The sequence below is a fragment of the Bacillus sp. E214 genome (assembly GCF_008087365.1).
Lineage (GTDB): Bacteria > Bacillota > Bacilli > Bacillales > Pradoshiaceae > Pradoshia.
The window spans coordinates 288,358-403,700 of the sequence record NZ_VENN01000001.1; the positions used below are offsets into that span (position 1 = coordinate 288,358).

116 protein-coding genes (2 of these 116 only partly in view) are annotated in these 115,343 nt (G+C 39.1%); 114 read left to right on the forward strand and 2 right to left on the reverse strand.

All coding sequences use genetic code 11. The annotated features are described in order from the left end of the window. From FHY47_RS01370 to FHY47_RS01430, 13 genes are all read left to right on the forward strand, one after another. Window positions 1-465: the 3' portion of an RluA family pseudouridine synthase gene (locus FHY47_RS01370; protein WP_066100655.1), read on the forward strand. The gene continues 450 nt to the left of window position 1, outside the view; the window shows 465 of its 915 coding nt (coding positions 451-915); its start codon lies beyond the left edge, outside the window; it ends in the stop codon at window positions 463-465. 183 nt (window positions 466-648) lie between these two features. After that, complete coding sequence (pyrR, locus tag FHY47_RS01375; protein ID WP_066100653.1) at window positions 649-1,188, forward strand: bifunctional pyr operon transcriptional regulator/uracil phosphoribosyltransferase PyrR; 540 nt, start codon at window positions 649-651, stop codon at window positions 1,186-1,188. Window positions 1,189-1,302: 114 nt separating this feature from the next. Beyond that, complete coding sequence (uraA, locus tag FHY47_RS01380) at window positions 1,303-2,607, forward strand: uracil permease (protein WP_139891287.1); 1,305 nt, start codon at window positions 1,303-1,305, stop codon at window positions 2,605-2,607. Window positions 2,608-2,756: 149 nt separating this feature from the next. Beyond that, window positions 2,757-3,695, forward strand: coding sequence for an aspartate carbamoyltransferase catalytic subunit (locus tag FHY47_RS01385; protein WP_148629547.1), 939 nt, complete (start codon window positions 2,757-2,759; stop codon window positions 3,693-3,695). Continuing rightward, window positions 3,658-4,944: a dihydroorotase gene (locus FHY47_RS01390; RefSeq protein WP_139891285.1), complete on the forward strand. Its 1,287-nt coding sequence runs from the start codon at window positions 3,658-3,660 to the stop codon at window positions 4,942-4,944. The genes FHY47_RS01385 and FHY47_RS01390 overlap by 38 nt, the downstream gene beginning before the upstream one ends. Beyond that, window positions 4,941-6,029: a carbamoyl phosphate synthase small subunit gene (locus tag FHY47_RS01395; protein WP_148629548.1), complete on the forward strand. Its 1,089-nt coding sequence runs from the start codon at window positions 4,941-4,943 to the stop codon at window positions 6,027-6,029. Before FHY47_RS01390 ends, FHY47_RS01395 begins: the two co-directional genes overlap by 4 nt. Continuing rightward, a complete protein-coding gene (gene carB, locus FHY47_RS01400) occupies window positions 6,026-9,238 on the forward strand; it encodes a carbamoyl-phosphate synthase large subunit (RefSeq protein WP_148629549.1) in 3,213 nt (1,070 codons plus the stop codon). The genes FHY47_RS01395 and carB overlap by 4 nt, the downstream gene beginning before the upstream one ends. Beyond that, window positions 9,235-9,996: a dihydroorotate dehydrogenase electron transfer subunit gene (locus tag FHY47_RS01405; protein WP_148629550.1), complete on the forward strand. Its 762-nt coding sequence runs from the start codon at window positions 9,235-9,237 to the stop codon at window positions 9,994-9,996. Before carB ends, FHY47_RS01405 begins: the two co-directional genes overlap by 4 nt. Further along, the gene (locus tag FHY47_RS01410) at window positions 9,993-10,937 is read left to right on the forward strand and encodes a dihydroorotate dehydrogenase (RefSeq protein ID WP_148629551.1); all 945 of its coding nucleotides are present in this window, start codon (window positions 9,993-9,995) and stop codon (window positions 10,935-10,937) included. The genes FHY47_RS01405 and FHY47_RS01410 overlap by 4 nt, the downstream gene beginning before the upstream one ends. After that, window positions 10,909-11,622 (forward strand): orotidine-5'-phosphate decarboxylase, encoded by a 714-nt coding sequence (gene pyrF / locus FHY47_RS01415; protein ID WP_148629552.1) that lies wholly within the window; start codon window positions 10,909-10,911, stop codon window positions 11,620-11,622. The genes FHY47_RS01410 and pyrF overlap by 29 nt, the downstream gene beginning before the upstream one ends. Then, window positions 11,619-12,248, forward strand: coding sequence for an orotate phosphoribosyltransferase (gene pyrE, locus FHY47_RS01420; protein ID WP_148629553.1), 630 nt, complete (start codon window positions 11,619-11,621; stop codon window positions 12,246-12,248). Before pyrF ends, pyrE begins: the two co-directional genes overlap by 4 nt. 258 nt (window positions 12,249-12,506) lie before the next feature. Further along, window positions 12,507-13,343, forward strand: coding sequence for a DNA-formamidopyrimidine glycosylase family protein (locus FHY47_RS01425; protein ID WP_148629554.1), 837 nt, complete (start codon window positions 12,507-12,509; stop codon window positions 13,341-13,343). 137 nt (window positions 13,344-13,480) lie between these two features. Continuing rightward, window positions 13,481-14,227: an SDR family NAD(P)-dependent oxidoreductase gene (locus FHY47_RS01430; protein WP_066100623.1), complete on the forward strand. Its 747-nt coding sequence runs from the start codon at window positions 13,481-13,483 to the stop codon at window positions 14,225-14,227. 346 nt (window positions 14,228-14,573) lie between these two features. On the opposite strand, the gene FHY47_RS01435 is transcribed toward FHY47_RS01430, so the two are convergent. Continuing rightward, on the reverse strand, window positions 14,574-16,277 hold the full coding sequence (locus FHY47_RS01435; RefSeq protein ID WP_066100614.1) for an Rqc2 family fibronectin-binding protein: 1,704 nt from the start codon (window positions 16,275-16,277) through the stop codon (window positions 14,574-14,576). A 136-nt stretch (window positions 16,278-16,413) separates the two neighbouring features. On the opposite strand from FHY47_RS01435, the gene FHY47_RS01440 reads away from it, so the two are divergent. The 17 genes from FHY47_RS01440 (at window position 16,414) to spoVM (ending at window position 34,312) form a co-directional block, all read left to right on the forward strand. Beyond that, window positions 16,414-19,083: a calcium-translocating P-type ATPase, SERCA-type gene (locus FHY47_RS01440; RefSeq protein WP_148629555.1), complete on the forward strand. Its 2,670-nt coding sequence runs from the start codon at window positions 16,414-16,416 to the stop codon at window positions 19,081-19,083. A gap of 61 nt (window positions 19,084-19,144) precedes the next feature. Further along, complete coding sequence (locus tag FHY47_RS01445) at window positions 19,145-20,053, forward strand: YicC/YloC family endoribonuclease (RefSeq protein WP_262365953.1); 909 nt, start codon at window positions 19,145-19,147, stop codon at window positions 20,051-20,053. Between the two features lie 59 nt (window positions 20,054-20,112). Further along, on the forward strand, window positions 20,113-20,376 hold the full coding sequence (remA, locus tag FHY47_RS01450; RefSeq protein WP_066100607.1) for an extracellular matrix/biofilm regulator RemA: 264 nt from the start codon (window positions 20,113-20,115) through the stop codon (window positions 20,374-20,376). 9 nt (window positions 20,377-20,385) lie between these two features. Then, window positions 20,386-21,003 carry a guanylate kinase gene (gene gmk / locus FHY47_RS01455; RefSeq protein WP_066102291.1) on the forward strand — a complete coding sequence of 206 codons (618 nt, stop codon included), beginning with the start codon at window positions 20,386-20,388 and terminating at the stop codon, window positions 21,001-21,003. Window position 21,004: 1 nt separating this feature from the next. Beyond that, window positions 21,005-21,223: a DNA-directed RNA polymerase subunit omega gene (rpoZ, locus tag FHY47_RS01460; RefSeq protein WP_066100606.1), complete on the forward strand. Its 219-nt coding sequence runs from the start codon at window positions 21,005-21,007 to the stop codon at window positions 21,221-21,223. 178 nt (window positions 21,224-21,401) lie between these two features. Then, the gene (gene coaBC / locus FHY47_RS01465; RefSeq protein ID WP_139891273.1) at window positions 21,402-22,616 is read left to right on the forward strand and encodes a bifunctional phosphopantothenoylcysteine decarboxylase/phosphopantothenate--cysteine ligase CoaBC; all 1,215 of its coding nucleotides are present in this window, start codon (window positions 21,402-21,404) and stop codon (window positions 22,614-22,616) included. Next, the gene (priA, locus tag FHY47_RS01470) at window positions 22,613-25,027 is read left to right on the forward strand and encodes a primosomal protein N' (RefSeq protein WP_139891272.1); all 2,415 of its coding nucleotides are present in this window, start codon (window positions 22,613-22,615) and stop codon (window positions 25,025-25,027) included. The genes coaBC and priA overlap by 4 nt, the downstream gene beginning before the upstream one ends. A 22-nt stretch (window positions 25,028-25,049) precedes the next feature. After that, window positions 25,050-25,535: a peptide deformylase gene (def, locus tag FHY47_RS01475; RefSeq protein WP_066100599.1), complete on the forward strand. Its 486-nt coding sequence runs from the start codon at window positions 25,050-25,052 to the stop codon at window positions 25,533-25,535. Continuing rightward, a complete protein-coding gene (gene fmt, locus FHY47_RS01480; RefSeq protein WP_066100596.1) occupies window positions 25,532-26,473 on the forward strand; it encodes a methionyl-tRNA formyltransferase in 942 nt (313 codons plus the stop codon). The genes def and fmt overlap by 4 nt, the downstream gene beginning before the upstream one ends. A gap of 3 nt (window positions 26,474-26,476) precedes the next feature. Next, a complete protein-coding gene (gene rsmB, locus FHY47_RS01485) occupies window positions 26,477-27,823 on the forward strand; it encodes a 16S rRNA (cytosine(967)-C(5))-methyltransferase RsmB (RefSeq protein ID WP_148629556.1) in 1,347 nt (448 codons plus the stop codon). Between the two features lie 3 nt (window positions 27,824-27,826). Continuing rightward, on the forward strand, window positions 27,827-28,912 hold the full coding sequence (gene rlmN / locus FHY47_RS01490) for a dual-specificity RNA methyltransferase RlmN (RefSeq protein ID WP_066100590.1): 1,086 nt from the start codon (window positions 27,827-27,829) through the stop codon (window positions 28,910-28,912). Window positions 28,913-28,916: 4 nt separating this feature from the next. Beyond that, on the forward strand, window positions 28,917-29,669 hold the full coding sequence (locus tag FHY47_RS01495) for a Stp1/IreP family PP2C-type Ser/Thr phosphatase (RefSeq protein ID WP_066100586.1): 753 nt from the start codon (window positions 28,917-28,919) through the stop codon (window positions 29,667-29,669). A gap of 5 nt (window positions 29,670-29,674) precedes the next feature. Further along, complete coding sequence (gene pknB / locus FHY47_RS01500; protein ID WP_066100585.1) at window positions 29,675-31,711, forward strand: Stk1 family PASTA domain-containing Ser/Thr kinase; 2,037 nt, start codon at window positions 29,675-29,677, stop codon at window positions 31,709-31,711. Window positions 31,712-31,729: 18 nt separating this feature from the next. Then, window positions 31,730-32,611 carry a ribosome small subunit-dependent GTPase A gene (rsgA, locus tag FHY47_RS01505; protein WP_139891270.1) on the forward strand — a complete coding sequence of 294 codons (882 nt, stop codon included), beginning with the start codon at window positions 31,730-31,732 and terminating at the stop codon, window positions 32,609-32,611. Between the two features lie 2 nt (window positions 32,612-32,613). Next, the gene (gene rpe / locus FHY47_RS01510) at window positions 32,614-33,261 is read left to right on the forward strand and encodes a ribulose-phosphate 3-epimerase (protein WP_139891269.1); all 648 of its coding nucleotides are present in this window, start codon (window positions 32,614-32,616) and stop codon (window positions 33,259-33,261) included. Window positions 33,262-33,513: 252 nt separating this feature from the next. After that, entirely contained in the window at window positions 33,514-34,158 is a 645-nt protein-coding gene (locus FHY47_RS01515) for a thiamine diphosphokinase (protein WP_148629557.1), read from the forward strand. Window positions 34,159-34,231: 73 nt separating this feature from the next. Beyond that, window positions 34,232-34,312, forward strand: a complete 81-nt coding sequence (gene spoVM, locus FHY47_RS01520) for a stage V sporulation protein SpoVM (protein ID WP_049671465.1) — start codon at window positions 34,232-34,234, stop codon at window positions 34,310-34,312. 211 nt (window positions 34,313-34,523) lie between these two features. Here spoVM and rpmB read toward each other — a convergent pair whose 3' ends face one another. Next, the gene (gene rpmB, locus FHY47_RS01525; RefSeq protein ID WP_066100570.1) at window positions 34,524-34,712 is read right to left on the reverse strand and encodes a 50S ribosomal protein L28; all 189 of its coding nucleotides are present in this window, start codon (window positions 34,710-34,712) and stop codon (window positions 34,524-34,526) included. A gap of 244 nt (window positions 34,713-34,956) precedes the next feature. Between rpmB and FHY47_RS01530 the strand changes: the two genes are divergently transcribed. The 84 genes from FHY47_RS01530 to nusA all read left to right on the forward strand — a co-directional run. Beyond that, complete coding sequence (locus FHY47_RS01530) at window positions 34,957-35,319, forward strand: Asp23/Gls24 family envelope stress response protein (RefSeq protein WP_066100567.1); 363 nt, start codon at window positions 34,957-34,959, stop codon at window positions 35,317-35,319. 18 nt (window positions 35,320-35,337) lie between these two features. Further along, entirely contained in the window at window positions 35,338-37,014 is a 1,677-nt protein-coding gene (locus FHY47_RS01535; protein WP_066100564.1) for a DAK2 domain-containing protein, read from the forward strand. A gap of 97 nt (window positions 37,015-37,111) precedes the next feature. Beyond that, on the forward strand, window positions 37,112-37,774 hold the full coding sequence (gene sdaAB, locus FHY47_RS01540; protein WP_066100561.1) for an L-serine ammonia-lyase, iron-sulfur-dependent subunit beta: 663 nt from the start codon (window positions 37,112-37,114) through the stop codon (window positions 37,772-37,774). 32 nt (window positions 37,775-37,806) lie between these two features. Next, entirely contained in the window at window positions 37,807-38,151 is a 345-nt protein-coding gene (locus FHY47_RS01545) for a hypothetical protein (protein WP_066100558.1), read from the forward strand. 1 nt (window position 38,152) lies between these two features. Beyond that, window positions 38,153-40,201, forward strand: coding sequence for an ATP-dependent DNA helicase RecG (gene recG / locus FHY47_RS01550; protein WP_139891266.1), 2,049 nt, complete (start codon window positions 38,153-38,155; stop codon window positions 40,199-40,201). Window positions 40,202-40,303: 102 nt separating this feature from the next. Further along, window positions 40,304-40,888: a transcription factor FapR gene (fapR, locus tag FHY47_RS01555; RefSeq protein ID WP_066100552.1), complete on the forward strand. Its 585-nt coding sequence runs from the start codon at window positions 40,304-40,306 to the stop codon at window positions 40,886-40,888. Next, window positions 40,885-41,862, forward strand: a complete 978-nt coding sequence (gene plsX, locus FHY47_RS01560; RefSeq protein WP_139891265.1) for a phosphate acyltransferase PlsX — start codon at window positions 40,885-40,887, stop codon at window positions 41,860-41,862. Before fapR ends, plsX begins: the two co-directional genes overlap by 4 nt. Before the next feature lie 49 nt (window positions 41,863-41,911). Continuing rightward, complete coding sequence (fabD, locus tag FHY47_RS01565) at window positions 41,912-42,871, forward strand: ACP S-malonyltransferase (RefSeq protein ID WP_148629558.1); 960 nt, start codon at window positions 41,912-41,914, stop codon at window positions 42,869-42,871. Continuing rightward, window positions 42,864-43,610: a 3-oxoacyl-[acyl-carrier-protein] reductase gene (gene fabG / locus FHY47_RS01570; RefSeq protein WP_066100536.1), complete on the forward strand. Its 747-nt coding sequence runs from the start codon at window positions 42,864-42,866 to the stop codon at window positions 43,608-43,610. The genes fabD and fabG overlap by 8 nt, the downstream gene beginning before the upstream one ends. A 73-nt stretch (window positions 43,611-43,683) precedes the next feature. Beyond that, window positions 43,684-43,917 (forward strand): acyl carrier protein, encoded by a 234-nt coding sequence (locus tag FHY47_RS01575; RefSeq protein WP_066100531.1) that lies wholly within the window; start codon window positions 43,684-43,686, stop codon window positions 43,915-43,917. A 169-nt stretch (window positions 43,918-44,086) separates the two neighbouring features. Then, complete coding sequence (gene rnc, locus FHY47_RS01580; protein WP_066100529.1) at window positions 44,087-44,812, forward strand: ribonuclease III; 726 nt, start codon at window positions 44,087-44,089, stop codon at window positions 44,810-44,812. Between the two features lie 42 nt (window positions 44,813-44,854). Beyond that, window positions 44,855-48,424, forward strand: coding sequence for a chromosome segregation protein SMC (smc, locus tag FHY47_RS01585; RefSeq protein ID WP_148630228.1), 3,570 nt, complete (start codon window positions 44,855-44,857; stop codon window positions 48,422-48,424). A 13-nt stretch (window positions 48,425-48,437) separates the two neighbouring features. Next, the gene (gene ftsY, locus FHY47_RS01590; protein WP_066100527.1) at window positions 48,438-49,427 is read left to right on the forward strand and encodes a signal recognition particle-docking protein FtsY; all 990 of its coding nucleotides are present in this window, start codon (window positions 48,438-48,440) and stop codon (window positions 49,425-49,427) included. 353 nt (window positions 49,428-49,780) lie between these two features. Then, window positions 49,781-50,119 (forward strand): putative DNA-binding protein, encoded by a 339-nt coding sequence (locus tag FHY47_RS01595; protein WP_066100523.1) that lies wholly within the window; start codon window positions 49,781-49,783, stop codon window positions 50,117-50,119. A gap of 11 nt (window positions 50,120-50,130) precedes the next feature. After that, window positions 50,131-51,477 (forward strand): signal recognition particle protein, encoded by a 1,347-nt coding sequence (gene ffh, locus FHY47_RS01600; protein WP_066100520.1) that lies wholly within the window; start codon window positions 50,131-50,133, stop codon window positions 51,475-51,477. A 95-nt stretch (window positions 51,478-51,572) separates the two neighbouring features. Continuing rightward, complete coding sequence (gene rpsP / locus FHY47_RS01605) at window positions 51,573-51,845, forward strand: 30S ribosomal protein S16 (protein ID WP_066100518.1); 273 nt, start codon at window positions 51,573-51,575, stop codon at window positions 51,843-51,845. A 14-nt stretch (window positions 51,846-51,859) separates the two neighbouring features. Next, complete coding sequence (locus FHY47_RS01610; RefSeq protein ID WP_066100515.1) at window positions 51,860-52,090, forward strand: KH domain-containing protein; 231 nt, start codon at window positions 51,860-51,862, stop codon at window positions 52,088-52,090. A gap of 786 nt (window positions 52,091-52,876) precedes the next feature. Continuing rightward, the gene (locus FHY47_RS01615) at window positions 52,877-53,263 is read left to right on the forward strand and encodes a YlqD family protein (protein ID WP_066102285.1); all 387 of its coding nucleotides are present in this window, start codon (window positions 52,877-52,879) and stop codon (window positions 53,261-53,263) included. A 16-nt stretch (window positions 53,264-53,279) separates the two neighbouring features. Further along, window positions 53,280-53,798 carry a ribosome maturation factor RimM gene (gene rimM / locus FHY47_RS01620; RefSeq protein ID WP_139891559.1) on the forward strand — a complete coding sequence of 173 codons (519 nt, stop codon included), beginning with the start codon at window positions 53,280-53,282 and terminating at the stop codon, window positions 53,796-53,798. Beyond that, window positions 53,798-54,538 carry a tRNA (guanosine(37)-N1)-methyltransferase TrmD gene (gene trmD / locus FHY47_RS01625; protein WP_066100512.1) on the forward strand — a complete coding sequence of 247 codons (741 nt, stop codon included), beginning with the start codon at window positions 53,798-53,800 and terminating at the stop codon, window positions 54,536-54,538. Before rimM ends, trmD begins: the two co-directional genes overlap by 1 nt. Window positions 54,539-54,673: 135 nt before the next feature. Then, complete coding sequence (gene rplS / locus FHY47_RS01630; RefSeq protein ID WP_066100509.1) at window positions 54,674-55,018, forward strand: 50S ribosomal protein L19; 345 nt, start codon at window positions 54,674-54,676, stop codon at window positions 55,016-55,018. 140 nt (window positions 55,019-55,158) lie between these two features. Next, on the forward strand, window positions 55,159-55,716 hold the full coding sequence (gene lepB, locus FHY47_RS01635; protein WP_066100505.1) for a signal peptidase I: 558 nt from the start codon (window positions 55,159-55,161) through the stop codon (window positions 55,714-55,716). 19 nt (window positions 55,717-55,735) lie between these two features. Then, entirely contained in the window at window positions 55,736-56,599 is an 864-nt protein-coding gene (gene ylqF / locus FHY47_RS01640) for a ribosome biogenesis GTPase YlqF (RefSeq protein WP_066100502.1), read from the forward strand. A gap of 81 nt (window positions 56,600-56,680) precedes the next feature. Beyond that, the gene (locus FHY47_RS01645) at window positions 56,681-57,451 is read left to right on the forward strand and encodes a ribonuclease HII (RefSeq protein ID WP_066100499.1); all 771 of its coding nucleotides are present in this window, start codon (window positions 56,681-56,683) and stop codon (window positions 57,449-57,451) included. Between the two features lie 18 nt (window positions 57,452-57,469). Then, window positions 57,470-58,948 (forward strand): hypothetical protein, encoded by a 1,479-nt coding sequence (locus FHY47_RS01650; protein WP_148629559.1) that lies wholly within the window; start codon window positions 57,470-57,472, stop codon window positions 58,946-58,948. Beyond that, window positions 58,945-59,214: an EscU/YscU/HrcU family type III secretion system export apparatus switch protein gene (locus tag FHY47_RS01655; protein WP_139891260.1), complete on the forward strand. Its 270-nt coding sequence runs from the start codon at window positions 58,945-58,947 to the stop codon at window positions 59,212-59,214. Before FHY47_RS01650 ends, FHY47_RS01655 begins: the two co-directional genes overlap by 4 nt. A gap of 130 nt (window positions 59,215-59,344) precedes the next feature. Then, a complete protein-coding gene (locus tag FHY47_RS01660) occupies window positions 59,345-59,611 on the forward strand; it encodes a 3-isopropylmalate dehydrogenase (RefSeq protein ID WP_148629560.1) in 267 nt (88 codons plus the stop codon). 70 nt (window positions 59,612-59,681) lie between these two features. Next, window positions 59,682-59,948 (forward strand): hypothetical protein, encoded by a 267-nt coding sequence (locus FHY47_RS18785; RefSeq protein ID WP_187393409.1) that lies wholly within the window; start codon window positions 59,682-59,684, stop codon window positions 59,946-59,948. A 3-nt stretch (window positions 59,949-59,951) separates the two neighbouring features. After that, window positions 59,952-61,112: an ADP-forming succinate--CoA ligase subunit beta gene (gene sucC / locus FHY47_RS01665; protein WP_148629561.1), complete on the forward strand. Its 1,161-nt coding sequence runs from the start codon at window positions 59,952-59,954 to the stop codon at window positions 61,110-61,112. Between the two features lie 18 nt (window positions 61,113-61,130). Further along, window positions 61,131-62,033, forward strand: a complete 903-nt coding sequence (sucD, locus tag FHY47_RS01670) for a succinate--CoA ligase subunit alpha (protein ID WP_066100471.1) — start codon at window positions 61,131-61,133, stop codon at window positions 62,031-62,033. A gap of 76 nt (window positions 62,034-62,109) precedes the next feature. Further along, complete coding sequence (gene dprA, locus FHY47_RS01675) at window positions 62,110-62,979, forward strand: DNA-processing protein DprA (protein ID WP_148629562.1); 870 nt, start codon at window positions 62,110-62,112, stop codon at window positions 62,977-62,979. 269 nt (window positions 62,980-63,248) lie between these two features. Continuing rightward, entirely contained in the window at window positions 63,249-65,324 is a 2,076-nt protein-coding gene (gene topA / locus FHY47_RS01680; RefSeq protein WP_148629563.1) for a type I DNA topoisomerase, read from the forward strand. Between the two features lie 165 nt (window positions 65,325-65,489). After that, entirely contained in the window at window positions 65,490-66,794 is a 1,305-nt protein-coding gene (gene trmFO / locus FHY47_RS01685; protein ID WP_139891257.1) for an FADH(2)-oxidizing methylenetetrahydrofolate--tRNA-(uracil(54)-C(5))-methyltransferase TrmFO, read from the forward strand. Window positions 66,795-66,857: 63 nt separating this feature from the next. Then, window positions 66,858-67,757 carry a tyrosine recombinase XerC gene (xerC, locus tag FHY47_RS01690; protein WP_140461264.1) on the forward strand — a complete coding sequence of 300 codons (900 nt, stop codon included), beginning with the start codon at window positions 66,858-66,860 and terminating at the stop codon, window positions 67,755-67,757. A gap of 38 nt (window positions 67,758-67,795) precedes the next feature. After that, the gene (gene hslV, locus FHY47_RS01695) at window positions 67,796-68,338 is read left to right on the forward strand and encodes an ATP-dependent protease subunit HslV (RefSeq protein WP_140461265.1); all 543 of its coding nucleotides are present in this window, start codon (window positions 67,796-67,798) and stop codon (window positions 68,336-68,338) included. Window positions 68,339-68,354: 16 nt separating this feature from the next. Next, on the forward strand, window positions 68,355-69,770 hold the full coding sequence (gene hslU, locus FHY47_RS01700) for an ATP-dependent protease ATPase subunit HslU (RefSeq protein WP_140461266.1): 1,416 nt from the start codon (window positions 68,355-68,357) through the stop codon (window positions 69,768-69,770). 132 nt (window positions 69,771-69,902) lie between these two features. Next, window positions 69,903-70,679 (forward strand): GTP-sensing pleiotropic transcriptional regulator CodY, encoded by a 777-nt coding sequence (gene codY, locus FHY47_RS01705; RefSeq protein WP_066100446.1) that lies wholly within the window; start codon window positions 69,903-69,905, stop codon window positions 70,677-70,679. A 552-nt stretch (window positions 70,680-71,231) separates the two neighbouring features. Beyond that, window positions 71,232-71,624 carry a flagellar basal body rod protein FlgB gene (flgB, locus tag FHY47_RS01710; protein ID WP_066100443.1) on the forward strand — a complete coding sequence of 131 codons (393 nt, stop codon included), beginning with the start codon at window positions 71,232-71,234 and terminating at the stop codon, window positions 71,622-71,624. A gap of 2 nt (window positions 71,625-71,626) precedes the next feature. Beyond that, window positions 71,627-72,145: a flagellar basal body rod protein FlgC gene (locus FHY47_RS01715; RefSeq protein WP_148629564.1), complete on the forward strand. Its 519-nt coding sequence runs from the start codon at window positions 71,627-71,629 to the stop codon at window positions 72,143-72,145. A gap of 19 nt (window positions 72,146-72,164) precedes the next feature. After that, window positions 72,165-72,473, forward strand: a complete 309-nt coding sequence (fliE, locus tag FHY47_RS01720) for a flagellar hook-basal body complex protein FliE (protein WP_066100437.1) — start codon at window positions 72,165-72,167, stop codon at window positions 72,471-72,473. A gap of 107 nt (window positions 72,474-72,580) precedes the next feature. Beyond that, window positions 72,581-74,173, forward strand: coding sequence for a flagellar basal-body MS-ring/collar protein FliF (fliF, locus tag FHY47_RS01725; protein WP_148629565.1), 1,593 nt, complete (start codon window positions 72,581-72,583; stop codon window positions 74,171-74,173). A 13-nt stretch (window positions 74,174-74,186) separates the two neighbouring features. Further along, complete coding sequence (fliG, locus tag FHY47_RS01730; protein WP_066100433.1) at window positions 74,187-75,206, forward strand: flagellar motor switch protein FliG; 1,020 nt, start codon at window positions 74,187-74,189, stop codon at window positions 75,204-75,206. Next, on the forward strand, window positions 75,199-75,960 hold the full coding sequence (gene fliH / locus FHY47_RS01735; protein WP_187393410.1) for a flagellar assembly protein FliH: 762 nt from the start codon (window positions 75,199-75,201) through the stop codon (window positions 75,958-75,960). Before fliG ends, fliH begins: the two co-directional genes overlap by 8 nt. Beyond that, window positions 75,960-77,270 (forward strand): flagellar protein export ATPase FliI, encoded by a 1,311-nt coding sequence (gene fliI, locus FHY47_RS01740; protein ID WP_148629567.1) that lies wholly within the window; start codon window positions 75,960-75,962, stop codon window positions 77,268-77,270. The genes fliH and fliI overlap by 1 nt, the downstream gene beginning before the upstream one ends. Window positions 77,271-77,274: 4 nt before the next feature. Beyond that, window positions 77,275-77,715, forward strand: a complete 441-nt coding sequence (fliJ, locus tag FHY47_RS01745; protein ID WP_139891250.1) for a flagellar export protein FliJ — start codon at window positions 77,275-77,277, stop codon at window positions 77,713-77,715. A gap of 14 nt (window positions 77,716-77,729) precedes the next feature. Next, window positions 77,730-78,347 (forward strand): MotE family protein, encoded by a 618-nt coding sequence (locus tag FHY47_RS01750; protein ID WP_148629568.1) that lies wholly within the window; start codon window positions 77,730-77,732, stop codon window positions 78,345-78,347. Window positions 78,348-78,381: 34 nt separating this feature from the next. Next, complete coding sequence (locus FHY47_RS01755; RefSeq protein WP_148629569.1) at window positions 78,382-79,707, forward strand: flagellar hook-length control protein FliK; 1,326 nt, start codon at window positions 78,382-78,384, stop codon at window positions 79,705-79,707. A gap of 11 nt (window positions 79,708-79,718) precedes the next feature. Continuing rightward, a complete protein-coding gene (gene flgD / locus FHY47_RS01760; protein WP_225983672.1) occupies window positions 79,719-80,354 on the forward strand; it encodes a flagellar hook assembly protein FlgD in 636 nt (211 codons plus the stop codon). 18 nt (window positions 80,355-80,372) lie between these two features. Next, window positions 80,373-80,762: a TIGR02530 family flagellar biosynthesis protein gene (locus FHY47_RS01765; protein WP_139891246.1), complete on the forward strand. Its 390-nt coding sequence runs from the start codon at window positions 80,373-80,375 to the stop codon at window positions 80,760-80,762. 83 nt (window positions 80,763-80,845) lie between these two features. Then, a complete protein-coding gene (flgG, locus tag FHY47_RS01770) occupies window positions 80,846-81,637 on the forward strand; it encodes a flagellar basal body rod protein FlgG (protein ID WP_148629570.1) in 792 nt (263 codons plus the stop codon). A gap of 46 nt (window positions 81,638-81,683) precedes the next feature. Further along, window positions 81,684-81,905, forward strand: a complete 222-nt coding sequence (locus tag FHY47_RS01775; RefSeq protein WP_139891244.1) for a flagellar FlbD family protein — start codon at window positions 81,684-81,686, stop codon at window positions 81,903-81,905. Further along, the gene (fliL, locus tag FHY47_RS01780; protein WP_139891243.1) at window positions 81,895-82,311 is read left to right on the forward strand and encodes a flagellar basal body-associated protein FliL; all 417 of its coding nucleotides are present in this window, start codon (window positions 81,895-81,897) and stop codon (window positions 82,309-82,311) included. The genes FHY47_RS01775 and fliL overlap by 11 nt, the downstream gene beginning before the upstream one ends. A gap of 45 nt (window positions 82,312-82,356) precedes the next feature. Then, window positions 82,357-83,349 carry a flagellar motor switch protein FliM gene (fliM, locus tag FHY47_RS01785; RefSeq protein WP_139891242.1) on the forward strand — a complete coding sequence of 331 codons (993 nt, stop codon included), beginning with the start codon at window positions 82,357-82,359 and terminating at the stop codon, window positions 83,347-83,349. Further along, on the forward strand, window positions 83,346-84,572 hold the full coding sequence (fliY, locus tag FHY47_RS01790; RefSeq protein ID WP_139891241.1) for a flagellar motor switch phosphatase FliY: 1,227 nt from the start codon (window positions 83,346-83,348) through the stop codon (window positions 84,570-84,572). Before fliM ends, fliY begins: the two co-directional genes overlap by 4 nt. Before the next feature lie 16 nt (window positions 84,573-84,588). Further along, window positions 84,589-84,951 carry a response regulator gene (locus FHY47_RS01795; protein WP_139891240.1) on the forward strand — a complete coding sequence of 121 codons (363 nt, stop codon included), beginning with the start codon at window positions 84,589-84,591 and terminating at the stop codon, window positions 84,949-84,951. Between the two features lie 24 nt (window positions 84,952-84,975). Next, a complete protein-coding gene (locus FHY47_RS01800; RefSeq protein WP_254654688.1) occupies window positions 84,976-85,662 on the forward strand; it encodes a flagellar biosynthetic protein FliO in 687 nt (228 codons plus the stop codon). Then, window positions 85,655-86,320 carry a flagellar type III secretion system pore protein FliP gene (gene fliP / locus FHY47_RS01805; RefSeq protein ID WP_066100426.1) on the forward strand — a complete coding sequence of 222 codons (666 nt, stop codon included), beginning with the start codon at window positions 85,655-85,657 and terminating at the stop codon, window positions 86,318-86,320. Before FHY47_RS01800 ends, fliP begins: the two co-directional genes overlap by 8 nt. A 15-nt stretch (window positions 86,321-86,335) precedes the next feature. Further along, on the forward strand, window positions 86,336-86,605 hold the full coding sequence (gene fliQ / locus FHY47_RS01810; RefSeq protein ID WP_066100423.1) for a flagellar biosynthesis protein FliQ: 270 nt from the start codon (window positions 86,336-86,338) through the stop codon (window positions 86,603-86,605). 3 nt (window positions 86,606-86,608) lie between these two features. After that, entirely contained in the window at window positions 86,609-87,385 is a 777-nt protein-coding gene (fliR, locus tag FHY47_RS01815) for a flagellar biosynthetic protein FliR (protein WP_066100420.1), read from the forward strand. A 1-nt stretch (window position 87,386) separates the two neighbouring features. Next, window positions 87,387-88,469, forward strand: a complete 1,083-nt coding sequence (gene flhB, locus FHY47_RS01820) for a flagellar biosynthesis protein FlhB (RefSeq protein ID WP_148629571.1) — start codon at window positions 87,387-87,389, stop codon at window positions 88,467-88,469. A gap of 111 nt (window positions 88,470-88,580) precedes the next feature. Then, window positions 88,581-90,617, forward strand: a complete 2,037-nt coding sequence (gene flhA / locus FHY47_RS01825; RefSeq protein ID WP_066100412.1) for a flagellar biosynthesis protein FlhA — start codon at window positions 88,581-88,583, stop codon at window positions 90,615-90,617. Continuing rightward, window positions 90,614-91,786 carry a flagellar biosynthesis GTPase FlhF gene (gene flhF, locus FHY47_RS01830; protein WP_148629572.1) on the forward strand — a complete coding sequence of 391 codons (1,173 nt, stop codon included), beginning with the start codon at window positions 90,614-90,616 and terminating at the stop codon, window positions 91,784-91,786. Before flhA ends, flhF begins: the two co-directional genes overlap by 4 nt. Continuing rightward, window positions 91,779-92,642, forward strand: coding sequence for a MinD/ParA family protein (locus FHY47_RS01835; RefSeq protein ID WP_187393411.1), 864 nt, complete (start codon window positions 91,779-91,781; stop codon window positions 92,640-92,642). The genes flhF and FHY47_RS01835 overlap by 8 nt, the downstream gene beginning before the upstream one ends. Before the next feature lie 3 nt (window positions 92,643-92,645). Next, the gene (locus tag FHY47_RS01840) at window positions 92,646-93,740 is read left to right on the forward strand and encodes a protein-glutamate methylesterase/protein-glutamine glutaminase (protein ID WP_148629574.1); all 1,095 of its coding nucleotides are present in this window, start codon (window positions 92,646-92,648) and stop codon (window positions 93,738-93,740) included. Between the two features lie 12 nt (window positions 93,741-93,752). Then, the gene (locus FHY47_RS01845; protein ID WP_148630230.1) at window positions 93,753-95,792 is read left to right on the forward strand and encodes a chemotaxis protein CheA; all 2,040 of its coding nucleotides are present in this window, start codon (window positions 93,753-93,755) and stop codon (window positions 95,790-95,792) included. Window positions 95,793-95,821: 29 nt separating this feature from the next. Beyond that, window positions 95,822-96,283, forward strand: coding sequence for a chemotaxis protein CheW (locus FHY47_RS01850; RefSeq protein ID WP_139891235.1), 462 nt, complete (start codon window positions 95,822-95,824; stop codon window positions 96,281-96,283). Between the two features lie 18 nt (window positions 96,284-96,301). Then, window positions 96,302-96,940, forward strand: a complete 639-nt coding sequence (locus tag FHY47_RS01855; protein ID WP_148629575.1) for a chemotaxis protein CheC — start codon at window positions 96,302-96,304, stop codon at window positions 96,938-96,940. Then, window positions 96,937-97,440, forward strand: a complete 504-nt coding sequence (locus FHY47_RS01860; RefSeq protein ID WP_148629576.1) for a chemotaxis protein CheD — start codon at window positions 96,937-96,939, stop codon at window positions 97,438-97,440. Before FHY47_RS01855 ends, FHY47_RS01860 begins: the two co-directional genes overlap by 4 nt. Window positions 97,441-97,548: 108 nt before the next feature. Next, the gene (locus FHY47_RS01865) at window positions 97,549-98,322 is read left to right on the forward strand and encodes a FliA/WhiG family RNA polymerase sigma factor (protein WP_139891233.1); all 774 of its coding nucleotides are present in this window, start codon (window positions 97,549-97,551) and stop codon (window positions 98,320-98,322) included. Between the two features lie 24 nt (window positions 98,323-98,346). Beyond that, a complete protein-coding gene (locus FHY47_RS01870) occupies window positions 98,347-99,681 on the forward strand; it encodes a flagellar assembly protein A (protein WP_148629577.1) in 1,335 nt (444 codons plus the stop codon). A 16-nt stretch (window positions 99,682-99,697) separates the two neighbouring features. Further along, window positions 99,698-100,012 carry a hypothetical protein gene (locus FHY47_RS01875; RefSeq protein ID WP_066100375.1) on the forward strand — a complete coding sequence of 105 codons (315 nt, stop codon included), beginning with the start codon at window positions 99,698-99,700 and terminating at the stop codon, window positions 100,010-100,012. A gap of 11 nt (window positions 100,013-100,023) precedes the next feature. Beyond that, the gene (locus tag FHY47_RS01880; RefSeq protein ID WP_148629578.1) at window positions 100,024-100,554 is read left to right on the forward strand and encodes a hypothetical protein; all 531 of its coding nucleotides are present in this window, start codon (window positions 100,024-100,026) and stop codon (window positions 100,552-100,554) included. A gap of 155 nt (window positions 100,555-100,709) precedes the next feature. After that, on the forward strand, window positions 100,710-101,474 hold the full coding sequence (gene rpsB, locus FHY47_RS01885) for a 30S ribosomal protein S2 (protein WP_066100370.1): 765 nt from the start codon (window positions 100,710-100,712) through the stop codon (window positions 101,472-101,474). A gap of 131 nt (window positions 101,475-101,605) precedes the next feature. Further along, window positions 101,606-102,490, forward strand: coding sequence for a translation elongation factor Ts (gene tsf, locus FHY47_RS01890; protein WP_066100367.1), 885 nt, complete (start codon window positions 101,606-101,608; stop codon window positions 102,488-102,490). Window positions 102,491-102,642: 152 nt separating this feature from the next. Further along, window positions 102,643-103,368, forward strand: coding sequence for a UMP kinase (gene pyrH, locus FHY47_RS01895; RefSeq protein ID WP_139891231.1), 726 nt, complete (start codon window positions 102,643-102,645; stop codon window positions 103,366-103,368). Next, a complete protein-coding gene (frr, locus tag FHY47_RS01900; RefSeq protein WP_148629579.1) occupies window positions 103,368-103,925 on the forward strand; it encodes a ribosome recycling factor in 558 nt (185 codons plus the stop codon). The genes pyrH and frr overlap by 1 nt, the downstream gene beginning before the upstream one ends. Window positions 103,926-104,194: 269 nt before the next feature. Next, on the forward strand, window positions 104,195-104,968 hold the full coding sequence (locus FHY47_RS01905) for an undecaprenyl pyrophosphate synthase (RefSeq protein ID WP_139891229.1): 774 nt from the start codon (window positions 104,195-104,197) through the stop codon (window positions 104,966-104,968). Between the two features lie 22 nt (window positions 104,969-104,990). Next, window positions 104,991-105,782 (forward strand): phosphatidate cytidylyltransferase, encoded by a 792-nt coding sequence (locus tag FHY47_RS01910; RefSeq protein ID WP_139891228.1) that lies wholly within the window; start codon window positions 104,991-104,993, stop codon window positions 105,780-105,782. A gap of 36 nt (window positions 105,783-105,818) precedes the next feature. Continuing rightward, on the forward strand, window positions 105,819-106,961 hold the full coding sequence (gene dxr / locus FHY47_RS01915) for a 1-deoxy-D-xylulose-5-phosphate reductoisomerase (RefSeq protein ID WP_148629580.1): 1,143 nt from the start codon (window positions 105,819-105,821) through the stop codon (window positions 106,959-106,961). Between the two features lie 17 nt (window positions 106,962-106,978). Then, window positions 106,979-108,238: an RIP metalloprotease RseP gene (gene rseP / locus FHY47_RS01920; protein WP_140461282.1), complete on the forward strand. Its 1,260-nt coding sequence runs from the start codon at window positions 106,979-106,981 to the stop codon at window positions 108,236-108,238. A gap of 83 nt (window positions 108,239-108,321) precedes the next feature. Next, window positions 108,322-110,022 (forward strand): proline--tRNA ligase, encoded by a 1,701-nt coding sequence (locus FHY47_RS01925; protein WP_148629581.1) that lies wholly within the window; start codon window positions 108,322-108,324, stop codon window positions 110,020-110,022. 250 nt (window positions 110,023-110,272) lie between these two features. Beyond that, a complete protein-coding gene (locus FHY47_RS01930) occupies window positions 110,273-114,592 on the forward strand; it encodes a PolC-type DNA polymerase III (RefSeq protein WP_066102272.1) in 4,320 nt (1,439 codons plus the stop codon). A gap of 154 nt (window positions 114,593-114,746) precedes the next feature. Then, a complete protein-coding gene (gene rimP / locus FHY47_RS01935) occupies window positions 114,747-115,220 on the forward strand; it encodes a ribosome maturation factor RimP (RefSeq protein ID WP_066100348.1) in 474 nt (157 codons plus the stop codon). A gap of 32 nt (window positions 115,221-115,252) precedes the next feature. Then, window positions 115,253-115,343, forward strand: the start of a protein-coding gene (nusA, locus tag FHY47_RS01940; protein ID WP_066100344.1) for a transcription termination factor NusA. It continues 1,046 nt past the right edge of the window; only the first 91 of its 1,137 coding nucleotides appear in the window; its start codon is at window positions 115,253-115,255; its stop codon lies off the right edge, out of view.

The window sequence follows — 115,343 nt, forward strand, 5'->3', positions numbered from 1 at the left end:
GATTATGCGCATGAGAGACTTGTAAAGCAATTAACTGAAAAAACAGTTACCCGGAAGTATAAGGCACTTGTCCACGGTATCATTCCACATGATGCAGGAACGGTAGATGCGCCGATAGGCCGTGATAAACGAGATCGTCAAAGCATGACAGTAACAGACGATAATTCTAGGCATGCAGTTACACATTTTCATGTACTGGAAAGATTTAAAGACTTTACTTTTATTGAATGTCAGCTTGAAACAGGACGCACTCATCAAATTCGTGTCCATATGAAATATATTGGTTATCCTCTTGCTGGTGACCCTAAGTATGGACCAAGAAAAACTCCTGATTTAAATGGACAGGCTTTACATGCAGCAGTTCTGGGATTTGTCCATCCTAGAACAGAGGAATATTTGGAATTTGAAGCTCCATTACCAGCATATTTTGTCGATTATTTGGAAACTTTAAGAATTGACTGTTGACAAGGATAACAATCCTAAAGTAATATAGATACAACTGAATAGGGTCCTTTAAATACAGTCCCGTGAGGCTGAAAAGGTACGTGAAAACTAATGGAAGATGTGTGTCTTTTTCTATGGTTTATTATATCCTTTTGCCTACACGGCAAAAGGATTTTTTACGTTTTTTAGGAAAGGGACGATGATATGTTAGAGAAAGCAATCTTGCTTGATGAAAAGGCAATCTCAAGAGCGTTAACAAGGATTTCTCATGAAATTATCGAGAAAAATAAGGGTGTGAGTGATTGTGTGTTGATCGGTATTCGTACCCGTGGTATTTTTCTTGCTAAACGTCTGGGAGAAAGAATTCACGAAATTGAAGGAGCGGAAATTCCTGTTGGTGAACTGGATATTACCTTGTACCGGGATGATTTAAGCACAAAGACAAAAAGTGGGGATCCACAGGTAAATGGATCAGATGTATCATTTAGCTTAAAAGATAAGAAAGTCATTCTGGTTGATGATGTTTTATATACTGGCAGAACGGCGAGAGCAGCTCTTGATGCTCTTATAGATATTGGCAGACCGGCTCAAATCCAATTAGCTGTCCTGATCGACAGAGGGCACAGAGAGCTTCCAATCCGAGCTGATTATGTAGGCAAGAATATACCTACTGCAAAAAATGAAAAGATTGTCGTCAAATTAAAAGAAATGGATGATGGTGAACAAGTCTCCATTTTTGAATAAAAAAACCTTTTTAATTCAGTCCTGTGAGGCTGAAAAGGGGAGCATGCGATATTTGCTTATGCAAATAATCATCTCCCTTCGAAACCTATTAATTTCATCAGGGAGGCAATAATTATGACTTCTATAGAAATAGCAAACAATCCTCAAATAAGGTACGATGTCAATGAAAAACCTACTCCGAAGCAATGGTTTATATTAAGCCTGCAGCATTTATTTGCGATGTTTGGTTCAACCATTCTTGTACCGATTCTAACAGGGCTGGATCCTGGAATTGCCCTATTGACAAGCGGTATAGGTACACTGGTTTACATTCTGATCACCAAAGGGCAAATACCTGCTTATCTTGGTTCATCCTTTGCCTTTATCTATCCGATTACTTTACTAAATGAAAGCAGCGGTGTTGGTTCTGCTTTAGTAGGCGGCTTTTTGATTGGACTTGTTTATGCACTCGTTGCTTTATTAGTTAAAAAACTAGGCACTAAAACCATCCTAAACTTTTTACCGCCTGTAGTCGTAGGTCCTATCATTATGGTAATTGGTCTTGGTCTTGCCTCAACAGCAGTCAATATGGCCATGTATGAAAATCCGAATGCAGAAGTGCTTGTTTACAGCACAAAACATATTACGGTTGCCTTAATTACACTTGCCATCACAATCACATGCAGTGTTGTCTTTAAAAACTTTTTTTCACTGATTCCAGTATTAATCGGTATTATTGGTGGTTATATTACCGCCTGCTTCTTTGGAATTGTAGATTTCACTCCGGTAAAAGAAGCAGCCTGGTTCCAGCTTCCAAATTTCACGGTGCCATTCGTAGATTATACACCGGCTTTAACATGGGAAATTATTCTGATCATGATTCCAATTGCCATCGTTCCAATATCAGAACATATTGGCGATCAATTAGTTCTTGGTAAACTTGCTGGACGCAATTTTGTTGAGAAACCGGGTCTACATCGTTCGTTATTTGGCGATGGAGTTTCCATTATGATTGCATCTTGCCTGGGTGGTCCTCCGAATACAACCTATGGAGAAAATATTGGTGTTATGGGTCTTACAAGAGTATTCAGTGTTTATGTAATAGGCGGAGCAGCGGTATTCGCAATCTTGTTCGGATTTATTGGAAAAATTTCAGCCCTTATTCAATCCATTCCATCAGCTGTGATGGGTGGGGTGTCCATTCTTCTGTTCGGCATCATAGCTTCAAGCGGTTTACGGATGTTGATCGACAGCAAAATCGATTTATCTAAAAATAGAAACTTAGTCATATCCTCTGTTATTTTAATCATTGGTGTTGGTGGTGCAATGCTCAAAATTACCGATCATGCCTCCATTTCTGGAATGGCATTGGCCGCCATTGTAGGTGTCATCTTAAATCTTGTACTTCCCGGTAAGGAAACCAGTGAAAGTCAGGGTTGAAAGTAGATCCAACAAGTAAAATACAGGGGTTAGATTAAGTGCGATAATTCCAGTATGCGATATTGGGATGAATCGACTAAATAAACTAAAACCCTGATTCGTAAAAAACGAATTAGGGTTTTTTTTAGAATATGGGAGGCTGATTGATCGTGAAACATTTGCTTACGATGACAGATTTATCGATTGAGGAAATTACAGGCTTGCTATCAGTTGCTGAGGCATTTGCCAACGGGGAAACCTGGATGCCTGCAAAAAGACACTTTGTAGCAAATTTATTTTTTGAAGCGAGCACGCGTACTAAAATCAGCTTTGAAATGGCACAGCGAAAGCTTGGGTTGGATGTAATCCCTTTTGAAGTGCAAGCATCAAGTGTATTAAAAGGTGAAACCCTATCCGATACAGTGAAGACATTAGAAGCGATTGGAGTGGAAACCGTAGTAATTCGTCATACAGAAGATAATTATTTTGCAAATTTAATACAAAGTGGTGTATATTTATCCATAATGAATGCTGGTGATGGATGCGGGCATCATCCTACGCAATGTTTATTGGACTTGATGACCATTAAACAGGAATTTCAAACGTTTCGAGGTTTAAAAGTGGCAATCATAGGAGATATCAGGCATAGCCGCGTAGCGCGATCAAATGCGGAAACACTGACCAGATTAGGTGCAAAGGTTGTATTCTCTGGCCCACAAGCTTGGGCGAATCTCTCGGGAAGCAATGTGGCCTATGAACCAATTGATGACGCCATCGAAAACGCAGATGTAGTTATGTTGCTTCGAATCCAGCATGAACGTCATTCAGTGGAAATGCCAATGAGAAAAATGGAATATTTGAACAGTTATGGATTGACGATTGAAAGGGAGAGACGTCTTAGGAGTAATTGTATAATTATGCATCCTGCGCCAGTAAATAGAGGTGTGGAAATTGATGATTCATTAGTTGAATGCGCTCGTTCGCGAATATTTAAACAAATGGCCAACGGAGTATATGTGAGAATGGCTGCTTTAAAAAATAGTATCGAGCAAAGGGGAGGAGCGGCAAATCATGAATACAATTATAAAAAGTGCGCAATTTTTAACTGATGATGGAACACTGGCCACCAAAGATATCTTAATTCAGAGCGGAGTAATCTCCGATATCCAAGATGAATTGCCCAATCAGCAGGCAAACATCATTCATGCTAAAGGATTTTTGCTGGCGCCTGGTTTTATAGATTTGCATGTTCACTTAAGAGAGCCCGGCGGCGAGCATAAAGAAACGATTGAAACAGGGACACAGGCTGCTGCAAAAGGTGGATTTACTACTGTAGCTGCTATGCCGAATACACGACCTGTTCCGGATACTGCCGAACAATTACGTTCGTTAAATAATAGAATTAGAGAAAAGGCGAGCACAAGGGTATTGCCCTATGCCTCAATTACTATCAGGGAGCTTGGAAAGGAATTAACTGATTTTGAATCTCTGAAAAAATCCGGAGCATTTGCCTTTACAGATGACGGCGTCGGCATCCAGTCAGCTGGTATGATGCTTGAAGCTATGAAAAAAGCTGCAAAACTGAATATGGCCATTGTCGCTCACTGTGAGGATAATACATTAATTCAAAGTGGATGTGTGCATGAAGGAATCTATTCGAGAAAACATGAATTACCTGGTATCCCTTCAGTATGTGAAGCGGTCCATATTGCTAGGGATGTATTACTGGCTGAGACAGCAGGTTGCCATTATCATGTTTGTCATATCAGCACGAAGGAGTCTGTAAGAACGGTTCGTGATGCCAAGAAAGCAGGCATTCATGTAACAGCAGAGGTAACCCCCCATCATTTGTTACTGTCCGAAATGGACATTAAGGAGCTGGATACTAATTTTAAAATGAATCCGCCTTTAAGAGGTGAGGATGACAAAAAAGCATTGCTAGAAGGCCTGTTAGACGGGACGATTGATTTTATCGCTACAGATCATGCTCCCCATTCAGTAGAGGAAAAATCACAAAATATCAGACTTGCGCCGTTTGGCATAGTTGGATTAGAAACAGCCTTTCCGCTGTTGTATACATATTTGGTAAAAAAGGGAGCGATGACCCTGAAACAATTAATTGATTTCTTGACGATTAAACCAGCGCAAGCATTTGAACTTAACTACGGAAAAATAGAAATAGGGATGCCTGCGGATCTCGTCCTGCTTGATTTAGAAGAAGAACAAGTGATTAATCCTGATACCTTCCTTTCCAAAGGAAAAAACACGCCATTTGCTGGCCTGAGCTGTCAAGGATGGCCGGTCATGACGATTGTGGAAGGAAAAGTAGTTTGGCAGAAAGGAAGTCTAACTGAATGAAGAGACAATTGATTTTAGAAGATGGAACAATTTTTATTGGCGAAGCATTTGGAGGAGAAAGCGATAAAATTGGTGAGGTTGTATTTAATACGGGGATGACCGGTTATCAGGAGATTTTATCTGACCCTTCTTATTGCGGTCAAATTATTACGATGACTTATCCTTTAATCGGTAACTATGGAATCAATAGGGATGATTTTGAGTCAATCGCTCCGAGCCTAAGTGGCCTAATTGTAAAAGAAGTGGCTGATTTTCCTTCGAATTGGAGAAGTGATTTTTCTCTTGATGAATATATGAAAATAAAGAATATCCCTGGCATTGCAGGGATTGATACTCGGAAGTTGACAAGAATGATTCGTGAAAGAGGTACAGTAAAAGGTGTGATTTGTTCAATAACTAAAGATGCTGAAACGATGCTCCATCAAGTGAAAGCAACTGTGCTGCCTCGTAATCAGGTTCAAAAGGTATCTACAAAAAAAGCATATCCGAGTCCAGGACGCGGTTATCGGGTAGTTGTAGTAGATTTTGGAATGAAGCATGGAATATTAAGAGAATTAAACAATCGAGGCTGTGATGTAATCGTTGTGCCTTATAATACTACCTTTGAAGAAATTATGACACTTCGTCCAGATGGTATCATGCTGACAAATGGACCGGGAGACCCTGAAAATGTACCGGAAGCGATTGAAATGATAAGAAAAATTATCGGAAAAGTGCCAATGTTCGGCATTTGTCTTGGGCACCAGTTGTTTGCTCTAGCATGTAATGCAGAAACTGAAAAAATGAAATTTGGGCATCGCGGTTCCAATCACCCAGTTAAAGATTTAAAAACAGGTAAAATTGCACTGACCTCGCAAAACCATGGATACACAGTAAAATATGACTCTATTGAACAAACAGACTTGGAAGTTACGCATATTGCATTAAATGATGGAACGATTGAGGGATTAAGACATAAATACTACGATGCTTTCACCGTCCAATATCACCCGGAATCATCGCCTGGCCCGGAGGACGCAAATTATTTATTTAATCAATTCATTAGCATGATTGAGAGATCCAAACTGAAGGAGGCAGTAAAATGAGTAAACGTACAGATATTAAATCCATCCTGGTTATTGGATCCGGACCGATTGTAATCGGCCAGGCAGCAGAATTTGATTATGCGGGTACACAAGCTTGTCTGGCATTAAAAGAAGAAGGGTATCGTGTAGTCCTGGTAAATTCCAACCCGGCTACAATTATGACAGACACGGAAATTGCAGATGCGGTTTATATTGAGCCATTAACGTTAGAGTTTGTCAGTAAAATCATCCGTAAAGAACGCCCTGATGCTTTATTGCCCACACTTGGAGGCCAAACTGGACTAAATCTGGCTGTAGAACTGTCCAATTCTGGAGTGCTCGAGGAATGCAGTGTTGAAATTCTGGGAACAAAGCTATCGGCAATTGAGCAGGCTGAGGACCGTGATCTATTCCGAACCTTAATGAACGAATTGAATGAACCGGTTCCTGACAGCGCAATTATTCATAATCTGGAAGAAGCCGAGGCTTTTGTTCAGACTGTAGGATACCCTGTAATTGTACGACCGGCTTATACACTTGGAGGGACAGGCGGCGGAATCTGTTCAAACGAAGAGGAATTACGCGAGATTGTAGCCGGTGGTCTCAAGAGCAGTCCTGTCACCCAATGCTTGCTGGAAAAAAGTATTGCAGGGTTCAAGGAAATTGAATATGAAGTCATGAGAGATTCGAATGATAATGCAATCGTGGTTTGTAACATGGAAAATATCGATCCTGTCGGAATACATACGGGAGATTCGATTGTAGTGGCACCGAGCCAAACATTGAGTGATCGAGAATATCAATTATTGCGCAATGCGTCGTTGAAAATTATTCGTTCTTTAAAAATTGAAGGAGGCTGTAATGTTCAGCTTGCTCTTGATCCAGATAGCTTCAATTACTACATTATCGAGGTTAACCCAAGGGTGAGCCGTTCGTCTGCACTTGCTTCTAAAGCAACCGGTTATCCCATTGCAAAGCTTGCAGCTAAAATTGCAGTTGGTTTGACACTTGATGAGATGATCAATCCCGTAACTGGAAAAACATATGCGAGCTTTGAACCGGCACTTGATTATGTCGTAACCAAAATACCACGCTGGCCTTTTGATAAATTTGAGGAAGGGAACAGAACCCTCGGAACGCAAATGAAAGCAACTGGTGAGGTTATGGCAATTGGCAGAACGTTCGAGGAATCTCTATTAAAAGCAATTCGCTCCCTAGAGGTTGGAATCTTACACTTTGAATTGCCCAAGGCTGAGATGATTATGGATGAAGAGATTGAAAAACAAATTAAAAAAGCAACAGATGAACGTCTATTTTATATTGCTGAAGGGCTGAAGCGCGGATTAACGATTCAGTTGATCCATGAATGGTCTCGGATTGATTTATTCTTTCTGCATAAATTTGCAAAGATTGTTGAGATGGAAGCTAAACTATTAGAAGCCCCCTTCCATCCGGGATATACATTAATAGCCAAAAAACTTGGTTTCTCTGATTATATCTTAGCAAAGCTTTGGAATAGCTCTGAATTGGAAGTGTATCAATGGCGCATGGACAATCAAATTAAACCGGTATTTAAAATGGTCGATACCTGTGCTGCGGAGTTTGAATCTGAAACACCATATTTTTACTCCACTTATGAGGATGAGAATGAATCAATCGTAACACCAAAGAGGAGTGTCGTCGTACTTGGTTCAGGACCCATTCGAATCGGGCAGGGAGTTGAATTTGATTACGCAACTGTTCATTCTGTCTGGGCGATTAAAGAGGCCGGCTATGAAGCGATTATTATAAACAGCAATCCGGAAACGGTCTCAACTGATTTTAGCATATCAGACAAATTATATTTTGAGCCCTTAACGATTGAAGATGTGATGAATGTCATAGATTTAGAAAAACCAGAAGGGGTTATTGTACAATTTGGCGGCCAGACTGCCATTAATCTTGCCTCAGCCCTTGTAGAAAGAGGAGTTAAGATACTGGGAACGTCTTTAGAGGATGTGGATCGATCTGAAAATCGCGATAAGTTTGAGCAAGCCTTAACGGAACTGAATATCCCGCAGCCTAAAGGGAAAACAGCCTTGTCAGTGGAGGAAGCAGTCGAAGTGGCTGATGAGATTGGATACCCTATTTTGGTAAGGCCGTCCTATGTTCTCGGTGGAAGGGCAATGGAGATCGTGGATGATCAGGAGGATTTACTGCATTATATGGAAAATGCCGTAAAGATAAATCCGAAGCATCCTGTATTAATCGATCGTTATTTAACAGGGAAAGAAATTGAAGTGGATGCGATTTCTGATGGTGAAACAGTTGTTATTCCGGGAATCATGGAGCATATTGAACGGGCTGGCGTCCATTCCGGCGATTCTATAGCAGTCTACCCTCCACAGAATCTATCAGAGAGTATGAAAGAAAAAATCATAGATTATACGATTAAACTGGCAAAGGGTTTAAATATCATTGGCTTGTTTAATATCCAATATGTAGTCTCCAATAATGAAGTGTATGTAATTGAAGTTAATCCCCGTTCAAGCAGGACTGTGCCGTTCTTAAGCAAGATCACTAATGTTCCAATGGCAAACTTGGCTACTAAGGTCATTTTGGGACAAAAGCTTAAAGATTATGGTTTCGAAAATGGTCTTGTATCTGAAAAGACGGGTGTTTACGTAAAAGTACCGGTATTTTCATTCGCGAAGCTACGCCAGGTTGAAATTACGCTCGGACCAGAAATGAAGTCAACAGGTGAAGTGCTGGGAAAAGACGATACATTACAAAAGGCTTTGTATAAAGGGTTAATTGCATCAGGAATTCAGATAAAGCAATATGGAACTGTCCTCTTGACTGTTGCGGATAAAGACAAAGAAGAGGCCGTTTTACTTGCGGAACGTTTCAATGAAATCGGCTATCAAATCATTGCTACAGAGGGAACGGCTCAAGCGTTAGATCAAGCGAATATTCCATGTCGAATTGTTGGAAAAATTGGCAGTGAAGAGCCGAACTTATTGGATATGATTCATAATGGCAAAGCACAGCTGGTGATTAATACGTTAACCAAGGGAAAACAGCCTGAACGTGATGGCTTTAGAATTCGTCGTGAGTCGGTTGAAAATGGGATTCCTTGCATGACTTCCTTGGATACGGCCAATGCCATTTTAACAGTACTGGAATCGCTAACGTTTTCGACAACTAAAATGAACCATATGCAAACAGCCAAGGAGGCAATCAGCTTATGATTCAAAAAGAGATGATGACAGTCGTCAGCCATCGAATGATTGCGCCGAATATATTTGAAATGACTATGGAGGGGACACTTGTCTCCTCCATGGCAATGCCTGGGCAATTTGTACATATCAAAGTATCGAACGGAATAGATCCTTTGCTGCGCAGGCCAATCAGTATATGTAAAATTGACCCTGAGCAATCTCGTTTTACAATCGTTTACAGAGCGGAAGGGAAAGGAACCAGGATTCTTTCTGAAAAAAAAACAGGGGAAAAAGTCGATGTGCTTGGGCCGCTTGGCAACGGGTTTACGGTTGAGGATGTGAACCCGGGAGGAAAAGCGCTTTTGATAGGCGGAGGAATTGGAATACCACCTTTATTGCAGCTATCAAGAGATTTAACGGCTAAAGGTGTATCTGTGATTCATATTTTGGGCCTCCGTACCGCAGTAGATATTTTTTATGAAAACGAATTTGCTGAGCTTGGGGAGACCATTATCACAACTGAAGACGGGACTTACGGAATAAAAGGCTATGTAACAAATGCTTCAGTTCCAATGGACATTGATGTGGTCTATACATGTGGGCCAACACCAATGCTAAAGGCCGTTAAGGATAAATATAAAGGGAAAAAGGTGTTTATTTCGCTTGAAGAGAGAATGGGCTGCGGAATAGGTGCCTGCTTTGCCTGTGTGTGCCGTACCCCGGGAAATGGATACCGGAAGATATGTATCGATGGCCCGGTATTTCGTTCAGAGGAGGTCGTCATATGAATAATCCATTAAGCATCAATCTGCCTGGATTAGCCTTAAAAAATCCGATTATGCCGGCATCTGGTTGTTTCGGCTTTGGGAGGGAATACAGCCAGTTCTATGATCTCGATAAGCTGGGTGCCGTCATCATTAAATCAACGACACTTGAACCGCGTATTGGAAATCCGACTCCAAGGGTTGCGGAAACAAATGCAGGGATGCTAAATGCCATTGGACTTCAAAACCCTGGCTTGGAGCATGTGATGAATGAGGAGCTTCCATGGCTTGATACGTATGATGTACCGATTATTGCTAATGTGGCAGGAACCATGATGGAGGATTACGTGGAGACGGCGAAACGGATCAGTACAGCTCCAAATGTGCATGCTCTTGAACTGAATATTTCCTGTCCGAATGTAAAATGCGGAGGTATTCAATTTGGTACCGATCCGTCTGTGGCTAAAGAATTAACTAAAGCGGTAAAAGAAGTATCTTCAGTGCCAGTCTATGTTAAATTGTCTCCGAATGTCAGCGATATAGTATCCATTGCGAAGGCAGTTGAAGATGGTGGTGCTGATGGACTGACGATGATTAATACACTAATAGGAATGCGTATTGATCTCAAAACATCCCAGCCGATTTTGGCTAATCGGACAGGCGGTTTATCAGGGCCAGCCATTAAACCGGTTGCGATTCGAATGATTCATGATGTTAGCTCGCAGGTTTCGATTCCTATCATTGGCATGGGCGGCATTGAAACAGCAGAGGATGTTATTGAATTCCTTTATGCAGGTGCGAGTGCGGTTGCGGTTGGAACAGCCAATTTTATTAATCCGTTTGTAATGCCTGAGATTATTGACGCTCTCCCAGACCTAATTTTATCACTCGGGTTTGATCATATATCAGAATGTATTGGAAGGAGCTGGAATAGGAATGCGGAATACACCGGTCATCGCGCTTGATTTTCCTAATAGAGAGCTAACCTTGCGATTTTTACATAAATTTAATGAGGAAAAATTGGCTGTTAAAGTAGGTATGGAGCTTTATTACGGAGAAGGTCCTTCTATCATCACTGCAATTAAAGGATTGGGACATGACATTTTTTTGGACTTGAAATTGTACGATATTCCTAATACGGTTGGAAAAGCAATGGAGACAGTGGCAAGACTGGGAGTCGATATGGTTAATGTTCATGCAGCAGGCGGAAGAAAGATGATGGAATATGCGCTTGATGGTCTTGAAAAGGGTACCTCTACTGGAGAAAAAAGACCGCTATGTATAGCGGTTACGCAATTGACAAGTACAAGTGAAGAGCAGATGCAAAGAGAGCAATTCATTCAGACAACCCTGGCTGAAAGTGTCATTCATTATAGTCAATTAGCAAAAGAATCAGGTCTTGATGGAGTAGTTTGCTCCGTACATGAAGTACAGCAAATTAAAAATCAGGTTGGTCGAAATTTCGTAACAGTTACTCCGGGAATTCGTCTGGCCAGTGATGCAGCAGGAGACCAACAAAGGGTGGCTACACCGTTTATGGCTAGTAGGCAGGGCAGTGATTTTATCGTTGTGGGAAGAAGTATTACAACGGCAGAGAATCCAATAGAGGCCTATTATAAGATAGTTGAAGAATGGGAGAGACCGATATGAAAAGAAAAATAGCAGAGCATTTATTATCTATTCAAGCTGTAGCCTTACAGCCAAGCAATCCATTTACTTGGTCATCAGGTATCAAATCCCCGATTTATTGTGATAATCGATTAACGATGTCTTACCCGGAAGTACGGAGGGATGTAGCGAGAGGCCTAGCTCAATTAATAAAAGAAAAATTTCCTGAAGCTGAGATTATTGCAGGAACAGCTACAGCAGGCATTCCGCATGCTGCCTGGGTAAGTGAACAGCTAGATTTGCCGATGATTTATGTTCGTTCCAGTGCAAAAGGGCATGGAAAAGGAAATCAAATTGAGGGGAAAGCGGAAAAAAGCGATAAAGTGGTCATCGTGGAGGATTTGATCTCAACGGGAGGAAGCTCAATCACATGTGCCAAGGCATTACGTGAAGCCGGTTGTGATGTACTAGGGGTTGTATCGATCTTTACATATGAAATGGATAAAGCAAGAATTGCATTTGCTGATAGCGAGGTTCCATATTACCCCTTAAGCGATTATTCAACTCTTATCGAAGTTGCGGAAGAACATCAGTACGTGACAAAGGAGGAGCTGAATAAGCTCCGCAAATGGAAGCAAAACCCTTATGATGAGAGCTGGGTTAACTAAAAACATAAAGAATCAGTGGGATAAAATCTGAAATAGTTGGATTTTATCTCTTTTTATTTGTGTCTGTTAAACTTAGATGTTGATAAATATATAATCTGATTGACCGATTGCTAGAATTAGAGGAAGAGTATGCAGCAAGCTGCCAACAAGAAATATCATAATGAAAAAGACTGAGTGGTTATATTCAGCCTTTTTGTTCGTTCGGTTCTTCGGAATAGTCTCCGATGAGGTAAATTTGCATAAAAGGGGGAATGGAGAATGGCAGAGTTACCCGAAATCTATCAATTAAGTACCCAGATGAATGACTCTCTCTCGGGCAAACAAATCGAACGGGTGGAAATAAAGCAGGAAAAGTGCTGCAATGTTTCGGGGTTGGTATTTTCATCACGAGTAATAGGATCAACGGTTAAAGCGGTTCAAAATAAAGGGAAAGGGATCATCGTTTCCCTATCGAATGGAGAAAACATGTTAATTTCGCTCGGGATGGGAGGGGATTTGCTTTATTTTGAACCTATTTCATCCAATCCCGTTCAGGAAAAATATCAATTCCTCATCCAATTTCAAGATGGGACAGGGTTTTCCATCCGATTTTGGTGGTTTGGAAAAGTGTATATCGCCAATGATCAAGAAATCAAAGAAGAAAAAATAATCAAAGCTATTGCTTTCACCCCATTCGATAAGGAATTTACCTATGACTATTTCAGACAGTTGGTTAACGGGAAAAAAGCGGGAATTAAATCCTTCTTGTTGAATCAAAAAAACGTCGGCGGAATCGGCAATATGTATATTCACGATATCTTGTTTGAAAGCGGAATCCATCCTCAGAAGAAAGTATCCGACCTATCGGAAGAAGAGGTCAAAAACCTCTATAACAATATGCATAAACAATTGCATCATTCTTTATCCAAGGGGAGTTTTTCTCTTGAAAAGGAATTTTACGGACATAACGGTGAGTACTTGACGAGTGATTTTCAAATTGCGTATAAAAAAGGGGAACCTTGCCCTAGATGCGGGGAGACCATTCAATCAATCAAAACAGGGAGCACCACTTCATACATTTGCCCTGCGTGTCAGAGGTTTTCAAAGACGGAATGAAATATTCTGTCTTTTTCTTGATCGTATTCATCCAGGGAACATCCGTTTTAGTTAGACAATCCCACTTGAAAATGCTTGGAAATACCAAAATTGGGTAAAGGTGTGAGTGTGAATGTGAATAAAAAGGAGGAAAGATCATGGGGAGACTGGATGGAAAAGTGGCAATTATCACGGGTGCATCACGAGGAATGGGTTCTGAACACGTTAGAGAGTTTGTCAAAGAAGGAGCTAAAGTAGTGATTACGGATATACTCGAAGCGGAAGGAAGGACGTTATCGAAAGAGCTCGGGGAGAACACACTATTTGTGAAACACGATGTTACCAATCCAGACGATTGGAAACATGTCATAAACCAAGCGGTTGAAGCCTTTGGCCCTGTTACGGTTTTGGTGAATAATGCTGGATATGCTGGCCCTGTGTCTTCGCTGACCGATTTGGCAGATGAAGACTACCTCAAAATCATAAGTATAGACCAACATGGAACCTTCTATGGGATGAAAGCGTTAATTCCGCATATGATTGAGGCGGGGGGAGGCTCAATTGTGAATATTTCATCTACCGCAGGATTAAGACATGTCAATGGAACCCCCAATGTGGCGTATACGGCAGCCAAACATGCGGTTAACGGTTTGACGAAAGCAGCAGCCGTAGAATACGCCGACAAGAATATTCGAATCAATGTGATATGTCCAGGGGGTGTATTAACCCCACTGCTAAAAGAAACCTATACGCAAGAACAACTGGATATGTATGCTACATCTCCGATAGGGCGATTATCAGACCCACAAGAAATCTCTAAACCAGTCTTGTTTTTAGCCTCGGACGACGCCTCCTATATAACGGGAGCGGAATATGTCGTGGATGGGGGACTATTAGCTAGATAGCTCAATCGGGGACAGGTGAAAATCAACCGACTGGCCGTCTTCAGAGGCTCAAAAAAATATCAGGGAAGATCCCTGATATTTTTTATTGGCAGTCTTTTTCTCCCCCCACTTTAGCAAGTGTGTATAAGGAGGAAATTTAAGAAGATAACAAAACAGGTTAATATAACTGTGGATATACTTTGATACTGTTCGTAATATGCAGCGAGCGGGAACTGATTTTTTTGTTGGGATACGAACGCCCTGGACACTCAGCAATGATGAAGTATCTTATTTCCTATTTAGAGTAATAACAAAAGAATAATAATATAATAAAAACGCAGCGGAAAATTAAAACCGCTGCGTTTATCTATGCTTTTAAGGATAAAACCACTTCTTCATCCGGGGTAACATAGTAGGTTGTTTGATTATCATAGGTTACAAAGCCCGGTTTTGCTCCAGCTGGTTTTTTGACATGCCTGATTAGTGTAGAGTCTACCGGAACTTGGCTCGACTGCCTGGCTTTACTGAAATAGGCAGCCAGAATGGCGGCTTCTTTTATCGTTTGTTCGGTAGGGTTTGCATCGCGGATGACAACATGGGATCCCGGAATATCCTTTGTATGGAACCAAAGCTGATTTTTAGCCGCTAGGCGATTGGTTAAATATTCATTCTGCTTATTGTTTTTACCTACCAAAATTTCAATGCCATCACTGGACAAATAGGAATCAAGGACAGGTTTTAAATCTTTTTTCTTACCTTGCTTTTTGGTATATCTTTTTTTCACATATCCGCCTTCTTCAAGCTCTTCACGGATTTCCTGCAAATCTCTTGGTGAGGCAGTGTTCATTTGGTGGATTAAATTATCGAGATATTGAATTTCCTCATTTGTTTTTTCGATTTGATCGATTACAAAGGATTTGGCGTTCTTTGCCTTTTGGTATTTAGAAAAATACCATTGAGCATTTTCAGAAGGGGTTTTTCGGACATCGAGCTCAATCAAAAGAGTAGGTTGATTTTCATCATAATAATCAATTACTTCAGCACTCTTCATTCCTTTGTTCAAAGCGTAAATATGACCGGTTATCAGTTCCCCGTATTTCTTGAATATTTCTGCCTTCTCTGAATCCTGCAGAGTCTCTTCTAATTTTATTAGTTTCTTTTCATTTTTTTCTTTTTCATTTGAGAGAATTCTCTCCAGGTCATGCGCTTGCTGCTTGACGCGATCCCGGTCCGCTTTTTGATAATAAAAGCGATCTAACAATAAGCTTAGCGAAGGGAATTCCTTCTTATCACCTTTCAAATGCTGAAGGGGGATGAGGTAAAAAGCTTCCTTATCACCTGTAACCAATGTTGGCTGATAATTATGTGATTTTAATTGCTCCATTATTATATTGAAGCTCTCTGGAACGGTCTCCCTGTTTACGAGTCCAGCCCTGTAGGTTATTTCTTTCGCAAGAAGAGGAGAGATACCAGCAAACTGTGTGACCAATTGTTTATCAATTTTGCCAGCAAAATAATCAATATGTGTCAAGCCTTTATCTATATCTGATAGCGGATTGATTTTATTCTGAGCTGGCGGCAAAACGTAGGAATGACCTGGCAATAATGTCCTGTAGCTGTTTAAAGCAGGCGGTACATGCTTGATACAGTCTATGATCATATTTCTTTCTTTATCAACAAGAATAATATTGCTGTGTTTGCCCATTATCTCTATGATTAATAATTTTTGAGTTATGTCGCCGATTTCATTGCGCCCTCTAATCTCAAATTTAATGATTCTTTCCAATTCAGGCTGTTCGATTTTCTCTATAAAATAGCCTTCCAAATGTTTACGAAGCAGCATGCAAAACATGGGTGCTTCTGAAGGGTTATCCGTGTTTTCTTCTGTTAGTTGTACACGAGCATAGCTGGGATGTGCAGACAACAGAAGCTTATGATTGGTTCTGCCTGCGCGAATGACTAGCAGTAATTCATTTTTATAGGGCTGATGAATTTTTGTTATTCGTCCACCAGTTAACGTCTCTGATAATTCTTCGGTCATTGCTCTTGTAAAAAAACCGTCAAAGGACATATATGTGACACCTTCTTTAGTAAGTATTCGAATTATAAATCTCCATTCAAACAAGTATAGCATTTTTTAGGACAACTCTGAATAAACATGTACCAAAGAAAGTTATTCGGATTGTTAAGGAGGTTGTATCCGTCACATGAAACTTGCAGAAATGGACAAAGAAAAGCTACAATCCGCTTTTGGAGTACATACAAAAAAAGGGTTAAGTCATCAGGAAGCAAAAAAAAGGTTAAACCAATACGGAGAAAATGAATTAGCAGAAGGAGAAAAGCAATCTGCTTTAATTCTGTTTTTTCAGCAGTTTAAAGATTTTATGGTCCTTATCCTGCTTGCGGCTACTCTCGTTTCAGGTTTGCTGGGAGAGTATATTGATGCAATTGCCATTATCATGATCGTATTGATTAATGGTTTATTAGGGTTCTTTCAGGAAAGGAAAGCAGAAAAATCGCTGTCGGCTTTAAAGGAAATGGCTGCACCTCAAATGATTGTATTACGTGATGGGTTATGGTCGAAAATTCCGGCTAAAGAATGTGTTCCGGGAGATATAGTAAAGTTTTCAAGTGGCGACCGTATTGGTGCAGATGTGAGGATTTTCCAGCAGTATAATCTTGAAATAGAAGAATCTGCATTGACAGGTGAATCGCTCCCTGTTGCTAAAACGGAAGAACCAAAAAGAGATGGGCAAGACGGAATCGGCGATCAGGTTAATATGGCATTTATGGGAACGATGGTAACACGTGGGTCAGGTGAGGGTATAGTTGTTGCGACAGGAATGAAAACGGCAATGGGCCAAATTGCAGATCTGCTGCAAAATGCCAATACGCAACAGACGCCTTTGCAGCTTCGCCTGGAACAACTGGGAAAGATACTCATTGTTGTTGCATTACTGCTGACTTTATTGGTTGTAGGAATTGGTGTTTTACAAGGAAATAACTTATACACCATGGTTCTTGCGGGAGTATCTTTAGCCGTGGCTGCTATTCCGGAAGGTTTACCGGCTATTGTTACGGTAGCCTTATCCCTGGGAGTCCAGCGAATGATTCGACAGAAAGCAATCGTAAGGAAACTGCCTGCTGTAGAAACATTGGGCTGTGCATCAGTCATTTGTTCTGATAAAACAGGGACGATGACTGAGAATAAGATGATGGTGACTAAGGTTTGGGTTTCAGGGCAGCAGTGGTCAGTGTCTGGGAAGGGGTTTGATCCAACCGGTAAGTTTGAATGTGTGAGCGGTCATCAGGATGATACAGAGCTGAAGCAATTGCTAACCTATGGTATCCTCTGTAACAACTCTGAGCTTAAGCTTAAAAAGAAAAAGTATTATATAGATGGGGATCCGACTGAAGGAGCTATGCTTGTTGCCGCTATGAAGAAGGGAATTGACCGCCAGCTTTTATTCGAAAAGTATAAGATTTTAAAGGAGTTTCCTTTTGAATCAGAACGTAAATTAATGAGTGTATTGGTAAAGGATCATAACGGAAGGCAATTTGTCATTACTAAAGGGGCACCTGATGTTTTACTTGGGAAATGTACAACGGTTATGTCCAATGGAAGAGTGAAGCATATGGATGAGCAACTTCGTGAGTCCATAGGGAATACAACTGAACATATGGCTGAACAAGCATTAAGGACAATTGCGGTTGCCTACAAAAGTGTACCAGCCAATCAAGCAATTCTTGACCAAACGGATGCTGAAAATGAATTGATATTCCTTGGCCTTGAAGGAATGATGGATCCACCGCGTCCAGAAGTAAGGAAAGCGGTGCTGGAATGTCGCGATGCCGGTATTAAAACGGTGATGATAACCGGCGATCACTTAATAACAGCAAAGGCTATCGGTAAACAATTGGAGATATTCCGCGAAGGAGACCGTGTGCTGACCGGTAAAGATTTAGATGCGATGTCTGTGGATGATTTGGAAAATATCGTTGATGAGACGACTGTTTTTGCCCGTGTTTCACCAGAGCATAAATTAAAAATAGTCAGTGCCTTTCAACGAGTAGGACATATAGTGGCTATGACAGGAGACGGAGTGAATGATGCACCTGCTATAAAGGCTGCAGATATTGGAATAGCGATGGGTATATCCGGTACAGATGTGGCCAAAGAAACATCTTCTTTAATTTTATTGGACGATAATTTTGCAACCATAAAATCGGCCATAAGAGAAGGCAGAAATATTTACGAAAATATTCGTAAATTCGTACGCTATTTATTAGCATCAAATGTAGGAGAGATTTTAGTTATGCTATTTGCGATGGTCATGGGATTGCCCTTGCCTTTATTGCCAATCCAGATTTTATGGGTAAACCTGGTTACCGATGGATTGCCGGCTATGGCACTGGGACTCGATCAACCTGAAGAAAATGTGATGAAGCGGGGTCCGCGTCATCCAAAAGAAGGCGTATTCGCTAGGGGATTGGGGTGGAAAATCATATCAAGAGGATTCTTGATTGGTATCGCCACATTGCTTGCGTTTATAACTGTATATAAATCAAACCCTGATAATTTACAATATGCTCAGACCGTAGCCTTTGTAACTTTGGTTCTTGCACAATTAATCCATGTATTTGACTGCAGAAGTGAAAAATCAATCTTTTCAAGAAACCCATTTGGCAATATGTATCTTGTATGGGCAGTCGTATCTTCTTTAATTCTTATGCTGATTGCCTTGTACTATCCACCTTTACAAACCGTTTTCCATACGGTGCCGATTGCCCCTCGTGATTGGCTATTAATTGTCGGAATGGCGTCTATTCCAACTTTTTTATTGGCGGGTACATTTTATGTAAGTAAATCTAAATAAATTGTGATATAATTTTTAAGGTAGTAGAGTGAGCTCTATTACCTTTTTATTTTATATTAGCGTGTATAATGTTACTGATTGGAGCTGGGGCCGGATGATTTTAAGCATGACAGGGTATGGAAGAGCGAAGACAGAAAACGATTCTTTATCCATAACCATTGAGATGAAAAGTGTGAATCATCGTTTTTTTGAATGCAGTATCCGATCACCTCGTCAACTGCTCATGTATGAAGACAGGATTAAAAAGATTATTCAGCAAAAGCTGCATAGAGGTAGAATAGAAGTATTTATCAGCCTTCAGGGTGAAGGAACCGTTAAAAGAACGATGACACCTAATTGGGATTTAATTGACCAATTCATGAATATATCTACTGAATTCAATAATAAGTACAGTGCGTTTGCAGAACCGGAGATGACTGATTTGCTTCATCTCGAACATATTATCTCTATTGATGAGAAGGAAGAAGTTAATGCCGATCTTGAGAAAATGCTGCTTGGTACGGTAGAAAAAGCTGCTTCTCGCTTGTCAAATATGCGGGAAACAGAAGGTGAGTTCCTAAAGAGCGATTTAACTGAGCATATTAAAAAATTTGATGCAGAGGTTGAGGATGTCAGGGAGCGTGCACCGGAAGTTGTTAAGCAATATAGCAGCCGGCTCAAACAAAAGCTTGAAGAAGCAGTTGGAGATATCTTTGATCCAAACAGGCTGTTAACAGAAATAGCTTTATTTACAGATAAAGCAGATATACATGAAGAAGTTTCAAGGTTGAAAAGCCATATTGCACAATTTCTAGAATCATTGGAGGCAAGCGGTCCGATTGGCAGAAAGCTTGATTTTCTCATCCAGGAGATGAATCGGGAAACAAATACAATCGGCTCTAAAGCAAACGATGCAATAATTGCAAGAAAAGTTGTCGAGATGAAAACAATTCTTGAGAAAATGAAGGAACAGGTTCAAAATGTAGAATAATACAGTTTATGACAGTACATACAAGCATACACTAGGTAAGAGGGATGGAGGCTGCTTCAATGTCCATAAAGTTGATTAATATTGGATTTGGGAATATAGTTTCTGCTAATCGCATTGTTACCATTGTAAGTCCTGAATCTGCACCTATTAAAAGGATTATTCAGGATGCCAGGGACAAGGGTTCGCTTATAGATGCTACATATGGAAGAAGAACACGCGCAGTGATTATAACCGATAGTGACCATGTGGTTCTTTCAGCGGTACAGCCGGAGACCGTGGCTGCGAGGTTACATGACCGTGATGAGAGCGTGTTGGAAGGATAGGTGATTGTTTTGGAGGAAAAAGGGTTATTAATAGTTTTATCAGGTCCATCTGGAGTGGGGAAAGGTACAGTCAGAAAGGCGATTTTTTCTCAGCCGGATGTTGATTTTCAATATTCAATTTCAGCAACTTCCAGAAAACCTCGTGAGGGAGAAGTTGATGGGGTGGATTATTTCTTTAAATCAAAGGAACAATTTGAAGATATGATTGCCAATGATGAACTTTTGGAGCATGCTGAATATGTGGGAAATTATTATGGAACACCAATTGAATACGTTCGCCAAACGTTAAATGAGGGCAAGGATGTATTTCTTGAAATAGAAGTACAAGGAGCGCGTCAGGTTCGTGAGAAGTTTCCTGACGGTTTATTTATTTTCCTTGCTCCGCCAAGCCTTAAGGAGCTTGAAAATCGAATCGTAACAAGAGGCACGGAAACAGATGAGTTAATCCGTAACCGAATGAAAGCGGCTCGGGAAGAAATCGAAATGATGAATCTTTACGATTATGTAGTTGAAAATGATCGTGTAGAGCATGCGTGCGAGCGCATCAATGCAATCGTGGTGGCTGAACATCTACGCCGTGAACGAGTAGAAAAAAGATACAAAAAATTATTGGAGGATGATAAATAATATGTTATACCCATCTATTGACTCACTATTAACAAAAATTGATTCTAAATATTCTTTGGTATCCGTTGCAGCTAAACGTGCACGTTATATGCAGGAATCTGGAGAAAGCACAAAAATTGCAAAGCCGGTATCTCATAAATATGTTGGAAAAGCGCTTGAGGAAATCCATTCTGGTGACTTAACGTATCGAGTGGTAACTGAAGGTCGTCAAGACTTTTAATAGGCAATGCTTTCTAAAAAACAACCTTACGATTGATAATAAGGTTGTTTTTTTTTGCTGGCTGATGATATGTTTTCGAATTATAGTAAAACATATTAGTGCAAATTTAATAGATAATATATGATATAAAAGATGTATATAAAGGAATTCTCAAGAATACCAGTTATGGAGTGATTAGATGCTTGATAATAAGAAGATACTTGTTTGTGTAACAGGAGGTATTGCTGTATACAAATCGGCCGCCTTAACAAGTAAACTTGTTCAGGCGGGTGCACAAGTAAAGGTAATAATGAGTGAATCAGCAACTAAATTCGTGATGCCGCTAACTTTTCAGGCTTTATCCAAAAACGATGTTTATATAGATACATTCGACGAGAAAATCCCTGGTAAAATCGCACATATTGAGCTTGCTGACTGGGCGGATGTCATTCTAGTTGCACCTGCTACAGCCAATATTATAGGGAAATTGGCAAATGGAATTGCCGATGATATGATTTCAACTACCTTGCTGGCAGCAACGGCGCCTGTTATGATTGCTCCGGCTATGAATGTCCATATGTATCACCATAAAGCTGTGCAGCGAAATATGGCGCAGCTACGAGAAGATGGCTATTTATTTATGGAGCCTTCAGAAGGCTATTTAGCCTGTGGGTATGTTGGAAAGGGAAGGCTGGAGGAACCCGAAACAATTGTTGATAATTTAGAAGATTATTTTGCTGAAGAAAAGAAATCATTAAGTGGCAGAAAAGTCCTGATTACAGCTGGTCCAACCCGTGAACGAATCGACCCGGTACGTTATATATCCAATTTTTCGAGCGGTAAAATGGGATATGCTTTAGCGGAGGTGGCAAGAAGCATGGGAGCTGAGGTTACATTGGTGTCAGGCCCGGTGTCATTGGACGCTCCTGCAGGTGTCAAAGTAATTAAAGTAGAAAGTGCTTCCGAAATGTATGAAGCGGTAATGGATGTAATGGATGAGCAGCATATTATTATTGGTACAGCTGCTGTAGCTGATTATAAACCAGCTGTTTATGAGAATCAAAAGGTGAAGAAACAAGCAGGCGACAGTACGCTTGAACTGACTCGTACAAAGGATATTCTCCGAGAGGTTGGTAAGAGAAAAACAAACCAAATCTTGATAGGCTTTGCAGCTGAAACGAATGATTTGGATGAGTATGCAAAGAAAAAGCTGGTTAAGAAAAATGCTGATATGATTGTCGCTAATAATGTGACCCATGAAGGTGCCGGGTTCGGAACGGATACCAATATTGTTACCTTATATAAAAAGGATGGCAGTTTCAGAGAACTTCCTTTACTAAGTAAAGCTGAAGTTGCCAAAGAAATATTGAAAGAAATAGAATCCCTTCAAGTAAATGAGGATCACTCTTTATGATAGCAGAAGTAATCGTAGATGTACCGGCCCAGCAAACGGACCGTCCATTTGATTATAAAATCCCGGAAAAATGGGCCGGCATTATTCGTGAGGGAATGCGAGTGACAGTTCCTTTTGGCCCAAGGAAATTGCTTGGCTTCGTCGTAAGACTAAAGGAGCATACAGAAGTAAAGGGCTTAAAATCAATCAGCAGTTTATTGGATATTGAACCAGCGCTAAATAACGAATTGTTGGATGTAGGACATTGGCTCGCGGATGAGACGATGTGTTTTAAAATATCAGCATTCCAGGCAATGCTTCCGGCAGCATTGAAAGCAAAGTATGAAAAACAAATCCGGCTTGCTCCAGGTAAGCAGACAAATGATCTCCCAAAACAAATCCAGTATTTGTTCAGTAAAGCGGAAGCCGTCAGCTGGATTAAGATTCAAAATGACGAGCTTTTGTCCTGTATAAAGACTGAAATTGACAATGGAAATCTTGAAATTACTGTTCAGGTATCTGATAAAACAAAAATAAAAAAGCAAAAATATATAGCGTCATTGCTAACAAGGAACGAGTTGCTTGAACAATTAGACCACTTAAATGCGAATGCCAGCAATCAGAAAAAACTAGTATCCTATCTGGTAGAACATCCTGGGGAGCAATTGCTGGCAAAAGTGCTGGAAGAAACAAATATTAACAGTTCCTCTGCCATCAAACCTCTTGTTTCAAAAGGAATCGTTCAGATTACTGAGAAAGAGGAATATCGTAATCCTTATGCGGAAGGCCAATTTACAAAGGATCAATGCCTGAAGTTAACAGATAACCAACAGGCAGCTATTAATCCGATTAAGTTAGCTATAAAGGAAAATCGGAATGAAAATTTCCTATTATATGGTGTAACGGGAAGCGGCAAAACAGAAATCTATTTACAATCCATCAAGCAAATCGTAGATAAAGGGAAGGAAGCCATTGTTTTGGTGCCTGAAATTTCTTTAACACCCATGATGGTGACTAGATTTAAGCGACGATTTGGAGATTTGGTAGCCGTATTACATAGCGGCCTGTCTCATGGTGAAAAATATGATGAATGGCGCAAAATACAACGCGGAGAAGTTAAGGTTGTAGTTGGTGCCCGTTCCGCTGTATTTGCACCGTTTACTAATTTAGGTCTGATTATTATTGATGAGGAGCATGAGGGTAGTTATAAACAGGAAGAAACACCTCGTTATCATGCACGCGATGTAGCACTTAAACGGGCGGCCTATCACAATTGTCCGGTTGTCCTCGGCAGTGCTACACCGTCTCTGGAGAGTTTTGCAAGAGCGAAAAAAGGTGTATATACGTTGTTAACATTAAATAGCAGAGTAAACGATCAGGCTTTACCAGCTGTTTCAGTCGTTGATATGAGGGATGAAATGAGAGGGGGAAACCGCTCGATGTTCTCCGGCCTATTATTTGAAAAGCTGAAGGATCGTGTAGACAAAGGGGAACAGACTGTTCTCTTGTTAAATAAAAGAGGACATTCATCCTTTGTGATGTGCCGAAACTGCGGACTAGTAGTTACATGTCCAAATTGTGATATATCAATGACATATCATCGTGTTCAAGCGCTTATGAAATGCCATTATTGCGGTCTTGAAGAACGGGTTCCAGAGGTTTGTCCTGACTGCGGCAGTGACCATATCCGTTTTTTTGGTACAGGAACTCAAAAGGTTGAGGAAGAGCTGGGGAAATTGCTGCCGCATGCCAGAGTCATTCGAATGGATGTGGATACAACCAGACGCAAAGGAGCACATGAAGCGTTGCTGAAAAAATTCGAAGATGGACAAGCAGATATTCTTCTTGGTACGCAGATGATTGCCAAAGGCCTCGACTTTCCAAGAGTGACTTTGGTAGGGGTTCTTACTGCAGATACAATGCTGCACTTACCTGACTTCCGCTCATCAGAACGTACCTTTCAGCTACTAACGCAGGTCAGTGGGCGTGCCGGAAGACATGAATTGCCAGGCGAAGTGGTAATTCAAACCTATACTCCTGAACATTACAGCATTCAACTGGCATCAGAGCAGGATTATGACGGTTTCTTTATGAGAGAGATGTTCTTACGGAAACAAAATGACTATCCTCCCTATTATTATATCGCGCTTTTAACAATTTCTCATGAAGATGTGATGAAAACGGTGGAAGCAGCCGAGAAAATAGCAGCATTTATTAAGCGGCAGGTAGGGCCGGAAACGGTTGTATTTGGACCATCTGCTTCCCCAATGTCTCGAATCAACAATAGATATAGGTACCAATGTCTGATAAAATACAAGCGGGAACCTAATCTAAGTACAATTTTAAAAAAATTGAATGAAACATATGGACGTAATGCCACCCAATCAGGGTTACAATTATCGATTGATGTCAATCCGTTCATTATGATGTAAATAGAAAGGCGGAAAAGAATAAGTGGCAGTATTACCTATAGTAAAACATCCGGATAAAATTCTTGAAACTCCCTGTAAAAAGGTTGAAGTTTTTGATCGTAAATTAGCGAAGTTACTTGATGATATGTACGACACAATGATAGACGCGGATGGCGTGGGATTGGCTGCGCCGCAAATCGGCAAAAATATTAGAGTAGCGATTGTTGATGTAGATGATGAGTCTGGAACATTTGAATTAATTAATCCGACAATTCTTTCCACGAAGGGTAAGGATCGTGATGTGGAGGGCTGTTTAAGTTTTCCCAATCTGTATGGAGAGGTTGAACGACCTGCATATGTTAAGATACAAGCACAGGATCGTCAGGGACGAACGTATATTTTAGAAGCTGAGGATTACTTGGCCAGAGCTATTCAACATGAAATGGATCATTTGGAAGGAATCTTATTTACTTCAAAAGTTGTGCGTTATATAAGTGAAGAAGAGTTAGAAGGGTATGAAGTAGAATGACTAGAATAATATTTATGGGAACACCTGATTTTTCTGTCGGTGTATTAGAACGTTTAATAAATGATGGATATGAAATCGTTGGTGTCGTAACCCAGCCTGACCGTCCGGTTGGACGGAAACGCATTTTGACACCACCTCCTGTAAAGGTGACAGCCGAGAAACATGGTATTCCAGTTCTCCAGCCAGAAAAAATTCGTGTGGATTCAGAAGTTGACAAGGTACTTGCTTTAAATCCAGACTTAATTGTTACCGCGGCATTTGGACAAATCCTGCCGAATCGTTTATTAGAGGCTCCAAAGTATGGTTGTATAAACGTTCATGCCTCCTTACTGCCTGAATTACGTGGTGGTGCACCTATTCACTATGCAATCATGCAAGGGAAAGAAAAAACAGGTGTAACCATTATGTACATGGTAGAAAAGCTGGATGCAGGTGACATGCTGTCAAAAGTAGAAGTTCCAATTGAGGAAACTGACCATACAGGCAGTTTACATGATAAATTGAGTAAAGCTGGTGCACAACTGGTTTCTGAGACCATTCCAAAATTATTGAATGGAGAAATCACTCCAATTAAACAAAATGAGGAAGATGCTACCTTCGCTTTCAATATTAAAAGAGAACAGGAATTAATCGATTGGGCACAAGGCGGAGAAGAGGTTTATAACCATATCCGCGGTTTACATCCATGGCCTGTAGCCTATACTTTGTTAAATGGAACAGTTTTAAAGGTTTGGTGGGGCGAAAAAGTGAAGACCGCCAAGCAAGGTAGTGCCGGTGAAGTGCTTGATATCGAAAAAGATGGTTTCGTTGTGAAGACAGGAAATGATACAGCAATCAAAATTACTGATTTACAACTAGCTGGTAAAAAGAGAATGACTGCTGAACAGATGCTCCGAGGTACTGCAATCATATCAACAGGAATGAAATTGGGAGAATAAAGAATGCCACAAAAAAAGAATGTAAGAGAAGTTGCGCTTGATATTCTGGTGTCTGTCGAAAAAAGCCAGGCATACAGTAATCTATCATTAAACCATGCCATAAAAGAAAATGAACTCTCCCCACAGGATGTAGGGTTGTTGACCGAGCTGACGTATGGAACGATACAACGGAAAATGACATTGGAATACTATGTTAAACCGTTTATCAAAAACCCTAAAAAGCTTCAATCCTGGGTGTTATTGCTCATTGAAATGACAGTTTTTCAAATGTTTTATCTTGATCGGGTTCCTGATCGGGCTGCTATCCATGAAGCAGTGGAAATTGCAAAAAAACGCGGCCATCGCGGAATTGCCTCATTGGTTAATGGTGTACTGAGGTCTATCCAACGTGAAGGAGTTCCATCATTGGATGACATAAAAGATCCCCTGGAAAAAATCTCAGTCTCAACAAGCCATCCATTATGGCTTGTAAGAAAGTGGGCAGAGGAATTTGGAGTGGCTAAAACCAAGGAAATGTGTGAGGAGAACTTGCACGCTCCTGTTCAAACCGGCAGAGTAAACCTGACGAAAATCAGCAGGGAAGAATTGATGGAAAAGCTGAAAAGCGAAGGATACATGGTTGAACCAAGTCTTTTAATAGAAGAAGGAATTCGCTGCCTCAAAGGTAATATGGCTTTGTCAGCAAGCTTTAAAGAAGGGCTTTTTAGTATTCAGGATGAGAGCTCCATGCTTGTGGCTTATGCTTTAGCACCGAAAGAAAATGATACGATTCTTGATAGCTGTGCGGCTCCAGGCGGGAAAACCATGCATATGGCAGAAAAGATGAACGATACCGGGCAAATTTACGCACTTGACCTTCATGCACATAAAACTAAATTAATTGATATGCAGGCAAAACGTCTTGGTTTATCGAATATTGTAACCAAACAAATGGATGCCAGAAAAACTCAAGAATTTTTTGAAACAGAGATGTTTGATAAAGTCCTTGTGGATGCTCCTTGTTCAGGACTAGGAGTGTTAAAGCGTAAACCGGATGCCAAGTATACAAAAAGCGAGAACGATTTGAGCGCGCTTGCGAAAATTCAATTTGATATTTTACATCAAGTATCCCAATTGGTAAAAAAAGGCGGTACAATAGTTTATAGTACTTGTACTGTTGGCAATGATGAAAATAATGATGTGATTGATGCGTTTATACAGGCGCATCCTGAGTTTGAAAAGGATCTTACCCTAAAGGAAAGAATGCCGGAACCGGTAAGACCTTATATAATGGATAATAGTTTGCAAGTACTACCTCAATATTTTGGAAGCGACGGATTTTTTATTGCTTCTATTCGAAAGAAGGCATAAGGAATGGAACAAACAACAGCTAAGGAAGTAAAGAAACAGGAGCAACTCCCATCTATATATTCCTTACAATTAGATCAACTGAAAGAATGGCTTGAAGAAAACGGAGAAAAAGCATTCCGGGCAACACAAATTTTTGAATGGTTATATGAAAAAAGGGTTTCTACTTATGAAGATATGACGAACCTTTCCAAAAATTTACGTACAAAATTGGAAGAATCATTTACATTAACCACTTTAAATACACTAATCAAGCAAACATCAAAAGACGGCACGATTAAATTCTTATTTGAATTGAAGGATGGTTATTCAATCGAGACCGTATTAATGCGCCATGATTATGGAAACTCAGTCTGTGTAACCACACAGGTTGGCTGCAGAATAGGCTGTACATTCTGTGCATCCACTCTGGGCGGGTTAAAGCGAAATCTTGAAGCAGGTGAAATTGTTGCACAGGTTGTAAAAGTGCAGCAGGCCCTTGATGAAACTAATGAGCGTGTTAGTTCCGTAGTAATCATGGGTATCGGGGAACCATTCGATAACTATGATAATATGATGGGATTCTTACGAATCATTAACCATGATAAAGGGTTAAATATCGGAGCGCGTCATATAACGGTTTCAACTAGCGGAATCATTCCTAAAATATATAAATTTGCAGATGAAAAATTACAAATTAATTTTGCGATTTCCCTGCATGCGCCAAACACTGAGCTTCGCAGTAAGCTTATGCCTATTAACAGAGCCTACAAGCTTCCGCAGTTAATGGAAGCTGTTAAGTATTATGTTGAAAAAACGGGCAGAAGGATTACATTTGAATATGGTCTCTTTGGTGGTGAAAATGACCAAGTAGAGCATGCGCTTGAACTTGCGGCACTTATCAAGGATATAAAATGCCATGTGAATTTAATACCGGTCAACTATGTTCCAGAACGGGATTATGTCCGGACACCAAGAGAGCAAATCGATCTGTTTGAAAAAACATTGAAGGATCAAGGCGTTAATGTTACTACGAGAAGAGAGCAAGGGCATGATATTGATGCGGCTTGCGGACAACTAAGAGCAAAAGAGAGGAAAGAAGAGACGAGGTGATGGGATGAAGGCAGTTTTTAGGACAGACCGGGGCAAGGTGAGAATCCATAATGAGGATCAGGGCGGTATATTTTACAAGGAAAATTCTCAAATGGTTTTTGCTGTCATTGCCGATGGAATGGGTGGTCACAAAGCTGGTGATGTAGCAAGTGAAATGGCTGTTTCCAAACTAAAAGAAGCATGGGAAACCGAGTTGCAGTCTGATTCACCAAGTTCAATCGAATTGTTTTTGGAGGAGCAGGTTAAAAGGGTTAACCATGAAATTTTTGAGCACTCCATGGCACACGAGGAATGTGAAGGAATGGGGACAACAATAGTTGGCGTAGTTTGTACAGACAAATCAGCCACCATTGTGAATGTTGGAGATTCGAGATGTTATCTGCTGAATGATAGTGGGTTTAAACAAGTAACTGAAGACCATTCCCTGGTTAATGAGCTTGTCCGTTCCGGTCAAATATCTAAAGAAGACGCCGCACATCATCCTAGAAAAAATGTCATCCTTCGCGCTCTTGGAACAGAAAATAGTGTGGATGTAGATATTAAAACAATCAGTTTTGAGGAAGGGGACCGTCTGTTATTATGCTCAGACGGCCTCTCTGATAAACTATCTGAAACTGAAATAGAAACCATTATTACAGGCAATGATTCTTTAGACCATATTGCAGATACATTTATTCAAAAAGCTAATGAAAACGGAGGAGAAGATAATATAACTCTAGTAATCCTTCTGCACAGCTTTGAAAGTGAAAGAGGGTGAGTTATATGTTGACCGGCAAACGAATTAGCGATAGATATAAAATCCTCCGTATGATTGGCGGAGGCGGTATGGCTAATGTTTATCTGGCAAGAGATATGATTCTTGATCGTGATGTAGCATTAAAAATTCTTCGTATGGACTTTTCCAACGATGAGGAATTTATCAGGCGCTTTCATAGGGAGGCACAATCAGCCACAAGCCTGACTCACCCAAACATTGTTAGTATTTATGATGTTGGAGAAGAAGGCGATATATATTATATTGTGATGGAATTTGTCGATGGTATGACCTTAAAGCAATATATCCAAGCCTATTCGCCAATTCCGGTTGAGAAAGCCTTGGATATTATGAAACAAATTACATCAGCGGTCACACATGCCCATCAGAACCATATTGTACATAGAGACATTAAGCCGCATAATGTATTAATTGATCATGACGGCAATGTGAAAATCACTGACTTTGGGATTGCAATGGCTCTTAGTGCAACGTCCATAACTCAAACGAACTCTGTTCTTGGGTCGGTTCATTATTTGTCTCCTGAACAAGCAAGAGGCGGTATGGCGAATAAAAAGTCCGATATCTATTCTTTGGGGATAGTGATGTTTGAATTACTTACAGGCCGATTGCCTTTTTCCGGTGAGTCTGCTGTTTCGATTGCCCTGAAGCATCTGCAATCAGAGACACCGTCTCCAAGACGATGGAATCCAGCTATACCTCAAAGTGTGGAAAATATTATCCTAAAGGCAACCGCAAAGGATTCATTTCACCGATATTCGAGTGTGGAGGAAATGGAACAAGACATAGAAACGGCCTTGAATCCAGACAGATTAAATGAAAGCAAATTTATCATCCCAAGTGATGATGACGCGACAAAAGCGATTCCGATTATTACAAACGATGAAATGTTTGGAAATCATGATGAGACGAAAATCCTGACTCTGGACGAAGATACCGTGATGATGGAACCAGCGGAACAATCAAGCGGTAAAAAGGGATTGTTAAAAAACAAAAAGCAAAAACAAAAGCAAAAGAAAGATAAAACAAAAAAGCAAAAGCAACAGCCTAAGAAAAAGAAAAAATGGCCTAAAATAATTGGGGTTATTTTAGCCAGTCTAATTTTGATTGCTGTTCTGGCTGTCTTGTTTTTGCCGGGAATGCTCGCAGCAAAGGATGTTAAAGTACCTGATGTAAGGGATGAACAATTGGAAAACGCTCTGTCGACTCTAATTGAGCAAGGTTTTGAAATCGGTGAGACGGTTGAAAAGCCTGATGAAGAAATCGCCGCGGGAAATGTTATAAACACTGATCCTGAAGCAGGTGATACCGTTAAGGAAGGTTCAGTTATTAATGTATTTTTCAGCAGTGGCAAAGAGCAGGTAGAAGTTCTCGATTATGAGGATCGGAATTATGAAGATATTAAATCACTCATTGAGGGTTTCGGATTCAAAGATATTGAGATAGAGCGGGTAAATGATGATTCAGAAGTAGGGACTGTACTTGAACAGGATCCTAGGCAAGGGGATGAGGTCATCCCATCGGAAACCATTTTGAAATTAACGCTAAGCAGCGGCCCAGCCAAAATCACCCTGAAAGATTTAACGGATTACAACCAGAGAGCACTGGATGATTATGAGGCTGATACCGGGTTAAAGATTACAATCGCAAAAGAGGAGTACAGTTCGAAAATTAAAGAGGGACAAGTCATTTCCCAGGAACCGGCTGCCGGCACTGCTGTTGAGATTGGGTCGGAAGTCAAAGTAACAGTTTCAAAAGGAGAAGAAGAAATTCCTCCTAAGGTTATGAGTAAAGAGGTTACCATAACGTATGATGAAGAATTAGCCGGTGTGCCACAAACCGTGACCATCCTAATTGAGGACTTAAATAACAATATGACAGAACCTGTTGAAACGTTTGAAATGACTTCAACTGTCAAAAAAACGTTGCAATTTACTATCCCGCATGATGGAAAAGCAGGGTATAAGATTATAAAGGATAACAGTGTTTATGATGAGGGCGTTATTAGTTATTCGGATAGTTAACTTTGAAGGAGGGAATATATGCCTGAAGGAAAAATTATTAAAGCACTGAGCGGCTTTTATTATGTAGCGGATGAAGGTCAAATCATTCAATGCAGAGGCCGAGGTGTTTTCAGAAAACAAAAGGTAACTCCGCTTGTTGGAGATACAGTTATTTATCAAGCGGAAAATCCAACAGATGGATATATAATGGAAATTAAAGAACGCCAAAATGAATTGGTACGTCCTCCTATTTCAAATGTGGATCAAGCGATTCTCGTATTTTCCGCTGCAGAACCGGATTTCAGTACGAGTTTATTGGATCGATTTTTAGTTTTGGTTGAATCGAAGAATATTGCTCCAATTATTTGTATCAGTAAAATGGATTTACTGGAACCTGAAGATGAAAAAAGGATTCATGAATATGCCGATCAGTACAGGGCAATTGGCTATGATGTTATATTAACGTCTTCCTTGGAAGAAGCAGGAGTATCAGAGTTAATGCCTTTCTTGAGGGGGAAAATCTCAGTATTTGCAGGACAATCCGGAGTAGGCAAGTCTTCTTTGTTGAATGTGCTTGATCCTTCTCTTAATTTGAAAACTAATATCATTTCCTCCCATTTGGGCAGGGGGAAGCATACAACAAGACATGTGGAGCTTATTGACCTTGGTGATGGGTTATTAGCTGACACACCTGGTTTTAGTTCGCTTGAATTTACTGAAATTGAAGCAGAGGAGCTGCCAGGCTGTTTCCCTGAAATCAGGGAAAGAAGCTCAGAATGCAAATTTAGAGGCTGCTTGCATGTAAAAGAGCCAAAATGTGCTGTAAAGCATGGTGTTGAAATTGGGGAAATCCAGAAATATAGATACGAGCATTATTTGCAGTTTCTGGAGGAAATAAAAGATAGAAAGCCGAGGTATTAACGATGGTTAAAATTGCTCCATCCATATTATCAGCTGATTTTTCGAAATTGGGAGAGGAAATACGGGATGTAGAAAGAGGGGGAGCAGATTGGATTCATATCGATGTTATGGATGGTCATTTTGTTCCTAATATAACGATTGGTCCACTTATTGTTGATTCTGTACGCCCCATCACTAAATTAACGCTTGATGTTCATCTCATGATTGAAAATCCTGACCAATATATTGAAGCATTTGCAAAGGCCGGTGCTGACTATATAACAGTTCATGCGGAAGCCTGTACACACTTGCATCGTACGATCCAATTAATTAAATCCTATGGGGTTAAGGCAGGGGTAGTATTAAATCCAGGGACGTCACCTGCCGTTTTGGAATATATTTTGGATGATCTTGATATGGTCCTCTTAATGTCGGTCAATCCTGGCTTTGGTGGACAAGCCTTTATTCCAAGTGTCCTTGATAAAATCGAGCAGGTGGATAAAATGATCAAAGAAAAAGGCTTGTCTATCGAAATTGAGATTGATGGCGGTGTAAATGAGGAAACTGCCAAGTTGTGCATTGAAAAAGGTGCAACAGTTCTTGTGGCAGGATCGGCTATATATAATAAGGATGATAGAAAGAAAGCAATCGCTGCCATTCGTGGGGAATAATTTTGTAAGAGTTTTTTCCCTGTTATAAATTCAGTTAGAAGAGCAGTTTATGTGGTCTATAAATGATTCTAAGTCTATTAGCCAGGTCATTGTAAGTATAAAAGAAGTGAGCAGGATTTGTATACCAGGGGGAAACCGATCTGGTATCTGAATTAGTAAAGAATCATATAATAAAAAAGTAAAGGGTTGTCCATTCGCTAAAAGAGGATAACCCTTTTTTTGTGAAAATAAGTAAATAAAGGAGCTGACTTTATGGAAATAAATATCGTCGCAGGCGGTCCTGATATATATATTCCGGATTTAAGGAAGTTAAATAGCAAAGAGATGATTTGGGTTGGTGTTGATCGGGGCTCGCTACAAATTTTAGAGGCGGGTATTCATCTACATAGTGTGTTTGGTGATTTCGATTCAATCTCTAAGGATGAGCTCAACCGTGTACGAGAGCACAGTGAACACTTTTATGAGTATCCTCCTGAAAAAGATGCTACCGACCTGGAATTAGCTCTTGAATGGGCTTATAAGCAAGTGCCGGACAGAATCACGATTTATGGGGCAACGGGCGGCAGAATGGACCATACATTGGCCAATATCATGATGCTTGCAGATGAGAAGCATATGAAAGAAGGAATTCCTACAAGAATAGTGGATCGTAACAATGAGATCAGACTTTTTAAACCTGGTTCCTATGTATTGGATGAGACTGAGTTTAAATACATATCGTTTATACCAATAACAGAAGAAATAGAGGGAATCACCCTTGTAAACTTTAAATATCCATTATCAAATGTCACTCTTTACCGTGGCCGGACATTAACGGTTAGCAATGAATTAAATTTTAAAACTGGTACTTTTTCGTTTTTGAAAGGCATATTATTGGTGGTAAGAAGCAGAGATTGATTTATGTGTTGGAATTTTTACTATATAAATGAAAATGTATAATGAGAACCGGGCAGAGCTAAGGAGGGACACAATGAAATTTTATACAATTAAATTGCCCCGCTTTTTGGGAGGAATCGTCAAGGCGATGTTGGGAGCTTTTAAGAAAGGATAATTAATATATGGCACCCTGTAAAAGGGTGTTTTTCTTATGTTTAATTTAATTCTTTATAAAATTTCTTGTCTTAGGCTAAGTCCTGGAAATTATAAAAATTTTCCTTCGGTGGTTTTATTTTCATAAAAATATTCAAGAACACAAGACTAAACAGGGGTTATGATGGGAAAAATAAACAAGCATCCTTTAAAAGGATGCTTGTTTTCGTTTATTATACGCGTTCAACTTTACCAGATTTTAACGCTCTTGTAGAAACGTATACTCTTTTCGGTTTTCCGTTAACAAGAATACGAACTTTTTGAACGTTAGCTTTCCATGTACGTTTGTTAGCGTTCATGGCATGAGAACGATGGTTTCCGGAAGTTGTTTTTCTGCCGGTAATAACACATTTGCGTGACATAGCCCAATTCCCTCCTTACTGCCTATATTAATCATTTCTTTTTTAGTCGGTCTCTTCAAAAGATACTTTAATAATTTAACATACCTATCGCTATAATGCAATACAATTGAAAGGGTCTTTCAAGAAAAAAACCTTGACATACTATTTTATCTTTGATTAATTGGAAAAGGATAAAGGCTTTCCATTCAAAAGTGATTATAGTAAAATGGATTCTAGCTATGGTTACTATAAAGGGGGAACAAACATGTCCATTGAAATGAGTACAAAATACGGACAAATAGATATTTCTAATGATGTATTAGCAATCATTGCTGGTGGAGCAGCCGTAGATTGTTACGGGATCGTCGGTATGGCTTCAAAACATCAGATTAAAGACGGAATCAGTGAGATACTGCGTAAAGAGAACTTTTCCAAAGGAGTCGTAGTCAGACAGGTTGAAGATGAATTACATATTGATATGTATATCATTGTAAGCTACGGAACAAAAATTTCCGAAATAGCTCATAATGTTCAATCTAAGGTTAAATATACATTAAGCCAAACTGTTGGACTTTCGGTAGAATCCGTTAATATCTTTGTTCAAGGGGTTCGTGTTACGAATCCGTAATTTAAGGAGGAAATTTGAGTGGCTATAACATCTATTGACGGCAAAAGATTCGCCGAAATGGTCATACAGGGTGCGAACAGGCTGTCTGCCAACGCTAAATTAGTTGATTCATTAAACGTATTTCCTGTGCCTGATGGTGATACAGGAACAAATATGAATCTTTCCATGACATCAGGTGCTAAAGAAGTGAAAAATAATGTACAGGACCATATTGGTAAGGTTGGTTCTTCTTTAGCTAAAGGATTGTTGATGGGAGCGCGTGGAAACTCAGGCGTTATTTTATCCCAATTATTCAGGGGATTTGCAAAAAATATTGAGCCAAAAGCGACCATTGATGGTAAAGAATTTGCTTTGGCATTTGAAGCTGGTGTAGAAACTGCCTACAAAGCGGTTATGAAACCTGTTGAAGGAACGATCCTGACGGTTGCTAGAGAAGCATCAAAAGCAGGCCTTGCAGCTTCTGAAACGGAAACAAATATCATTGCAATTATGGAAGCTATTTTGAAAGAAGCTAAAGCTTCATTAAAACGTACTCCAGATTTATTGCCAGTGCTTAAAGAAGTAGGCGTAGTAGATAGTGGTGGTCAGGGATTAGTTTTCGTTTATGAAGGATTTCTGGCTGAATTAAAAGGTGAAAAGCTTGCTGAAACACCTGAATCCATGCCTAAGATGGATGAGCTTGTAAAAGCAGAGCATCATATCAATGTTCAGGGACATATGAAAACAGAAGATATCGAATTTGGATATTGCACAGAGTTCATGGTCCGTTTTGAACCTGAAAAGATTGCTGAGAATCCTTTCAATGAAGAGCAGTTCAGAAATGACTTGAGCCAGTACGGTGATTCCCTGCTTGTCATTGCAGATGATGATATCGTAAAAGTCCATGTTCATGCAGAAAATCCTGGGAACTGTTTAAATTACGCTCAACAATACGGCAGCTTGATTAAAATCAAAATCGAGAATATGCGTGAACAGCATTCAACGATTTTAAATGAAACTGCGAATGACTTACGAGAAACTGCACCTGTAAAAACAGAGAAGAAAGATTTTGGTGTAGTAGCGATTGCTATGGGCGAAGGAATTGCTGATTTGTTCAGAAGCATCGGTGCAGATGTGGTGATTGAAGGCGGACAAACTATGAACCCTTCAACTGAAGATATCGTAAAAGCAATTGAATCTGTTAATGCAGATCATGTATACATCCTTCCAAATAATAAAAATATTATTATGGCAGCTGAACAGGCTTCCGATGTAATGGAAAAGGCTGTTACAGTGATTCCAAGTAAGACGATACCTCAAGGGTTAACTGCCTTGTTGTCCTTTAATCCTGCTGCTTCAGCAAGCGAGAATGAAGGTATAATGAAAGACGCGCTGGAGAGTGTTATAACAGGACAAGTTACGTTTGCGGTACGTGACACAAACATTGAAGGTCTTGAAATCGAGAAAAACGACTATATGGGCCTAATTGATGGTAAGATAAAAGTGAAAAACAAGGATAGAGTGGAAGCGGCTAAACAGGTGCTTGAAAACATTCTGGATGATGCTGAAATCTTAACGATTCTTTATGGTGAAGAGAGCTCACAGGATGAAGTGGACCGTCTAGTTCAATACTGTGCGGATAGCTACCCAGAAGTAGAAGTTGAAGTGCATAACGGAAAACAGCCGTTGTACTCCTATATTTTTGCTGCTGAATAAAAAGCATATATAAATCATCACATTAATAGAAGGGGGATACCCCTTCTATTTCAGTATGTAAAGATTTTTTTTTGATTTTACTGGGAGAGGATAAGAAATGAAATATAAAAGTGGATTTGATATAATCGGCCCAATAATGGTTGGTCCTTCCAGTTCTCATACGGCTGGGGCTGCACGAATAGGACGGGTGGCGAGAAGCCTGTTTAATAGAAAGCCTAAATGGGCGATTATTTCATTTTATGGTTCATTTGCCAAAACGTACAAGGGACATGGAACCGATGTCGCCATTGTGGCTGGGTTATTAGATTTCGATACTTCGGATACACGTCTTATTCAATCTCTTGACATAGCAAAAGAGCAGAACATAGAAATCACATTTGTAGAAGAAGATGCTGTAACTGATCATCCAAATACAGCCAGAATTAGAATGGGCGATGATACCGGAGAAATGGAATTAGTCGGCATTTCGATAGGCGGTGGAAAAATAGAAATACTTGAACTGAATGGGTTTGAATTACGTTTATCAGGCCATCACCCGGCCATTTTAGTTGTACACGACGATCGTTTCGGAGCTATAGCAAGTGTTTCTAATGTCCTAGCCAAGCATGAAATTAATATTGGTCATATGGAAGTATCGCGAAAAGATGTAGGAAAAATGGCTCTAATGACAATTGAGGTCGATCAAAATATCGGTGATGATATAGTAGAGGAAATTTCATTGCTGAATCATGTGACACAAGTTACAAAAGTTTCAGATTAAAAGCAGACTACCCTTTATTAGGAGGTTACTGTATGTTTCGCAATGTTGCCGAATTAGTTAAACTTGCTGAAAATAAAGGTGAGAAGATATTTGACATGATTCAGCAGGGAATGAAGTGCATCGTCATATCAAAGGAAACGCTTATCAGGCAGATGAATCAAATTCTAGCCGTTTTGGAACAAGCTATCGAAAGAGGATGGGATGACATTCGTTCTCATATACGGTTTAGCATCCTCTGTGATGAAAGAATTAAAGCAATGGTTAACATCATACAAATGTTGCCGATATCATTGCATGAAACAGCTCAAGGTGGATTAGCTGCTACACCAACGGGCAAAGAAATAAATGAAAAATACTTAGGATTTCAAAGGATATAAAATGAGTAGACTAAATGATTTATCAGTAGATACAGTAAAGGGGATAGGACCTGAATCCGCTCTGCAGCTTAATAATCTTGGCATTTATACAGTTGCGGATTTGCTAGAATATTTTCCGTATCGCTATGAAGATTTTCGAATTAAAGATATCGTGGAAGCAGCCCATGATGAACGTCTAACGATTGAGGGTGTTATTCAATCAGCCCCAAATTTAACCTATTTCGGACGAAAAAAATCCCGCTTAAATGTTAAACTTTTAACGGGACGCCACATTATTACTGTTACATTCTTCAATCAACCCTATATGAAAAACAAATTAAAACTGAATGAAACGATAACGGTAACAGGGAAATGGGATAAAAACCGTTTAACCCTGACGGCATCTGAATATAAACTGGGTTCAGAGGCGAGGGAACAGGAATTTGAACCAGTTTATCATACAAAAGGTGATATCTCTGTCAAATCACTGCGCAAATGGATTAAAAATGCGTATCTTGCTCATAGAGAAGATCTTGTAGAAATTTTACCTGAACATTATCTTACCCAATATAAATTACCGGAAAGAGGTCTTGCTTTACGTTACTTGCATTTTCCTCAGAACGCCGCTGAAGTAAAGCATGCACACAGGAGATTTGTCTACGAGGAATTTTTATTGTTTCAAATTAAAATGCAGGCCCTTAGGAAAGTTAAAAGGGAAAATTCAAATGGACAGTCTCATATGTACGATAATACGAAATTGAAGAAGTTTATCGCTTCTTTACCATTTGAGCTGACAGATGCTCAAAAAAAGGTCGTAAATGAAATTGCGCAGGATTTACGGTCTCCTTATCGTATGAATCGACTGCTCCAGGGGGATGTTGGTTCTGGAAAAACGGTAGTGGCAGCAATCCTTCTTTATGCTGTAGTGACTGCCGGGTATCAAGGCGCCTTAATGGTACCGACTGAAATTTTGGCAGAGCAGCATGCCAATTCCCTGTTTGAACTTCTGCAGCCCTTTGGTGTAAATGTAGCTCTGCTAACATCGAGTGTGAAGGGAAAACGCCGGAGAGAAATGATGGAGATGCTTGAACAAGGTGAAATCGATATATTAATAGGAACACATGCTTTAATACAAAAGGATGTTAATTTCAAAAACCTCGGCCTTGTCATTACAGATGAACAACATCGGTTTGGTGTGGAGCAACGTCGTATATTGAGGGAAAAAGGGGAGAGTCCCGATGTATTATTCATGACCGCTACGCCTATTCCCAGAACTCTTGCGATAACGGTGTTTGGTGAAATGGATGTATCAATCATTGATCAAATGCCATCTGGAAGGAAAAAGATAGAAACGTATTGGGCCAAGCATAATATGTTAGACAGAATTCTGGCATTTATGAGCAAGGAATTGGACAATGGACGGCAGGCATATGTGATTTGTCCACTGATTGAGGAATCAGAAAAGCTGGATTTGCAAAATGTATTGGATGTTCATACGGCTATGACACAGTATTTTAGCCCGAAATATTCTGTTGGGCTTATGCATGGTAAGCTCCATTCAGATGAAAAGGATGAAATCATGCGCGGTTTCGGAAATAATGATATTCAAGTCCTCGTATCAACGACCGTCGTGGAAGTGGGGGTGAATGTGCCTAATGCGACTGTGATGGTGATTTATGATGCCGAAAGATTTGGTTTGTCGCAGCTTCATCAATTAAGAGGCCGTGTAGGACGGGGTGCAGAACAATCCTATTGTATCTTAATAGCAGACCCAAAAACAGAGGTGGGAATTGAACGGTTGAATGCAATGTGCGATACAACTGATGGTTTCGCCTTGAGTGAGAAGGATTTAGAGTTAAGAGGACCAGGGGACTTTTTTGGCAGAAAGCAGAGTGGGGTACCTGAATTTAAGATAGCAGACATGGTGCATGACTACCGCGCGCTTGAAACGGCCAGGAAGGATGCTGAAGAATTAATTTCCGGAAATGAATTCTGGACTGACGAAAAGTATAAATATCTAAGAGATTATCTGGCTGGCTCTGGGGTTCTAGAGGGAGAGAAATTAGATTGATTAACAGATTGCATGATAACCCGAAAAATTCTTGCAATCTGGTTTTTTAAATTATATACTACTATTAGTACCTAGTCATAATACTTCGGAAGGTGAAGGTTTTTGAAAAGAAACAAGAAGGATAGACAAGCTATATTAAAGGATATGATACAGGATAATCCTTTTATTACCGATGAGGAATTGGCTGAACAATTAAAGGTTAGTATCCAAACGATTCGTCTGGATCGCCTCGAACTATCCATCCCGGAATTGAGAGAAAGAATAAAGTCTGTCGCCGAGAAAAGAATGACAGACGAGATTAAATCTTTACCTGTTGATGAAATAATCGGGGATATTATTGATCTTGATTTAGATAACAGTGCTATTTCCTTGTTGGATATAAAACCTGAACATGTATTTAAGAGAAATAAAATAGCCAGAGGGCATCATTTATTCGCACAAGCCAATTCATTGGCCGTTGCGGTAACTAATGAGGAACTGGCGTTAACAGCAAAAGCTGCCATCCACTTCACAAAATCTGTGTATGAAGGCGATCGTGTGATTGCCAAAGCCAAGGTTATTGAAGTGGATAACGATAAAGGAAGATCCCTGATTACTGTGCATAGCTATGTAGGTAAGGAGCTTGTATTTAAAGGGGAGTTTTCCATGTACCGAACGACTACAGAGAAAAAGGATGAACAAGAATGAAAATTGCATTAGATGCTATGGGTGGAGACCACGGACCAAAAGAGTCTGTGAAAGGCGCAGAAAAAGCGATTAAATCTTTCCCGGAACTAGAAATTATGCTTATTGGCGATGAAGCTGAAATTAAAAAGCATTTAACTTCAGATGAACGGATAACCATTATCCATACGAATGAGGTTATAACTGGTGATGATGAACCGGTAAGAGCCGTGCGAAGAAAGAAAAATGCCTCTATGGTACTTGCTGCTCAGTATGTAAAAGATGGACAGGCCGATGCGTGCATCTCAGCAGGAAATACGGGAGCTCTAATGGCCGCAGGTCTCTTTGTGGTTGGAAGAATTGATGGAATTGATCGACCTGCACTTAGCCCAACATTACCGACAATTGATGGAAAAGGATTTGTTCTGTTGGATGTGGGAGCCAATGCTGATGCGAAGCCGGAGCATCTTTACCAATATGGCTTGATGGGGTCTGTTTATGCTGAGAAGGTCCGCAATATTGAAAAACCGCGAGTTGGTTTATTGAATATTGGTACCGAGGATAAAAAAGGAAATGAGCTTACCAAGCAGGCATTTGCTTTATTGAAGGATGCTGACTTTAATTTTATCGGTAATGTGGAAGCTCGGGATTTGTTAAATGGAGTAGCTGATGTTGTCGTAACCGACGGGTTTACCGGAAACATGGTTTTAAAAACAACTGAAGGTACGGCTTCTGCTTTATTTAAAATGTTAAAAGAAGCGATGATGGTCGATCTAAAGAGCAAACTGGCCGCAGCTGTTTTAAAGCCAGGGTTTAAAGAACTGAAAAATAAGCTGGATTACTCTGAATACGGTGGTGCAGGTCTATTTGGATTAAAAGCTCCTGTCATAAAAGCACATGGTTCCTCAGATGCAAATGCATTCTATAATGCCATTCGTCAGGCGAAAATTATGGTAGAACATCATGTTGCAGAAACGATTCATGAGGCAATAAAATAAACGAAGAAAAGGGAACGAATGTAAGGGGACGAATAGTAAGGGGGATATGATGACTAAATTTGCTTTTATTTTTCCGGGTCAGGGCTCACAAACTGTAGGTATGGGAAAAGATGCTTACGACAATTATCAAAATGTGAAAAATCTCTTTTTAAAAGCAGATGAATGCTTGGCTGAAGAGTTCAGTAAGCTTATTTTCGAAGGACCGCAAGAGAAATTGACACGTACATACAATGCTCAGCCGAGTCTGTTAATTACAAGTTTAGCGCTTCTTAGCGTATTTCGTGAAATGTCTAATTTAAAACCTGATTATATGGCAGGCCACAGCCTGGGTGAATATACGGCTTATGCTGCAGCTGGGTCCATTCAATACGAGGATGCGGTAAAACTCGTACGAAATCGAGGCTTATATATGGAGCAGGCTGTTCCATCTGGGATAGGCACGATGAGTGCTATTCTTGGTATGGATGAGTCAAGTCTAGAAGAAGTAACGAAAACGATAACGAATCAAGGTGAACCTGTACAATTAGCAAACTTAAATTCCCCAGGCCAAATTATTATCTCTGGAACAATGGATGGGGTAAGATTGGCAGGAGAGCTTGCAAAGGAAAAAGGAGCAAAGAGAGTGCTTCCCCTGGAAGTCAGCGGTCCTTTTCACTCTTCGTTGATGAAACCCGCAGCGAGTAAGCTTGCGGATACACTCAATACAATAGAAATTAGGACTCCTGATTATCCAATCATATCGAACTATACGGGAACCCTAGCTGGAACAGGTGATGAAATAAAAGACAGTCTGGTCAAACAGCTGTATTCTCCAGTGAAATGGCAGCAATCTGTTGAGTATATGATTCATGAAGGTGTGACAACCTTTATCGAATTTGGTCCTGGAACTGTTCTTTCAGGCCTAGTTAAGAAAATCAACCGCGGTGTTAAAGTATACTCAGTCAAAGATATTGAATCATGTAAAAATGTGGTCAGTTCACTTGATACGGAGGTTAAAGCAAATGGGTAAATTGGATGGGAAAATTGCGCTTGTGACGGGCGCATCTAGAGGAATCGGTCGTGCCATTGCTATTGCTCTGGCAAAAGAAGGGGCTTCAGTTGCTGTTAATTATGCCGGGAACAGCGAAAAAGCTGAAAATGTTGTTAAAGAAATAACGGAGATTGGCAGAGAAGCAATATCCATCCAGGGGGATGTGACAAATGCTGAGTCTGTTACTGATATGGTGAAAATTGTAACTGAAAAATTTGGCAAGATTGATATTTTGATAAATAATGCAGGAATCACACGTGACAATTTGTTGATCCGTATGAAGGAAGATGATTGGGATTCTGTCATCAATACAAACTTAAAAGGTGTTTTCCTTTGTACAAAAGCTGTATCCAGGCAAATGATGAAGCAAAGGCAGGGACGGATTATTAATATTTCGTCTGTGGTGGGTGTGAGCGGAAATGCCGGTCAGGCCAATTATGTAGCTGCTAAATCAGGAGTCATAGGGTTAACCAAAACATCGGCTAAAGAATTGGCAACACGTGGGATTACTGTAAATGCGATTGCCCCTGGATTTATTGAAACAGATATGACCAATGCATTAACGGAGAATGTTGGAGAGCAAATGTTGAAGCAAATACCATTGGGCCGATTTGGTAAGCCGGAGGACGTGGCTAAAACAGCTGTTTTCCTGGCTGCGGAAGATTCCGGATATATTACAGGCCAAACGATTCATGTCGATGGCGGAATGGTTATGTAATAACTCAAAGATTGAATATGTCGATTAACCCTTGTACAATATACTAGATGCAATCTTGAAGGGAGGTGAAGTTGTGTCAGACGTATTAGAGAAAGTATCTAAAATAATCGTAGATCGCCTTGGTGTAGATGAATCCGAAGTAACACTTGAAGCTTCTTTTAAAGATGATCTTGGTGCTGATTCCCTTGATGTTGTGGAATTGGTTATGGAACTTGAAGATGAATTCGGTATGGAAATTTCAGATGATGATGCTGAAAAAATTTCAACAGTTGGCGATGCTGTGAACTACATAAAAAGCCAAAACTAATTAGTTCTTATGAAAAGCTCCGTATAAATACGGGGCTTTTCATGCTATTATAATAAAAGTCTGTATATATCAAAGAATTTCGTTATCAATTTGTACCTTTTCCAATTCTTTGGATTTATATATACTAAAATGTGAGAAACTTTTTAGTCAGATTTAGCAGGGGGTCAATATGCAGAAGAGTAAAAGAAAGATAAACAATGATGCAGATTTTATCGCATTTCAGGATCGGCTTGGTGTTTCATTTGAAAACATCAATTTATTAAAACAAGCATTTACACATTCATCCTATGTGAATGAGCATCGTCGCAAGCCATATGAAGATAACGAACGATTGGAATTTTTGGGGGATGCGGTATTGGAATTGACTGTATCACAATTTTTATACAAAAAATTCAATACGATGAGTGAAGGAGAATTAACAAAGCTTAGAGCTGCTATCGTTTGTGAGCCTTCACTTGTTAAGTTTGCCACTGAATATTCCTTTGGTCCTTTAATATTACTTGGAAAAGGGGAAGAAATGACTGGAGGAAGGGAACGTCCGGCTCTTCTGGCAGATGTCTTTGAGGCTTTTATCGGGGCATTATATTTAGACCAGGGGTTAGATGTCGTAATTGAGTTCCTCAAAAAATCAGTCTATCCAAAAATAGATAACGGTGCTTTTTCTCATGTGATGGATTTTAAGAGCCAGTTACAGGAATTGGTTCAGAAAGACGGAATTGGTACATTGGAATACAAAATTCTTAATGAAAAAGGTCCTGCACACAACAGAGAATTTATCGCCAGAGTATCCTTGAATGGGAAGGAATTTGGAGCAGGTAAGGGCAAATCGAAAAAAGAAGCAGAACAACATGCTGCACAGCAAGCATTGATGCACTTGCAGAAAAGCAGTAAATAAATGATTAAAAGGCAGTTGGGTACCATGTCAGAAGATAAACAATTGTTTTTGAAACGATTGGATATAGTAGGTTTCAAATCTTTTGCTGAACGCATTTCCGTTGAATTTGTTTCGGGTGTAACTGCTGTAGTAGGTCCGAATGGAAGCGGAAAAAGCAATATCACAGATTCAATCCGTTGGGTGTTGGGTGAACAATCTGCAAAATCGTTGAGGGGCTCCAAAATGGAGGATATTATTTTTGCTGGAAGTGACTCCAGAAAGGCTCTTAACTTTGCAGAGGTTACCCTTACATTAAATAATGAAAGTCAGTTCCTTCCGATTGATTTCCATGAAGTTAGTGTCACAAGAAGGGTGACCCGTTCTGGTGACAGTGACTTTTTCATTAATAAAAAACCATGTCGTTTGAAAGACATCGTTGATTTATTCATGGATTCAGGACTTGGGAAGGAAGCTTTTTCAATTATAAGCCAAGGGAAAGTAGAAGAGATTTTAAGCAGTAAAGCGGAGGAACGCCGCACTATATTTGAAGAAGCAGCTGGTGTATTAAAATATAAAACAAGGAAGAAGAAAGCGGAGGTTAAGCTTGAGGAAACAAGGGCTAACCTGAACCGTGTTCATGATATTTTACATGAACTGGAGGGACAGGTGGAGCCACTCAAGATACAGGCATCCATTGCCCGCGATTATCTTCAGCAAAAAGAGGAACTTGAGGAATTTGAAGCTGCCTTGCTTGTATATGAAATTGAAGTCCTTCACGAAAAATGGACTTCATTATCAAAGCAGCTTGAAGAGCATCAAGTAAAGGATTCTGAATTCAGTTTATTAATTCAGAAAAAGGAATCCGCAGTAGAAGCGACTCGCTTGCAGTTGACTGAGCTAGATAATCGTATTCAGTCTTTACAGTCTACTTTGTTATCTGTCAGTGAAGAACTTGAAAAGGTAGAAGGCCGTAAACAAGTTTTAATTGAAAGAATGAAGAATGCAAGCCAAAACAAGCAGCATCTTGAAAAAAGTCTGCAAAACTGGCGAGATAAATTGATTCAGGTCTCACGTATCCGAGATGAAAAAGTGGGTACATTGCATCTTCTTCAGGCAGAAACGAAAAACTTTAAACAAAAATTACAGGAAAAACAAAATTTGCTTAGTAACTTTGCGGGAGACCTGGAAGCTAAAATTGATGCTCTGAAAAGTGAGTATATTGAACAGTTAAACCAACAGGCTGCGGCGAAACATGAGCTGACCTATTTAGAACAGCAATTAAGCCAACAGCAAAGTAAGCATGCAAAATTAGATCTTGATAATGGCAAATTATTGTCTTCTAGGGAACAGGTGACGGCTCGCTTGAAAGAAACGGAAATCCGACTCCATGCCGTTCAGCAGGATCTAGAGAATCAAATTTATCGTTATCGTGAATTACAGCATTCGCATGAAAATTTAAAAACCCAATATGAAAAACAGGAAAAAACTCTTTATCAGGCATATCAATATTTGCAAAAAGCAAAATCAAGAAAAGAAATGCTTGAAGAAATGGAAGAGGATTACTCCGGATTTTTCCAGGGTGTAAAAGAAATTCTTAAAGAAAAGAATAAAAACTTACATGGAATTGAAGGCGCTATTGCTGAGTTACTTAATGTGCCGAAGGATTATGCGGTTGCCATTGAGACTGCTCTGGGTGGAGCCCTGCAAAATATTGTGGTGGAAGAAGAACATCATGCACGTACAGCGATTGCTTTCTTAAAACGCAATCGACTTGGAAGAGCTACGTTCTTGCCTTTATCCACAATAAAAGGTAAGTCTGTCCCTTCTCAGGTTATACAGACTGCTGGGTCTCATCAGGCTTTTATTGGGCTTGCTTCTAATCTTGTTCAGTATGATGAGAAGTATAAAGAAGTCATGACGAGTCTTTTGGGAAATGTTTTTATTGTTCAGGATTTGGTCGGAGCTAATGAAATCGCAAAGCTTACAGGATATCGATATAGAATTGTTACCCTGGAAGGGGATATTGTCAGTCCAGGTGGAGCAATGACAGGTGGAGCGAACAGACAGTCGGGTTCATCTATTCTTTCACGTAAGGGAGAAAAAGAGGAGCTTGTTGAAAAAATCGCCCAAATGGACGAGCAGACAGCCAAGCTGGAAGCTCATGTAAAGAAAATAAAAGCCGATTTGGCTGATTCTGAGAAACAAGTCACCCGTCTTCGTGAAGCTGGTGAAACGCTTCGTTTGAATGAAGAATCTATTAAAGGGCAAATAAGAGAGCTGCAGCTTGAAGAACGCAATGTCAATGAACGATTAACGATTTATGATATGGAAAAATCGTCACTTGATGAAGAACGCCATATGAAAGAAAGTCGTATAAAGGAATTGGTAAACAGTCTCTCCTCCTATGAACAATCCATTAAACAAATGGATGCTGATATTAGCAGGTATACCGAGCAAAAGCAGATGGATCAATCTAGCAAGGACTCCCTTGTAGAGGAATTGAATGAATTAAAGATTCAATTAGCATCAAAAACCGAACAGCTTCAGCATCAGCAAAATGAAGTAGAACGGTTGACATCAGAATTAAATGAGGTAAAACAAAACATTCGTGATAATGAAGAAGATCTTTCCCTGTTAAATGGTGAAATGTCATCAAGCTCCACGGGTGAAACAAATCTGGAACAAACTGCAGCAGAGAAGCTAGAACAAAAAGAACAAGCGGTTCGTGAAATTGAAGCTTCACGAGCAAAGCGACAGGAACTATTAGAGCTTGTTGAAGAAAATGAAATGGAACTAAAAGAGTGGAAACGCCAGCATAGAGGGTTATCAGAAACATTAAAAGACGAAGAAATCAAACTCAATCGTTTAGATGTGGAAATGGATACCCGTTTGGATACGCTTCGCGAGGAATATACACTCACCTTTGAAGCAGCTAAAGAACAATATCCACTTACGATTGAACCTGAAGAAGCAAAACGGAAAGTGAAATTAATTAAGCTTTCTATCGAAGAGCTTGGTACAGTGAATATTGGTGCGATTGAAGAATATGATCGCGTTTCGGAGCGATATGAATTTTTAACAGCTCAAAGAGATGATTTGCAGGAAGCAAAAGATACATTGTTTGATGTGATTGATGAAATGGATGAAGAAATGAAGCGCCGTTTCGAGATTACCTTTAATGCAATTAAAAAAGAATTTAATTTGGTGTTCCCTTCCCTGTTTGGCGGGGGTCGAGCAGAGCTCAAGTTGACAGATCCAGAGGACATACTAAATACCGGTGTGGATATCATTGCACAGCCTCCTGGTAAAAAGCTGCAAAATCTCAGTTTATTATCAGGTGGGGAACGTGCACTAACAGCCATCGCTCTCTTGTTCGCTATTTTACGCGTAAGACCGGTTCCGTTTTGTATATTGGATGAAGTGGAAGCGGCGCTTGATGAAGCAAACGTGTACCGTTTCAGCCAATACTTAAAGCAATTCAGTAAAGAAACGCAATTTATCGTAATCACGCACCGCAAGGGAACAATGGAAGAAGCGGACGTCCTGTATGGTGTTACCATGCAGGAATCAGGAGTTTCGAAGCTTGTTTCTGTCCGGTTAGAGGAATCAAAGGAATTAATTGAATCAACTTAAAGGTGGTAAATACATGAGTTTTTTTAAGAAGCTAAAAGAAAAATTTAGTGAACAAACAACTAGTACATCTGAAAAGTTTAAACAGGGATTGACTAAAACAAGAAATTCATTTTCCGAAAAGGTCAATGATTTAGTTGCCCGCTACAGAGAAGTGGATGAAGACTTTTTTGAAGAGCTTGAAGATGTCATGATTCAGGCGGATATCGGTGTTGAAACCGTAATGGAATTGATTGATAAGCTGAAATTTGAAGTGAAACGCCGCAATATAAAAGATACAAAAGATGTACGAAGCGTTATATCTGAGAAGCTTGTTGAAATTTATCAGGCTGGTGAGGAGAAATCCAATGCTGTAAACATTCAGGAAGATCAACTGACAGTTATTCTGTTTGTAGGTGTGAATGGTGTGGGTAAAACGACAACGATTGGAAAACTTGCTCATAAATATAAGAGTGAGGGTAAGAAGGTCCTTTTGGCAGCGGGAGATACTTTCCGTGCCGGTGCGATTGAACAATTAGAAGTATGGGGCAATCGGGTTGGTGTAGAGGTCATTAAGCAGGGAGCAGGTTCAGATCCAGCTGCTGTTATGTTTGATGCTGTGCAGGCTGCTAAATCACGTAAAGCGGATATCCTTCTATGTGACACAGCAGGAAGACTTCAAAACAAGGTTAACCTTATGAAAGAGCTTGAAAAGGTTAAGAAGGTTATTGAACGGGAAGTACCGGGTGCGCCGCATGAAGTGTTGTTGGTTCTCGATGCCACCACTGGACAGAATGCGTTAATTCAAACCAAAACATTTAAGGAAGCCACAGATGTTTCCGGGATTGTATTAACAAAGCTAGATGGAACAGCGAAAGGCGGAATTGTCATTGCCATTCGCAATGAGCTCGGCATTCCAGTTAAATTCGCTGGCCTGGGTGAGCAAATGGATGATTTACAGGAATTCGATGCAGAACAATTTGTATATGGATTATTTGCCGAGTTAGTAGATGAAGCAGAAGAGTAAACCATTATTTTGAAGGGAAGAGCCTGTGTTTATACGGGCTCTTTTCTCTTTTACGGAGTCTATGTCGTAATTTTAGAGGATTTTTAGACAGGGATAATCATTCGGGAAAAGGCAGTTGGTTCGAAAGGAGCAAGGATAGAAGAGATTTACCATTGGCGTCACCTTAGATGAATCTATCTTTTTAAATAAAAACTGCGCTCTTTTGCATGTGTTTTTAAAACTGAAATATGACAGTAAAGCATTGGTAATACAAGCCTTGCCTCTTCAGGAAAGGGTTCTTGACATTCTTTGATTTTCCGATTAAACTTGTATATTGTAAAGGTATTTCACTTAACAGAGTTGGAGGGTCAGTAATGCTCGAGAAAACAATGCGGATGAATTACCTATATGACTTCTATCAATCATTGCTGACACCAAAGCAAAAAAGTTATATGTCTCTTTATTATCTGGACGATTATTCCCTGGGTGAAATTGCCGATGAATATGAGGTGAGCCGCCAGGCCGTTTATGATAATATTAAGCGAACAGAAGCGATGCTTGAAGAATACGAGGCTAAGCTTTTACTGTTTTATAAATCACAGGAACGCAGCCTTTTGCTCAATAAGTTAGGAAGTTTAACAGAACAGATGAATGAAAATGATGTTAAAGAACAACTGATTGAGATTATAGCATCTCTTGAAAAGTTAGATTAGGAGGCGGCATAATGGCATTTGAAGGTTTAGCCGACCGACTGCAGGGCACTTTGCAAAGAATCCGAGGCAAGGGTAAAGTGACGGAAGCTGATGTAAAAGAAATGATGAGAGAAGTAAAGCTCGCACTTCTTGAAGCAGACGTTAACTTTAAAGTAGTTAAGGATTTTATCAAACGTGTCAATGAAAGGGCTATTGGTCAAGAAGTTTTAAAGAGCTTGACACCTGGTCAACAGGTAATCAAGGTCGTTAAGGAAGAATTGACGGAATTAATGGGTGGCGAACAAAGCAAGATTGCTGTTTCAAATCGTCCTCCAACTGTTATCCTTATGGTTGGTTTACAGGGTGCCGGTAAAACAACAACCACAGGTAAACTGGCTAATCTGCTTCGCAAGAAATATAATCGTAAACCAATGCTAGTTGCAGCCGATATTTATCGTCCCGCAGCAATTAAGCAGCTTGAAACTTTAGGCGGTCAGCTCTCTATGCCTGTCTTTTCTTTGGGAGATCAAGTAAGTCCTGTAGAAATTGCCAAGCAAGGGGTTGCCAAAGCTAAAGAAGAGCATTGCGATTATGTTTTAGTCGATACAGCAGGGCGTTTGCATATTGATGAAAATCTGATGGGCGAATTGGCTGAAATTAAAGAAGCTGTAAAACCAGATGAGATTTTCTTAGTTGTAGATGCCATGACAGGACAGGATGCAGTCAATGTAGCTAAAAGCTTTAACGACCAACTCGAAATCACCGGTGTTATTTTAACCAAATTGGATGGAGATACACGCGGTGGTGCAGCATTATCCATTCGTTCAGTAGCTGAAAAACCGATTAAGTTTGTCGGTATGGGTGAAAAGATGGATGCATTAGAGCCATTCCACCCGGAACGAATGGCTTCAAGGATTCTAGGGATGGGCGATGTTCTCACGCTGATTGAGAAGGCCCAAACTGATGTTGATGAGGAGAAAGCACGCGAACTCGAGAAGAAGATGCGTACAAACTCTTTCACATTTGATGATTTCCTCGAACAGCTAGCACAGGTCAAAAAAATGGGACCGCTGGATGACATTTTAAAAATGCTTCCAGGTGCAAACAAAATTAAAGGGATGAACAATCTTTCCATTGATGATAAGCAAATTGCTCATGTTGAGGCAATCATTCAATCAATGACGAAGAAAGAGAAGGATCAGCCTGAAATTATTAATGCCAGCAGACGTAAACGGATTGCTAAAGGAAGCGGAAGACCGATTCAGGAAGTAAACCGACTTCTAAAGCAATTTGAAGACATGAAGAAGTTGATGAAGCAAATGACTGGCATGCAGCAAAAAGGTAAGAAAAAAGGCGGCTTTAAGCTACCTTTTATGTAAAAAAATATGGGTGTTAAGAAAAAACACTTTACAAGGGTATATTGATTTGGTAATATACTATCTTGTGTGATACTATTCGGAGGTGCAAGTATAAAATGGCAGTAAAAATTCGTTTAAAACGTATGGGAGCTAAAAAGACTCCTTTCTATCGTATTGTAGTAGCAGATTCTCGTTCTCCTCGTGACGGTCGTTTCATTGAGACAGTTGGAACTTACAACCCAGTTGCAAACCCAGCTGAAGTGAAAATTGACGAGGAACTTACTTTACAATGGCTTCAAAATGGTGCTAAACCATCTGACACAGTTCGTAACTTGTTGTCAAAAGAAGGCATCATGGAAAAATTCCACAACGCGAAGCAAAGCAAGTAATATAAAGGTCCGTTATGATAGAATTGATTGAAACAATCGTAAAGCCTCTTGTCGATCATCCGGATGACGTGACCGTAGCAATGGATGAACAAGCCAATAAGATTGTTTTTACCCTGTCGGTCAATAAGAAAGACATGGGGAAGGTAATCGGCAAACAGGGGCGTGTAGCTAAAGCTATTCGAACAGTAGTGTATACTGCTGCATCCAAGAATGACAAAAAAGTCTATCTGGAAATACGCGATTGAAAAAAGGAGGGAGCAATCCCTCCTTTTTCTTATATATTCATGCATACTCACTAAGGGCTGAGCAAGAGGGCAAGGAGATGAGGTAACGAAGATGTTGCCACAGGATGTGGCGTTTTTAGTCTTCGTTCCTTGAATTAGGCCCTTCAGCTTTTGGTTGTCATCCAGCTTCATGAGCTAGGAGCTCGGGACATAAGCATAGCCTCTACAGGAGGGCAACAGGATGTTGGACACAAAGACGTTGCGACACGATGTGGCGTTCTTAGTCTTTGTACCTTACCCCCCCTTCCGAGCCTCTGTCTTATGCTCCTCACTCCTGGGCGAGCTCTTTCAGCTTTTGGTTGTCATCTAGCTTCGACGGCTAGAAGCTCAGGACATAAGCATGGTCTCTTCGGGAGGGGAGAGCGCCTCCCTCCGAACCCCTGTCTTATGCTCCTCGCTTCTGGGCGAGCCGTCTCAGCTTTTGGTTGTCATCTAGCTTCGGCTCCTAGACCCTCGAGACATAAGTGTAGCCACTGCGGGAGGAAAGGACGCCTCCCTACGTGCCTCCTCTTATGCTTGTCGGGTCTGAACAGTCGCCTCAGCTTTTGGTTGTCATTTATTGTGGTTCGGGATAGTATTAAGTTATGAATTATGAGGGTTTTGGGTTGGTTTTAGAGTGAAGTTTATAATCCATACATAGTACCGTGATTTGAAAGTAGCTATAATGATGATGAGTTGATAAGTTTCAGGATTTCTTCAGTACCGTAATACAATTGGTGGATTGGTATGTATGAAAGAGGTGCCATAATGAAAATACTTCAAAATGTTATAGTGAAACAGGTATTAACTGAGAAGAGTAAAATACAGCTGTTGGAGCAGTTTGAATATAAAAAAAGCGTTTTGAATAAAGAATGTGATCAATTGCGCTTTGAATTAAAGAAGCTGGAAAAAACAAAGAAATTTCAACCCGCAAGCTTAAAAACGCATTTTGAGAAAGAAATCGATATGCGTAAGGAAAAAGTGAAGCTGCTGGACTTTCAAATTCAACAGCTTGATATTCTCCCCTATGGGAGTGAATTAAAGGAACGAGAAGTTCAGGCAATAATTGATGTTGAAGTCGGGCAAAATTGGGAAGAAGTTGTACAAACTAAAACCATCATTATTAAAGATGGAATCATTGATGAATTTAAATAGAGGTGAACAGAAAGAAATGCAAAAATGGTTTAAAGTTGGCAAAATTGTTAATACCCACGGAATAAAAGGCGAGGTCAGGGTTATTTCAAGCACTGATTTCCCGGAAGAACGATATAAAAATGGGAGCACTTTATATATCTTTAAAAAGAGCTCAAATGAGCCTGTTGAAGTCACTGTTCAATCTTCAAGACAACACAAAAACTTTTATTTATTGACGTTTGAAGGGCATGGCACGATAGAATCAGTGGAGTCTTATAAAGAAGGCGTATTAAAGATATCAGAGGAACAAATGGGCAGCCTTGATGAAGGGGAATATTATTACCATGAAATCATCGGATGCACAGTACGTACTGCAGATGGTGCCGAATTGGGTGTGGTAAAAGAAATCCTTTCACCTGGAGCAAATGATGTATGGGTCATCAGCGGGAAAAACGGTAAAGAAGTATTGATTCCTTATATTGATGATGTTGTTAAAGAAATTGATGTAGATGCAAAAATGATCTCGATTGATCCGATGGAAGGACTGCTTGATTAATGAGAATCGATATCCTAACCTTATTTCCTGAAATGTTCAGCGGAGTGTTTGGATCCTCCATCCTTAAGAAGGCTGCTGAAAAACAGGCAGTTGAATACCATACCCATAATTTCCGGGAGTATTCAGATAACAAGCATCAATCTGTTGATGATTACCCATATGGCGGTGGGGCAGGAATGGTACTGAAACCTCAGCCGATTTTTGATTGCTTGGAGCAAATCACTCCAAAAGAGCAGAAGAAAAAGCCTCGGGTCATCCTTTTATGTCCACAGGGGGAACGCTATAACCAAGCTAAAGCAGAGGAACTGGCAAAGGAAGATCAGCTTATTTTCGTGTGCGGGCATTACGAAGGGTATGACGAAAGGATACGCGAACATGCGGTAACAGACGAAATATCAATTGGTGATTTCGTATTAACGGGTGGAGAGCTTGGAGCAATGGTGATCATCGATAGTGTAGTGCGGCTATTGCCAGGGGTGCTGGGGAATGAGGATTCACCTGTACTGGATTCATTTAGTTCAGGTCTTTTGGAACACCCTCATTATACGCGTCCGGCTGATTTTCGTGGGATGAAGGTCCCGGATGTTCTCATTTCGGGAAACCATAAATATATTGAGGAATGGAGAAAGAAAGAATCTTTGCGCAGAACCTGGCAAAGGCGTCCGGATTTATTGAATCATTATGATCTGACCAAAGAAGAAAAAAAATGGCTCGAAGAAATAAAAAATGAAGATAGATAGTTGCGCTTTAGGTGTTTTATATGATAAGATACATTTTGTGAGTTAGGCTGTAAAGCCTTGCTTTTATAACAATGTTCCGCTGTCATTATCTCGAGAAGGGGTGGCAAGAGCATTGGGTGGAAGGAGTTGAATACGATGCATAAATTAATCGAAGAAATCACGAAGGATCAATTAAGAACTGATCTTCCTACTTTCCGTTCCGGTGATACTGTAAGAGTACACGTTAAGGTTGTTGAGGGAACTCGTGAACGTATTCAGGTATACGAAGGCGTAGTAATCAAGCGTCGTGGAGGCGGAATCAGTGAAACTTTCACAGTCCGCAAAATTTCCTATGGTGTAGGTGTTGAACGTGCATTCCCATTGCACACACCACGTATCGCTAAATTGGAAGTTATCCGTCGCGGTAAAGTACGTCGTGCTAAGCTTTATTACTTGCGTAACCTACGCGGTAAAGCAGCACGTATTAAAGAAATCCGATAATTACGTGTTTAACGTGAGTGGATACAAGGAGCTTGTGCTGACACAAGCTCCTTTTTCACATTAAACATCAAATTATTGCTTTTTTATGTGAAAAGTATATATTTATACATATATAGAGAAGATATAGGCGGTGTACGAATATGGCTAAGTCTAAAGGGAAAAGTGAAATCCTCGAGTGGGTTAAAGCTTTAGTTATTGCAATAGTATTGGCAGCAATCATCCGATATTTCCTATTTGCACCTATATTGGTTGATGGTTTATCGATGATGCCAACCCTTCATAATGAAAATAGAATGGTAGTCAATAAAATGTCCTATAAAATCGGTGAACCTGAGCGATTTGATATAGTGGTATTTCACGCTACAGAAGAAAAAGATTACATTAAAAGAGTAATTGGCTTACCTGGAGATAAAATAGAATATAAAGATGATACTTTATATATTAATGGCAAGGCATATGAAGAGCCTTACCTGGATGAAGCCAAGGAACAAATGATTGAAGGACCTTTGACAGAACCATTTACACTGGAAGAAATTATTGGCCAGGAAACGGTTCCCGAGGGTGAAGTGTTTGTGATGGGGGATAATCGAAGATACTCGAAAGATAGCCGCCATATTGGAACGATCAAGCAAAGTGAGATTTTGGGCAAAACCAGTCTAGTGTACTGGCCGTTAAAAGAATTTAGAATTGTTGACTAATGACTGAAAAGGTGAAAGTATGACGATACAATGGTTTCCCGGGCATATGGCTAAAGCTCGGCGTGAAGTAACAGAAAAATTAAAGCTGGTAGACATAATATTTGAGCTAGTAGATGCTCGGCTTCCCCAATCATCTAGAAATCCTATGATTGATGAAATTATTCAGCATAAACCGCGGCTGGTGATTTTAAATAAGGCAGATATGGCAGATCAAAGTAAAACAAATCAATGGTTAGCCTATTTCGAAGCTAAGGGAATTAAAGCCGTAGCCGTAAATGCACATCAAGGGACAGGCTTGAAAAGTATTATGGCGGGAGCTCAAGAAGTTCTTAAAGAAAAAATAGAAAAGATGAAATCTAGAGGAATAAAACCACGTGCAATCCGTGCCATGATTGTCGGAATTCCCAATGTTGGGAAGTCTACATTAATAAATAGGCTTGCTGGAAAAAATATTGCCAAAACCGGTAATATGCCAGGTGTGACAAAAGCGCAGCAATGGATTAAAGTTGGTAAGGAGCTTGAACTATTGGACACTCCTGGTATCCTATGGCCGAAGTTTGAGGATCAGGAAGTCGGCTGTAAACTAGCTGTAACAGGAGCTATTAAGGATACCATTTTAAATCTTCATGATATTGCAATCTATGGATTGAAATTTTTGGAGAGGGAATATCCAGCGCGTTTGCTCGATGGGTATAAGCTTGAGGAAATTCCAGAAGAAATTGTGGAAGCCTTTGACCAAGTAGGGAAATTGCGAGGATGTTTAGCTGGCGGTGGCATAGTGGATTATGATAAAACTGCTGAATTGATTATAAGAGATATCCGTACACAAAAATTTGGAAGATTAACGTTTGAATCTCCATTTGAATTGGAATCTGATATATAATAAAAAACTAGAAGGCCCCCTTGTTTGGGGGTCTTTACATTTGTGTGCCAAAACCGATATTAATTAGGAAGGATAGCAGAAATGACGAATTCACTTACCATTTCAGAAATAAAAAATAAGCTTAAAGAGCTAGAAACCATCGAGGATCCGTTTGTTCAGGAATGCCGCAAGGATCAGCGTAAAGGCGTCCAGGTTGCCCTCTCAGGCTTTGAAAGAGCAATTGCCAGGAAAGTAGAGGAAAGACGCCATTTCGACTCCATATCGGTTTTTGAGAACCAACTAAGGGATGAAGGATATCAATATATAGTGGGCATAGACGAAGCAGGCAGAGGGCCGCTTGCTGGTCCTGTAGTAGCAGGGGCTGTGATTTTGCCTGAAAACTTTTATTTAGCCGGCCTTACTGACTCAAAGAAACTCTCTGCTGCAAAAAGAGAGCAATACTACGAGTACATACTGGAAAATGCGCTTGCGGTTGGGGTTGGCATTATACACAGTGAGGAAATCGACAAAATAAATATTTATGAAGCTGCCAAAAAGGCGATGCTTTCAGCAGTGAATCAGTTAAAAGTATTCCCGGAATATGCATTGATAGATGCTATGAAGTTAGACTTGCCTATACCACAGATGTCGCTGATTAAAGGGGATGCCAAGTCTATCTCTATTGCAGCTGCTTCAGTCATTGCCAAAGAAACGAGAGACAGACTTATGAAGGAATATGCAGAAATCTATCCACAATATGGATTTGATAAGCATATGGGGTATGGAACGAGCAGTCATTTAGAAGCTATCGAAAAGTATGGTCCGGTTGATTGGCACAGGATGACATTTGCTCCTTTAAAGAATAATTACTGATAAGAGAGGTGTGATTTTTTGCAGCCTGTCATAAATATAGATTCATGGATCAATAAACTGGCTTATAGCAAGGTATCAACAGGCTTCAGAGATGGCCAAATATTTGCTGGAAAAATCACGAAATTTTATCCTCATAATATGGCGGAAGTTCTCGTAAATGGAACAAAAATGATAGCGAAATTGGATGTATCAGTGGAAGCGCATGTGCGCCAATTATTTCAGGTCAGGCAAACAGAAAATGGTTTGATGCAATTAAAGGTATTGCCTTTTGGCAGTGGAATATCAAAGCCCGATTTGCCCGCTCAACTATTAAGTGCATTCCAGATAAAGGCATCAAGGGCGGGGGGAAATCTGGCTGAAATGGTGATTGCCAACCAGCTGGCTGTGACGAAAGATAGCTTTACCAGGGCTTTAAACTGGCTGAATTCAACAGGCGATCCATCGATAGGAATGCCAACCATTAAATTAGCGTACATGAACCAGCTTCCGATACATAAAACTGTGTTGGATGCTCTTTTATCACTGAAAACTGGAGAATCATTAACTAGTATGCTTGATTCCCTGACAAAATATCTTAAGACTTCCGACAATCTAGGTAAATATGCTCATATAATAAATAGATTAGAGGAATTTCTTCAGACAGGTAAGAGGGAAGCCTTTCAAGGGATAGCTATGTCTCTTATGGACGAGAATATGGAAATTTTTCAAAAGGCTGGGCTGATCCTTAAGGAAGGAGAGGTAATTTTATCGAATTCTAGTCATAATAGATTACAGGAATGGATAGAAAGGGTATTTAGTGGAAATAGCACACGTCCCCCTGAACTAACAGCAGAAGAATGGCAAAAGGTTCAGGAAAAAATTTTGAAAAGTGATCTGTTTAGTCATCTTGATAAGAATAACACCTTATATAAGGCGATGAACTCCATCATGCAATCACTAGGAATTAAGGATCAATCAAAACAGCCTGAGACAAGTATAGTAAAGGATACATTGATACAATTGACGGCCGAAAAAACACCCATCCAACTAAAAAACCAGGCTGAAGCCATTCTGACAAGGTTAGCCGCGTTTCAATTATTATCCCAGGAAACCGGACCACTGCAGAATGTATTTATGCAGATTCCAGTTCCCTTAACTTCGGTTAAAGGTGATTTGACATTGCAATGGACTGGTCGAAAACGAGAAGATGGGACAATTGATCCAGCATATTGCCGAATTGTATTTTATTTAGAGCTAGCCCACTTAAAAGAAACCGTTATTGATATGAATATCCAAAACCGGATCATTAGTTTAAAGATATGGACTGGGGAGAAAAAGGAGGCAAATATTGCTGCCAGTTCCCTGGTGACCATACTGAAGGAAAATTTAGAGGAGAAGGGGTATATTCTATCAACTGTAAAAATTGCTGATTTTTCGCAGGAGAAGTCTGTAAATTCTGAAATAAGTAAATCATATTATCCCTCTTTTGGGTATACCGGGGTTGATTATAAAATATGAAAAAAAGCAGAAAATCTGCCTCTGTTTTAAAATATGAGGAAAATCAGGATGTCTCCCCAAAATTAATAGCTAAGGGAAAAGGTATTGTAGCTGATCATATCTTAAAGGAAGCTGTAAAACATGAGATTCCTGTCCGAAAGGATCCTAGTCTTACAGAATTACTATCACAGCTTGAGATTAATCAATCGATTCCTGAGGAACTTTATCAGGCAGTTGCAGAGGTTTTTGCCTTTATATATAAGGTTGACCATAAAACTAGTAAATAATTTATAGAAAGGGTTTCCTAAGAGATAGAGAATTTCGCCATAGAATACCTGTGTATTGTGGACAGGTCTTTTAGTTTGAAAAATATGGGTAAATAAGGAGTGGGCGTGATCGATTTTTTTTCTGTTTCTAATGATTATTTTCATTCTGGCAGCGAATTTAATTGCGTTCTTTGTTTTTAATAAAAAGCGCAATTTGTATCTAGCTGCATTAGTCACTTTATTATTGGCCGGTGTGTTTGGTTTAGTCGCTGGAATGTTAGCCGTCTGGCTGATAGAAGATGGATTTGCGTTCTTTTACGGATTTAACATAGCAGCTATTTTGCTGTGGAATAGTATCGCCGTCTTTTTGATTGCCATCATCGTTTCGCTTGTTAAATTGTATCGAAAACAAACCTAATGGATATAGCTCCTGAAGTTGGGATGAAGCGAAAAGCTAAAAAGAAAAGTTGTGAGATTTTGAGGGAGTAGTGGATAGAATTATCTTCTATTACTATAGTAACTTATCCGAAGAAGTTTTCTACGGAATGCCAAAATATATATCTTTTTTGAAGGCTGAAAATGATGATTTCAGCCTTTCTTTTAGTATGCTTTCTTTATCATTTTATGTAATAAGTGTAAAAAAATTACCGATATTTGGTGAAATCGCTTTAAATTATTGGACTTTGAATACTAGTTTTAATACAATGAAAACGCAATATATTTTTTATAGTCTGAAAGTTTTGATGGGAGGATAAGAAATGAATATCCATGAGTATCAAGGTAAAGAGATCCTCAGACAATACGGGGTAAATGTTCCAAATGGAAAAGTCGCTTTTTCTGTTGAGGAAGCAGTTAACGCAGCAAGTGAACTTGGAACTGCGGTTACTGTTGTGAAAGCTCAAATCCATGCGGGTGGAAGAGGGAAAGCTGGCGGTGTCAAGGTTGCCAAATCGCTGGATGAGGTTCGTACATATGCTGGTGAAATACTCGGCAAAGTATTGGTAACGCATCAAACGGGTCCGGATGGTAAAGAAGTAAAACGCTTACTTATTGAAGAAGGCTGTGACATCAAGAAAGAATATTATGTTGGGCTTGTTCTTGATAGAGCAACTTCAAGAGTTGTATTAATGGCTTCTGAAGAGGGCGGAACAGAAATAGAAGAAGTTGCAGAAAAGACACCGGAAAAAATCTTCAAGGAAGTTATTGATCCTGTAATCGGATTAACACCATTCCAAGCTAGAAGAATAGCTTTTAATATTAATATACCAAAAGAATTAATCAACAAAGCAGCTAAATTTATGACTAGTCTTTATACGGCATTTATTGAAAAAGACTGTTCTATTGCTGAAATCAATCCTTTAGTCGTTACAGGCGACGGAGAAGTGATGGCTTTGGATGCTAAGTTGAATTTTGACGAAAATGCGCTTTATCGCCACAAGGATATTGTCGCTTATCGAGATCTTGAGGAAGAAGATCCAAAAGAAATCGAAGCTTCCAAATACGACCTAAGCTATATATCTCTTGATGGCAATATCGGCTGCATGGTTAATGGCGCAGGACTTGCGATGTCAACAATGGATATTATTAATCACTATGGTGGCACTCCAGCCAACTTCCTCGATGTTGGGGGCAGTGCAACGGCTGAAAAAGTTACGGAAGCATTTAAGATTATCCTTTCAGACAGCCATGTTAAGGGGATTTTTGTAAATATATTTGGCGGCATAATGAAATGTGATGTTATTGCTGAGGGCGTTGTTGAAGCAGCTAAACAGGTTAGCTTACAGGTACCGCTGGTCGTACGCCTAGAAGGTACGAATGTAGACCTTGGTAAAAAGATATTAGAGGAATCCGGTATTAATGTCACAGCTGCAGAATCAATGGCTGATGGTGCACAAAAAATCGTTTCGTTAATAGGCTAAGACTGGAGGATATATGAAATGAGCGTATTTGTTAATAAAGATTCAAAAGTGATTGTACAAGGTATTACAGGATCTACAGCCCGTTTTCATACGAAGCAAATGTTAGAATACGGCACGAATATTGTTGGCGGTGTAACACCTGGTAAAGGCGGCGCTGAGGCTGAGGGTGTTCCTGTCTTCAATACCGTAATTGAAGCAAAAGAAGCAACAGGTGCCAATGTATCAGTTATCTATGTACCAGCTCCTTTTGCTGCAGATTCCATTCTTGAAGCAGTTGACGCAGAGCTTGATCTTGTCATCTGTATTACAGAGCATATCCCTGTATTGGACATGGTAAAAGTAAAACGTTATATGGAAGGGAAGAAAACACGTCTAATCGGGCCGAACTGTCCGGGCGTTATTACTCCTGAAGAATGTAAGGTAGGGATCATGCCTGGTTATATCCACAGAAAAGGGCATATTGGCGTTGTTTCTCGCTCGGGTACATTAACCTATGAAGCGGTGCATCAATTAACTCAGGCGGGCTTTGGACAGTCATCAGCAGTTGGTATTGGTGGCGACCCTGTCAATGGAACTGATTTCATCGACGTTTTAAAAGCTTTTAATGAAGATCCTGAAACGTATGCGGTGATTATGATCGGTGAAATAGGTGGTACAGCGGAAGAAGAAGCAGCCCAATGGGTGAAAGAAAATATGACAAAACCGGTTACCGGATTTATCGGAGGCCGTACTGCTCCTCCAGGGAAACGAATGGGCCATGCAGGCGCCATTATATCCGGCGGAAAAGGAACAGCCGATGAGAAAATTCGGGTGTTGAATGAATGCGGTATTAAAGTGGCTGAAACTCCGGCTGTAATGGGTGAAACGATGCTAAGTGTATTAAAAGAAAAAGGGCTATACGATAAATGTAAAACGCATTAATAATAAGACAGGCCTCCCCTTATCCTTTTTTAGGGGAGCGTCTTTTATATTAAAAATATTAAGAGGTGAAGCTGTTATGGATGAATGGAAGAATAGGCTTGTGCACCTGGATCATTGTCGGGGTATGAGTTGGAAAGCTAAATTTCGCATATTGAAAGATGATCCGAACCTTCAGAAGATGTATGATCAGCCCTACCGTTATTGGGTGGAAACATTGGATTTATCCCCGTCAAAAATCTCCTTCTTCATGAAAGACCTCCACAATGAAGATCTTCAAAAAATGCCTTCTATATATGAGAAAAACCACATCCGCTGTATAACATTCCTCGATGACCTATATCCCGGACAACTTTCTGTTATTTATCAACAACCATGGATTTTATATTGCAAAGGAAATCCTGAACTCTTGCATAATTCAAGGATATTAGCCATAATAGGTAGCCGTGCCCCTACTGAATACGGAAAAAAGACGGTTAACTATCTAATTCCTGATTTAGTTAATGCAGATGTTTGTATTGCTAGTGGATTAGCAAGAGGGATCGATTCACATGCACAACATAAAGCTCTCCAAAGCGGTGGAAAGGTTATAGCTGTTATTGGTGGTGGGCTTTTTAATATTTATCCAAAGGAAAATACAAAACTTGCTGAATTAATTATGAAAAATGGTGTAGTATTGTCTGAATATCCACCCATCATGAAACCGGAACCCTGGCATTTTCCTATGAGAAACAGAATTATTAGTGGTTTATCACGGGCTATACTAGTGGTAGAGGGAAAACAAAGAAGTGGGACATTTATCACAATCCAGCATGGGTTAGAACAGGGTAAAGATATCTATGCGGTACCGGGCAGTGTGTTTTCTGAACTGTCTGCAGGCCCGCATGAGCTGATTAAAGAGGGTGCCAAATTAATCAATCATGCTAATGACATTATCTATGAGTGGTGACATCAACAGAGCTTCGGGACATCCATGGATAAAGATTACCATTTTGTTAGTTAGGCTATTTTAAAACTATTTAAGTTGCAAAATTATAATTTCTGTTATACATTGTGCTTCAGACAAGGTTTTTTGGTCAGGGTAATTATTCAGATTATATTGATTGTTGTTAATAGTAAAAAAATCATTAGAACATATCATTGACAGAAGTAAATCTAAACCTTCATAATCATACATGCATGAATATAGAGAATGATACCCTCTTAAGGAGGAAAGAAATGGCGGATTATTTAGTTATAGTGGAATCGCCTGCTAAAGCGAAAACCATTGAAAAATATTTAGGAAAAAAATATAAAGTGAAAGCATCCATGGGCCATGTACGTGATTTACCGAAGAGCCAGATGGGTGTAGATTTTGAACACAATTATCAATTGAAATATATCACCATTCGCGGTAAAGGTGATGTACTTAAAGATTTAAAGACAGCCGCAAAAAAAGCTAAGAAAGTCTATCTCGCAGCTGACCCCGACAGAGAAGGGGAAGCAATCGCGTGGCATTTAGCTCATAGTCTCGGTGTGGATGTAAGCTCTGATTGCCGTGTCGTATTTAATGAAATAACAAAAGACGCAATTAAAGAATCATTTAAACATCCAAGACCTATTAAAATGAATCTGGTAGATGCACAGCAAGCGAGAAGAGTATTAGACCGTATTGTGGGATACAGCATAAGCCCAATTCTATGGAAAAAAATAAAAAAAGGCCTAAGTGCCGGACGTGTTCAATCGGTTGCTGTCCGTCTAATTATCGATCGTGAGAAAGAAATAGCAGCATTTGAGCCGGAAGAGTATTGGTCCATTAATGGATCGTTTCTGAAAGGCAAGAAGGATTTTGAAGCTAACTTTCAATCTTTGAATGGCAAGAAAGTTCCGTTGCAATCCAAAGACGATGTAAATAATATACTTTCAAAATTAAATGGAAACGAATTCTTAGTACAATCGGTAACGAAGAAGGAGCGAAAACGTAATCCAGCTCCTCCGTTTACAACATCATCCCTGCAACAGGAAGCGGCTCGTAAACTTAATTTCAGAGCAAAGAAAACCATGATGATTGCACAGCAACTGTATGAAGGTATTGAGATTGGCAAAGAAGGAACTGTCGGTCTGATTACGTATATGAGAACGGACTCTACCAGGATTTCAGAAACTGCTCAAAAAGAAGCAAGCGGATGGATTACATCTCAGTTTGGGGAAGAGTACTTACCAAAGACCCAAAGGAAGGATAAGCAAACATCTGGAGCACAGGATGCCCATGAGGCGGTAAGGCCGACCGGGGTAATCAGGGAACCTTCTATGATAAAGCAATATCTCTCTCGTGACCAATACCGCTTATATAAATTAATATGGGAACGATTTGTTGCCAGCCAGATGGCGCCTGCCATTATGGACACGATGGCCGTAGATTTAAAAAACGGTGATGTCGTATTTAGAGCAAATGGGTCAAAAGTAAAATTTGCCGGTTTTATGAAAGTATATATTGAAGGCAATGATGATAATAATGAAGAAAAGGAAAATTTACTGCCAGATCTAAAAGAAGGGGATGTTGTATTTTCAAAAGACATTGAGTCAAATCAACATTTTACTCAGCCGCCGCCTCGTTATACAGAAGCAAGGCTGGTTAAAACCCTTGAGGAATTAGGCATTGGCAGACCATCAACCTATGCGCCAACACTTGATACTATCCAAAAGAGAGGCTATGTAGCTCTAGATAATAAGCGCTTTGTTCCGACAGAGCTTGGAGAGATTATTATTGAAGTTATGAGTGAATTCTTTCCTGACATCCTGGACGTCGAATTCACAGCTAAAATGGAAAACGAACTGGATAATGTAGAAGATGGTGAAGTTGAATGGGTTAATATTATCGATCATTTCTACAAAGAGTTCGAAAAGGATTTAGCCAAGGCTGAAGAAGAGATGAAAGAAATCGAAATAAAGGATGAACCAACAGGCGAATCATGTGAGGAATGTGGATCGGCGATGGTGTACAAGATGGGGCGTTATGGAAAATTTGCAGCATGCAGTAATTTCCCGGATTGCCGGAATACCAAGCCGATTGTCAAAGAAATCGGTGTGAAATGTCCTAAATGTCATGAAGGCAATATCGTTGAACGAAAAAGCAAAAAACGCCGCATCTTTTATGGCTGTGATCGTTACCCGGCCTGTGAATTCATTTCTTGGGATAAGCCAATACAGCGACCTTGTCCAAAATGTCAAGGACCGTTAGTTGAGAAAAAACTTAAAAAAGGCATTCAAGTTACATGTCTTGATTGCAATTATAAGGAAGAACCACAAAGTTAAAGGAAGGAAGAGCTGAGGCTCTTCCTTCTTAAATCTCAATAAAATACGTGAAATATCCTGAAACTTTTTAATAACAGATACGTATGACTTATAAAACATATTGTTTTTAAATGAGTTACATGATATAACGATTTACGTAATAAATATAGCTGGAGGGTATACATAATGCAAAGAGTAATAGTAGTAGGTGCCGGATTAGCTGGCAGCGAAGCGGCCTGGCAATTGGCCGAGAGAGGCATACAGGTTGATTTATATGAGATGAGACCTGTGAAACAAACTCCGGCACATCATACAGATAAGTTCGCTGAATTGGTTTGCAGCAATTCTTTGCGAGCAAATACTTTAACCAATGCGGTTGGAGTATTGAAAGAGGAAATGCGTCAATTAAACTCACTTATTATTGATTCTGCAGATCACTGTTCTGTACCGGCTGGAGGAGCACTGGCTGTTGACCGCCATGAGTTTGCAGGCAGAGTAACAGAAACATTAAGAAATCATCCAAATGTAACGATTCATAATGAGGAATTAACGGAAATACCAAAAGATGAGATAACGATTATTGCGACGGGGCCTCTTACCAGTGAATTATTATCACGTGAAATCAGCCAATTAACAGGAGAGGACTATTTTTATTTTTATGATGCGGCTGCACCGATTATTGAAAAAGACAGTATTGATTTAGACAAAGTTTATTTGAAATCACGCTATGATAAAGGGGAAGCAGCTTATTTAAATTGCCCAATGACTGAAGAGGAATTTAATACTTTTTATGACGCGCTAATTGAAGCAGAAACTGTTCCGTTAAAAGAGTTTGAAAAGGAAATTTTCTTTGAAGGATGCATGCCTATTGAAGTGATGGCAAAGCGAGGAAAGAAAACCATGCTGTTTGGCCCGATGAAGCCGGTTGGCCTAGAAGATCCTAAAACGGGAAAACGACCGTATGCAGTTGTGCAGCTTCGTCAGGATGATGCAGCTGGAACATTGTATAATATTGTTGGCTTCCAAACTCATTTAAAATGGGGCCCGCAAAAAGAAGTGATTAGATTAATTCCAGGTCTGGAAAATGCTGAAATTGTAAGATATGGTGTTATGCACAGAAATACCTTTATCAATTCGCCTAAAGTGCTGGAAGCTACATATCAGCTAAAAGAAAAGCCTAATTTATTCTTCGCAGGTCAAATGACAGGTGTAGAGGGATATGTAGAATCGGCAGCGTCAGGCTTAATTGCAGGTATTAATGCAGCTCGGATGGCTTCAGGACAGGAACCATTAACCTTCCCTCAGGAAACAGCAATGGGAAGCATGGCTCACTATATCACCTCAACTAATTCCAAAAACTTCCAACCTATGAATGCTAATTTTGGCTTATTCCCGGATTTAGGAAGGAAAATTAAATCCAAACAAGAACGAGCTGAAGCTCACGCTGAACGTGCTTTACAAACAATTCGGAACTTTTTGAATAGTTTGTAAAATAATTGCAAGGGTTACTATTATATGTTAGTATTTAGTAGCCCTTGATAAGGAGTGACTTTTTTGAATAATGGAACTTCTTTAGAATTTTATATAAAGTATTTACAAATCGAAAAAAACTATTCAAAATATACTATTGCATATTACAAACAGGATATAGAGGAATTTTTCTTGTTCATGAGTGAACAAGTTATTTCCAGTTTGAAAACAGTCACATATCCCGATGCTCGATTATATGTTACGAATCTCACTGAACGTAATTTGTCTAAAAGAAGTATCAGCAGAAAAATATCTTGCTTACGATCGTTTTATAAGTTTCTCATGAGGGAAAATATGGTGGATGAAAATCCATTTGCAATGCTTTCATTGCCAAAAAAGGAACAGAGGCTGCCTAGGTTTATGTATGAAGAAGAGATGGAAGCGATATTTTCAGCTATCGATCATACTTCTACTATAGGAAAGCGGGACTTGGCTATTTTAGAACTTTTGTATGCAACAGGTATGAGGGTAAGTGAATGTTGCAGTGTGGAACTGGGCGATTTGGATTTTTCTCTTATGACTGTTCTTGCTCATGGGAAGGGGAAGAAGGATCGTTATATTCCTTTTGGCGAACATGCTAAAAAAGCATTGCAGGAATATATTGAAGGACCCAGAAATGAATTAATACAAAAATCTTCACAACAGCACGCGTTTCTGTTTGTTAACCAAAGAGGTAACCCTTTAACTCCAAGGGGTGTTCGGTATATTTTAACGAATATTATAGATAAAGCTTCCGTTAATAAACATCTATATCCACATATGCTGCGGCATAGTTTTGCAACACACCTATTAAATAGCGGTGCGGATATACGCTCTGTACAGGAACTTCTCGGTCATTCCTCCATACAGGCGACGCAGGTTTATACGCATGTCAGTAAGGAAAGACTAAGAGAGGTTTATAGAAACAGCCATCCGAGAGCTTAAAGATATTTGCCTTAATTTTAGTAAGGGAGAGTTGTATTATGGAACAATTTCATGCTACTACCATTTTTGCAGTGCAACATAATGGGGAATGTGCTATGGCTGGTGACGGTCAGGTAACAATGGGAAATGCCGTTGTAATGAAACACACTGCAAAAAAAGTGAGAAAATTATTTAATGGAAAAGTGTTAGCCGGTTTTGCAGGCTCAGTTGCGGACGCTTTTTCTTTATTTGAAATGTTCGAGAGTAAGTTACATGAATATAATGGAAACTTACAGCGTGCAGCGGTTGAACTTGCTAAATCCTGGAGAAGCGATAAAGTTTTACGTAAGCTTGAAGCTATGTTAATCGTAATGGATACGAATCATATGCTGCTGATTTCAGGTACCGGAGAAGTGATTGAGCCTGATGATGGTATATTGGCGATTGGTTCCGGTGGGAATTATGCGCTGGCCGCTGGACGTTCCTTGAAACGTTTTTCCGGTGAAAATATGACAGCCCGAGAAATTGCTCATGCTTCGTTAACAATTGCATCTGAAATTTGTGTATATACGAATTCTAATATTATTTTGGAAGAGCTATGAACAAAGGAGGGTCATAATGAAACAGGACAACAAAAATCTAACGCCGAGACAAATAGTTGAGAAATTGGATCAATACATAATTGGGCAAGCGGATGCTAAAAGAGCAGTCGCTATTGCATTAAGAAATAGGTATCGACGCGGTCTCTTAAAAGAAAACATGCGTGATGAGGTTGTACCGAAAAATATCCTTATGATTGGACCGACTGGTGTTGGAAAAACTGAGATAGCTCGTCGAATTGCTAAAATTGTTAAAGCCCCTTTTATTAAAGTGGAAGCAACAAAATTCACAGAAGTTGGCTATGTCGGACGTGATGTAGAAAGCATGGTGCGTGATTTAGCTGAAACTTCTGTTAGACTTGTAAAAGAAGAAAGAATGCTGGAAGTGAAGGATAAAGCATTAGAAAATGCTAACAATCGAATTGTAGAATTGTTAGTACCTTCAGGCAAAAAGTCGTCTTCCTTTAAAAATCCTTTTGAGATGATATTCGGCGGTTCAGGTGATACTTCCAATCCATCTGATCAAGATAATCAGGAAGATGAAAGAAATATATATGAAAAACGCAGATTAATCAAAGAGCGTTTATTAAAAGGTGAGTTAGAAGAAGAAGTAATTACTGTAGAGGTAGAAGAACAGCCTCCATCAATGTTCGATATGCTTCAGGGATCCGGTATGGAACAAATGGGTATGAATATGCAGGATGCATTCAGTAATCTAATGCCTAAAAAGCAGAAAAAACGAAAACTAGCTATTAAAGATGCACGTAAGGTATTGGCAAATGAAGAAGCGCAAAAATTGATTGATATGGATGAGGTAACACAGGTAGCTATTGAACGAGCTGAACAGACTGGTATCATCTTTATTGATGAAATCGATAAAATAGCGAGTAAGAGCGGCGGTGCCTCTTCAGCAGACGTATCGAGAGAGGGAGTCCAAAGAGATATTCTTCCTGTTGTTGAAGGTTCGACAGTCGTAACGAAATACGGTACTGTTAAAACGGATCACGTGTTATTTATTGCTGCAGGTGCTTTCCATATTGCAAAGCCTTCTGACCTTATTCCTGAACTGCAAGGTCGTTTTCCAATCAGAGTAGAACTTAAAAAATTATCTGTGGATGATTTTTATAAAGTGTTAATAGAACCTGACAATGCTTTGATTAAACAATATATAGCATTATTAGAAACAGAAGGTATAGAAATTGAATTTTCAGACGAAGCTATTCGTAGGATAGCCGAGGTTGCCTTTGAAGTGAACCAAAACACGGATAACATTGGAGCAAGAAGATTACATACTATTATGGAAAAGCTTTTAGAGGACCTATCATTTGAAGCTCCTGAAATTTCTATGGGGCATATTATGATTACCCCTAAGTATGTGGATGAAAAACTGGGCGCAATATCTAAAAATAAAGACTTAAGTGAGTTTATATTATAAGTAGTTTGATGTTTCAGATTATTGCTCAAGGGTACAACTAATTAGTTACATTTTACTCTTTTCCATTATCCTGTTCACTCAATAAACTTGATAAATATCCATAAAAGAAGACATTATAGGAGGAAGTAAACAATGGATTTACTGAATAAAACAAGAAAAATAAACTCGATGCTGCAACAAACAGGCGGAAAGCAAGTTAACTTTAAAGAAATGGCTGAAAGCTTAAGCGAAGTAATTCAGGCGAATATCTTCGTAGTTAGCCGCAGAGGAAAATTACTTGGTTTTCAAATAAACCAACAAATTGAAAATGAGCGTATGAAAAAAATGCTCGAAGATCGTCAATTTCCTGAAGAATATACAAATAATCTTTTCAATATTAAAGAAACATCTTCCAATCTTGATGTTGAAAGCGAATATACAGCTTTCCCTGTAGAAAACAAAGAGTTATTTAAATCAGGCTGGACTACAATTATTCCTATCGTAGGCGGCGGTGAGCGCCTTGGTACATTAATTCTATCCCGTGTAGAACAAAAATTCGCTGACGATGATTTGATTCTAGGTGAATACGGTGCTACTGTTGTTGGAATGGAAATTTTGCGTGAAAAGGCAGAAGAAATTGAAGAGGAAGCTAGAAGCAAGGCTGTTGTTCAAATGGCTATCAGTTCATTATCTTACAGTGAATTAGAAGCTATTGAGCATATCTTTGAAGAATTAAAAGGTAATGAAGGTTTATTAGTTGCTTCCAAAATAGCTGACCGAGTAGGAATTACGCGTTCTGTTATTGTTAACGCATTAAGAAAGTTAGAAAGTGCCGGTGTTATCGAATCTCGCTCTTTAGGTATGAAAGGTACTTATATCAAAGTATTGAATGCTAAATTCTTAAACGAGCTTGAAGGATTAAAACGCTAATACAGCAAATAGAAAGACCGAAGTCAAAAAGTGACTTCGGTTTTTTTGTTACTGGATAAAAGAAGTCGGTTGGACTTGTAATTAACATCAATACAATATCATTTAACGTAAGATGTTGATAGTAATTGTTATTGCACTCTTATTACTTAATAATGGGAAATCAATGAAGGGTTTTCAAACTTACTTTATTTACTTCTATTAGTAATGAAAAAAAACGAACTCCTAAAAATGGGTTCGTTTTTTTGTTAGTTGAAATTTGAACAAAATGTGAAAATAGCCAGGTAAATTCAAAAACTCTTGGTCAAAATAGGACTATTGTACTTATCATTTTATGTTAATTTTCTTTAATATAAATTATGACAAATAATTTATAAATGTGACTATTTTGTCTTATTTATACTTAAAATAAAGAAATATGTAATATTACTCTGTAAAATAATAGTGAATATAGTAGTATATTGGATATATGTTCAATATATAGAAGGATTTGTCGTAGAAAATGAATTAACTAATAGAGTAGGGAAAACTCTCTAAGTATGAAAGGGTGATAAAATGAAGCTTTTTTCCAACACAGTCAGCTTGCTTGAACAAGGGTTGAATTACTCGTCATTAAAATCAAAAGCTATCTCCCAAAATATTGCAAATGTCGACACGCCTAACTATAAAGCAAAAAATGTGAGTTTTAAATCTGAATTAGATCAAGCAGCACAAATAAATAATCAATCCTTTAAAACCGATAGCAGGCACTTTGAATTTAAGAAAACAGGAAGCAGTGCCATTCAAGTAACCAGTAACAGTCGGAATTACAATAGTACAGGAAACAGTGTGGATATGGATAGTGAAATGAGCGATTTGGCTACTAACCAAATCTATTACAATGCATTGATTGAACGGCTGAATGGCAATTTTCAAACATTAAAAAGTGTTATACAGGGAGGTAAGTAGGTATGGGTTTGTTCACTGGCATGAACATTACATCCAGTGCGTTAACAGCACAGCGACTGCGTATGGATGTGATTTCATCCAATATGGCCAACGCTGAAACAACAAGAGGCAAGTATGTTGATGGTGAATGGCAACCTTATCAAAGGAAATCAATTGAATTGCAAACAAAGGATAATGGGTTTTCTAATTTTTTGAATACAGTTATGAATAAAACAAATAATTCTTCTGTTGGTAATGGTGTTAGAGTTGCTGCGATTAAGGAAGATGTCAATATGGTTTACGACCCTGGCAATCAGGCAGCCAATGAAGCTGGTTATATCGAGGAGCCCGATTATAAACTGGTCTATGATCCAGCCCATGCAGATGCTGATCCAGACACGGGGTACGTTAAAATGCCCAATGTTGATCCATTGCGTGAGACAGTTGATTTAATCAGTGCAACAAGGTCATATGAAGCGAATATTACAGTATTCAATGCATCCAAAGGGATGATGATGAAAGCACTTGAAATAGGAAAATAAAATTAGGGGGCTATAAGGGATGGAACCAATTCAATTAAACAACTCTGTTTCTTCAATTTTTACTCAAAAACTACCTAACTCACCCAATACTACACCATACGAATCTCAAAAATCTTTTGCGTCCGTCCTAAAGAAATCTATTGAAGAAATTAATACGACTCAGCAAGAATCAGCTACGATGACACAAAAATTAGCACTTGGTGAAAATGTTGATTTGCATAATGTAATGATTACATCCCAAAAAGCGAGTATAACGCTGCAGGCGGCTATGGAAGTCCGCAATAAAGCAGTCGAAGCTTATCAGGAAATAATGAGAATGAGCATGTAGAAAAATAATATATGCATTGTCCCAACGAAATTAATATTCCCTACATATGACAGGGAAGTCTCTGTGGACGTTAATATTGATGCAAAAGCTAAGTTCGGGGGATCACGATGAAGGAAACGTTCATAAAAATTGGAAATCAAATAAAAGATTTTTGGAAGAGCCGTTCAAGTAAACAGAAAACACTCTATATCAGTATGATGGCTGCAGTAATACTAATTGCTGCTGCGGTTGTTTTTCTTACTTCAAGAACAACGCTCGTTCCTCTATATAGTGATCTTTCACCAACAGAAACTGGATCTATAAAAGAGAATCTGGATGGCAGAGGAATCACGTCGGAAATCGCTGATAATGGCAGTACGATACTAGTTCCAAGTGAAATGGCAGATACGTTGCTAGTTGAGTTTGCTGCAGAGGGTATTCCGAAGTCAGGAAGCGTAGATTATTCATATTTCAGTGAAAATGCAAGCTTTGGTATGACTGATAATGAATTTAATGTCATTAAACAGGATGCTATGCAGAATGAAATAGCAGGCCTTATTAAAGGGATAGAAGGAGTTCAAGGTGCTGAGGTTATTCTCACCCTCCCTGATAAGGGGGTATTCGTTAGTGATACAAAAGAGGAGGCCTCGGCTTCCATAGTATTAAATACAAAGCCTGGACAGGAATTTGAAGAGAAGCAAATACAAGCCTTATATCATTTAGTATCAAAAAGCGTCCCAAATCTTCCTACAGATAATATCGTCATTATGAATCAATACTTTGAGTACTTTGATTTAAATAATAGTGGCAGCAATAGTACGGATAGTTTTGCATCCCAAAATGAAATAAAGAAAGAGATTGAGAAGGATATACAACGCAGAGTTCAAAGTATGCTTGGAACGATCATGGGTAACGATAAAGTTGTTGTTTCTGTAACAGCTGATGTGGATTTTACCCAAGAAAATAGAGAAGAAAATCTTGTGGAACCCGTGGATGAAGAGAATATGGAAGGCCTAACGATCAGTGCCCAAAAACTATCAGAGACCTATACAGGCGAAACAGGAGCAGAAGGCGGTACACCTGTTACTGAAGATCCTTCAGACTCACTGGGATCGCAGTATCTTGAAGGATCAAATGGAAATGGTGATTATGAGAAGACTGAGGAAACAGTAAACACAGAGGTTAACCGAATACGTAAAGAGATTAGTGAATCTCCATACAAAGTAAGAGATTTGGGGATTCAGGTTATGGTTGAACCACCTGATGCTAATGACACCAACTCTCTCCCAGAAGAAAGAATAACTGATATAAGAGATATTTTGGGGACGATTGTGCGAACAAGTATCGATAAATCAGAAAATGAAAATCCTCTAACAGATGATCAATTAGAGGAAAAAATTGCGATTTCCATCCAGCCATTTAATGGGAAAGTTACATTTGAGGAACAGCAGGAAAACAGTATTCCGTGGTGGATTTATGTCATAGGCGGTGTATTATGTTTAGCGATTATTCTGCTTTTGATTTTTATTATCAAATCCAGAAAAAATAAAGAAATTGAGATAGAACAATATGAAGAACCGATCCCTCCTGTTTTGGTAGCCAATATTGAAGACGAAGCAGAATCAGAAGCCACTGTTAAAAGAAAGCAACTAGAAAAATTGGCGAAAGAAAAGCCTGATGAATTTGCGAAACTCTTAAGATCATGGATTACGGAAGACTAGGGGGTAAGAAGACATGTCTATCAGAGATAAAAAAAGTGGTCTAACGGGAAAACAAAAGGCTGCAGTCCTGCTCATTTCAATGGGGCCGGATGTATCTGCAAATGTTTATAAGCATTTATCGGAAGAGGAAATTGAAAAGCTGACCTTAGAAATTTCAGGCGTACGAAAGGTAGGCCCAAAAGAGAAGGAAGATATCGTAGATGAATTCCATACGATTGCGCTGGCACAGGATTACATTTCTCAGGGTGGAATTGGTTATGCCAAAACTGTATTAGAAAAAGCATTGGGCAGTGACCAGGCACAGGCCATTATCAATCGCTTAACATCATCTCTGCAGGTGAAGCCCTTTGATTTTGTCAGAAAAGCAGATCCGGGCCAAATTCTGAATTTTATACAGAATGAGCATCCTCAAACGATTGCCTTAATACTATCTTATTTGGAAGCGGGACAGGCAGGACAGATTTTATCAGAGCTTCCTCAGGATATGCAGGCAGATGTAGCGAAACGGATTGCCTTAATGGACAGCACCTCGCCTGAAATCATCAATGAGGTAGAACAAATTCTAGAACGAAAGCTATCTGCCACTGTTACGCAAGATTATACGCAAACCGGTGGAATTGAAGCCGTTGTAGAAGTGTTAAATGGTGTTGATCGTTCAACAGAAAGAACCATTTTGGATGCTTTAGAAATACAGGATCCTGAATTGGCTGAAGAAATTAAGAAACGAATGTTTGTATTCGAAGACATTGTCACCTTGGATAATAGAGCCATCCAAAGGGTGATAAAAGATGTAGAAAACGAAGATTTAATGCTGTCTCTTAAAGTCGCCAGTGAAGAGGTTAAGGAAATTGTTTATAAAAACATGTCCAAACGGATGGTCGATACATTTACAGAAGAGATGGAATTTATGGGACCGGTTCGTTTACGGGATGTAGAAGAAGCGCAGTCAAGAATTGTTGCGATTATTCGACGCCTTGAGGATGCCGGTGAAATCGTCCTAGCCCGTGGTGGGGGAGATGACATTATTGTCTAGAATTATAAAGTCCCATTATACAGAAACACATGCGCAAGAGAAGAAAATAATCCGGATTAAAAAAATAATGAATGAACAGAATGAGTCCCTTTTTCAAGAAGAGTCAGTAGCTTCTGATCTAAATCGGCTCTTGATGGAAGCCAATCAAAAAGCTGAGGCAATTGTTTTAGAAGCTCAGAAACAGGCTGATCAAGTTTATCTAAAGATACAGGAAGAAGTAAAGCAATGGGATAAGGAAAAACAAATTCTCATTGAAGAGGCCAGACAGGAAGGGTATCTCATTGGTAAGAAACAGGGTGCTTCGGACTCAAAAAGAGAATATCAGCACATGCTGAACCTTGCACAAGAGACAATGAACCAAGCTAAAAAAGAATACCAATCTGTTGTGGAAAAGTCTGAGTTTACCATCCTCAACCTCGGAATAAAGGTAGCTGAAAAAATTATGAATCAGCACTTAGACGAAAATGAGGAAGATTATTTATTTATTGTGAAAAAAGCAATTAAGGAAGCGCGAGAATATAAAAATATTGAACTACATATTCCTCCGCTTCATTACTCTTTTGTCTTAACACATAAAAAAGAATTAATGTCCTTATTTCCAAGAGAAACAGAGTTTTATATCTATCCGAATGATGAGTTAGAAGGAAATGGATGTGTAATTGAATCATCCAATGGACGTTTGGTAGCAAGTGTGGATGAACAGCTGGAACAAATCAGAATTAAGCTTCAGGAATCCCTTGAGGAGGACCTCTAATGAAAGTCTCTCAATTAATAGATCAAATTGATACTCTCGATACGTTTAAGAGATATGGGCGAATTAAAAGAGTGGTAGGTCTTATGATTGAGTCTCAGGGGCCGGCCAGCTCAATTGGAGATGTATGCTTGATCCATACCGGCAAAAAGAACAAGGTAAAGGCTGAAGTAGTAGGATTCCGGGATGAGATTGTCATTTTAATGCCCTATAGTGCTGTAAGTGAGATAGCACCCGGCTCTATTGTCGAGGCGACTCGTAAACCGCTCGAGATCAAAGTAGGAACAGGTTTAATAGGCAAGGCACTTGATGCTATCGGAAACCCACTTGATGGAGGGTCACTTCCATACGGTTTATCCTCTACAGCAACGGAGCAGGATCCTCCAAATCCAATGTCACGTCCGCCCATTAATGAGGGAATTGAAACAGGTGTCCGCATGATTGATAGTTTACTAACGGTTGGAAAAGGTCAGAGGGTTGGAATTTTCGCGGGAAGCGGAGTAGGAAAGAGCACATTATTAGGAATGATTGCCAGGAATACGACAGCTGATTTAAATGTGATAGCTCTTGTTGGTGAACGTGGGAGAGAAGTCCGAGAATTTATCGAAAGAGATTTAGGTCCTCTTGGATTAAAAAGATCTATAGTAGTTGTAGCCACATCAGATCAGCTGCCCTTAATGAGAATAAAGGCTGCTTATACGGCAACAGCCATAGCTGAGTTTTTTCGCGATCGGGGGATGAATGTCATGCTGATGATGGACTCGGTTACAAGGATTGCTATGGCACAGAGAGAATTGGGTCTGGCTGTTGGGGAACCGCCGACAACTAAAGGGTATACTCCATCTGTCTTCAGTATTCTGCCAAGATTGCTAGAGAGAACTGGAACGAACAGTAAGGGAACGATTACAGCCTTTTATACGGTATTGGTAGATGGTGATGATATGAATGAACCTATTGCTGATACAGTACGTGGGATATTAGATGGACATTTTGTTTTAGACAGAGACCTTGCTAATAAGGGACAGTTTCCAGGAATCAATATTTTAAAAAGTATCAGCAGAATAATGGCTCATATTATAGAACCGGCTCATGCTAAAGCAGCTGAAAAGGTACGACAATCCTTAGGTGCTTATCTGGAAGCAGAAGATTTAATTAATATTGGTGCCTATAAAAAAGGCTCCAACCCAATCATTGATGAAGCTATTACTAAATATCCTGCAATCATTGAGTATTTAAAACAGGATGTAAATGAAAAAGTGACGAAACAGCAAAGTATCGAACAACTGCACTTATTAGTAGAGATGGGTGGATGATTCAATGCACTATCAGTATAAATTCGAAAAAATATTAACGATAAAAGAAAAAGAAAAGAATGATTCAGAGTCAAAATATACAGAAGCTGTAAAAGAGTTTGAATCAGAAGCCGAAAATCTCTATCAAGTGCTGAAAAAGAAAGAAGAGTTATTGGATTCACAATCTGAACAATTAAAACAGGGATTGTCCGTACAGCAGGTCAGATATAATCAGCATTTTTTGGATAATCATGAAAAGATGATTGCCCATTATCAAAAGCGTGTGATGGATACACGATCTAAAATGCACTTTTATCACCAGCTTCTGATAGAAAGCAATGTAGAGGTTAAAAAATACGAGAAAATCAAAGAGAAAGATTTTCAAAGATATTTTAATACAATGAAATACGAAGAAAATCGGCAAATGGATGAAATATCTATTCAACAATATATGAGCCGTTCATGATGGAGGCGTAGTAGTTGGATCGTATGGAAGAAAAGGAAAACAAAGGATTTAGTAAACTGAATTTGTTCCTTACTATATTGATTGTTCTGATATTCATAGTTGGAATTCTGGTAATCACCGTAACTTTCTCAGGTAAAAGTATAGGGGAACAAGCTGGAAAACTTGCTGAAAATATTCCCTTTTTAGGTGAGAGTGAGGAAAAGGCAGAAAAACAGACAAATCAAACAAATCAAGCGGACTATGTGAAAGAAATTGCTAGTCTTAAGTCAGAGCTTAAGGATAAAGAGAAAGAAATGGAAAGTCTTGAAAAATTGCTGGATAACAAGGAGATTGAACTCAAGCGCAGTCAGTTATCCGTAGAGCAACTGGAACAGACGATTTCAGAACTAGATCAAAAAAAAGAACAAAACTCAAGATCCTCAAAAGATATCATTGATACCTATGAGAAAATGGCGCCCAAACAGGCGGCCTTAATAGTAGCAGAAATGAATGAGAAAGAAGCGGTGAAAATCCTATCCTCTATTACTACAGAAGCCTTGGCTGACATTATGGAAAAGATGGAAGCTAAAAAAGCTGCCGTATTAATGGAAAAAATCTCGGCCGAGAAAAGTAATGGTGCCGAGGATTCTTAAGGGGAAAGCAGAAAGATTGAAAGGAGGTGAATAAATGAATCAGATGGGTGTATTGCCTAACAACCAATATGTAAAAACAACTGCTTTACCTAATGACCAAGTGCAAATAAATAAAAAATCTCAGGATAAATCTTTTCATAAAATGCTCCAAGATGAAAAGAGCTTGGACAAAGCAGAGAAAACAGAGGATCCAGTATATGAAATACTGCATGATGGAGTTGAAGTAGATGATACTTTGAGTTTCCTGGAAAAAGAGGGACTTGAAGAGTTGGAAGGAGCATTTGAGCTGTTAAATATGCTGCTAGCCAATAACCAGGAAGCTCTTCCAGAATCAGAGTTTATTCAACAGCTTCTGGGTGAAAATCCTTCTGAAGCAATTAAAGAGGCATTAAGGAATTTATTAGATTCAAAGGATACATTTAAGGAGATCGATTTTACTCAATTGCCTCCTGTTGAAGATGATATTGAAACACTTAATGGCATATTAACTAATGGGTTAGCAAAACCATTTGAAGGTTTAACAAATGATCAAAGAAATGCATTTCTTACTCTGTTGAATTTCGGAAAATTGGTTGTGATGAGCCATAAGCATACGTTCAATCAAAAAGGAGCAGAAAATGTTGGTCAATTAGATGCTCTTTTAATGAACTGGAAATACAAATTGACAGCCTTGGATGAAACAAAAAAACCAATTCTGTCTGATGTAAAAAACAATCCTGCTTCATTAAGAGATATAGGCATGAACACATACAATCTGCAATCTAAAACCTATTCATTAAACTTTAAAAATGGTGGTTCCATTGTCGGATTCAATCCTATGTCTGCTAAAAGTGCAGATATTCCGTTAAACCAAACAGTGATGATTGGAGACCTTCAGTTACAAACACAGCAGCAGAGTCCTGTCTTGACCCTTGAAAAAGGTGGACAAGCAGTAGGTGCAGATGAATTCATAAAATCATTTGAATCTCTCTTATCTAAAGCGAATTTTACTAACCAAAATGGTGTTCAAAGATTATTTGTTCGATTGACACCGGAGAACCTGGGTACCTTGCAAATTGAATTAATACAAAAAGACGGCCAGCTGGTAGCCAAAATTATTGCCAATACACAAAAAGGAAAAGAGCTATTAGAATCTCAGATTCAAGGACTAAGAGTTTCATTGGCTGCACAGGGAATTGATTTCGACGAAATAGACCTAGAACAATCACAGGATACGCACTTCCAGGAACAATCTCCTTCTGAAGAGAGAAGAAATCAGCATGAACATCAGGAAGATCAAAATGTTAGGGATCATGATGAAGAATTATTTTCAGGATTTTCAAGTGTTCTGGAAGAATCAATCATTAATCAGGAAATATAGGAGGAGTCATTTTGACAACGATTGATACAAGTCTTTTATATAGTTCCTTACAGAATCAAACGAGGGAAGTAAAAAATAACCTGGATAAGGATGATTTTCTGAAATTATTGCTGACACAGCTACAAAATCAGGATCCAACCAGTCCAATGGACGATACGGATTTTATAGCGCAAATGGCAACCTTCTCAAGTCTTGAGCAAATGACGAATATGAATACGACGTTAGAGAGCTTTGTGAACTCACAAAATCAAAATCTATTAATCACCTATTCGCAGTTTGTGGGGCAGGAAGTGACCTATCATAAACTGGCCAACCCAGATAACGAAGGTGGGGACACGGAGGTTGTGGAAGGAAAGGGTGTTGTGAAATCCATCCAATTTGTTGATGAGAGTGTGAAATTTATTCTAGAAGACGGGACTGTATTAGAGCCTGCAAATATTTCTTCCATAAATCAGCTATCAGAGGGCAATAATCTTGCCGAAGCGAGTCGTCTAATAGGGAAACAAGTGACTTGGCTGGATGATAAAGGGGAAGAACACACGGCAGAAGTATCTTCGGTCTTTCAAAGAGACGGAAAAGTTAAACTAGAGGTGAATGATGAAGCGAAAACCTCTCTGCTTCTCAATCAGTTGATTAAAGTAGGATAAAGATAAGAGGCGAAGTCAATGGATCAAAAAATTATATTCAGGCCACAAGTGCCAATTGCCAATCCACTTAAAGGTGCGCAAAAAAACCAAATGAAAAGTGGAAATGATTCTTTTGAAAGCTTTCTTAGGCCTGAACTGGACGCTGCAAATAAAGGTATTACAATCAGCAAGCATGCCCAACAGCGCATCCAACAACGAAATTTACAGATAGATGAACATCAATGGGGCCAGCTGGAAGTAAAATTGGCTGAAGCAAGGCGCAAGGGTTTAAATGATTCATTGGTGTTGATGGATCATGCAGCCCTCATTGTAAATGCAAAAAATAATACGGTCATTACTGCAATGGATAGAGACGAAGCGGGAGCCCAAATTTTCACAAATATTAATGGGGCAATCATTTTAAAATAAAAACTGGATGGCTGGACCTCATGAGAGGAAGCCAGGCTGTTGATCGACTGATACAGCCAAGCTGAAAGGGGAAAAATAATAATATGTTACGTTCCATGTATTCTGGCATTAGCGGATTAAAAAACTTCCAAACAAAATTGGATGTAATCGGTAATAACATCGCAAATGTGAACACATATGGCTTTAAAAAAGGCAGGGTTACATTTAAAGATACTATGAGCCAAACTGTTTCGGGTGCCAGCGGAGCCACTGCTGATAAGGGCGGTACGAATGCTATTCAGGTAGGCCTCGGAAGCTCACTGGCTTCGATTGATAATATTGATACACAGGGAAGTGCCCAAACGACGAATCGAACACTGGATTTTTCTATTGAAGGTGATGGATATTTCGTAGTTAAAAATGGAAATCAACAATCATATACACGTGCAGGGAATTTTTATTTAGATCAGGATGGGGCACTTGTGACAAGTGAAGGATTTAAGGTTCTAGATATAGACGAACAGGAGATCACTATCCCGCAAAATATAGTCAGCTTCAGTATTGGACAGGGCGGCGAAATAACGGGTGTCGATGCAAATGGAGCTAGTGACACTATAGCAACAATTGGAGTAGCTAAATTCACTAACCCGGCCGGATTAACGAAGGCGGGTAATAATACATTTCAAGCATCTGCAAATTCTGGGGTACTCGACATAGGAACAGCAGACACCGAAGGTAGAGGGAAACTGACATCAGGTCGACTTGAAATGTCAAATGTGGATTTATCTGAAGAATTTACAGATATGATTGTGGCACAGCGTGGTTTTCAGGCTAATACCCGCATTATCACAACATCTGATGAAATCCTTCAGGAATTAGTTAATTTGAAAAGGTAATGGTAAAGGAGGCAGGGGCTAAAGAAATCCTTTAGCCCTCCCAATTATGATACAGGTAACCAAATTGAACGGAAAAAAATACTTTTTAAATGCATTATTCATAGAGTCTGTAGAAGCAAATCCAGATACGACTATAACACTTACCAATGGAAAAAAGTTAATCGTCGCAACTGAGGAAAGAGAACTTATACAGATGATTAATCATTTTTATCGCAGCATAAACGTTTTAGGACATCAGCAGAACCGGGAGGATACCGATGAAGAATAAATTAATACTTTTATTTTTGTCAGCTATTTCTTTGCTGGGGATCATCGCGGTTGTTGTGTTAATGAATTACACAGGCGACTCTGCAGATAAAGAACCGAGTATTGATGAGGTTATTAAATATTCTGTTGAAATACCGGAAATTACGACTAACTTAACGGATAATACGTTAATTCGAGTAACGTATATGATGGAAACAGACGGTAAAAAGGCAAAAGAGGAATTAGAAAAAAGAATTTTCCAAGTAAATGACATTGTCATTAAAGAATTATCTGAGATGAAAGCTGAACAACTGAATGATAAAAAGGGCAAACTGGAATTTGAAAATAAACTTAAGGAACAAGTGAATGAGTTGATGCAGGAAGGTAAGGTTATTCAAGTTTATACTACCTCGTCTATTCTCCAATAAAAAGCGACGGACATAAAAGTATCTGAAACTACGGAGGTGATTCGATTGTCTGGCGAGGTTTTATCACAGAATGAAATTGATGCATTATTATCTGCCCTCTCAACAGGTGAAATGGATGCAGATGAATTGAAAAAGGAAGAGAATGAAAGAAAAGTAAGAGTTTATGATTTTAAAAGAGCTTTACGGTTTTCGAAAGACCAAATTCGAAATTTAACAAGAATACATGAGAATTTTGCTCGTTTACTGACCACTTATTTTTCAGCGCAGTTACGCACGTATGTCAATATCAATGTTGCGACAGCTGATCAGCTTCCGTATGAAGAATTTATACGTTCAATTCCTAAAATGACGATTATGAATGTTTTTGAGGTTCCTCCTTTAGATGGACGAATCTTGATGGAAGTTAATCCGATTATCGCTTATACCATGCTCGATCGTGTATTAGGCGGCAGAGGTTCAAGTCTTAATAAAGTTGAGAGCCTCACAGAGATAGAAACCAAAATTATGTCCAATCTATTTGAACGTGCATTTGAGAATCTAAAGGAAGCGTGGGCTAACATAGCCGATATAAACCCGGAGCTATCAGAGTTTGAGGTTAATCCACAATTCTTACAGATGGTTTCCCCAAATGATACGGTGGTTGTAATTTCATTAAATATTACAATCGGTGAAGTTAGCGGGATGATAAATATATGTATACCGCATGTAGTATTAGAGCCTATTATTCCTAATTTATCTGTACATTATTGGATGCATACAAACAAAAAGAAAAGAGAACCAAATGAAGTACAAGCGATAGAACAACAAGTTCGAACAGCAGAGTTACCCCTGATTGCTCAATTGGGAACTGCTGATATTTTAATCCAAGACTTCTTAAATCTAACTGTGGGGGATGTTATTGAATTAGGTCAGCCAATAGACAGCCCAATCGTGTTGTCCATAGGAGATGTTCCTAAATTCCTTGGACAGGCAGGAAAGGTAAATAAGAAGATAGGCATTCAAATATTGGAGAACTTGAAAGGGGGAAGCTTAGAATGATGAACAATGAAAGACTTACTCAGGAAGAAATTGATGCATTATTAGATAGTTCTAATCAGGAAGTGTTTCCTGCTTCACCAGCGATAGGTGATTATTTTTCATCAATGGAACAGGATGCTCTTGGTGAAATTGGCAATATATCATTTGGAAGCTCAGCAACTGCTTTATCTATACTATTAAATCACAAAGTGGATATTACGACACCTTGCGTTTCTATAGTTGCCAGTGAAAAATTAGTGGAAGAATTTCCACAGCCATATGTAGCCATTCAGGTGGAATATACAGATGGTTTTATTGGTTCTAATTTGTTGGTCATAAAGCAAACAGATGCTGCTATTATTGCTGACCTCATGCTGGGTGGAGATGGGCATTCTCCAGCTGAGGATTTATCTGAGATTCATCTAAGCGCTGTACAGGAAGCGATGAATCAAATGATGGGTTCTGCTGCAACCTCCATGTCGACTGTTTTTAATAAGCGTGTAGATATCTCGCCTCCATCCATAGAGCTTATAGATTTAATGGAAGGCTCTGGACATGATGTTTTTCCAAAAGCTGATTTGCTTGTGAAAGTGTCTTTTAGATTAACGATAGGGAACTTAATAGATTCCTATATCATGCAATTATTGCCTGCGCATTTTGCCAGAAGTTTAGTAGATGAATTGATGAAGAAAACTTCTCCTGAGATGGGAGAGACAATTAAACAGAATCAACCAGCTGCCTATTCTATGAGTGGAGTGGAACCAACTGTGAGAACCAGTAATGAGAGAGTAGCTAAAACGGCATCTGATCAATCGTATCAAGCGGAGCACATCAACGACGCACTGTTGGGAGGTAAAACAGAGATAAATATGCAAAGCAATCAATATCTAGGAACGAATTCTGCTCCCTATAGCCAGCCGGTTCAGGTACAGCCTGCCACGTTTTCTGAATTTGAGCACACGCAGCGGTTAGATGAAAAAGAGGTTAATAACCTCAATATGTTATTGGATATTCCTTTGCAGGTAACCGTAGAACTGGGAAGAACGAATCGGTCCGTCAAAGAAATTCTTGAGCTATCATCAGGATCTATTATTGAATTGGATAAATTAGCCGGTGAACCGGTCGATATTTTGGTGAATAAGCGTTTGATTGCCAAAGGAGAAGTCGTTGTAATTGATGAAAATTTTGGTGTTCGGGTTACAGATATTATTAGCCGAACTGACCGTCTGAAAAAATTAAAGTAAGCTGGGGGAAGAAAGAATGTCACACAAAATTTTAGTAGTCGATGATGCTGCATTTATGAGAATGATGATTAAAGATATCCTGGTTAAGAATGGATATGATGTTGTGGGAGAAGGAGCGGATGGTCATCAGGCTATTGAGCTATATAAAGAAACAAATCCTGATTTGGTCACAATGGATATTACGATGCCAGATATGGACGGAATTACAGCATTAAAAGAAATACGCAAAATCAATCCAAATGCCAAGGTTATTATGTGTTCGGCAATGGGTCAGCAGGCAATGGTTATTGATGCTATTCAGGCAGGTGCAAAGGATTTTATTGTAAAACCTTTTGCAGCTGACCGAGTTTTGGAGGCAATCAGCAAAGCTTTATCGTAAAGAGGGGAAGTAAACGTGCAACGGATGCCAAGCTATATAAAGGTTATTCTTTTCTTCATTTTGTGTTTTGCCATTACTGCACCATTCAAAGAAATTGCAGTAAATGCAGCGCCAGACAATGGCAGCCAAAGTGTGGACAGTTATTACAATACTAAAGATCGTAAGACAGAGACAGGGGATATCGACCAGACCAATAATAACAGTATCTCTGATTCAGCTGAAAATGAGACAAATGACATTGGAATTACAATTGGAGATATCTTTAGAATGGTATTCGCCCTACTATTTGTTGCTGGATTAATGTACATTCTTCTGCGCGTCATTAATAAAAAGAATCGTGGATATCAGCACGGCCAAACTATTGAAAACCTGGGAGGGACTCCGTTAGGTGGAAATCGCTCTGTCCAGATGGTAAGGGTTGGGGAGAAAATCTACATTGTAGGTGTTGGAGACTCGGTTCAATTACTCAATGTGATTGATGATAAGGAAGAATACAGCAAGCTAATTGAAGAACATAATCAGAAATTAGAAACTCAGATTGCCCCAATGGACCTTGCAGGCAAGCTCATTGATAAATGGAAAATAAAAACTTCCAGGCAAACGGAGAAGTCGTTCAAAAGTCAATTTAATGAACAGTTGAAACAACTAAAGGAAGACCGCAAACAGATTACAAAAGAAATAAGCAAGAAAGGAACACACCGAGATGAATGACTTAATGACTCTCTTTAGCAGTGGGGATGCCGATACCGTTTCTACATCAGTTAAGCTGCTCCTGTTATTAACGGTTCTTTCTCTTGCACCAAGCATTTTAATTTTAATGACCTGTTTTACAAGAATTGTTATTGTTCTGGGCTTTGTAAGGACAGCTTTATCGACACAGCAAATGCCCCCTACACAAGTGTTGATCGGATTATCGCTCTTCATTACATTTTTTGTAATGGCACCGGTTTTATCTGAAGTGAATGATGAGGCGCTTCAACCGCTTTTTAAGGATGAAATAAAGCTGGAAGAAGCATATGAAAAGGCAGCAGGGCCCTTTAAGGAGTTTATGAGTAAACATACAAGGCAAAAGGATTTACAGCTATTCCTGGAATATTCTAAGGCGGATACACCTGAATCAATTGAAGATATTTCTTTAACTACGCTGGTACCTGCATTCGCGATCAGTGAAATGAAAACAGCCTTTCAAATTGGCTTCATGATTTTTATCCCATTTCTGGTGATAGACATGATTGTGGCGAGTGTTCTAATGTCCATGGGTATGATGATGCTACCGCCGGTCATGATCTCATTACCCTTTAAAATCTTACTGTTTGTGATGGTCGATGGATGGTATTTAGTTGTTAAATCTTTATTACAAAGTTTTTAGGCAGGTGAGAGAAAGATGACATCAGAAGCAGTAATTTCGTTGGCTGAAAAGGGGATTTATACTGTATTAATCATAAGTGCTCCCTTACTGATCCTAGCTCTTGGGATTGGTTTAATTGTCAGTATTTTTCAGGCGACCACACAAATCCAGGAGCAAACGTTAGCTTTTATTCCGAAAATCGTCGCTGTTTTGTTGGGCATTGTATTTTTTGGGCCATGGATGCTGAGTAAAATGCTCTCTTACACGGCTGACATTTTTAATAATCTAACGAAGTTTGTAGGATAGGCTATGGAAGAGATTGTTCCCAAATTTAGTGTATACTTATTGATTTTTGTACGTCTTGCATCCTTTTTTATTACAATGCCTATCTTTTCATATAGAACGATTCCTGCACAGCATCGCTTAGGAATCAGTGCTCTGCTCGCCTGGATTATGTATTATACGGTATCTTCTCCAGGCTTTGAAATTGACGGTTTATATCTTTTATTGGTGTTAAAAGAAGCCTTAGTCGGATTAATGATTGGCTTTTTTGCGTATATGATGTTCTCAGCTGTTCAAACAGCCGGAGGATTCATTGATTTTCAGATGGGCTTTTCAATGGCTAATGTCATTGATCCGCAGACAGGGGTTCAAAGTCCCTTAATGGGTCAATATCTTTATACATTTGCACTCCTTTTTTTGCTGGCGATTGACGGACATCATTTGTTATTGGACGGAATTTTTTACAGCTATGAATTCATCCCTTTGTCAACAGATTTTCTTCCGTTTGGAAATGAGCAAATCCTCACATTGATGATTCAATTCTTTACACAGTCATTTATCATTGCTTTTCAAATGTCTATCCCAATTGTTGGAAGTTTGTTTTTGGTAGATATAGCACTAGGTATTGTAGCAAGAACGGTGCCGCAAATGAATATATTTGTTATTGGTTTTCCAATCAAAATATTTGTCAGTTTAATTTTGTTAACTATTACGATGGGAACCATCTTACTTCTGGTAAAAGGGCTTTTGAATACAACATTGGAAGGAATGCGTTCACTTATGCATCTGCTTGGAGGAAGTTAGAATGAGCCTACTAAAACTGGATTTGCAATTTTTTTCGGGGGAGAAAACAGAGAAGGCTACTCCTAAAAAAAGACAGGATGCAAGGAAAAAAGGGCAGGTTGCCAAAAGTCAGGATATCAATACAGCAGTTGTTTTGTTAGGGGTATTTCTCATTTTATATATAGCAGGTGGTTTTTTAAAAGATAGATTACTAGCTATTTTTAAGTATCCAATCAATCTATCTGCTACCTTCTCATATTCAGAAGCGGATTTATATTTAATGTTTATTGAACTTCTTAAACAAATGGCTATTATCTTGGGACCTATTATGTTAGCGGCTTTTATAGCCGGAATTATCGCTAATTTTGCGCAGGTAGGAGCCATGTTTTCAACCGAAACTATACAATTTAAGCTTGAAAAAATTGACCCAATAAAAGGGTTTAAACGGATTCTTTCAATGAGAGCGCTCGTCGAAATGCTCAAATCTATATTAAAGATTTCGGTCATTGGAGTTATAACCTTTTATTCTATTTGGTCGCGGTTGGATGAAATTATGATGCTTTCAACTAAAACGATGGGGGCATCCTTAATTACACTTGCAGATATTACAGTCAAAACCGGTTTGTTTGCTTCGGGAGCTTTATTGTTTTTAGCCCTGTTGGACTATCTTTATCAACGTTTCGATTTTGAAAAGAGCATTCGAATGTCTAAACAGGAAATTAAACAAGAGTATAAAACAATCGAAGGAGATCCGATAATAAAGTCTCGAATCAAGCAAAAACAAAGAGAAATGGCCATGTCGAGAATGATGCAGGAGATACCAAAAGCTGATGTAGTAATTACGAATCCGACCCACTATGCGATTGCTTTAAAATATGACGAAAATCAGCTGGATGCACCATATGTAGTAGGAAAAGGGCTGGATTTTGTTGCCCAGAAAATAAAGCTTGTCGCTAAAGAAAATGATATTCCGATGATGGAAAACAGACCATTAGCAAGAGCATTGTACAATCAGGCAGATATCGGTCAGGCAATCCCTGAAGAGTTTTACAAAGGAGTGGCTGAGATTCTTGCGTACGTCTATAAACTGAAAGGCAAGTCGTAGGAAATATGATTAGCCTGATATCATTTTTGCCGTTTGATTATAGTTAGCATAATTAATCTAAGATATTGATAGATTCACGTTCTATTAATTACCCGTTAGGAGAGAAGTAGCATGCGAGCAAGAGATTTATCAGTTTTAATAGCCGTCATAATGATTGTAGCCATGTTAATTATCCCTTTACCAACATGGTTGATAAGTTTTTTAATCATGGTCAATATTTCTCTTGCCTTATTAGTATTATTGACTTCAATGAATACACAGGAACCTTTGCAATTTTCTATTTTCCCTTCCTTACTGTTGCTCCTCACGTTATTTAGACTCGGCCTTAATATTTCTACGACTAGAGCAATCCTGACACACGGGGATGCCGGTGGAGTCGTTCATGTATTCGGTGACTTTGTAGTTGGCGGTCAAGTGATCGTTGGATTGGTCGTTTTCCTAATCTTAATCATTATTCAATTCATTGTCATTACAAAAGGGGCTGAACGTGTAGCAGAGGTGGCAGCCCGATTTACGCTTGATGCAATGCCAGGTAAACAAATGAGTATTGATGCCGATTTAAATGCCGGAATGATTTCTGAACAAGAGGCGAGAACCAGACGTGATAAGGTGTCGAGAGAAGCTGATTTTTTTGGTTCGATGGATGGTGCCAGCAAGTTTGTTAAAGGTGACGCCATAGCCAGTATTATTATTGTCTTAATCAACCTGATATTCGGAATGATTATCGGTGTTATGCAAATGGATTTATCATTTGGTGAGGCGGCTGTGAAATTTTCACTTTTATCTGTAGGGGACGGGATTGTCAGTCAGGTGCCAGCCTTACTGATCTCAACTGCGACAGGTATTATCGTGACGAGAGCAGCATCAGATGGCAATCTTGCTTCAGATATTACATCTCAGCTTTTTGCTTATCCACAAATGCTGTATATTGCTGCCGGAACTATTCTGTTATTAGGGCTTTTTACACCGATTAATAATTTTCTAACATTATTTATTTCTGGTCTATTGGCTTTGGGGGCTTATAAAGCTACATCTATTCAACAAAAAGAAAGCACTGTTTCTGAACTGGAACCAGATGATACCGCAGAAGCGGAAGAAATGAAAAGTCCGGAAAGCGTCATTAGTCTTCTCAGTATTGATCCGATTGAGTTTGAATTCGGTTATGGGTTAATTCCATTAGCGGATGCCAATCAGGGCGGAGACCTTTTGGACAGGGTGGTTATGATTCGCAGGCAGCTTGCTATTGAATTGGGTCTTGTTATACCCGTTGTAAGAATCAGAGATAATATTCAGCTTAAGCCTAATGAATATAGGCTGAAAATTAAAGGTGCTGAAATGGCCAGGGGTGAGCTTTTGTTAGATCACTATTTAGCGATGGCTCCAGGAATGGATGATGATTCTATTGAAGGAATTGATACGATAGAACCTTCCTTTGGGCTGCCGGCCAAGTGGATTACGGAAGAGACCAAGGAATATGCTGAAATGCTAGGCTATACCGTTGTGGATCCACCATCAGTTGTTTCCACACATATTACTGAAGTCATTAAAACAAATGCAGCTGATTTGATTGGGCGTCAGGAAACAAAACAATTAATTGAGCATCTCAGAGAGTCTGCACCAATTTTAATAGAAGAGGTTACGCCTAATCCTTTATCTGTAGGTGATATACAAAAAGTTCTGGCTAAATTATTGAGAGAAAAGGTCTCAATTAGGAACCTACCAGTTATTTTTGAAACCTTAGCTGATTTTGGAAGGATGACAAATGATACTGACATTTTAGCGGAATATGTTAGACAGGCACTTGCCCGTCAAATCACAAACCAATATGTAACGGGTGATAATTTAAAAGTGTTAACTCTTTCTGGAAGAGTTGAAAAAATCGTTGCCGACAGTGTTCAACAGACAGAACAAGGTAATTATCTATCGCTAGATCCGACTAACTCACAGAAAATCCTTGAATCAGTAGCAGGAAAGCTTGAGGAGCATGCCTTACTTGATCAGGCACCTGTATTGTTATGTTCACCAGCTGTAAGGATGTATGTGCGCCAGCTGACAGAGAGATATTTCCCGCAGCTTCCGGTACTATCATATAACGAATTGGAAGCAAATATAGAGGTACAAAGTGTAGGGGTGGTGAATGCTGAATGAATGTGAAGAAGTTTACAGGGATATCCATGCAAGAAGTGATGAGTAAAATACGGGCGGAATTTGGAAATGATGCCGTCATATTAAATTCAAAAGTAGTCAATAGCAATGGTATTCTTGGTCTATTTAAAAAGAAATCATTTGAAGTGATTGCCGCATTGGATACCGATTCAGTGGAAAGTAAAAAAACAACATTCACGAAGGTAAATAAAGATACGATTCCATCCATAAAAAAGGAATCAATTGAACAACCTGTTCAATTTTCCAATTCAACAAAAAAAGATATCGATAACCCATCTAATGAAATACTTAAAAAATTGCACGATATGAAACAAATGTTATCACTAGAATCCAAATACAATCACTTTCCAGATCCATTAAGAGAATTACACCATCAGCTTGTTGTAATGGAGTTGGATAAGCATATAATCGACAAACTGATGGAGTATCTATTGGGAAAATGGAGGAATAATCAAAGGTCTGCTGAAATGACTAAGGCGGACCTATCAGAGCTGGTCCATATCTACTTACTTGAACAATTAAAGAATTTTTCCGTTAATGGTGAGCAATTATTTAAGAGAAAATATATAAATATTGTAGGTCCGACTGGTGTTGGGAAAACCACTACAATTGCAAAAATTGCAGCTGAATATGTGATTAAGCATAATAAAAAAATTGCGTTCATCACTACGGACACCTATCGAATCGCAGCTATTGAACAATTGAAAACATATGCAGAGATATTGAGAGTACCAGTCGAAGTGGCGTATAACAGTGATGATTTTAAACAAGCTGCTGAGCGTTTTGCCCATTACGATCATGTATTTATAGATACAGCAGGCAGAAATTTTCGAAATCAGGAATTTGTTGAGGAACTTAAAGGGCTGATTGATTTTAATATCGATATGGAGACATATCTTGTCCTTTCCGCTACTTCCAAAGAGATTGATATGACAGCGATCTATAACCAGTTTTCCATAATACCCATTCACGGAGCTATTTTTACCAAATTAGATGAAACTGCCTATCATGGTTCCGTGGTGAATTTTATTCTTAAACATCATGTTCCAGTTATTTATATGACAAATGGACAAGATGTTCCCGATGATATTATTGCTGCCACCCCGGACAAAATTGTCAAAATGGTATGTGGAGGTCATTTATATGTATGACCAAGCGGAACTGCTTCGACAAAAGATACAATATAAAAAAGAAGAGCCATCTGCCAAAGTAATTGCAGTTGTAAGTGGAAAAGGCGGAGTCGGTAAATCCAATTTTTCATTAAATTTTTCAATTGGACTCTCTAAGCAAAATAAAAAAGTATTGATTATAGATATTGATGTAGAAATGGGAAATATCAATATCTTAATAGGCCAAACGGGCAGATATACAATAGCAAATCATTTTAATGAGGGGATCCCTCTAAGGATGGCTATTTCTGCTGGGCCTGAAGGAATCCATTATATTCCTGGGGGTACAGGTTTAACAAATTTTTTTAAAATGGATCAAAAACAATTTGCTCACTTTAGCCATCAATTTCAAAGCATTCTGGAAGAATATGATTTTATTATTTTGGATATGGGTGCGGGAATATCAGAACAATCCTTGCAATTTATCGTTTCTGCGAATGAATTGATTTATATTACAACACCAGAGCCAACGGCAATAACGGATGCTTATTCCATAATGAAATATCTTGTTAGCAGAACGGATGCACCGTTCTATCTTCTCTGTAACCGGGCTTCAAGCCGGAAAGAAGGCAATGAGGTCATTTTACGTTTAACGAGAGCTGCGCAACAGTTTTTACATAAAGAAATCTTGGCACTTGGGATTTTGCCAGATGATAAAACGGTACAAAAAGCAGTCATAAGACAAATTCCATTTATCCTCTTGAATTCTCGGGCTCCATCTAGTGAAGCACTAAACAAAATCATTGCTCAGTATATGGGAAGCGTGGATAAAGAGGGCAATTCACCTGCTTCGTTTATGAAAAAGATGAAGAATTTTCTTTTCGAAAGGCAGGCTTAAGATTTGGCTGCTATTAAAGTTCTAATCATTGAAGATTCACCTTTTATGAGAAAGTTGATAACTGAATTTTTACAAGAAGATGAACAAATTGAAGTGGTGGGCATTGCTAGAAATGGAGCAGATGGGCTTTTGAAAATGGAAAAGCTGAAACCTGATGTCATTACACTGGATATAGAAATGCCTGTAATGGACTGTATAACGACATTGCAGGTAATCATGGAAAAAAATCCAATGCCTGTGGTTATACTTTCCGGTACTAACAGATCGGGTGTAGATATGATTATGGAGAGCATGAAGCTTGGTGCAGTCAATTTTATCGAAAAGCCCTCTGGTTCATTTTCACAGGATTTACACAGAATTAAGAGTCTAATGATTCAGAAAGTGAAAGAGGCTGCCAAAGTAAATATGAGCGTGTTTGACCAAAATAATCGCCTGATGAATGTGCCGCCAATCGCTGAAATTTCACAGGAACTGAATCTGACTGAAAATGTCAAAGAAAAAAATACGGATGTTCCCTTGCAAAAAATTATTTGTATCGGAACCTCGACGGGAGGACCGCGAGCACTGTATACCGTATTGCCATTACTTAAAAAGATTACGGTACCTATTCTCATTGTACAGCATATGCCGGAAGGGTTTACAAAACACTTGGCTGAGAGACTAAATGAGTTGTCAGAAATAACTGTGAAGGAAGCTGAAGAGGGAGAAATTTTATGTAATGGAACAGCCTATATTGCACCTGGTGGATTTCATTTAAAAGCTTCAGTTCAAGCTGGTGTGCTGATTGCCAAATTGGATAAAACTAATTCCGTTAATGGCCACCGTCCATCGGTGGATGTCTTGTTTGATTCAGTTTCCGAACTGCCCCCTGTATACGAATGTGTAGCCGTTATTATGACAGGTATGGGATCAGATGGTACGAAGGGAATTATGAATTTAAGAAAGTTTAAAAAGTCCAGAATTATTGCTGAATCTGAAGAAACTTGTGTGGTCTATGGTATGCCAAAAGCGGCAATCGCTACGGGATTGGTGGATGAAATAATTCCTCTGGGTCATATAGCTGGAGTATTGAATGAAATTTGTAAGGGTGAGAGGTGAAGGTAAATGAGCTTGGATTTAGATCAATATTTAGAGGTTTTTATAGAAGAAAGCAAGGAACACTTACAAACTTGTAATGAACTATTATTGGAGCTCGAAAAAAATCCTGATGATGTCATGATTGTGCATGAAATTTTTAGGTCAGCCCATACATTAAAAGGAATGTCTGCGACAATGGGTTTTGATGATTTAGCACGATTAACTCATCAAATGGAAAATGTGTTGGATGAGATCCGAAATCAGCGAATAAAAGTTAATACCGACATTTTAGACATTGTATTTTTAGCTGTTGATGATTTGGAAGCAATGGTTTTATCGGTTGCAGATGGTGGAAACGGAAAAAGAGATGTCTCTTTAACAATAGAAAAATTAGAAAACATAGTAGCAGGTCAAATCGTTATGATAGGTTCTGCAGATAGAGAACATCCTGGTGCTCCGGTAGAAATGGAATCCCGTGCGGATATTTATGACGAATACGAATGGGCGGTCATGGAACAATCAATCGACCAAGGCTTTAAAGCTTACTCTGTTAAGGTGATTTTAAATGATGATTGTATCTTAAAAGCAGTCCGTGTTTTTATGGTTTATGAAATTTTTGCTGAACTGGGAGAAGTAATTAAGTCGGTTCCTCCCGTCGATGTTCTTGAGGAAGAAGATTTTGGGCAGGAGTTTACGGCAACGATCCTATCAAAACAATCTGCAATAGATATCGAACAGAGAATCTTAAAAGTATCAGAGCTTGAGTCTGTACGAGTTTCGCTGGTGCCGAATAAGACATCTAAGGATCAGGAATATAAAGCCACAAAGGATCTGGAAAATGCGAATCAGCTGCAGGTGCATTCAACAAAGCAGGTAAAGGGTAAGGAAGATGAAAAAGCTTCCTCTGTTAATACTGCAGTGGCTCATAGTAAGACGATACGGGTCAATATTGAGCGCCTTGACATATTAATGAATCTATTTGAAGAGTTAGTGATTGATCGCGGAAGACTCGAACAAATTTCGAAGGATTTAAAAGATGCAGAGCTGTTTGAAACAGTTGAACATATGACAAGAATTTCTGGTGATATGCAAACAATAATCCTAAATATGAGGATGGTACCAGTAGAAACAGTTTTTAATCGGTTTCCGCGTATGGTCAGGCAGCTTGCGCGTAATCTGAATAAACACATCCGTCTTGAAATTATTGGTGCGGAAACGGAGTTAGACCGGACTGTTATTGACGAAATTGGTGATCCTCTGCTGCATCTTTTACGAAACGCTTTGGATCATGGTATTGAAACACCGGAAGCTAGACGGGACAAGGGCAAGCCTGAAGAGGGTACAGTCATCCTGAAGGCTTATCATAGTGGCAACCACGTTTTTATAGAAATAGAAGATGATGGCGCTGGTATTAATACAGATGTGGTTGTAACAAAAGCAGTGGATAAAGGAATTATTACAGAAGAACAAGCTGAAATCATGACAGAACGTCAAAAAAACGAACTTCTTTTCGCTTCGGGTTTTTCCACAGCTAAGGAGATTTCTGATATATCAGGCCGGGGGGTTGGCTTAGATGTTGTGAAAAATACCATCGAATCTCTTGGTGGAAGTGTGTCTATTAATTCACGCCTAGGATATGGATCTATTTTTTCTGTGAAATTGCCACTTACCTTATCAATCATATCAGTCATGCTAGTTGAAGTTCAGGATGAAAAGTACGCAATTCCCTTATCTTCCATAATTGAAACGTATATCGTCCAAAGAGAAGAAGTATTAAGATCACATAATCAAGATGTCATTGACTTTAGAGGTAAGATTATCCCGCTCGTGTATCTGCATTCAATTCTTTCTATCCCTGTTTGTCGGGAGGAGGAAGACTTTTTGTTATTAGTAATTGTGCGTAATGGAGACAAGATGGCCGGGTTAGTTGTCAATTCATTCATTGGTCAGCAGGAAATCGTTTTAAAATCATTGGGTAATTACTTAAATTCTGTCTTCGCTGTTTCAGGAGCTACGATTCTCGGGGATGGTCAAGTTGCATTGATTATAGATTGCAATTCTCTTGTTAAGTAAGCAGGGCTGTAAGATAAGGAGGAGTTTATATGGCTGACAATGATAATAGACAGATGCAGAAAGTTATAGTCTTTGAGTTAGTGAATAAAGAATATGCAATACCTGTCGAGTATGTGCTGTCTATCGAAAAAGTATCAACTATTACAAGAGTTCCGGGTGTAGAACCCTTTGTGATGGGAGTAATTAATCTTAAAGGGACGATTACACCGATTATTGACCTTCGAATGCGGTTTGGCCTAGAGCAAAAAGAATATGATGAGTCTTCAAGGATTATCATTATTTCCTTTAATGAATTTGAAGTGGGATTGATTGTTGATTCAGCCAGGGATGTTTTAGAGTTTCCGGCTGATTTAATTGAACCGCAGCCTAAAGTTATCGGTATGCAGGAGATTGATTTTATAAATGGCGTTGTGAAGGTTGATAAACGTTTGTTGATATTAATCAAACTCGAACGAATTTTACAAGTACTTGGAACAACACAATCTATATAGGAAGAAGGCGGGCAGGACATGTCATATCTGGATTCCATAACACATCTCCAACTGGATACCTTAAAGGAAATTGGTAATATCGGTGCAGGTAATGCTGCGACTGCTTTATCTCTATTAGTGAACAAACCGGTTATGATGAGTGTCCCTTCCGTGAAAATTGCAACATTTGACGAAACAATGGAGCTTGCAGGAGGAGCGGATAATGTTGTAGCCAGTGTTTACATGAGAATAGAAGGTGACATCACCGGCAATATGTATTTTATCCTTTCTTTATCGCAGGCAACCAGATTTATTAACCAAATGACCGGTTCCAATCAATTTTCCTTTGATCATTCATTGGATGATGAAATTTCTTTATCTGCCCTGACAGAAATGGGCAATATTCTATCTGGCTCGTATTTATCTTCCTTGTCTGATTTTACTGGTATAAAAATATATCCTTCTGTTCCTGTGCTGGGGATTGATATGGTGGGAGCCTTGCTCGGGTATGGATTACTGGAATTTTCCCAAGTTGGCGATTATGCGATTATCATTGATACGGATTTTACCGAGTCTGATAGTAGGGAAGAAAAAGATGTAAATGGGCACTTTTTCTTACTGCCTGATCCTGAATCATTTGATACACTCTTTTCCACATTGGGAGTGAATATGGAATGAATCCTCGTCACGAACAGGAAATTATCCGCGTTGGAATTGCAGATATGAATTTTGCTTATAAGGGTTCCATTATTAGAACAGCCGGTCTTGGATCTTGTGTTGGTGTTGTCCTTTACTGCCCATCTCAACAGATAGCAGGAATGGTTCATGTTATGCTGCCGGATTCCTCACTTGCCAGAGGTAAAACATTTAATAAAGCAAAATATGCAGATACTGCAATACCAGAGCTTATTAAACAATTCAAGAATAAGGGAATAAAAAGTCAATTGCTCAAGGCAAAACTTGCAGGTGGAGCGCAAATGTTTCAATTCAGTTCAGGAAGTGATCTGATGAGAATCGGACCGCGAAATGTAGATGCTGTGAAAATTCAGCTTATGGAAAATCATATCCAGATAATTGCTGAAGATGTTGGCAGAAACAGTGGAAGAACAATTGAATTTAATCCGATTACAAGTATATTGCACATTCGTACGGTTAATCAGGGTTCCTGCTCTATTTAAGTTTTCATTCGGTAAAGAGCGAAATTAAGGGAAATTTGTCGGATGTATATCTGTTGTTTTTTGTTATAATTTAATTACCATAATAAACCAACTAAGGGGAGGGTCAAAATGTCTCAAGTGAATACCGGTGAAGAACAGACGTATTGGCATAAATGGCTTGAAGGCCGGGACGCGCAGGCTGGAGACATATTGGCAAAAAAATACTTGCCATTGGTCAGTTATCATGTACAACGAATTTCAGTGAACCTGCCTAAAAATGTGAATAGAGATGATATAAGAAGTTTAGCGAATATGGGTCTATTTGATGCTTTAGAAAAATTCGACCCATCCCGTGATTTAAAATTTGAGACCTATGCTTCCTTTCGAATTAGGGGAGCCATTATAGATGGATTGCGTAAAGAAGATTGGTTGCCAAGAAGTACGAGAGAAAAAGCAAAATTAATAGATTCGACTATAGAAGCGTTAGAGCAGAAGAATATGCGTAATATCACACCTGTTGAAATTGCCGAAGAATTAGGGATTACAGAGGATGAGGTTGTCAAAATCACGAATGAGAATTTCTTTTCCAATATTTTATCAATGGATGAACAGCCGCATGATACTCACTCGGAACAGGAAGCGCAATCGTATACAGTGAAAGACGAGCGCATGCTATCTCCTGAAGAAGCCCTTGTTAAAAAAGAATTGCTCAAAGAGATGGGAGACCTCATTCATAGGCTAAGTGAAAAAGAACAATTAGTGTTGGACTTATTTTATCGGCAGGAGCTGACTCTTACAGAGATCGGCTACATTTTGAAGCTATCGACTTCGAGAATTTCACAAATACATTCACGTGCACTATTTAAATTAAAAGAGTTATTAGCAAAAACAATCTACCGCTAAAGCTATTGGTTTGGGAGTGGAATAATGGATTTTCCATATAAACTAGAGGTTTCCCAAGATAAAATGAAGGCCTGGATTATACCTATAGGGAATCAGGCACAATCGGTTTCTGATAGACAAATAGATGAATGGCTTGTTTCTTTGCCGATTATCTTTGGCATAAAAAAGGAAACAAAAGTACATTTACTGAATACGGAGCAGGTTGTTTTTCCTTTATTGATTGCTGAAGGGAAATTACCGGAAAACGGACAGGATGGAGAATTAAAACTCGAATATACAAAGGGAATAGACACAGGGGAGCAACTGTTTAACTTCCGAAATGTAATGGATATCCCATCCATCTCTACAGGAGATAAAATTGCGGCTGCATCTCAACCAACTTATGGTCTATTTGGAATGGATATTTTCGGAAATGAAATCAAACCGAAACCAGGCAAAAGAGCCGTCTATAAATTGGGACCCAATGTCATTGAACATGAATCAAGCCTCTATTCAACGATTAACGGACAAATCAGTATAGTAGGTCATACTATACAGGTTAATCCTGTTTTTTATGTAAAAGGAGATTTGAGCCTGGAGGTAGGCAATATTGATTTTGTTGGAAATGTGTATATTGAGGGCAATATACCCGTCGGTTATACGATTTCGTGCGGTGGCGATTTAAAAGTTTTCGGTATGATTGAGGGATCAGACATTAATGTTGGCGGCTCGGTTATTGTCAAGGGCGGAATTACTGGGGAAAAGAATTGCAGTATTCGAACAGGCGGAGATCTATACGCCTTATACATAAACTATGCAAATGTAATATCAAGCGGTAATATCATTATTCAACATGCTATTCTCCATAGTTTTGTAACTTCCATGAAATCTGTAACCTGTAAAAAAGGACATCTAATAGGCGGAGTTTTAAGGGCTGGCAAGAGAGTGGAACTGATGGATGCAGGGAATTTACACTATACACGTACTGAAATACATATCGGAAATAATGATGCAATTGAAATGATTAAGCAGGATTTGGATTCTCGTTATCAAAAAATGCAAAAAACACTCTCGAAACTCTCGTATATAGCTGTGAAGCTTGAAGAAAAAACAAGGTTATCGAATGACAAAAAGGATGCTCTTTTGCTGGAAAAACAAAGGAAAACAAAAGATTTTTTAGTGGATGAAATGAAAAAACTTAAGCAAGAGAGATTAATGTTAGATTATGAGCTGCAAATCGATGAGGAATTAATTATTAACGGTGCATGCTACCCTAATCTTTATATAAAAATGGGTAAGTATAGCATGCCTCTGAATCAAAATTACCAGTCAGTGAGATTTACTGATAAGGGAAACGAGGTATCTGTTTATCCGCTCTAAAAGGGGGCAATGAATCATGAGTTTAAAAGCGATTGAATTGCAAGTTGCAATACCCAGAACGCAGGATGCAGGTAAAATCCAGGAGCTGTTGCAGAATCGTAGTCAACAACTGATTGAGCATGCTTCCGAACAGGAAAAAAAGAGTACAAGAGCAAAAAATGAAACAGTACTTAGGCAAGAAAAGAATAGCTCGGTTGATTGGAATAATCATTCCAAGGGCCGGCAGCAGGAAAAACGGCGGCAGAATGATGAATCTACTAAAAATCATTCTGCCTTTTCGCAAGCAGAAACCCAACCTTATAAGGGAAAGAGAATAGATTTTTCGGGATAAGAGGAGACAAAATGACATTTATACTCATAGTAAGCATCATGGTCAATATTGTGGCTGTTTTAGCAATTGTTATCCTTTATTTGAGGCAGAATCGTCTTATTCAATTCGAGAAGGAATGTAAAGAATATCAAAAAGAAGTTGAGGAACTAATCCATACGTTTATAATCGAAATGAAGGAAGAAAACGATGAAATTAAACAGTTGTTTGTGGGTGATACTGGTAAGATATCACGCACTGAAGGACCTCGAAAGCTATCTGATCAAGAAGAGAAAATAGATCACACTATGACAGGGTTACCAAATGGATATAGACAGCAGAGTGCACGGAATGCCTACGAAAATACGAGCCGGCAATCCGTTACGAATCATCTTAAGGAAGAAAAAACGGAATCAGATGTTATCGACCAAGATTTAGAACGAGTCCCTATATTGGCTGAGGCCCAGAATATGAAGAATCAAGGGAAAACAATTGAGGAAATTGCAAAAAAAATGGGCCGTGGCAAAACAGAAATTGACCTTTTATTTAAATTAAATCAAAAGTAAAGTAAAAAGACTTGATTGTATGCTGAGATTATGCTATATTATGACATGGTGTTAATACACACGCTTGAGGATTTGGACTGATCGTGCTGTAAACCTACAGTTTCAGCCTGAAAATGATTTGAGCGGAGGAAAAACAAAACATAGGAGGAACAAACATGTCTGTAATTTCAATGAAACAACTGCTTGAAGCAGGTGTACACTTCGGGCACCAAACTCGTCGTTGGAACCCAAAAATGAAAAAATATATTTTCACGGAGCGTAATGGTATCTACATTATTGACCTTCAAAAAACGGTTAAAAAAGTAGAAGAAGCTTATAACTTCGTAAGAGACTTGGCTGCTGATGGCGGTACTATGCTTTTCGTTGGTACTAAAAAGCAAGCTCAAGATTCTGTAAAAGAAGAAGCTGGCCGTGCTGGTATGTACTATGTTAACCAACGTTGGTTAGGTGGTACATTAACAAACTTCGTAACAATTCAAAAACGTATTGCACGTCTTAAAGAAATCGAAAAAATGGAAGAAAACGGAACATTTGAAGTTCTTCCTAAAAAAGAAGTTATTCAATTGAAAAAAGAACAAGAGCGTCTTGAAAAATTCTTAGGCGGTATCAAGGATATGAAACAAATCCCTGATGCATTGTTCATCATTGACCCACGTAAAGAGCGTATCGCTGTTGCGGAAGCTCATAAATTGAATATTCCAATCGTAGGTATCGTTGATACAAACTGTGATCCGGATGAAATCGATTATGTAATCCCTGCAAACGATGATGCAATCCGTGCTGTTAAATTGCTTACTGGTAAAATGGCTGATGCTATCCTTGAAGGTAAACAAGGTGAAGAAACAGCTCCAGTTGCAGAAGAAACAGTAGTTGAAGAAACTGTTGAAGCAGAAGAAGCAACTACAGTTGAAAATGCTTAATTGATTTTTTAAAGGTGATAAGAGGACAGTGCCTTTTATCACCTTTTTTTGAAATAAAATAGAGTGGTGTATACGGATTCGCACACTGCTACATACTGATTTTATCGGATGATATAAAGGAGGAAGACCAAATGGCTATTACTGCTCAAATGGTTAAAGAATTACGTGAAAAAACTGGTGCAGGTATGATGGACTGCAAAAAAGCACTACAAGAAACAAGCGGTGACATGGATAAAGCAATCGATTACCTTCGTGAAAAAGGTATTGCGAAAGCGGCTAAAAAAGGCGATCGTATTGCTGCTGAAGGTTTAACTTCTATCGTTGTTGAAGGCGATAAAGCAGTTATCCTTGAAGTAAATGCTGAAACAGATTTCGTTGCTAAAAATGAAGCATTCCAAACTCTTGTAAAAGAATTGGCTGCACATCTTTTAACAAATGAACCTGCAAATGTTGAGGAAGCTTTAACTCAAACAATGACTAACGGTGCAACTGTTGCTGACCACATCAATGCTGCTATTGCAAAAATTGGTGAGCGCATCACTCTTCGTCGTTTTGAAATCAAAACAAAACCTGAAAACGGAGCTTTCGGAGCTTACATCCACCAAGGCGGACGTATCAGCGTATTAACTATCGTTGAAGGTACAACTGAAGAAGCGGTTGCGAAAGATGTTTCTATGCACATCGCTGCTTTAAACCCTAAATACGTATCACGTGACCAAGTTACTGCTGAAGAAGTTGAACATGAGCGTCAAGTTCTAACACAACAAGCATTAAACGAAGGAAAACCTGAAAAAATCGTTGCGAAAATGGTTGAAGGCCGTCTAGGTAAATATTTTGAAGAAATTTGTGTACTGGATCAAACATTCGTTAAAAATCCAGATCAAAAAGTTGGTCAATTTGTACAAGCAAATGGCGCTACAATCGTTGAGTTCGTACGTTACGAAGTAGGAGAAGGTATCGAGAAGAAACAAGATAACTTCGCTGAAGAAGTAATGAGCCAAATTAAAAAAGACTAATCTAATTACATGTGTATAGCATAAAAATAGGGGACACGTTGTGTTCCCTATTTTTCAAGAATACATTTCCTTAAAATAAACAGAGTATTAGATGAGGATATCGACTATTAAAGCTTGTGATAGATCGATAACTAATGACGGTGGAGGTTACTATGAGCAGCGTAAAGTATAAAAGAGTTGTATTAAAGTTAAGTGGAGAGGCACTTGCCGGTGCTCAAGGATTTGGGATTGACCCAACCATAATTTTTTCAGTTGCTAAACAAGTGAAAGAAGTTGCGGAGCTTGGTGTAGAAGTCGCAGTAGTGGTTGGTGGCGGAAATATTTGGCGCGGTAAAACAGGCAGTGAACTTGGAATGGACCGTGCAACTGCCGATTATATGGGAATGCTTGCAACAGTCATGAATTCACTTGCGCTTCAGGATAGTTTGGAACAACAAGGGATTGAGACACGTGTCCAAACATCTATTGAAATGAGACAAGTAGCTGAGCCTTATATCCGTCGCAGAGCAATCCGCCATTTAGAGAAAACACGTGTGGTTATCTTTGCTGCAGGTACTGGAAATCCGTATTTCTCTACAGATACGACAGCAGCTTTACGGGCTGCCGAAATAGAAGCAGATGTCATTCTCATGGGTAAAAATAATGTTGATGGTGTATATAGTGCAGACCCTGTATTAGATAGCAGTGCCGTAAAATATGATGAACTTTCTTATCTTGATTTAATTAAGGATGGTTTATCTGTAATGGACTCCACAGCATCATCTTTATGTATGGATAATGACATTCCACTAATTGTCTTCTCAATAATGGAAGAAGGAAATATTAAACGTGCCGTTATGGGTGAAACTATAGGTACTATTGTTAGGGGGAAAGAATAATGGCAAAACAAGTTATAGACAATACGAAGGAAAAGATGAATAAAGGAATTCAGGCATTCTCCAGAGAATTAGCCTCTATCCGTGCAGGTCGTGCTAGTGCATCCCTTTTAGACAGATTGACTGTAAGTTATTATGGAGCACCTACACCTGTAAATCAGCTTGGGTCAATCAGCGTTCCGGAAGCTCGTATGCTGGTTATTACACCTTATGACAAAACCATTCTTGGTGATATTGAAAAGGCAATTCTGAAATCTGATCTTGGACTTAACCCAGTGAACGATGGTAATATTATTCGTTTAAGTGTTCCTGCACTAACTGAAGAACGTCGTCGTGACCTTGTTAAACAAGTGAAGAAGGAAGCTGAAGAAGCGAAAGTTGCGATTCGTAATGTACGCCGTGATGGTAATGATGACCTTAAAAAGCTTGAGAAAAACGGGGAAATTACAGAAGATGCACTTCGTGGATATTCTGATGACGTTCAAAAAATGACGGATGATCATATCGCGAAAATCGATGCTCTTGCTAAAGATAAAGAAAAGGAAATCATGGAAGTTTGATTTTTATATCATAAAGCCCCTTTTATCTAAAGGGGCTTTTTTGTTACACCTAGTATGTATTAGGTGACGAAATTATATAATAACAGAATCATACAGTGTGTCCAAAAAGGTTAACTGTTAGAAATCCATAAAGCTGCCAGGAAACAAACATACAAACAGAAATGTTTGTGACAATTAAATGTGGTATGATAGGTTATGGAATTTGTACTAAGGCTAGATGATCAAATATACATAAGCAGGGAAGATTAATTCCTTTTGGAGGAAATAACATGTTTGGATGGAAGATAGTTAAGAAAAAAGGGAAACAGTATTCTATACCAGAAAGAATAGAAAAGGTAAAACAAAATAAAATACCAGACCATATTGCCATTATTATGGATGGGAATGGCCGGTGGGCAAGAAAAAGAGCACTGCCAAGAGTAGCTGGACATCATGAGGGTATGAAGGTCGTGCGTAAAACGACTAAATTAGCTAATGAATTGGGAGTTAAGGTTTTAACGGTTTATGCCTTTTCAACTGAGAATTGGAAACGTCCAAAAGATGAAGTGGATTATTTGTTAAAATTACCCGAAGAATTTCTAGGAACGTTTTTGCCGGAATTAATGAAAGAAAACGTTAGGGTTCAAATTATGGGTGATCAAAAGAGACTGCCTTTGCATACTGTCAATGCAGTCACTACAGCATTAGATCAAACTAAAGATAATGATGGTCTAATTTTAAATTTCGCTCTTAATTATGGAAGCCGTGCAGAAATCCTCGAAGGTGTAAAAAAAGCCGCAGCTGATATGAAAGATGGTCGTTTGGAAGAAAGCGATTTGACAGAAGAACGATTCTCTGAGTATTTGATGACCAATCAGCTGATGGATCCGGATTTATTAATCAGAACGAGCGGCGAAATTCGACTGAGCAACTTTATGTTATGGCAATTAGCCTATACGGAGTTTTATTTTACAGATGTATTGTGGCCGGACTTCAATGACCATGAATTGCTCAATGCAATTGAAGAATTCCAGGGCAGATCGAGAAGATACGGCGGCGTATAATGAGGAAGGCAGGGGTTTTAGGATGAAACAAAGAATCATTACTGCGATAGTCGCAATTGCATTATTTTTACCGATATTAATTTATGGAAATATTCCGTTTCTTATTTTAATCTATGCGATGGCGACAATTGGATTATATGAACTACTTAAGATGAAGAAAATGCCGCTAATGACGATATCATCGTTACTATCGTTTTTATTAGTATGGGTTTTATTGATACCTGATCGTTACAGTAGTTTCTTTGATATGATTCAATACGATAAAATGGATATAGTTATTATCATTGCATTTTTGTTATTAGTGATTACGGTAATTTCTAAAAATGCTTTTACGTTTGATGATGCGGCTTTTCTATTGTTGTCTTCTCTATACATAGGTGTAGCTTTTTATTACTTTTTTGGGACAAGAGATGTTGAGAATGGCCTCTTAACGATACTTTTTGTATTAATTACGATTTGGGTTACTGATTCAGGTGCCTATTTTGTAGGGCGATCTTTAGGAAAACGAAAGCTTTGGCCGGAAATTAGCCCAAATAAAACAGTAGAAGGATTTCTTGGTGGAGTTGGAAGTGCATTAGTTGTTGCAATTCTGTTCTATTTTTTCTCTAATTTGGACTACAATATAAGTAAGCTGATTATAATGGCATTATTAATTTCGATTTTTGGGCAGTTAGGTGATCTTGTACAATCTGCATATAAAAGGCATTATGGTGTTAAGGATTCCGGTAATATCTTACCGGGACATGGAGGAATTTTGGACAGATTTGATAGTTTGATTTTTATTCTTCCCATATTGCACTTCTTCATTTTTTAAACGTAACTATACAATTGCTGGGGGAGGAGCTTTAGTTTGAAAAGGATCAATTTATTAGGGGCTACAGGGTCTATCGGTATGCAAACGATAGATATTGTACGCAATCATCCAGAGGAATTTAAATTAACAGCTGTTTCAGGCGGAAGAAATGTGGACGGAATTCGGGAAATCATTCAGGAATTCCAGCCCGAACTGATTTGTGTACAGCTAAAAGAAGATGCGGAAAGACTGAAGACGGAATATCCGGGCAGGAAAATTGTATACGGACATGAAGGCTTAATAGAGGCAGCTACTTATGTAAACGGAGATATTGTAGTGAATGCCGTAATGGGAAGCATTGGTCTAATTCCTACCATGCAGGCGATGGAAGCTGGTAAACAAATTGCCCTTGCTAATAAGGAAACATTGGTGACAGCCGGACATTTAGTTATGGAGGCTGCCAAGAGGTTTCAAACGCCTATACTGCCGGTTGACAGTGAGCATTCTGCTATATTCCAGGCATTACAGGGTGAAAAGGCTAAAAATATTGAACGCTTGATTATCACAGCATCTGGAGGAAGCTTCAGAGACCGAACAAGAGATGAGTTAAAGAATGTTACAGTTAAAGATGCACTCAATCATCCAAATTGGTCTATGGGCGCAAAAATAACAATAGATTCTGCCACAATGATGAATAAGGGACTTGAAGTGATTGAAGCCCATTGGCTGTTTAATTTGCCATATGAACAGATTGATGTCCTATTGCACCAGGAAAGCATTATCCATTCTATGGTGGAATTTCACGATTCAAGTGTGATGGCGCAGCTGGGGACCCCAGATATGCGTGTGCCTATCCAATATGCTCTTTCATATCCGGATCGGTTACCGCTTATCTCTTCAAAGAGACTTAATTTAGCAGAAGCGGCAACTTTACATTTTAAAAAGATGGACTTTGACCGCTATCCATGTTTACAATACGCTTATAATGCCGGAAGAATTGGCGGATCAATGCCGACTGTTTTAAATGCTGCCAATGAGGTGGCGGTCGAATTGTTCTTACAGGGCAAGATTCCATTCTTGGAAATTGAGGCACTGGTGGAAAAAGCTATGGAGCGTCATCAGCTAATCAAAAAACCTGAACTCGAGACTATTCAGGAAGTCGATCAGGAGACAAGAAGGTATATCGAGTCACTATATTAAAAGGGATGGTCGATTAAGTGGAAACAATATTAGCGTTTATACTTATTTTTGGAGGATTAGTGTTTTTTCATGAATTAGGCCACTTAATCTTTGCAAAAAGAGCTGGTATACTCTGTCGAGAGTTTGCCATCGGTTTTGGGCCGAAAATCTTTACAATAAAAAAGAATGAAACTGTCTATACCATTCGTTTACTTCCGCTTGGAGGCTTTGTACGGATGGCTGGTGAAGACGCAGAAACAGTTGAGTTGAAACCAGGCTACCGAATTGGGGTACTGTTTAACGAAAATCAGGAAATTAACAAAATCATTGTCACTAACAAGGATAAATATCCTGAAGCAAGAATTATTGAGGTGGAACAAGCAGATCTGGATCATCAGTTAATCATTCGTGGATATGAAGATGGAAATGATGAAGCTATCCAAACCTTTAAGGTTCATCCAAAAGCGGTAATGGTAGAAGATGGCCTTGAGCTTCAAATAGCACCATATGACCGCCAGTTTAATTCAAAAACATTACCGCAAAGAGCGATGGCAATCTTTGCCGGACCGATGATGAATTTTGTTTTAGCAGCTGTGTTATTCATGATTATTGGGATTGCCCAAGGTGTTGTGGTCGATGAGCCGAAACTTGGCAAACTGACAGAAGATGGACCTGCTATTAGCTCTGGACTTAAGGCAGGAGACATCGTACACTCCATTAATGGCGAAAAAGTTGATTCATGGAGTGATATTCAATCAACTATTCAAAAGAATGCCAATAATGAACTGACTTTTGAGGTTGAACGTGATGGCCAAAATAAGGAGATAAATGTCACACCTAAATTAGTGGATGATTCAGCCGGCAAACGGGGAATCATAGGGGTCTATGCTCCGACGGAAAAATCCTTTATCAAAGCGATCGGTTATGGATTTACGGAAACGTATTTATGGACTAAACAAATTTTCATTGTACTTGGTGATTTAATCACAGGAGGATTCTCCATAGATGCATTATCAGGTCCTGTGGGTATATATGTTTCCACAGAAGAGGTGGCAAAATCAGGTATTTTTTACTTGATAAAATGGGCAGGGGTCTTAAGTATTAACCTTGGGATTATGAATCTCTTGCCGTTGCCCGCGTTGGATGGAGGAAGGCTGTTATTCTTTGCAATTGAAGCAATTAGAGGGAAACCGGTTGATAAGCAAAAGGAAGGTATGTTCCATTTTATTGGATTTGCCTTATTGATGCTATTAATGATCGTCGTCACCTGGAATGATATACAGCGATTTTTCTTTTAAAATAGTCAGTAGCGGGGGCTAAACACGTGTTAAGCTCCTGCTATACATAAAGTAAAGTGATTAGGATAGAAAGGTGAATAGATATGAGACAAAGTATGACGATGATTCCAACATTAAGAGAGGTGCCATCAGACGCTGAAGTAAAAAGTCATCAATTATTGCTTCGTGCCGGATTTATGCGCCAAAATGCAAGTGGAATATATAGTTATCTTCCACTTGGTTTAAAAGTAATCCAAAATGTTGAAAAAATTATTCGAGAAGAGATGGAGCGCGCAGGAGCGGTAGAATTACTAATGCCGACACTGCAGCAGGCAGAGCTATGGCAGGAATCCGGCAGATGGTATTCCTATGGTCCTGAGTTAATGAGAATGCATGACCGCCATAATCGTGAATTTGCAATGGGACCAACCCATGAAGAAGTCATTACAAGCTTACTTCGTGATGAGGTGAAATCATACAAACGTTTACCTCTAACTCTTTATCAAATTCAAACAAAATTCCGCGATGAAAAGCGTCCTCGTTTCGGCTTGCTTCGCGGCCGTGAATTTATTATGAAGGATGCGTATTCTTTCCATTCCAGCCAGGAAAGCCTGGATGAAGTGTATGATCGTATCTTTACAGCCTATTCCAATATTTTCAGCCGTTGTGGTCTTGATTTCAGAGCGGTTATAGCAGATTCGGGAGCTATGGGCGGAAAAGATACACATGAATTTATGGTGCTTTCTGAAATAGGTGAGGACACAATCGCTTATTCGGATACATCTGACTTTGCAGCTAATATTGAAATGGCACCTGTTGTTAACACGGCTGTAAAAACAGGTGAAGAGCTTAAAGAACTGACTAAAGTATCAACACCTGATCAAAAAACAATCGAAGAAGTATCAAGATATTTAAATACAACTAATGATAAGTGTATTAAATCACTTCTTTGGAAAGTGGACGATCAGTTTGTGCTTGTATTGATCAGAGGAGATCATGAATTAAATGATATTAAACTAAAAAATATCTTTAATGCTACAATCGTTGAACCTGCAAGTCCGGAGGAGACACAGGATATACTGAATTGCAGCGTTGGTTCTATTGGACCAATTGGAGTGGACCTAAACCGCGTGACAATTATTGCTGATTTCGCTGTTGAAGTTTTGGAAAATGCGGTTTGTGGAGCTAATGAAGAAGGGGTACATTACATTAATGTAAATCCTGAGCGTGATTTTACTAATGTGAAATATGAAGATCTTCGTTTTATACAGGCTGGTGATGCTTCTCCAGATGGAAAAGGAACCATTCAGTTTGCTAAAGGAATAGAAGTGGGTCATGTATTTAAGTTAGGGACACGATACAGTGAAGCAATGAACGGTACGTACTTGGATGAAAATGGTCGCAGTCAGCCGATGATTATGGGTTGCTATGGAATTGGAGTATCCAGAACCGTTGCGGCGATTGCTGAGCAATTTAATGATGAAAAAGGTTTAATGTGGCCTGCTAATATAGCTCCATATCAAGTGCATCTTATTCCGGTTAATATGAAGGATGAAAATCAACGGAATCTAGGTGAGAAATTATATGACGAGCTTATGCAAGCTGGATATGATGTATTAATGGATGACCGAAATGAACGTGCCGGTGTTAAATTTGCTGATTCTGATTTAATTGGACTACCTGTTCGAGTCACAGTTGGTAAAAAAGCTGCCGAAGGAATCGTAGAAGTTAAAGTGAGACGAACAGGCGAAAGTTTTGAAGTGCCTGTTACTGATCTTGCTGGTCGATTAAACGAAATCCTGTAAAATATTAAAGTACAAGCTCTCCCTTTTGCAATGGGGAGAGCTTGTTTTTTACGTGCCGATTTTTTTTGATAAGTTGTTTTAAGGTTTGGATAATGCTTTTTACTCCCAACACCGGTCTTTAATAAGTATGGCTAAAGGTGTTTTCTGAATTGATAAAAGCATTAATCTTTGCAAGAAGGGATTTGAATAAAAAAGAGTTGTGTTATAATTACAAGACGGAAAAGGAGAATGACGTTTGGGAGAGATAGAAATGGAAGAGAATTCTCGTATTAAACAAGATAAATTCAGAACGTTGCTCCAGCAACTTCAGCTGACGGAAGATGCGGTTGTTGTGCATTTTTCTAATGCGGAAATCGATAAAGTAATCATTGAAAAAGTTGCCCGCAAATGGCATTTCTTTTTCAGATTTGAACATATAATTCCTTGCAGTATTTGGACCAGATTTACGACACAATTAATGCAGGTCTTTTCTCCAATAGCCACTGTCGGGTATTCGGTTGAGGTTAGGAATCCACTCATCACGAATGAATTGATTACGGATTATTGGAAAAACTGTATTAGCGAAATCGATGGAATTTCTCCGGCAATTCTGGAATTATTGCATGGACAAGCTCCAAAGGTTGAAGGGAATAAGCTGATTGTAACTGCTCGTAACGATGCAGAGGCCGGCCAGCTTAAACGGAAATATACCGGCTTAATTTCAGAAGTTTATCAGCGTTTTGGTTTTCCGCCATTGCAGCTCGATGCCATTGTAGATAAAGATGCATACAGTGAGGCAATGGAGACATTCAAAAAGCAAAAGCAAATAGAAGATGAAGAAAAAGCTCTGCAGGCAGTTCAGGATATGAAGAAGGCCGCAGAGGCTAAGGATGATGGCGGAGTACCTGAAGGCCCATTGGTTATCGGGTACAAAATCAAGCCGGATGCTGATTTTAAGACACTTGATGAGATAGTTGAAGAAGAACGTCGAATTGCCGTTGAAGGGTATGTCTTCGATGCTGAAACAAGAGAGTTAAAGAGCGGACGCACCTTATTAACCTTTAAAATTACGGATTATACAAATAGCATTCTTGTTAAAATGTTCTCACGCGACAGAGAAGACGCAAGCCAATTGGCACGTGTGAAAAAAGGTATGTGGGTACGTGTACAAGGAAGTGTACAAAATGATACATTCGTCCGTGACTTAGTAATGATTGCAAATGATATTAATGAAATAGCAGGTAAAAATCGTAAGGATACAGCACCCGAAGATGAAAAGCGTGTTGAATTACATTTGCATACACCAATGAGCCAAATGGACGCTGTTACACCTGTCTCTACACTAGTGTCCCAGGCAGCTAAGTGGGGACATAAAGCGATTGCTATAACAGATCATGCGGTCGCACAGTCATTCCCTGAGGCTTACGCTGCCGGAAAGAAAAATAATATTAAAATCTTATATGGCGTAGAAGTAAATTTAGTGGATGATGGCGTGCCGATTGCTTACAATACGGCAGATTTAAATTTGGAAGAAAGCACATATGTTGTATTTGACGTGGAAACAACAGGACTTTCTGCCATATATGACACCATTATCGAGCTTGCGGCAGTTAAGATGAAAAATGGTGAGATTATTGATCGCTTTGAGTCTTTTGCCAATCCACATCATAAATTATCATCTACAACCATTAATTTAACAGGGATTACCGATGACCTTGTAGAGAATGCTCCTGAAGTCGATGAAGTTTTGACGAAGTTCAGGGATTGGTCTGAGGATGCAATTTTTGTTGCGCATAACGCGAGCTTTGATATGGGCTTCTTGAATATGGGTTATAAAAAGCTTGGGTTTGGTAAAGCCACCAACCCGGTCATAGATACATTGGAGCTGGCTCGTTTCCTCTATCCGGATTTGAAAAATCACCGCCTGAATAATTTGGCGAAAAAATTTGATGTTGAGCTTGTTCAGCATCACCGTGCGATTTATGATGCTGAAACAACCGGTCATTTGTTAATGAAAATGTTAAAGGATGCCAATGAAAAAGGCATTACGAATCATAATCAATTAAATGACAATATGGGAAAAGGAAAGGCATTCCAGAGAGCGCGTCCGTATCATTGCACATTACTCGCGCAAACACAGGAAGGTTTAAAGAATTTATTTAAGCTTGTTTCCATTGCTCATATTGATTATTTTTACCGTGTCCCAAGGATTCCAAGATCCGTCCTTATGCAATATCGAGAAGGGATTTTGGTTGGATCCGGCTGTGATCGCGGCGAAGTATTTGAAAATATGATGCAAAAATCATTTGAAGAGGCAGAGGATGTCGCTGAATTCTATGATTATCTTGAGGTGCATCCAAAAGAAGTTTACGCTCCTCTTATCGAAATGGAACTGGTTCAAAGCGATAAGGCTCTTGAATCTATAATCGCCAATATTGTAAAGCTGGGAGAGAAATTAAACAAACCAGTTGTGGCGACAGGCAATGTTCATTACCTGAATCCAAATGATAAAATCTATCGAAAAATATTAATCAATTCACAAGGGGGAGCAAACCCTCTAAATCGCCACAGCTTGCCTGATGTACATTTCCGTACAACAGATGAGATGATGAATTGCTTCTCGTTCCTTGGGCAAGAAAAAGCAAAAGAAATTGTTGTAACAAACACCAATAAAATTGCCGATTTAATTGATGAAATCAAACCGATTAAAGATGATTTATATACACCGAAAATCGAGGGTGCTGAAGAGGATATTCGGGAAATGAGCTATACAAGAGCACGGATGATCTACGGTGAAAATTTGCCGGAGATCGTGGAAGCTCGTCTTGAAAAAGAATTGAAGAGTATCATTGGTCATGGATTTGCGGTTATTTACTTAATTTCGCATAAGCTGGTTAAGAAATCACTTGATGATGGATACTTGGTTGGATCCCGTGGTTCCGTAGGTTCATCCTTTGTGGCAACGATGACTGAAATAACGGAAGTGAATCCATTGCCTCCCCATTATGTATGTCCGAAGTGCAAGAAGTCTGAATTCTTTAATGATGGATCGGTCGGGTCAGGTTTTGACCTCCCAGATAAGGATTGTCCGGACTGCGCTGTAAGCTATGTGAAAGATGGACATGATATTCCGTTTGAAACATTCCTTGGCTTCAAGGGGGACAAAGTTCCAGATATTGACTTAAACTTCTCGGGTGAATATCAGCCGCAGGCTCATAATTACACAAAAGTCCTGTTTGGTGAAGATTATGTATATCGAGCAGGAACGATTGGTACGGTAGCTGAAAAAACGGCATATGGATATGTTAGAGGATATGCCCAGGAAAATAATCTTCATTTCCGTTCAGCAGAAACAGATCGTTTAGTAAGTGGATGTACAGGTGTTAAGCGTACAACCGGGCAGCATCCGGGCGGAATTATTGTAGTTCCTGATTATATGGATATTTATGATTTCTCGCCTATCCAGTTCCCGGCTGATGCGAGTGACTCTGAATGGAAAACGACTCACTTCGACTTCCATTCCATCCATGATAATATTTTGAAGCTTGATATTCTGGGTCATGATGATCCAACTGTAATCCGGATGCTACAGGATTTAAGCGGAATAGATCCAAAAACGATTCCTACAGACGATCCTGAAGTCATGAAGATTTTCAGTACACCGGAAGTACTTGGTGTTACTGCAGAACAAATCAATTGCAAAACAGGTACACTGGGTGTACCCGAATTTGGTACTCGTTTTGTAAGGCAAATGCTTGAGGATACTAAGCCAACCACTTTTGCAGAGCTTGTTCAAATATCCGGGCTCTCACACGGTACAGATGTGTGGCTGGGCAATGCACAGGAATTGATTCAGGATAATATTTGTAATCTAAGCCAGGTAATTGGCTGTCGTGATGATATTATGGTGTATTTAATTTATCAGGGTCTTGATCCATCACTTGCCTTCAAAATTATGGAGTCTGTCCGTAAGGGGAAAGGGCTCTCTGAGGAAATGGAAGAAGAAATGCTGAAGAACAATGTACCAGGATGGTATATTGGCTCATGTAAAAAGATTAAATATATGTTCCCGAAAGCCCATGCGGCAGCATATGTATTAATGGCTGTCCGAATTGCTTATTTTAAAGTGCACCATGCACTCCTGTACTACGCAGCTTATTTCACGGTTCGTGCAGATGATTTTGACCTTGATGCGATGGTGAAAGGATCAGAAATGATTCGTTCCCGCATTGATGAAATCAATCAAAAAGGTCTCGAAGCCTCTACTAAAGAGAAAAACTTGATGACTGTTCTTGAAATAGCACTTGAAATGTGTGAGCGAGGATATAGCTTCCAAAAAGTTGATTTATATCGATCCAGTGCAAATGAATTTATTATTGACGGAAATACTTTAATTCCACCGTTCAATTCAATCCCAGGACTTGGAACGAATGCGGCTTTCAATATTGTGAAAGCTAGAGAAAACGGCGAATTTTTATCTAAAGAAGATTTGCAGCAAAGAGGCAAAGTTTCCAAAACTATATTAGAATACTTGGATAATCACGGTTGCTTGGGCGATATGCCTGATCAAAACCAACTTTCTTTATTCTGATACAGAATCGCTAATTTGCAAAAACCAACTCTTTATGTTATATTCAAGTAAGAATTACTGCTGATACGTATGTGCTAAAGAGTGGGGAAACCCACTCTTTCGTTTGTATTAGGATGATATTCAGTCGTTTACATAGACGTAAAGGAGTGAAAGCATGAGCAAGAAAGTCACTGAGATTGTCGAGGAAATGGCTGCCCCGATCCTCGAAGAATTAAACCTCGAGCTCGTTGAAGTAGAGTATGTAAAAGAGGGCAGAAACTGGTTCCTTAGAGTGTATATCGATAAGGAAAACGGTGTGGACATTGAAGAATGCGGTATTGTTTCTGAAAGGTTGAGCGAGAAGCTCGATGAAAAAGATCCAATTTCCAATAACTATTTCCTGGAGGTTTCTTCTCCAGGTGCTGAACGCCCATTAAAAAAAGATAGCGATTTTATGAAGGCAGTCGGTAAAAATGTACATATTAAAACATATGAACCGATTGATAATGAAAAAGAGTTTGAAGGTATCTTAAAAGATTTTGATGGTGACACCGTTATAATCGAAATTAAAATTAAAACACGTAAAAAGGAAATAACTATTCCTTATGATAAGATTGCCAAGGCAAGATTAGCGATTAGTTTTTCATAAGGGTTTAAGATTGTAAGGAGGGGATTAGTAAAATGAGTAATGAATTACTCGATGCACTGACCATTTTAGAAAAGGAAAAAGGAATTTCAAGGGATGTGCTCGTAGAGGCGATTGAAGCCGCTC

Bases quoted from the DNA above. Each gene is read 5' to 3' on its own strand.
- pyrR (WP_066100653.1), top strand. From the start codon at position 649: ATGTTAGAGAAAGCAATCTTGCTTGATGAAAAGGCAATCTCAAGAGCG.
- uraA (WP_139891287.1), top strand. From the start codon at position 1,303: ATGACTTCTATAGAAATAGCAAACAATCCTCAAATAAGGTACGATGTC.
- FHY47_RS01390 (WP_139891285.1), top strand. From the start codon at position 3,658: ATGAATACAATTATAAAAAGTGCGCAATTTTTAACTGATGATGGAACA.
- FHY47_RS01395 (WP_148629548.1), top strand. From the start codon at position 4,941: ATGAAGAGACAATTGATTTTAGAAGATGGAACAATTTTTATTGGCGAA.
- carB (WP_148629549.1), top strand. From the start codon at position 6,026: ATGAGTAAACGTACAGATATTAAATCCATCCTGGTTATTGGATCCGGA.
- FHY47_RS01405 (WP_148629550.1), top strand. From the start codon at position 9,235: ATGATTCAAAAAGAGATGATGACAGTCGTCAGCCATCGAATGATTGCG.
- FHY47_RS01410 (WP_148629551.1), top strand. From the start codon at position 9,993: ATGAATAATCCATTAAGCATCAATCTGCCTGGATTAGCCTTAAAAAAT.
- pyrF (WP_148629552.1), top strand. From the start codon at position 10,909: ATGCGGAATACACCGGTCATCGCGCTTGATTTTCCTAATAGAGAGCTA.
- pyrE (WP_148629553.1), top strand. From the start codon at position 11,619: ATGAAAAGAAAAATAGCAGAGCATTTATTATCTATTCAAGCTGTAGCC.
- FHY47_RS01425 (WP_148629554.1), top strand. From the start codon at position 12,507: ATGGCAGAGTTACCCGAAATCTATCAATTAAGTACCCAGATGAATGAC.
- FHY47_RS01430 (WP_066100623.1), top strand. From the start codon at position 13,481: ATGGGGAGACTGGATGGAAAAGTGGCAATTATCACGGGTGCATCACGA.
- FHY47_RS01435 (WP_066100614.1), bottom strand. From the start codon at position 16,277: ATGTCCTTTGACGGTTTTTTTACAAGAGCAATGACCGAAGAATTATCA.
- FHY47_RS01440 (WP_148629555.1), top strand. From the start codon at position 16,414: ATGAAACTTGCAGAAATGGACAAAGAAAAGCTACAATCCGCTTTTGGA.
- remA (WP_066100607.1), top strand. From the start codon at position 20,113: ATGTCCATAAAGTTGATTAATATTGGATTTGGGAATATAGTTTCTGCT.
- rpoZ (WP_066100606.1), top strand. From the start codon at position 21,005: ATGTTATACCCATCTATTGACTCACTATTAACAAAAATTGATTCTAAA.
- coaBC (WP_139891273.1), top strand. From the start codon at position 21,402: ATGCTTGATAATAAGAAGATACTTGTTTGTGTAACAGGAGGTATTGCT.
- priA (WP_139891272.1), top strand. From the start codon at position 22,613: ATGATAGCAGAAGTAATCGTAGATGTACCGGCCCAGCAAACGGACCGT.
- fmt (WP_066100596.1), top strand. From the start codon at position 25,532: ATGACTAGAATAATATTTATGGGAACACCTGATTTTTCTGTCGGTGTA.
- rsmB (WP_148629556.1), top strand. From the start codon at position 26,477: ATGCCACAAAAAAAGAATGTAAGAGAAGTTGCGCTTGATATTCTGGTG.
- rlmN (WP_066100590.1), top strand. From the start codon at position 27,827: ATGGAACAAACAACAGCTAAGGAAGTAAAGAAACAGGAGCAACTCCCA.
- FHY47_RS01495 (WP_066100586.1), top strand. From the start codon at position 28,917: ATGAAGGCAGTTTTTAGGACAGACCGGGGCAAGGTGAGAATCCATAAT.
- pknB (WP_066100585.1), top strand. From the start codon at position 29,675: ATGTTGACCGGCAAACGAATTAGCGATAGATATAAAATCCTCCGTATG.
- rsgA (WP_139891270.1), top strand. From the start codon at position 31,730: ATGCCTGAAGGAAAAATTATTAAAGCACTGAGCGGCTTTTATTATGTA.
- rpe (WP_139891269.1), top strand. From the start codon at position 32,614: ATGGTTAAAATTGCTCCATCCATATTATCAGCTGATTTTTCGAAATTG.
- FHY47_RS01515 (WP_148629557.1), top strand. From the start codon at position 33,514: ATGGAAATAAATATCGTCGCAGGCGGTCCTGATATATATATTCCGGAT.
- spoVM (WP_049671465.1), top strand. From the start codon at position 34,232: ATGAAATTTTATACAATTAAATTGCCCCGCTTTTTGGGAGGAATCGTC.
- rpmB (WP_066100570.1), bottom strand. From the start codon at position 34,712: ATGTCACGCAAATGTGTTATTACCGGCAGAAAAACAACTTCCGGAAAC.
- FHY47_RS01530 (WP_066100567.1), top strand. From the start codon at position 34,957: ATGTCCATTGAAATGAGTACAAAATACGGACAAATAGATATTTCTAAT.
- sdaAB (WP_066100561.1), top strand. From the start codon at position 37,112: ATGAAATATAAAAGTGGATTTGATATAATCGGCCCAATAATGGTTGGT.
- FHY47_RS01545 (WP_066100558.1), top strand. From the start codon at position 37,807: ATGTTTCGCAATGTTGCCGAATTAGTTAAACTTGCTGAAAATAAAGGT.
- recG (WP_139891266.1), top strand. From the start codon at position 38,153: ATGAGTAGACTAAATGATTTATCAGTAGATACAGTAAAGGGGATAGGA.
- plsX (WP_139891265.1), top strand. From the start codon at position 40,885: ATGAAAATTGCATTAGATGCTATGGGTGGAGACCACGGACCAAAAGAG.
- fabD (WP_148629558.1), top strand. From the start codon at position 41,912: ATGACTAAATTTGCTTTTATTTTTCCGGGTCAGGGCTCACAAACTGTA.
- fabG (WP_066100536.1), top strand. From the start codon at position 42,864: ATGGGTAAATTGGATGGGAAAATTGCGCTTGTGACGGGCGCATCTAGA.
- rnc (WP_066100529.1), top strand. From the start codon at position 44,087: ATGCAGAAGAGTAAAAGAAAGATAAACAATGATGCAGATTTTATCGCA.
- ftsY (WP_066100527.1), top strand. From the start codon at position 48,438: ATGAGTTTTTTTAAGAAGCTAAAAGAAAAATTTAGTGAACAAACAACT.
- FHY47_RS01595 (WP_066100523.1), top strand. From the start codon at position 49,781: ATGCTCGAGAAAACAATGCGGATGAATTACCTATATGACTTCTATCAA.
- ffh (WP_066100520.1), top strand. From the start codon at position 50,131: ATGGCATTTGAAGGTTTAGCCGACCGACTGCAGGGCACTTTGCAAAGA.
- rpsP (WP_066100518.1), top strand. From the start codon at position 51,573: ATGGCAGTAAAAATTCGTTTAAAACGTATGGGAGCTAAAAAGACTCCT.
- FHY47_RS01610 (WP_066100515.1), top strand. From the start codon at position 51,860: ATGATAGAATTGATTGAAACAATCGTAAAGCCTCTTGTCGATCATCCG.
- FHY47_RS01615 (WP_066102285.1), top strand. From the start codon at position 52,877: ATGAAAATACTTCAAAATGTTATAGTGAAACAGGTATTAACTGAGAAG.
- rimM (WP_139891559.1), top strand. From the start codon at position 53,280: ATGCAAAAATGGTTTAAAGTTGGCAAAATTGTTAATACCCACGGAATA.
- trmD (WP_066100512.1), top strand. From the start codon at position 53,798: ATGAGAATCGATATCCTAACCTTATTTCCTGAAATGTTCAGCGGAGTG.
- rplS (WP_066100509.1), top strand. From the start codon at position 54,674: ATGCATAAATTAATCGAAGAAATCACGAAGGATCAATTAAGAACTGAT.
- lepB (WP_066100505.1), top strand. From the start codon at position 55,159: ATGGCTAAGTCTAAAGGGAAAAGTGAAATCCTCGAGTGGGTTAAAGCT.
- ylqF (WP_066100502.1), top strand. From the start codon at position 55,736: ATGACGATACAATGGTTTCCCGGGCATATGGCTAAAGCTCGGCGTGAA.
- FHY47_RS01645 (WP_066100499.1), top strand. From the start codon at position 56,681: ATGACGAATTCACTTACCATTTCAGAAATAAAAAATAAGCTTAAAGAG.
- FHY47_RS01655 (WP_139891260.1), top strand. From the start codon at position 58,945: ATGAAAAAAAGCAGAAAATCTGCCTCTGTTTTAAAATATGAGGAAAAT.
- FHY47_RS01660 (WP_148629560.1), top strand. From the start codon at position 59,345: ATGATTATTTTCATTCTGGCAGCGAATTTAATTGCGTTCTTTGTTTTT.
- sucC (WP_148629561.1), top strand. From the start codon at position 59,952: ATGAATATCCATGAGTATCAAGGTAAAGAGATCCTCAGACAATACGGG.
- sucD (WP_066100471.1), top strand. From the start codon at position 61,131: ATGAGCGTATTTGTTAATAAAGATTCAAAAGTGATTGTACAAGGTATT.
- dprA (WP_148629562.1), top strand. From the start codon at position 62,110: ATGGATGAATGGAAGAATAGGCTTGTGCACCTGGATCATTGTCGGGGT.
- topA (WP_148629563.1), top strand. From the start codon at position 63,249: ATGGCGGATTATTTAGTTATAGTGGAATCGCCTGCTAAAGCGAAAACC.
- trmFO (WP_139891257.1), top strand. From the start codon at position 65,490: ATGCAAAGAGTAATAGTAGTAGGTGCCGGATTAGCTGGCAGCGAAGCG.
- hslV (WP_140461265.1), top strand. From the start codon at position 67,796: ATGGAACAATTTCATGCTACTACCATTTTTGCAGTGCAACATAATGGG.
- hslU (WP_140461266.1), top strand. From the start codon at position 68,355: ATGAAACAGGACAACAAAAATCTAACGCCGAGACAAATAGTTGAGAAA.
- codY (WP_066100446.1), top strand. From the start codon at position 69,903: ATGGATTTACTGAATAAAACAAGAAAAATAAACTCGATGCTGCAACAA.
- flgB (WP_066100443.1), top strand. From the start codon at position 71,232: ATGAAGCTTTTTTCCAACACAGTCAGCTTGCTTGAACAAGGGTTGAAT.
- FHY47_RS01715 (WP_148629564.1), top strand. From the start codon at position 71,627: ATGGGTTTGTTCACTGGCATGAACATTACATCCAGTGCGTTAACAGCA.
- fliE (WP_066100437.1), top strand. From the start codon at position 72,165: ATGGAACCAATTCAATTAAACAACTCTGTTTCTTCAATTTTTACTCAA.
- fliF (WP_148629565.1), top strand. From the start codon at position 72,581: ATGAAGGAAACGTTCATAAAAATTGGAAATCAAATAAAAGATTTTTGG.
- fliG (WP_066100433.1), top strand. From the start codon at position 74,187: ATGTCTATCAGAGATAAAAAAAGTGGTCTAACGGGAAAACAAAAGGCT.
- fliI (WP_148629567.1), top strand. From the start codon at position 75,960: ATGAAAGTCTCTCAATTAATAGATCAAATTGATACTCTCGATACGTTT.
- fliJ (WP_139891250.1), top strand. From the start codon at position 77,275: ATGCACTATCAGTATAAATTCGAAAAAATATTAACGATAAAAGAAAAA.
- FHY47_RS01755 (WP_148629569.1), top strand. From the start codon at position 78,382: ATGAATCAGATGGGTGTATTGCCTAACAACCAATATGTAAAAACAACT.
- FHY47_RS01765 (WP_139891246.1), top strand. From the start codon at position 80,373: ATGGATCAAAAAATTATATTCAGGCCACAAGTGCCAATTGCCAATCCA.
- flgG (WP_148629570.1), top strand. From the start codon at position 80,846: ATGTTACGTTCCATGTATTCTGGCATTAGCGGATTAAAAAACTTCCAA.
- FHY47_RS01775 (WP_139891244.1), top strand. From the start codon at position 81,684: ATGATACAGGTAACCAAATTGAACGGAAAAAAATACTTTTTAAATGCA.
- fliL (WP_139891243.1), top strand. From the start codon at position 81,895: ATGAAGAATAAATTAATACTTTTATTTTTGTCAGCTATTTCTTTGCTG.
- fliY (WP_139891241.1), top strand. From the start codon at position 83,346: ATGATGAACAATGAAAGACTTACTCAGGAAGAAATTGATGCATTATTA.
- FHY47_RS01795 (WP_139891240.1), top strand. From the start codon at position 84,589: ATGTCACACAAAATTTTAGTAGTCGATGATGCTGCATTTATGAGAATG.
- FHY47_RS01800 (WP_254654688.1), top strand. From the start codon at position 84,976: ATGCCAAGCTATATAAAGGTTATTCTTTTCTTCATTTTGTGTTTTGCC.
- fliP (WP_066100426.1), top strand. From the start codon at position 85,655: ATGAATGACTTAATGACTCTCTTTAGCAGTGGGGATGCCGATACCGTT.
- fliQ (WP_066100423.1), top strand. From the start codon at position 86,336: ATGACATCAGAAGCAGTAATTTCGTTGGCTGAAAAGGGGATTTATACT.
- fliR (WP_066100420.1), top strand. From the start codon at position 86,609: ATGGAAGAGATTGTTCCCAAATTTAGTGTATACTTATTGATTTTTGTA.
- flhB (WP_148629571.1), top strand. From the start codon at position 87,387: ATGAGCCTACTAAAACTGGATTTGCAATTTTTTTCGGGGGAGAAAACA.
- flhA (WP_066100412.1), top strand. From the start codon at position 88,581: ATGCGAGCAAGAGATTTATCAGTTTTAATAGCCGTCATAATGATTGTA.
- flhF (WP_148629572.1), top strand. From the start codon at position 90,614: ATGAATGTGAAGAAGTTTACAGGGATATCCATGCAAGAAGTGATGAGT.
- FHY47_RS01835 (WP_187393411.1), top strand. From the start codon at position 91,779: ATGTATGACCAAGCGGAACTGCTTCGACAAAAGATACAATATAAAAAA.
- FHY47_RS01850 (WP_139891235.1), top strand. From the start codon at position 95,822: ATGGCTGACAATGATAATAGACAGATGCAGAAAGTTATAGTCTTTGAG.
- FHY47_RS01855 (WP_148629575.1), top strand. From the start codon at position 96,302: ATGTCATATCTGGATTCCATAACACATCTCCAACTGGATACCTTAAAG.
- FHY47_RS01860 (WP_148629576.1), top strand. From the start codon at position 96,937: ATGAATCCTCGTCACGAACAGGAAATTATCCGCGTTGGAATTGCAGAT.
- FHY47_RS01865 (WP_139891233.1), top strand. From the start codon at position 97,549: ATGTCTCAAGTGAATACCGGTGAAGAACAGACGTATTGGCATAAATGG.
- FHY47_RS01870 (WP_148629577.1), top strand. From the start codon at position 98,347: ATGGATTTTCCATATAAACTAGAGGTTTCCCAAGATAAAATGAAGGCC.
- FHY47_RS01875 (WP_066100375.1), top strand. From the start codon at position 99,698: ATGAGTTTAAAAGCGATTGAATTGCAAGTTGCAATACCCAGAACGCAG.
- FHY47_RS01880 (WP_148629578.1), top strand. From the start codon at position 100,024: ATGACATTTATACTCATAGTAAGCATCATGGTCAATATTGTGGCTGTT.
- rpsB (WP_066100370.1), top strand. From the start codon at position 100,710: ATGTCTGTAATTTCAATGAAACAACTGCTTGAAGCAGGTGTACACTTC.
- tsf (WP_066100367.1), top strand. From the start codon at position 101,606: ATGGCTATTACTGCTCAAATGGTTAAAGAATTACGTGAAAAAACTGGT.
- pyrH (WP_139891231.1), top strand. From the start codon at position 102,643: ATGAGCAGCGTAAAGTATAAAAGAGTTGTATTAAAGTTAAGTGGAGAG.
- frr (WP_148629579.1), top strand. From the start codon at position 103,368: ATGGCAAAACAAGTTATAGACAATACGAAGGAAAAGATGAATAAAGGA.
- FHY47_RS01905 (WP_139891229.1), top strand. From the start codon at position 104,195: ATGTTTGGATGGAAGATAGTTAAGAAAAAAGGGAAACAGTATTCTATA.
- FHY47_RS01910 (WP_139891228.1), top strand. From the start codon at position 104,991: ATGAAACAAAGAATCATTACTGCGATAGTCGCAATTGCATTATTTTTA.
- FHY47_RS01925 (WP_148629581.1), top strand. From the start codon at position 108,322: ATGAGACAAAGTATGACGATGATTCCAACATTAAGAGAGGTGCCATCA.
- FHY47_RS01930 (WP_066102272.1), top strand. From the start codon at position 110,273: ATGGAAGAGAATTCTCGTATTAAACAAGATAAATTCAGAACGTTGCTC.
- rimP (WP_066100348.1), top strand. From the start codon at position 114,747: ATGAGCAAGAAAGTCACTGAGATTGTCGAGGAAATGGCTGCCCCGATC.